Here is a 94,781-nt window from a genome sequence, read left to right on the forward strand (position 1 = left end):
GATGTCGATCTCGAAGCGGAAGGGCTGGGAAAACTGTTCGCGACCGTGTAAGGCGATGGCATTGAGCGGCGGGAAGTCCGCCACCTCCAGCGACAGACGCGAAAAATCCCTATCCCCCAGGTCCATGGAGCCCCCCGTTCCTTGGTATGTAGTTGATTAATTACTTCTTGTTGAAGGGAATTGTTCGGGATGTGGGGGCGGGTGTCAAGGGGGCTGTTTGGGGGGGCTCCGCACGGGAAGCTATTCCTCCGCGACCCGTAGACTGGTCTTGCGGCCTGCCGCTTCGCTGCCAGCCTACCTCTATACGGGTAGCTGTCCCTATACGAAGCCTGCGGAGTGGCCGTGGGTATCCAGAGAGGGAACGACGATGACAATCGAAGCAAGCGATCTGGACCTCATACAGGAAGCAGGACACAGCGCGGATTTTCTTCTGGAGGGTCTGGCGAACTTGGTCAATGCCAAAAACTCGCTTGGCAACGATGTCGCCGTCGACCTGCGGCAGCAGGCTCTCGTGCTGCAAGCGTCGGACTTGGGGATTCCGCCCGAGCACGATCCGGCGCACCCGCACCTACGCGAGCGGCTACCGACGGCCGCGACGATGCCTACGCCGCCGAACTACGCTCGGCGCTGGCGGCGGTGGGGTTGTGAGTATCTTTCGTATGTCGACCCTTTCCTTGCCGCCTGTTCCAGTGCGCGACGTACGTCGAGGCCAGCCCCCGGGGCATAAAGCGGATGTTTCGGGGTGTACTTTGGATTGTGTATGTGGTGTGTATGTGTACAATTAAAGCATTGGCTAACCACGGTGGAGCAGTATGGAACCACAAGAGAATCTAGTCCGCCGGCAGTACCTCGTCTCCAAGGCGCAAATCGCCAAGGTCGAACGGCTGCGCAAGCGCGAGGGCGTTGGCGCGACGGAGATCGTGCGTCGTGCGATCGAGGCCTATGACCCGGACGCCAAGGGCGCTAATGAGGCTGAGGTTGAGGCGGCGCTGAACGCAATGGCCGAGGCGCTGCGCGAGACGTGCCGGGAGCTCGCCACACTTCGTGAGCGCGTGGTGAACGGGCTCTCTGACGAGGCGCGCGAGGCCAATCGGCGCCAAGTGGCAGACGAAACGCGCGCCTACTACGCGGCGCACCCAGAAGAGTTGGAGGCGATCAGTCGCCTGTTTGAGTAGGAGGCGCCGCGTGGGGCTCTTTGACAAGCTGTTTGAATTCTCACGCGAGATCGTCTCGCTGACCAAAGAGGTCCAGAACCTGGGCAAGCAGGTGGACCATGTGCAGGAGCGTCAACTCGATATGGACCGGCGCCTGGTGCGCGTGGAGACCACTATCGAAATGGCGCGTGAGCAGGCTCGCCACCGGGCGCTGCGCCGCGAAGACTGAGGTAAAGGGGGCGGTTTCTATGCTGGGGCTGGCGAGATGCCTTGGCGGTGACCTGTCTGTTCGCCTGGCGCCGCCAGGTCTGCCGGCTGTGACCTGATAGAAGCCTCGTTCCGCACCGTGAGTTTCCTGTCTTTACTACCGCCGTAAGGCAGTATACCGACGGCTTGGTAGGTTGGCGTTGAGGCGCAGCCGAAACCCAACATCTTCAAACGCTTGCTGGGTGGGATGGGGCTGGGGGATGTTGGGTTTCGCCGTTGGCTCAACCCAACCTACCGGAGGCGCCTGCCAAATCAATTGCGCGAAGCGCACCACACTTTATAACCAGCAATACCAGTCGTCGGGGTAGCTCTTGTTAGTTTTCGTCAACCGGTGCGAAGAGGTCTTCGAGGTCTGCCGCGGTGAGGGCGGTGGCGCCTTGGCCTTCGGCGAGAAGGGCGTCGCTGAGCGCTTGTTTGCGCTCTTGTAGCGTGGCGATTTTCTCTTCCACGGTGCCTTCGGTGATGAGCTTGTAGACGAAAACGGGTTTGTCTTGCCCGATGCGGTAGGCGCGGTCGGTGGCTTGGCGCTCGACGGCGGGGTTCCACCATGGGTCGTAGTGGATGACGGTGTCGGCGGCGGTGAGGTTGAGGCCGGTGCCGCCGGCTTTGAGGCTAATTAGAAAGAGCGGTACTGCGCCGGCCTGGAATTGCTGCACCGGGGTTTCACGGTCGCGGGTGTTGCCGGTGAGCTTGACGTAGGGAATACGCGCTTCCTTGAGCATGACTTCAATGAGGTTGAGCATGCTGGTGAATTGGGAGAAGAGCAGTATCCGGCGGCCTTCGCTGATGAGTTCGGGCAGCATGTCCTTGAGGAGGTCGAGCTTGGCGGAGCCTTTGACTTGGGTGGCGGCTTCGAGCTTGACCAGCCGCGGGTCGCAGCAGATTTGGCGCAGCTTCAGCAGGGCGTCGAGAATGACGATGTGGCTACGGTTTAGGCCTTTGCGCGCTACTTCGCTTTGGATGCGCTCGTGCATGGCTAGCCGTACGGTCTCGTAGAGGTCGCGCTGTTGGTTGCTGAGCTCGACGGTGCGGATCACTTCGGTTTTGCCCGGTAGTTCGCTGGCGACGGCTTCTTTGGTGCGGCGCAGGAGAAACGGCGCGACGCGGCGGCGCAGGCGGGCGCGGCGGTCGGGGTCGTTGTGTTTTTCGATCGGGGTGCGGAATAAGCGCCGGAATTGCTCGCGGCTGCCGAGTAGGCCGGGCATGAGGAAGTGAAACAGCGACCACAGTTCCCCGAGGTTGTTCTCCAGCGGCGTGCCGGTGAGGCAGAGCCGGTGGCGGGCGTTGAGTTCGCGGGCGGCGGCGGCGGCGCGGGCGCGCGGGTTTTTGATGTTTTGCGCTTCGTCGAGTACCAGGAGGTGGTAGTCGTAGGCTTGCAGCGCTTCCAGGTCGCGGCTGAGCAGGGTGTAGGTGGTGAACACGAGGTCGTGTTGCGGCACCTTCGGGAGTAGCGCTTGCCGCTGCGCGCCATGCAGGGTCAGCGTTTTGAGCGAGGGCGCCAGCCGTTGCGCTTCGTGACGCCAGTTGCTGAGTAGGCTGGTGGGCATGACGATCAGGCTGGGCCGGTCGGCCCGGCCGGCGGCTTTTTCGGTCAGGACGTGCGCTAGCGTCTGGACGGTTTTGCCAAGCCCCATGTCGTCGGCCAGGATGCCGTTGAGTTGGTAGCTGCGCAGGAATTGCAGCCAGTCGAGCCCGCGCCGTTGATAGTCGCGGAGTTCGGCGTTGAGCGTGGTGGGCGGTTCGACGGCTTGGATGCCGTCGAAGTCGCTGAGGCGGCGGCCGAATTCGATCAGGGCTTCGCCGCCGCTCCAGTGCCAGTCGCTGCTTTCGTTTAGCTCCGCCAGGGCGGGGCTGTGCAGGTGGGAGAGCTGTAGGCGGCCTTGTTCGTCGAAGCTGTGGCCGTCGTAGAGTTCGAGCAGGGTTTGTAGCATCGGTTTGACGCGCCGCGCCGGTACCGGCAGCAGGCGGCCGTCTTCGAGCGGGGCGAGGACGACCTGCTCGTCGCGCAGCTCGCTCGGCGGGGGGAGGTCGCGCAGGATGTCGGCGAGAATGGGCAGCAGGTTGATGCGTTCGCCGTCGACGACGACCCCCAGATCGAGCCCGAACCAGTCTTCGCCGGTGGCTTCTTCGAGTTCGGCATACCAGTCCTCGGCGTCGGCGAGCTGGAACTGGAAGTCGGGGGCGACTTCGATGCGCCAGCCCGCCGCACGTAGTTGCGGGGCGACGTTGAGCATGAAATCGGCCCAGGCGGCGGGTTCGGGCGGTACGAAGCCGAGGCGGCCGAGGCGTACTAGGCCGCAGTCGAGGAGCTGATCTTGCAGCACTTCTTCTTGCGCGGTTTGGCGGCGAATGCTCAGTAAGGTGTCGCCGTCGCGGGCGTTGATGTGCTCGTGAGTGTCGCTGGCTTCGATGCGGTGGCCGGCGTAGTCGAACTCGAGCCTGGCTCGGTGCAGCCAGCGCTCGTCGCTGACTTCGAAGGCCAGGCGCAGTTCGTGCGGCGATAGGCTACCGAGCGTCTGGGTGAACAGTTGATCCAGCTCCGGGCTGTCGAGCCGGAGTATCGGGCGGGGGGCGATGTCGCCGCGCGTTTGCCGCTGCCAGCGGTGCGGGTGCGGGAGGCGTTCGCTGCCCGGTAGGCGCGCGAGGCGCTCGCTGAAATCGACGGCTTGTTCGGCGGGTATGGGCGGGGCTTCGAGCAAGGCGCGGGTGAGCGCTTCGCCGTAGGGCGTTGCCACCGGGCCGCAGAGGTGTTGGTTCGGGTCGAGGTACCAGGGCGGGCTGACGTCTATGGCTAAGCCGTCGCCGTCGATGTGCAGCTGTAGTTGTTGCTCGCCGTCGCTGCCGGCGATCCATTCGAAGCGGCCGTTGCGGGTCGGCCCTGCGCTCAGGGGCGGAGTGTCGAGGCTCTGCCAGTGGCAGCGGCCGGTGCCGATGAGGTCGCGCAGCAAAGCGGCGCCGTCGTTGTCGCTTAGGTAGTAGCGGCCATATTTGCTGTTGTTACGCAGGCGCGCGAGCAGTCCGTAGTCGGTGGTATTCAGAAAGCGCCCGCTTTGGCCGCGAAACAGCTGCGGTTTGCCGTAGCCGCCTTTTTTCAGTTGCCGGACTTTGTAGGGGGTGACGGCAAAGCGCGGTTTGTCGGCCGGGCCGACGTCGGTGTCGAGCACATAGAGCAGTTGATCCGGCTCCGCGGCGGTGCCGGCGTCGGCGGCGCGCTGGGTTCTTTCCAGGCGCTCCAGCCAGTGTTGCAGCTCTTGCTCTAGGCCGTCTTGCGTTTTGTCGCTGCCTTGTTGGCTCCAGGCGTATAAGGCGGCGGCGACGTGCTTGCAGTTGTAGCCGATCGGGCAGGTGCAGTTGCCGTGGATGATGAGCGAACCGCGGCGTTGCAGGATTATTTCGCAGTAATAGGGTTCGCTGCCGGTGCCCTGTACTTCGGCGTAGAGGGTAGAGGCGCGCAGCTCTAGTGCTTGCACCCGGTCGTCGAGGTAGTAGTTGCGCCCCGCTTGAGGTAAGCGGGGGGAACTGATCGGCAAACTCATCTGGTTGAATATGCATAAGGCAAAGCGCACTCGGTGCTAAGGCGGTAACTTTAGGGTTTATTCTTCCGGTTCGTAACCCAGGTTGGGGCCGAGCCAGCGCTCGGCTTCCCGTAGGCTCATCCCTTTGCGCGCGGCGTAGTCTTCGACCTGGTCGCGATAAATCCGGCCGATGCCGAAGTAACGGGCGTCGGGGTGAGCAAAGTACCAGCCGCTAACGGCTGCTGTCGGCACCATCGCGAAGGCGTCGGTAATGTGAATACCGGCGTTTTCGTCGACGTTGAGCAGCTGCCAGAGCAGGGCTTTTTCCGTGTGATCCGGGCAGGCCGGGTAGCCGGGCGCCGGTCGGATGCCGCGATACTCTTCTTTGATCAACGCTTCGTTGTCGAAGTTCTCGTCCGTGGCGTAACCCCAGTGTTGTTTGCGTACGCGCTCGTGCAGGTACTCGGCGAAGGCTTCCGCTAAGCGGTCGGCCAGAGCCTTGACCATGATGGCGTTGTAGTCGTCGTGGTCGGCTTCGAAGCGGGCGACGTGCTCGTCGATGCCGATGCCGGCGGTGACGGCAAAGGCGCCGGCGTAGTCGGCTATGCCGGTGTCTTTGGGGGCGACGAAGTCGGCCAACGACTGGTTGGGGCGGCCGGCGGGTTTTTCGTTTTGCTGGCGCAGGTGGTGCAGGGTGGTTAGCACTTCGCTGCGGGTATCGTCGGTGTAGAGTTCGACGTCGTCGCCGACGGCGTTGGCCGGGAAGAGGCCGAACACGGCGCGGGCTTTAAGCCATTTTTCGGCGACGATCTGCTTGAGCATGGCTTTGGCGTCGGTGAGCAGCTTGCGGGCGTGCTCGCCGACGATGTCGTCGTCGAGAATCTTGGGGTAGCTGCCGGCGAGCTCCCAGGCGTGGAAGAAGGGGGACCAGTCGATGTAGTCGGCCAGCACTGCAAGCGGTACGTCGTCCAGGGTCTGGACGCCGAGCTGGCGCGGTTTGGTCGGTGCGTAGCCGCTCCAGTCGATGGGCGTGCGGTTGGTGCGCGCCGCGTCGATTTTGATCCATTTGCTCTTTTTCTGGCGGCCTTTGTGTTGCTCGCGAACTTTCTCGTATTCCTCCCGGATTTGGCGGGAGAAGCCTTCGGCGAGGGTGTCGCTGAGCAGGTTGGAGGCAACGCCGACGGCGCGCGAGGCGTCTTTGACGTAGACGACGTCGCCGTCGTAGTTGGGGCTGATTTTCACCGCGGTGTGGACGCGCGAGGTGGTGGCGCCGCCGATGAGCAGCGGGATCTTGAACTCGCGGCGCTGCATTTCCTTGGCGACGTTGACCATCTCGTCCAGCGAGGGGGTGATTAGGCCCGATAGGCCGATGATGTCGCAGCCTTCCTCTTGCGCGGTGGCGAGAATCTTCTCCGCCGGCACCATGACGCCGAGGTCGACGACGTCGTAGTTGTTGCACTGGAGGACGACGCCGACGATGTTCTTGCCGATGTCGTGCACGTCGCCTTTGACGGTGGCCATGAGGATTTTGCCTTTGGCGCGGTCCTCGTCGCCGGGTTTTTTCTCCGCTTCGATGAACGGCAGCAGGTAGGCGACGGCCTTTTTCATCACGCGGGCGGATTTGACCACCTGGGGCAGGAACATTTTGCCGGCGCCGAACAGGTCGCCGACCACGTTCATGCCGTCCATCAGCGGCCCTTCGATGACTTCGATGGGGCGGTTGTAGGCTTGGCGGGCTTCTTCGACGTCGTTGTCGACGTAGTCGGTGATGCCTTTGACCAGCGCGTGCTCAAGCCGCTTGGAGACGGGTAGCTCGCGCCAGGCGAGGTCTTCCACCCGCTCTTTGCCGGTCTGGCCTTTGTATTTTTCGGCCAGTTCCAGCAGCTGCTCGGTGGCGTCCGGGCGGCGGTTGAGGATGACGTCTTCGACGTGTTCGCGCAGCTCGGGGTCGATCTCTTCGTATACTTCCAGCTGGCCGGCGTTGACGATGGCCATGTCCATGCCGATTTTGATCGTGTGGTACAAAAACGCCGAGTGCATGGCCTCGCGTACGCGGTCGTTGCCGCGGAAGGAGAACGACAAGTTGGACAGCCCGCCGCTGACTTTGGCGTGCGGCAGGTTTTGCTTGATGTAACGGGTGGCTTCGATGAAGTCGACGCCGTAGTTGTTGTGCTCGTCCAGCCCGGTGGCGACGGCGAAGATGTTGGGGTCGAAGATGATGTCTTCGGGCGGGAAGCCGACTTCTTCGGTGAGCAGTTTGTAGGCGCGGGTGCAGATGTCGATGCGCCGTTGCAGGGTGTCGGCCTGGCCTTCTTCGTCGAAGGCCATGACGACGGCGGCGGCGCCGTAGCGTTTGCACAGGCGTGCCTGGTGCAGGAAGGCGGCCTCGCCTTCTTTCATGGAGATGGAATTGACGATGCCTTTGCCCTGAATGCACTTGAGGCCGGCTTCGATGATCTCCCATTTAGAGGAGTCGATCATGACCGGCACGCGCGAGATGTCGGGCTCGGAGGCGACGAGGTTGAGGAAGGTGACCATCGCCTCCTTGGAGTCGAGCATGCCCTCGTCCATGTTGATGTCGATGACCTGGGCACCGTTTTCGACCTGCTCGCGGGCGACGTCCAGCGCGGTTTCGTAGTCGCCTTCTTTGATCAGGCGGCGGAAGCGGGCGCTGCCGGTGACGTTGGTGCGTTCGCCGACGTTGACGAATAAGGAGTCTTCGTCAATGTTTAAAGGCTCCAGGCCGGACAGGCGCATGGTCGGCTTGAGTTCGGGCACGGGGCGCGGCGGCAGGTCCGCCACCGCTTCGGCGATGGCTTGAATGTGGCTCGGTTCGGTGCCGCAGCAACCGCCGACGATGTTGATAAAGCCGCTCTCGGCGAATTCGCGCACCAGTTTGGCCATATACTCCGGCGATTGGTCGTATTCGCCGAACTCGTTGGGCAGCCCGGCGTTGGGGTGCGCCGAGACGTAGGTGTCGGCGATCCGGGCCAGCTCTTTCATGTAAGGGCGCAGCTCTTCGGCACCGAGCGCGCAGTTAAGGCCGATGGAGAACGGTCGGGCGTGGCGCAGCGAGTTCCAGAACGCTTCCGTGGTCTGGCCCGAGAGGGTACGGCCGGAGGCGTCGGTGATGGTGCCGGAGATCATGATCGGCAGTGTTTGGCCGCGCTCCTCGAACACGCTGTCGAGCGCGAACAGGGCCGCTTTGGCGTTGAGGGTGTCGAAGATGGTTTCGACCAGGAACAGATCCGCACCGCCGTCGATCAGCCCTTGGGCGGCCTCGCGGTAGTTTTCGACCAGTTCGTCGAAGGTGATGTTGCGAAAGCCCGGATCGTTGACGTCGGGCGAGATGGAGGCGGTGCGGCTGGTCGGGCCGAGCACGCCGGTGACGTAACGCGGTTTGTCGGCGGTGCCGACTTCGTCGCAGGCTGCGCGGGCGATTTCGGCGGCCGTACGGTTGAGCTCGTAAACAAGATGCTCCATACCGTAATCGGCCTGGGAGACAGCCGTGGAGTTGAACGTGTTGGTCTCCACGATGTCGGCGCCGGCTTCGAGGTATGCTTTGTGCAGTGCCTTGATCAGCTCCGGTCGCGTCAGCACCAGCAGGTCGTTATTGCCCTTGAGTTCGCTGGGGTGGTCGGCAAAGCGCTCCCCGCGAAAGTCGGCCTCTTCGAGCTGCTGATTCTGGATCATGGTGCCCATGCCACCGTCCAGAATCAGGATGCGCTGGGCAAGGTCGGATTCGAGGCGGGCGATACGCTCCGTCATGGCTGCTCCTAAACTGCGCCGAAAACCGGCCATTATACAGCTCTTTGAGCAGGATGAAGTGCGGTTGCGTGGGAATAACATCAAGTTCTTCTGATTTTTCGATCTTCAGATGGTCGTGTCATTATTTTTGTGATGCCGTTACAGTCGGTCGCCGGTGGAGCGTGATTAATGCAAGATGTCGTTTTCGTTGTGAACCCCCGTGCCGCGTCCGGGCGGGCGGGTAAGGTTTGGCACGATTTGCGCGATCAGATCAGCCAGGTTAGGCAGGCCCGCTACGTCGATGCGGTCAATCCGCAAGAGGCGCGCCAGCGCTTGATCGAGTTGCTCGACGATCGGGTACGGCGGGTCGTTGCCATCGGGGGGACGGTACCCTCAATCATGCGGCCAATATTTTACTCGACCGGGGATGTGCCACGGCCTTGGGGTTGGTGCCGGTGGGGAGCGGCTCGGATACGGCGCGTGGCTTGCGCTTGGTGGCAAAGCCGAAAGCGGCGTTGGAGCGGGCGCTCGGCGTTGCGCCGAGGCCGGTGGATGTGATGCGCTTGACCCAGGGCGAGGCGACGCGGTGGGTAGTGAATATTGCCTCTGTTGGCGTCTCCGGGATGGTGGCGGCTGAGGTTAATAAGCTGGATCGGCGTTGGGCCGGCACGTATCTGTGGACGGCCTTGAAGTCCCTGGCCCGGTATCGGCCCGGTCAGGTGCGGGTCTTTCTCGACGGCGAGCTGTGGTACGAGGGTGGGGTCGTGCTCATGGCTATCGCCAATGGCACCGTCTTTGCCCGCGGTATGCGGATCGCGCCCCACGCTTTGGCCGACGACGGTTTGGCCGATGTGGTACTGGTGCAGGATGTGCCGGTACGCCAGATACTTCCTTATGTGCCGCGCCTCTACAACGGCGGCCATTTGAAGGCGCCCTTCGTACGTTGGCAGCGAGCGGCGCGGGTGCGCGTTGAGCCGGTGGGCGAGCTGCCGCCGTTTGAGTTGGACGGTGAGCTTACGGATCCGCAAACGGCGGAATACGAAGTGATTTCGGGTGCCTTGCAGGTGGTTTATTGATCCCGCTTCAGGCAAGTCCGGGCCTGTTCGACTAAGTGGCTAAATAAGGCCCGTTGCTCGGCGCGATAGGGAAGATACTCCGGGTGCCACTGTACGCCGATGACGAACTCCCGGTCGCGGTGCTCGATGGCTTGTACGACGTCGTTCGGCTCGTGGGCGACGGCGCGGAAGTTGCCCGCCAAGCGGTTGACGGCTTGGCGGTGGAGCGAGTTCACCCGGCATTGCAGGTCGCCGACGATGCTTGCCAGGCGGCTGTCGGGCGCGAGGTTGACTGCTTTATACGGCCAGATACTGTGCGCCTGCGGCGTTTCGGCGTAGAAGGTCGATAACTCCTGATGGAGAGTGCCGCCGCATTGTACGTTCAGCAGTTGTGCCCCCCGGCAAATGCCGAGGATCGGTAGCCGCCGTTTGAACGCTTGTTGGATAAGCGCCGATTCTAGCGCGTCGCGCGCCTTATCGCCCCGAACATGCATGCCGGTGCTGAGCATGCGCCGCAGGAGGTAGATAAGCGGCGCTAACAGTAAGGAGACGACAAAGGCGAGCCGCGAGCGATGTGCCGCACGTAACTCCTGCAACGGAACCGGCTCCTCGCCGTATAGTTCGGGGGCGATGTCGGCGCCGCCGCCGAGGACAAGCCCATCTAAGCTTTCGATCTCGCACGGGCGTTTTGGGGTGATCCGTACCGGCCGGGCGCCGGCCCACCGCAACACGGCGGCGGTACACAGCCAGGCGGCCGCGCCGCCGCGTTCGGGGCCACTGACGCCTATGCGAGGTTTTTCGACACTAGCCATTGTTCGATGTAGTTCGCCCATTGCTCGTCGGGTCCGATCACCGGTTGCCGGTGGCGCGCCAAATAAGCCTGGCTGAGTTCGGCAATGGCGTCCGGTTGCTCGGCAAGTGCCTCCACCGCTACCCAGCCGGACCATTCGTGCGCGATCGTCCAATGCTCCTCGTCTATTAGACAATTAGGTAGGCGATAATGAAAAGTCGGCCGCGGTTTTATGAGTTCCTGTTGGTGGGACATCGTGCGTAGCACGCGCGCGGCGTCGATCCAGGCAAACAGGGGTAGCATGTCCAGAGGGCGGTTCCGAGTCGGATTGTATTCTAGGTAGTCGTCGATCAATTGTGCGCTGTCCGGTTGGTACTGCGGTGCCAGCACCTTGAAGATATAGGCTTCCGGAAAATCGTTAATGAACGGGGCGATACGGCGGGCAAGGTCGATTTTGCCGGCAACTTGCAAGTGGTCCAGTAGCAAAAAGAAGGCGCGAAGGTAGTTCAGTAGCGTATTTGCGTCGGTTGCGGGTGCTTCCGGATTGAAGTGCAGTCCGAAGGCGTAGCGTAATGCGGCGCGCGTACCGAGCGCCTGCTGGGTGCGCAGCCGCTCTCGTAGCGCTTCTATTTGGTGGGCTTCGTCAAAGGGTATGGGAGGGCAGGCGATCTCATGCGGTACAAGTGTCGATGCGATCCGACCGACAAAATCCTCAACGCGGCGTACCGATGCCGGGTCGAAGCCGATCATGTCTAAATATTTGCGGTAGTTCTCGTCCTTGAGAATGGTGGTATCCATTTCGACCACGAAGGTGCCCCAGCGTGTGTTTTCCACCGCGTGCGCAAACCGTCGTTCAGCCTTATGTTCGCCCCCATATAGATCGACGATTAGCTCGCAAATGATATCGAGCTCTATGCCGGCAAACTCGAACTCAATGCCGAGCCGTCGCATTTTGCCCTCGGTCGTCAACTGTCGGTTAGGTAACGTAAATTGGCTCATCGCGAGGACTCTCTAAATAGCCTGTCAAGCTGCCGAAATAATTCTCGGCGGATTGATGCGGGCGTTATGACGAGCGTAAACGATCGTGTACTAGAATATGAGGCTACTTGAATCAATGCTATACGGCCCCAGCTTAACGCAAGGGAACAGATACAGGGAATGTAGTTAAGTTCTAAATGTCTAGCAGGCTGCTGAAAAAGAGCGGGGCGCCCCTAATTCATTCGGAGAATATATTGCCACGGCCTTTTTTCAGCGGCCTGTTGGGATAACTGGGCCTCGTCAAGGCTTAAGCAGGGAAAGGAGGTTCTTAATGCGTAAGTTGCTGGCCATTCTCGCAATAGCGTTTCCGCTTGCGTTCGCCGTTGGGTGCGATCAGCAGGCGGGTCCGGGCGATCAAGCGGGTGATCCCATGGGGGCGCCGCCGGAGGATCAGGCTCAGGCTCCTGGGCAGGAAACCGAAACTTTTACCGAGGAGACCGAGACTGAAACCGACGACGGCTTCGGCGACGACACTGCTGGAGGCGATGGCTGGTAAGCAACGGGCGTTGTTTATCGGCACGGTGTGTGAAGCGCGGCAAGGTGCTTCGTTTTACGAGTGCCTTGCCGTAAGAGGCGAGTGTTGAATTTATTCGGGGCTGCCCCTATAGAGGCTGTGGATGTCGTTTGCGCGTCGCGCCCGCTGACCGAGCTGCACAGCCGGAGCACGGCAAAGGGATGGCTTAAGCGCTTCCTTAAAGCTTGTGTTTAGCGAAGAGCAGCCATAATTCTGAAACGACGATATGCAGGGCGAGCCAAGCCGAACATTTTGTAATATACTATCGCGTCGTTCGGGTAGGGAACTTTAACGCGCCGCAATGCTCTAACGAGGCATGCAAGGGGGCAGTTAGTAGAGACTGCGGGATGTTGGCGAGTAGTTTGAAGATCCCTTTTAGAAACCCGGCAGGTTTTTTGACCGGTCCGACCCCATCCCCCCCCAATTGTCGGATCGGTTTTTTCTTCTTGTGGCGGAGCGCTTGGCGCTCCGTTCTTTTTTCTATCCTTCTTTATTTTCCTCCAGCGGTGCTCGATGGCCTGTGGCGGGCGCTATGGCTGTGTTTCTTCATGCGCTTTGCGTGCTTCTTGACGGGGTAAAAGCGTTGCTCGGTACTTCCTTAAGGAAATCCATATCCGTTAAAGTCGGTGCTGCTTATGTAAGCCTTTTATGAAAGGCGAATGCGGGTAACAAAGGTAAGGTGAAAGCCAATGAAGTTAGAAACGATCGCGATTCATGGCGGTTTTAAGCCGGAGCCGACGACTAAGTCGGTTGCTGTGCCGATTTATCAAACGACGTCCTATGCCTTCGATAACACGCAGCATGGGGCGGATCTGTTTGACCTAAAGGTGCCGGGCAATATTTATAGCCGCATTATGAATCCGACCAACGACGTGTTAGAGCAACGCGTCGCTGCAATGGAAGGGGGAATTGGCGGGCTGGCTGTGGCGTCGGGTATGGCGGCGATTACCTACGCCATACAGACGATTGCGGTTGCGGGCGATAACATCGTGACCACCAGTCAGTTATATGGCGGCACTTATAATCTTTTTGCGCACACATTGCCGAACTTGGGAATCGAGGCGCGGTTTGCCGCGCATGACGATTTCGCCAGGCTGGAGAGCCTGATCGACGCTAAGACCAAAGCGGTGTTCTGCGAATCGGTCGGCAACCCTTCCGGTAACATCGTGGATATCGAGCGCTTGGCGAAGCTCGCGCATGCCAAGGGCGTGCCGCTGATCGTCGATAATACGGTGCCGACACCGTACTTGTGGCGGCCGTTCGAGCACGGTGCCGATATCGTCGTGCACTCGCTGACCAAGTACATGGGAGGGCACGGTACGACGGTGGGCGGCGTGGTAGTCGACTCCGGCAAATTCCCCTGGGCCGAGCATGGCGACCGCTTCCCCATGATGGTGAAGCCGGATCGCTCGTATCACGGTGTGGTTTACACCGAAGCGATGGGGCCGGCGGCTTTTATCGGTCGTTGCCGCGTGGTGCCGTTGCGCAATATGGGAGCAGCGCTGTCGCCATTTAACGCGTTCCAACTCATGCAAGGTATCGAGACGCTCCCGTTGCGGATGGATCGCCACTGCGAGAACGCGCAGAAGGTTGCGGAGTATTTGCAGCTGCATCCGCAAGTGAAATGGGTGAAGTACGCCGGTTTGCAGGACAGCCCGGATTTCCCGTTGGCCGAGAAGTATATGGGCGGACGAGCTTCGGGTATTCTCAGCTTCGGCATCGAGGGCGGTAAAGAGGCGGGGGCCCGCTTCATCGACGCCTTACAGATGATCGTGCGCTTGGTGAATATTGGCGACGCCAAGTCCTTGGCAACGCATCCGGCGACCACCACTCACCGGCAATTGAACGACGAGGAATTGCTGACTGCCGGCGTTACTGCCGACATGGTGCGTTTGTCGATCGGTATCGAGCACATTGACGATATTCTCGCCGATATCGAGCAAGCGCTGGCGGCAGCCAAGTAGTTACATTATAACTTACTGGGAGAGTAGGCCCCTATGCCGACAGAGGGATCGAAGCGAACGCAGCACTTGGAAGTGCAAGGGATGAGTTGCCCGGCATGTAAGGATAACGTCGAAAAAGCCTTGCGTGCCGTGGGTGGGGTTGAAGACGTGCAAGTTTGGCTCGACGAGGAAACGGCCAGCGTGGTCGGCGAGGTTGAGCCCGACGAGCTGATCAAGGCGTTGTCGCGAACGAACTATCAAGCCCGCCCATTGCGGTAAGTCAAGTTGAGCGAGCCTTGCGGGGTATAGAGTGTATCGCGATACCCCGCAGGGATAATCTGCGTCGGTTTGTTGTCATTTAAACCGAGCCGCTAAACATGTCTTTGCGCCTTGGCGGAGGTTTCGGGCTGCCGAAGTCGCTTAGCGGGTTGGTCGAAGGCAAGGGTTATCGGTGTTTTCTCGGTGGATACTGAAGTACCCTGTTTACACGTTCTGTTGTCCTCATGCCCAGGTATTTGGTTATGACCTTGAATAAAACGCACTTTCGCTATCTGCTCGTCGTTTTCTTTTGTGCCGCTATTGCCGGTTTTTCGGTGATGGGGTTTGCCGGCCGCGAGGCGGGCGCCGAACGGGCCTCTGTCCCGGAGGTGGATAGCGATGCCGATATGGTGGTGTATTTGAGTCCGTTCTGCGGCTGTTGCGGCGATTGGGTCAAGCACATCGAAGAGCATGGGTTGAGCGTTGAGCGGCGGGAAGTCTCGGACGTGACCCCGATCAAGCAGGCTTACGGGATTACGCGCGAGCTGGCTTCTTGCCATACGGGAATTATCGACGGTTATGCCATTGAAGGGCATGTGCCGGCGGAAGATATCAAGCGATTGCTCGAAGAGCGGCCGGATGTGGCTGGGCTGACGGTGCCGGGCATGCCGATCGGTTCGCCCGGCATGGAAGTCGAAGGCGTCGCGCCGGATGCTTACGATGTTTTAACCTTCGATCGCGACGGTACGACGGCCGTGTTCGCTAGCCATAACTGAGTTTGCCGGCCGCCTCGGCGGTTTGGCCGGTCGGCATGAAGAGGGGGTGGCCTGTGCTACCCCCTCTTTTCGTTGCGGGGCAAACCGTATTTTGGCTTGCCCACGCCTATGCAGCCCCCAACTCAGTTACAGGCTGCGCTGTTTGCGATCTGGCGCGGCTGACGCGCCGGGGCGCGAGGAGTGGATGATGTATCGAGTGTTAACCCTGGTAGCCGTGGCCTTAATCTTGGCTGCTTGTACGACGTCGCCGACCGGCCGTACGCAGTTGCAGCTTTTCCCGAGCGAACAGATCGATGAAATGGGGGCGGCAGCCTTTGCGACGATTCAGGAAGAGCTGCCGGTAAGCGACGATGAGGCAATGACTGCTTATGTGACCTGTGTTGCCGACCAGGTTACCGAGCAGCTCGACGGCGAGGAAGGCGAGATCGATTGGGACGTTGTGCTATTCGACGAGCCGAGCCCGAACGCCTTCGCTTTGCCTGGCGGTAGAATCGGGGTGCATAGCGGTTTGTTGGATGTGGCGCAGAATCAGGATCAGCTGGCGACAGTGATCGCGCATGAAGTCGCCCACGTTCTCGCCGATCATTCGAACGAGCGTATATCTACGGCGTATGCGACCGAGGCCGGCTTGCGAGCCGTGGAGGCGCTGGCCGGGGATCCGTCTCGGGAACAGTCGCAGTTAATGGGGCTGCTGGGGGTTGGTGCTCAATTTGGTATCTTGTTGCCGTTTAGTCGCAGCCAGGAGCGGGAAGCCGACATTATCGGTTTGGATTTGATGGCCGATGCCGGATTCGATCCGCGCGAGAGCGTTCGTTTATGGCAAAACATGGCCGCTGCGGCCAACGGCGAGCCGCCGGAGTTTTTGTCGACTCACCCCTCGCATGGTCGCCGAATGGACGACTTGCAGGCCGGGATGCCGAACGCCATGACCCTCTATGAAGAGCCCGCGAGCAAGGGCGGGAGCCTGATTGTCAGTAGGCCGGTGCGAGTTCTATAGTAGTTCTATAGTAATGGGTGAGAGCAAGGAGGGCGAGGATGGAAGAGCGAAAAGTGCAGCGGGAGATCGTTAATCGCTACCTTAAGGTCTTTGACGAGAACGATAACCGTTTTATCGGCTATCTGGTCGATATCACGCCGATGGGGGCGATGTTGCAGAGTAACGATCCGATCGAGCCGAACACGCCCTACCGGCTGCGGGTTGAGTTACCGGAGAAAATCGACGGTCGCCGCCACATTACCGTCGAAGCCCGTAGCGTTTGGGATAAAAAGGAAACGAATGCGCTGTTCTATCACACAGGGTTCGAGTTCGAGTCGTCGGACAAGGCAGAGGAAGTGCGTATCCGGCACTTGATGGATGCCTACAGCTTAGATAAGCACTGAGGGCGCCGTTAATGCCCTCTATGCCTGTGGCTCTATCTACGGTCGAGTGCACGCGGCGACGGTTAAGAAGCCTTGCAGGCGACTGCTTGACGCTTTTTGCCGGCTTGCCGCAATAGCCTATTTCGTCGCTTCGTTAGGTGACTTGCCTAACCCAGCTTATAAACCCGCTTAAATTCATAGCGCCGCTTTGGCGGGCGATTTCTTTGCCCTGGCGGAATATGGCAAGTGTAGGAATGCTGCGGATGCCGTAGCGCTGTGCTGTGCTCGGCGCCTGCTCGGTGTTTACCTTCACGAGCCGGGTTTGGGGTTCGAGTTGGCCGGCGGCTTGTTCGAAAACCGGCGCGAACATCTTGCAGGGGCCGCACCAGGGCGCCCAGAAATCCACCACGACCGGAATATCGGTGCGGCTTATAAAGGCTGAGAAGCTATTGTCGTCCAACGCGATGGGGCTGGCGGTAAACAGTGCTTGTTTGCAGTTGCCGCAGCGGGCGCCTTCTCGTAAGCGCGCTTCCGGCACGCGATTCGTTTTGAAACAGTGAGGGCAAACGATATGTAGTGCTTCGCTCATAGTCGTGTTCGGTTTGTGGGCTGACGTCGCATTAATAAGGTAAGGCGTCCGCGCTCAGATGGAAAGTAGTAATAAGGCGTACAGGAAGGCGCCAAGCAAAAAGGCGCTAAAACGGCTTTCCCGCTCGGCCGGTAGCTCTTCCTTGAGCGTGTTTAGGATGACGGCGCCGGCGATAAAGGCGAGGAATACGGCAAGCACAGCCTCGTTAACCTGCACGAGCATGCTGAGTGTCCAGCCGCCAAGCGCGCTGGCTGCCAGCAGCCAACGTCCGTAGCTGCTCTGGCCGCGCGGGAAATGGTGGCGCAGGCCGTAATCGTTAACGAGAAAGTGCAGCATCATCGCCGAGGTGTAGATCGCCAGCCCGGCAACGGCTTCTTCTTGTAGTTGTTCCAGCAAGAGGTAACCGATGAGTGCGTTGTAGAGCACGAACAGGCCGATGTGAACCCAAAAGCCGGGTAGCGGTTGATCGGGAGTCTGTTTGCGGCGGCTGACGCAGGTCATTCGCTCCAGGCCGTAAAAGACGGCTAAACCGATCAAGGCCGCCAGATAGGCGTGATCGCTCTGTAGCCAATTGCTGTCGTTGAAGAGGTTGGCGAGGGTTGCTTCGCTGTGCGCCAACTCTGGTAGCAGAAAGAGAAAGACGTAAGCGACGGAGGCGCCGCTGGCCATGGAGAGCCAACCGCTACGGGGGATGCCGCCGATATGGGCGCGGAGGTGGCCGGCAAAAATATGCACTAGCGCTAATAGCGAGGCGGCGACAAAGGTCAGCAGCGCCTCGTGAGGGTCGGGCGGCGTCAATAGCATGCGACGCCGCCCTCGTCGGTGTGCCGGTTAACCTTTGTTGCCGATCCGGCGTAGCTCGGCTTGGCCGTTGGCTGCGGGTGTTTGCGGCAATAGTAAACCACGGGTTTGGCGTTCGACGATCCAGGCGTAGTAGCCTTTTTCCTGGAGTAGCGCCTCGTGCCGCCCGCACTCGATGATATTCCCGCCTTTGAGTACGACGATGCGATCTGCATTGACTACCGTCGAAAGCCTATGCGCAACTACAAAGGTAGTGCGGCCGGCGATGAGGCGTTCCAATGCGTCTTGTACCTGCGCCTCTAGCTCCGGGTCGAGGGCGGAGGTGGCTTCGTCCAGCACCAGAATAGGCGGGTCTTTCAGCAAAGCTCGGGCAATGGCGATGCGCTGCCGCTCCCCGCCGGATAGGCGCGTACCGCGCTCGCCGACGACGGTGTCGTAGCCGTCTTCCAGGCGCTCGATAAAGGCGTGGGCGTTGGCCGTTTTGGCGGCGGCAACGACCTCCTCAAAGCTGGCATCGGGGCGGCCGTAGGCGATGTTATCCCGCACCGTTTCGTTAAAGAGCAGGGCGTCTTGCATCACGACGCCGATTTGTTGTCGAAGGCTGTTTTGCTTGAGGTCGCGGATATCGTGGCCGTCGATGCGGATCGCGCCGCTATTAACATCGTAGAAACGCTGCAAGAGCGCCATCAGTGTGCTCTTGCCGGAGCCGCTTGGGCCGACAATGGCAATGTTTTCGCCGGCTTTGACATGCAAGTCGATGCCGTGCAGTAGTTCCGGCTCGTGCTCGCCGTAAGCGAAACGAACCTCGCGGAACTCCACTTCTCCTTTGAAAGGCGGCGCTTCGATAGCGTTGGGGCTGTCTTTAATGTTCTCTTCGGCGTCGATGATCGAGAACACCTGATCGAGGGCGACCGAGGCATTGTGGACGGTGGTGTAGATGCCGGTAAGGCCTTGTACGGGGCCGAACAGACCGCTTACATAGCCGAGGAAGGCCATCAGGGTGCCGAGGGTGATCTGCCCGGTGAGGACAAGATAACCGCCGTAACCGATCGCTGCGATCCGAGCGGCGGCGACGGTGAGGTTTTGCAGCGCGCCCACGGAAGTGTCGAACGAAACGCCGCCGATGACGACATTGTTCGCCTTGCCGACATCTTTCAGGAATCGCTTTTTCTCCGCATCCTCCATGGCGAAGCTGCGCACGGTGGCGATACCGGCGAGAACTTCGTTAAACCGCGCGTAGATCTTGGCCCAGCTGTCGAGCAGAATCCGCTCGCGCCGGGTCTGCCGAGGAGCGGCTAAGGCGGCGATAATCGCCGGCAACGGGGTAAAGGCCAGCACCAGGACGGTCATCCGCCAGTCGAGTTGGAGCATGACGATGATGCCCAGGGCGAGATAAACAATGGCCGGTAGGACGTTGAACGCAATCTCGCTAACGGCGTTAATAAAACCTTGGATGCCGCGATCGAGCCGCGTCATGATGGCGCCGACGCCGTCGCGTCGCTGCGCTTCGAGAGGCAACCGGTGCAGTCGTTGAATGGTGGCGTCCAACAGGCCGTGATGCAGGGCAAGGCGGGTGCGCCAACTCAGCCAGTTGGAAAGCCGTTAGCGATCTCGCGAAATACGATGAGCCCGCCCAAAAGTAGCACGCCGGTCAGGATGGTGGCGACGGTGCCCGCTTCGCCCAGGCCGTCGAAGATGTACTTCATGACCAACGGCTCCAGCGCGTTGGCGGCGGCCACCAATAGCGTGAGAAAGAGAATGACGGCGACGAGCCATCGTTGCGCGCGGGCAAAGCCGAGGGCCCGTTTTACACGGGACCACTGCAGAGAGTGTTTCATGTGTTTGTCCTGAGTCTTTCCGTCGGGTCCGTCCACTGATGCCGACAGCGGTAGGGTTATCGCTGCCGTCTCATGCGCTGTGACAGCCAGCCTTTGCCGCGGTTCTGAGGGGCTGCGCGAACGTCGTCACGGAATGGAGTTTTGGTGGAGGGTTTGTCGGTTTTTTTTGGCAAGGTTCGCATATTGGCGGGCAGGGCAGCCCGGTTTGGCGGGGCGATCGCGTCCTCGACCGAGCGCTACGGCTGCCGTGCCGCCGGGCCGCTCATGCTGCCGGTGGGGCCGCGATAGATATCGTGCAGCATGTTGTTTTTGCCGCTGGCTTTGACGCGGTACATCAGACGGTCCGTGCGACGAACGATTTCTTCCACAGACTCCGGCGGCCGCATAAATGTCATCGCGCCGATGCTAACGGTTACCGGCCAGGCGTGCTGACGCATACGCGTTCGAATCGACTCCTGCAGGCGTTCGAGAATGCTGTGGGCGCCTTCGACGTCGGTTTCCGGTAGTAGCAACGCAAACTCGTCGCCGCCCAAGCGAGCGGCTAGATCCGGTCGGCGTAGGCTGGTTTTGATACAGTCGCTCACTTCCCGCAGTACTTGGTCGCCTACCAAATGGCCGAAATTGTCATTGACGGCCTTGAAGTTATCCAAGTCGAGAAACGCTGCGGTGAAAGGATGGTTGTAGCGGGAGGCGCGGTGAATTTCGTATTCGGTTTCGCGGCGAAACTGGCGTGGGTTGGCAAGCCCGGTGAGGTCGTCGGTACGCGCCAATTGCTCTTCGCTACGTAGCTCATCGTGTAAGCGGGCTAACAGATAAGCGATCAGAAGAAAGAAAATAAAGCGGACGCCCATATTCCAGTATGGGATAAAGGCATAGGAATAAACTACACCGTCGTAACGTTCTGCCCCCAGCCATACCAGCGCCGCGGCGACGGCGGTTAACGAGCCCATGCCGAAACCGGCATACCAGGTGACGATGATGATCGGTACGAGATAGAACACCGAGGTCGCCAGCTCCGGGCCGCTCAGCATATCCACAACGCCCATAAAGGCGAGTAGCAGCGTAGATAAGATGAGTAGGCCGGCCTTTGAGCGTTGGCTAAGAAAACTATCGATCGGTGCAAGCGTCACGGCTGCCTCCTTGCTGCCGGCGCGAGGGCATCATAGCGTCCGCAGCTTGGCTTGGAGCCAAGCGCGATGACGATGGTCGTCTTCAAGATTACGGGCGAGCAGTTCGTGTAGGGCAAGATCGAGCTCGGGGCGCCCGACGGCGCGTTCGTAGGCTTGTACCGTGTCCTCTTCGTTGCTGCGCAAGGCGCTGAGGATAGCGCGCTCGCCCGCGAGATTAGCGATGAGCACCTTGCCTTTGGCCAGTAGCCCGTGAAGATCGGCCGACTGCGGCGGTACGCCGCCGAGGCGATGCACGACTTGCGAGAGTTCGTCGACGTGGCGGATATGTTCGGCTTTGAACTCCTCAAGCGGTTCCCGTGCTTGTGGGTCATCGAGCCGTTGTATGGCGGCCTCGTAGGCTTCTACCGCGTCAAGGTCAAGCTCTATCAGATGGGTTAGTAATGCTAACGGATCGGACTCCGTTCCTATGCTCGTCGCCACGCGGCTGCTCCTTGCTCATCGCCCGGCGCGTTATCCGCCAGTTGAGCCTCTTAAGGCCTTGCCTTTCGCCCAGATTTGCCGGTAGTGCCTGGGCAAATCAAGCGTAGTAGCCGCGGCGGCAGACGTCTTGCCGAGACCGGCTCGCCGGAGGCGCGCGGGCGTGCCCTAGAGCATGTCCGCGCTCTAACGATACCGTAAACTCTCGGCTAAAGACCCTAGTCGAAAATGACGGTGCGGTTATCGTAACTGAGGATCTTGCGTTGGGTGTGGTTCCAAATCGCCCGCGCTAGGACCAACTTCTCAAGGTCGCGGCCCTTACGGACTAAATCTTCCACGCTATCCCTGTGGCTAACGTGCACCACGTCTTGCGCAATGATCGGGCCGGCATCCAATTCGCTCGTTACGTAGTGACTGGTGGCGCCGATGATTTTTACCCCGCGAGCATAGGCCGAGTGATAAGGCTTGGCGCCGGGAAAGGCGGGTAGGAAGGAGTGGTGAATATTGATGATCCGCTCCGGGTAATGATCGATAAACTCCGGCGACAGAATCTGCATGTAGCGCGCGAGGACGACGAAATCGATATTGTACCGCGCCAACAAGGCACGTTGCTCGGCTTCCTGTTCTTGCTTGTTGTTTGGGGTGATCGGCAGCACGTAGTAGTCGATGCCGAAACGATCGGCGATCGGTTTGAGGTCGGGATGGTTGCTGACGATCAGGGGAACGTCGATGTTCCACTCGCCCGATTGGCAGCGGGCGAGAATGTCGAACAGGCAATGCGGCAACTTGGAGACGAAAACGGCCATGCGCGGAGTTTCGTCGCTAAAGTGCAATTGCCAGTGCATAGCCAGCGGTTCCGCGAGTTCCTGCCGGAACTGGTCGGCGATGTCGGCGGCCGGAATAGCGAAGCTTTCCAGCTCCCACTCGACGCGCATGAAGAATACTTGCTTTTGGGCGTCGACGTGCTGATCGAGGTAAATGATATTGCCGTTATTGCGGGCGATGAAGTCGGTTATCCGGGAAACCAAACCCTGGCGGTCTTGGCAGTGAATCAGCAAGGTAGCCGAATGCGGTGTCGACGGGAGAGTGGTGGATGCGTTATCGGCTTGCATGTAGCAGCTCCAGACTTCTCAAGGCCAAAGGTTTGTTGGAACGTCAAGATTAAGCAATGTTTGGCCCTTCGACAAATACGGCTTTCCTGGCGCGGGCAGAACAGTTACATTCTCTAGGCGACTCCCTTACTCGCTCTGCCCTCGCAGGGGGCTTTGCTTGGGCCGGCAGCGGGTTGAGCGGGTGCGCCATAGCACGAGAAAGCCGGGCACGCCCTCGCAGAAGGGGATGGCGGATTACTGTTGCTTAATCGAACGGCGAGAAGCATAGGGATTTGCTTCCGCTAAGAAGGTGTTGCACTGCGCCTTACTACTAGCAGGAAGGGAATCATGGTTGTCGATTTCGCCTTCGCGCAGGAATCGCGGCTGCGTGCGCCTTTGTATGCGGCCGTGCATATTCTAGTTTGGATTGTTTTAGTCGCGTTGTTGGGGGCTCACGTATGGTCTGGCCAACTGCGGCAAGCAGAAGACGAATTCCAACTCCACGCGGCGACGTTGCATCGCGAAATGAGCGCGCGCCTGGAAGCCAGCGAGGCTGTGCTGGCCGGCGTTGTGGTGTTTCTGCAGGTGCACGACCCCGAGGTGGATGCGCCGCTGCGGCATTTTAGCCGCGAACTGCTTCCTCGTTTTCCCCATATTTATCAAGTCGTGGTCGGCGGTAACGCTATCGTTAGCGTTCCTTCGGGGCTGGAAGATAAGGTGCAACAAGTCGGGCAAGGCGCTGCGGAGGCTAACAATCTCAGCCCGAGCGAAATGCCGATTACCTTTACCGAACCAAGCCGGGTCGACAGCCGGATCAAGACTGGCGGAACGTTCGGCACGCTTACTTTAAGAGGCGCGGTCGAACAGGCCGCGCAGCGTGGCAGTGTCGTTGCGTCGCGGCCGTTCGCTCTCCGTTATGGCGACCTTGCCTATGCCTTGGTGCATCCTCTCGAGTCCGCGAACGGTGCCGAGGGAGAAGGCGGTTTCGTGTTGCTCAAGATTCGGGCCAAGGATCTGCTGCCGGCCGACGATCGTTTGCTCGACGGTACCCGCGTTGCGTTGAGATATGAGCCGGATAATAACGAATCGGGTACCTTGCTGCTGGTGGGGCGCGAGTGGCGGGAGCCCGGATGGGTCGGGCGATACCTGTTTCCTATGTTGCGCTTTAACGGCACCTTCGATGCCCCGAGCCAGCCTTTCTCGCTCGTCGTGGAACGGCAGCTGGGGTGGGAGCTGTTGGCGACGCCGAGTTTGATTACAGCGGCCTTAGCAGGCGTGTTGGGGTTGGCGTTGGTGATCGCGTATACGCGATTACGGTTGCGGCAGGAGGAGATCAGCCGCCGTTCGGCACAGAGGCTCTACTGGCTGGCCAATTACGATACGCTTACCGGCTTACCCAACCGCAATTTGCTGCAAGACCGCCTGCAACAAGCGTTGTCGCGCGCGCGCCGGCACAACTACCGCGTGGCGGTGCTATTTTGCGATCTGGACGGCTTTAAGGCCGTCAACGATACCGCTGGGCATGAAGTCGGAGATCGCCTACTTGTTACCGTCGCCAAGCGTTTACAGGCATCGTTACGGGATCAGGACACCGTGGGGCGTTTGAGCGGCGACGAGTTCGTCGTGGTTCTGGAAGATGTGACCGATCGTAATGCGGCAGAGCGGGTAGTCGAAGAACTACAGCGCAGTTTGGATGAAGGGATTAGTATCGACGAGTTCGACTTCATGGTGTCGGCGAGTATCGGTTTGGCCTTGTACCCGGATGACGGCAAGGAAGCCGACGCTCTGCTGCGGCGTGCCGATTACGCTATGTACAGCCGTAAGCACCCGGATTGGGTGGCACCTCCGGATGCCTGCCAGTAACCGGAACGGCCCCTGCGGCGGCGAACCGCCGCAGGGGCTATCGATTTAGGTTGCGAGGCGTTTGTACTTGATGCGATGCGGATTGATCGCGTCGTCGCCTAAGCGACGTTTGCGGTCCGCTTCGTAATCGGCGTAATTACCTTCGAACCACGTTACCTGGCTGTCGCCTTCGAACGCGAGAATATGCGTGGCGATACGGTCGAGGAACCAGCGATCGTGCGAGATCACTACCGCGCAGCCGGGGAAGGTTAAAAGAGCTTCCTCCAGCGCGCGAAGGGTTTCGACGTCGAGATCGTTGGTCGGTTCGTCGAGCAGGAGTACGTTGCCGCCGCTTTTCAGCAGTTTGGCAAGGTGTACTCGGTTGCGTTCGCCGCCGGAGAGCTCCCCGATCCGTTTTTGCTGGTCGGAGCCTTTGAAGTTGAAACGGCCCACATAAGCGCGAGAAGGCATTTCCCATTTGCCTACTTGCACCATGTCCAAACCGTCGGTGATTTCTTCGAAAACGGTTTTACTATCGTCTAGCGATTGGCGGCTTTGATCGACGTAGGACAGCTCGACCGTGTCGCCGATCCGAATCTCGCCTTCGTCGGGTTGTTCCTGGCCGGTGATCATGCGGAACAAGGTCGTTTTACCCGCGCCGTTGGGGCCGATGATGCCGACGATGCCGCCGGGGGGTAAATTGAAATTAAGGTCGTCGACCAGCAAACGCTCGTCAAAGCCTTTGCGAACGCCCACCGCCTCGATGACCTTATCGCCCAGGCGCGGCCCCGGCGGAATATACAGCTCTTGGGTTTCGTTACGTTTTTGAAAGTCTTGGTTTTGCAGCTCTTCGAAACGCGCCAGACGCGCCTTGCTCTTGGCCTGTCGGCCTTTCGGATTCTGGCGTACCCACTCCAGCTCGGCTTCGATCGTTTTCTTAAGCGAAGACTGTTGCTTCTCTTCCTGGGCCAGTCGCTTTTCCTTTTGCTCAAGCCAGGAGGAGTAGTTGCCCTGCCAGGGAATGCCGTGGCCGCGGTCCAGCTCCAGAATCCAGCCGGCGACGTTATCTAGAAAGTAGCGATCGTGAGTAATCGCCACCACTGTGCCGCTGTACTCTTGCAGGAAGCGCTCCAGCCAAGCCACCGATTCGGCGTCAAGGTGGTTGGTAGGTTCGTCGAGCAGCAGCATGTCCGGCTTCGACAGCAGTAGGCGACATAAAGCTACCCGGCGTTTCTCGCCGCCGGAAAGCTTAGTGACGTCGGCATCCCATGCCGGCAGGCGCAGCGCTTCGGCGGCGACTTCCAGCTTACGGTCGAGGTTCCACGCATCGGCGGCGTCGATGGCATCCTGTAGCTTGGATTGCTCGGCAATCAGGGCATCGAAATCCGCGTCCGGTTCGGCGAACTTGGCCGATACTTCGTTAAAGCGGTCGACCATTTCCTTAATTTCGCCGAGGCCTTCTTCGACGTTGCCGCGTACATCTTTCTCCGGGTTCAGCTCGGGTTCCTGGGACAGATAGCCGATGTTAATACCCGGTTGCGGGCGCGCCTCGCCCTCGTAGTCCTTATCCACGCCGGCCATGATCCGCAGCAGCGTGGATTTACCGGCACCGTTCAGACCGAGCACCCCGATCTTGGCGCCAGGGAAGAAGGATAAAGAGATATCCCGCAGGATCTCGCGCTTGGGCGGCACCACTTTGCCGACCCTGTTCATGGTAAAGATGTATTGCGCCATAAGGTTCTGTCTCGACTCCCGCGTAGCCCGTGACTGATTAAGGTGTGAAGGTCGCGCGCACACTAGCATGCGCGCGACTTTCCTAGAATATGAGGCGTATTATCGGCCAGGGGACAGGGGAATACAAAGGTACCGCTACCTGCGCCCGAGCATGCGAGGCAATACGTCCGTATCGCCCGCTCGGTGCCGGTGGACGAATACCATCACGATATGGCCGGCAATCAGCGCAAACAGTAACCAGCCGAACCAGCTGTGAAAGAGGTTGGCGGGGATTAGCATCCATTCGATGCGCTCGCCCTCGAAACCCGGCATCAAGGGGATGCCGAAGGGAGAGAAGGCGCGGCCCGAACCGTACTGCCGCAACAAGGCAAAAGCGGGGACGAAGAACAGCAGAGCATAGAGGCCGACGTGGCCCAGGCGCGCCATTAGGCTTACCGCGGCAGGCCGTTGACGGCGGTTTGTCAGCGCCCAGGCGATGCGGATAAGTACCAGTGTCATCAGCAGCGCCCCGACCGGCCGATGAGTGCCCCACAGAAACTCGTCCAGAGCGGAGTCCTTGACGAGTATTCGGGCGACGGCTGTCGCCAGTTGCCAGATCAATAGCAAAGCCATGCTCCAGTGTAGGAAGCGGCTGACCGAGCCATATCGTTCCGGGGTGTCGGTGAATTGGAAGCGCATGAGGTGAAGGCCTTTTTTGGTTAACAGCACGAACGGCGACCTCCTGGGGGAGGTTCTAAATTATTAGCATCTTTCCGGCGCTGGGGGTAGAGGGAGGCTAGAGTTTGACGCTCGCGCCTTCGGCGTTATGTTTACCTTAAGAGTCGCTTCGAGAACGTCACATTATGATCAGGCCTATTGTTCGCCATCCCGACCCGCGATTGCGGAAACCGTCCAAGCCGGTCGAGCGCTTCGACGAGAGCTTACGCGAACTGGTTGCCGACATGTTCGAGACCATGCGCGATGCGCAGGGGATTGGGCTTGCTGCTGTGCAGATCGGCGTCCATTTGAAAGTTGCGGTGATGCAGGTGGAGGATAACCCCGAACGAGTCTTGGTTAACCCTGAGTACGAGCCATTGGGCGAACCGATGGAGCTTAACGAAGGCTGCCTTTCCGTACCCGGCGAGCGAGAAGTAACGCGCGCCGCGTGGATCGCGTGCGGGTGCGGGCGCAGGATGTGGCGGGCAATCCCTATGAGTTCGAAGCGCATGGGTTGGAGGCTGCCTGCGTGCAGCACGAGTGCGACCATATCGAAGGCCGGCTCTATATCGATCATTTAAGTTCGCTGAAGCGAAACCGCCTTCTGACGCGGTATCGAAAACAGCAACGGCGGGCCGATTCGTCGACCTGATAGAACTCTCTCGCAGCCGCCGGCGAAGGCCGGCAGGTTTAGTTGTCGGGGTTAAACTAGTTAGAAATTCAGTGCCTTATTATATTGTTCCGTATTGTTCCTTTTCCTCTGATTGGCCTGGCCGTAATAATGGCCGCCATCGAGCGAGGCCGTGGCAGGTGGCTCTCCGGTAGGTCACGGAAGTGCTGGAGAGGCTTTGGTTAGAGCTTTCTCGGTAGTCGCTATTTTGAGTGGTTTTGTGCCCTAGAGGGTTGGGTTGGGGCATGGGGGCAGGCAATGCGCCTGCCCCGTTTTTATTTGGGTTTTTGTGTTTGGTGGGGTTGTTTTTTGGTGTGGGTGGTTTTGTGTAGTGCGCTGCGCGCGGTTTGTTTGGAAGGCGCGCGGCGGCGTCTGGGGCCTGCGCTTAGTCGCTATTGCCTGTAGTGGTGCATAACGGCCTGTTTCGCCCTCCTGGGCGAGTTCCTTTTCTTGGGCAAGCAAGAAAAGGAACCCGCCGTGCGGGGGCGGAACCCCGCCTTCCAAACAAATCGCGCGCAGCGCACCACCTTAAACCACCAACACCAGAAACTAACCACCCACCAAACCGACAAAAGCAAACAACCACCCCCCCCTAATGCTCAACAGCCATATGCAGTTGCGCTAATAGCTGCTCCAGTTCCTCGATGTGCTGCGCGTCATCGAGGTGGTCGATAACGTAGCGGGCGGTTCGGCTGACTATGCCCCAGCGTGGGCGCTTGGGTAGGCTGTCAATGGATAAGTAACGGTCCAATGTGCGCGTTTTGCGGGTCGAGCCGTCCAGCGTGACCGTCCATAAGCCGCTTTGCTCGGCTAAATCCGCTCGCGTCCGACCGGTCGCGAATTCCCAGTAATGAACGGTTTTCTTCAGCAGTTCGGTCAGTATTTCTCGTGGGTCGCGCTCGTCGTTGTGACGCTCGCTTAGGGCCCAGCGCATCTGTTCGTTTTCTTGTACCCGTAGATGTGCATCGACCCGCGCTAACATCTCGACACGGTAGTAGGGTTTGGCAAGGTGGTCGTTGGCGCCGGCGTTCAAGCCTTCTACGATGTCTTCCGGCCGGGTGCGGGCGGTGACTAAAATAATCGGCAGCGTATTGGCGTCGTATTCTTCGCGCAAATGGCGGCACACGGCGAGGCCGCTCATATCGGGCATCATCACATCCAGCATGACCAGGTCGGGTTTGGCTTGGCTCACTAGCGCTAGCGCTTGTTGCCCAGATGCGGCGCGCCGGACCTGATAGCCGACAAGTGCTAACTGTTGCTCCAGCGCCGCGGCGGCTGCGTCGTCGTCGTCGACGATCAGGATGCGGGGGCCTTTGGCCGATGGGGGCTCCTCCTGTGGCGGCGGGTAGTCGGCGGTGCGCGTCGCGGCGATGGCTGCCGACGCGCTCGCGGTTGTTTCGCCAGGCCCTTCTGCCACCGGTAGCTCGAACCGTATGCGCGTGCCTTGATCCGGCACGCTGTGCACTTGCATGTCGGCGCCGTGCAGCTCGAGAATGCGGCGGGTGATGGCGAGCCCTAAGCCCAAGCCGCCGCGCCCTTCTGCGGCGCGGCCTTGTTCGTAGGGCTGTTGCAAACGTGGCCAGTCTTCCTGGGCGATGCCTAGGCCCGTATCGGCCACCTCTACCGCGACGACATCCCCAGCGCGTGCTACGCAAACCGTTATCTGCCCGCGGTCGGTGAATTTTATGGCATTACCGATGAGGTTGAAGAGTACTTGGTGCAGGCGGTCCGGATCGGCCTGTACGGCCGGCAAGTTAGCCTCGATATCGGCCTTTAACGCGACTGGTCGGGTGCCGAGTAACGGCTGGCATACACCCAGTACGCCGTGTACGAGCGGCTCGATGCGGGTTTGTCGGCGCTCGATCGCTAAGTCGTCGTACTTCAGCCGGGTGAAGTCGAGTATATCGTCGACCAGGCGCGTTAGTCGGTGGCCGCTGGTAGCGATCCAGTTCAGGCCTTCGGCCAGTTTGCGATCGTTACGGTGAGGTAGCGCTTCGGCTAAGCCGATCATGGCATGTAAAGGTGTGCGTAGCTCGTGGGACGTGTTGACCAGAAATTCGTCCTTGAGCTGGTTGGCTCTGCGGAGCGATTTCTCCAGTTGTCGGCTATGGGCGAATGCGCGCGCGTAGCGACGTGCGAGCACCATGCTTTGTAAGCCGACGGCGAGTAAGGCGCCTAGGCTGGCAACGGCCTCTCGGGTGCCGGCGGCGTTAAACCAGTAGATTTGCAGGCAGGCGGTAAGGGCGATGATGCCGCCGGCTAGTAGGAACAGGCCAGCGTCGGGCTCGCCTCTGCGCCACGCGCGAAAGACGGCGATTAACGCAAGGCTCATTAGGCCGACGACGACGTAGAGCAACCAGCCGACGATGACGCTACGGGCCATCTCCGAGCCAAGGAGGGCGACCCCTACATAGATGACGAGGCACAACATAACCCACCGGACATAGCGAAACGGTAGGTCGCGCGGAAACAGCGCGGATAAAAAGAGCAACGACATACTTGCCGCCGCCAGCGCGCTAAAACCGTCCAAAGGCCGGGCAATATGAATAGGTAGGTGCCAGCCGGCGTAGCTGAGGAGTTGACCGGATATGATCGTTTGCAGGCCCCAAGCGGCCGTGGCCAGGCCGAAGAAGAGATAAGCGGTTTCGTCTCGACGCAATAGAAACAGCGCTAGTTGCGAAATGCCGATAAGAATCAGGCCGCCGGCCAACGCACCGTTGCTGATTAGCCCTAGCGCATGGCGATGAGCGATAGCGTCCGGCGTGCCCAGCTCGATGGCCCGCGGGAAGCCGGCGGCTCGGGCGGAGTAATTGCTGACATGAAACATCAACTCGATCTCGGGGCCGGGGTTGGTCAGCAGTACGCGCCGTTCGCCATAGTCGGGTTGCGCTTCGTCCGGGGCGGCGGCGACGGTGCCCACCGCTGCGACTAGCTCTGCGTCAACGAATAGGCGGTAGGCCGAGTAGACTTGCGGAATGCGTAACACGAGGTGTTCAGGCACGGGTTCGGCTACGCGAAGGTTAAGGCGGTAAGTGGCGTGTCCGCTTGCCGGTAGCCGTCGACCGTTTAACGATAGTTGCGTCCAGCTCCCCGGTAACGCTTGATAGGCGCTCGGCCGGGCGTAGGCCTGCTCGTGGCGTTGGTCTGGCGCAACAAAGGTGTTCCAGTAAACTGCCCAAGGCCCTGTCAGTTCGACGACCGGTTGCTGTTCTGTAACCGCTAATGCCTGAGCAGCGATTGCGCCAGGGTATAGAGACAGTAGCGCTAAAAGGAGAAGAAACGTCAGGTATCGGCTTGCGTATGGGGTGATTGACGAAGGCCTAGGGGAGACTCGCATGGCGTGGACCAATTGGTAACGGGAACTCAAGCCGCACGTGTTGACGTAACGTTGTGTGTCGACGGTGGCCGCGGGTTATGCATTTTGCTGGTGCGAACTTTTGCGCGTGGCCGAGTTTATGGCACGGGATAGGGGAGAGATCAAGATGGCACCTTTTTTCGGGCGTTGCAGGTTCGATAAGATGCTGTTCTGTCGTAATCTGCCACGCCTGTAGACAAGCGCCTTGGTTTAGGCGTCGATTCTTTATTGCAGCCGGAGTTGTTCAAACATGCATCAGTTCCCGATCCATTATATCGAGCCTGTTTTTCGTCCGCCGAGCGAGGCCCATTCGCTGATCTTACCGGTGACTAACGGTTGCTCTTGGAACAAGTGCACGTTTTGCGAGATGTACACCGCGCCGCAGAAGAAGTTTCGGGCGCGCGATGAAGCGGACGTTTTGGAGGAGATTCGGCGCTGCGGCGAGCGGATGGCGGTAAGGCGGGTTTTTCTCGCCGACGGCGATGCCATGGTGCTGCCGACCAAGCGTTTACTACGCATCTTGGAGGCAATCCATCAGCATATGCCGACGGTTGAGCGGATTACATCGTACTGCCTGCCGCGTAACTTGAAGCGCAAATCGGTGGAAGACCTCAAGCTGCTGCGCGAAGCGGGGTTGGCGATGTTCTATGTTGGCGCCGAGTCCGGGGACGACGAGGTGCTACGGCGGGTCAATAAGGGCGAAACCCAAGAGTCGACGAAAGAGGCGCTGATTAAAGCGGGCGAGGCAGGCATTAAACGCTCGGTGATGATCTTGAACGGGTTGGGCGGGCGGAGTCTTTCCGAGCAGCATGCGCTTAATTCCGCGCGATTAATGAACGCGACGCAACCGGAGTTTTTATCGACGCTGGTGGTGAGTTTTCCTCAAGGCATGGAGCGCTATAAGGCTCAGTTCCCGGATTTCGAGCCGCTGGGCCAGGTTGAGCTGTTTCAAGAAATCGAGCGGCTGTTGGTTGAGCTGGATCTGGAACGGACCGTTTTTCGTAGCGATCATGCTTCTAATTATCTGGTGCTGAAAGGTACCTTGAACGCGGATAAAGAGAGCATGCTCGCCAAAGTGCGTACGGCAATAGAAGCGCCTGCACAAGCCGGGTTAAGGCCTGAGTGGGCGCGGGGGCTGTGAGCCCCTGCTTGCGCGTTAAGTCCACAGCGACAGTGTGCTCATGAGGCTTCCGGCTATGTGGCAGCGCGTCTTCGCGGTGCGCACGGATCGGCCTAAGCGTTTGTTTGCTGCTACCGTCGAAGCATTGTATTTGGCCGTTTAGGGCGAGCGTCGTTATGCCGTGCTGTTATAGCTGGGTGACGATCGGGTGCGGTAGTGGGTGGGGAAATGGGGCGGCTTTGTTGGGTTACCTTAGAGGTTCGATGACGGCGCCTGCCGAAATGATGTAAGCCTATCGCATTGCTAGCTTGGGAGCGCGCCTAGGGGGTAGAGCGCACGCCGCTGAAAAAGGCGCGAAGCCGGTTATCGGCGAGGTCGCCGTTATTTATCGGGCATCGGCCTTTTTGAGCGGCATGTTAAACATGATTCCGCATCAGGGCGACGGCCAGACGTTGCTTGGATTCTGCGTTGCCTAGCAAGTCTCCGTTCTGCGCTACCCAGCGGCTAACCCGTTGTAAGACAATTAGTAAACCCGCGAATACGGCGGCAGACAGTAAGATTTCCATTTGCATATTCCTCTGTGTTGCGTGTTTTGACTGCAATAAATTTCTAACCACGCTTATAGGTTAAGGTCGTTTGTGCTGCGCTGCAACATATAAATTCTCTCTCTAAGGGATAGAAAATCTTTGTCTTTTGGGGCGCTTTTGGGTGTTGCTGCCGTGCCGTTAAATCCGGGCTTGACCTTAGCTTTACTTGAGGTCTTAAGCTGAATCCGAATTCGTTAATCGATAGGAGGATGCAGCTATGACGGGCGAACCAATACGGATCGGATTACTTTATGGCAGTGCACGAGACGGCCGGTTTTGCGACTCGGTTGCGGCTTGGGCGCAGGGGCAGATTGCCCGCTATGGAAAAGGATTTTTAGTGGATCGTATCGATCCAAAAGCGCTTGGCGTAGGAGGCGACGGCCAGGTCGGGGGGATGTCGGCGCTCTGGTTGAGAGAGCGGATGCCTTCGTTGTCGTGACGCCGGAATACAACCATGGTTATCCGGCCGTTCTGAAGGCCGTTATCGATTCCGCTTATGGCGAGTGGCGGGCAAAGCCGGTCGGGTTCGTATCTTACGGAGGCATGTCCGGCGGTTTGCGCGCGGTCGAGCAGCTTATTCAGGTCTTTGCCGAACTGCATGTGGTAAGCGTAAGAAATGGGGTGGCTTTACCGAATGTGTGGGAGCGTTTCGATGCCTCCGGCGAGCTGATCGAGCCTGCGGGGCCGAATAAAGCGATGGCGGGTATGCTCGCTCAGCTTGAGTGGTGGGCGACGGCACTGAGGGCCGCGCGTCGCGATGTGCCTTATCAAAATGTGGCTGCGTAGGCGCGTTTTCTTACCGCCTGCCGGTAGGAGTCTGTTACCTTCGGTAGGCGGTCTATCATTTTCGCAATAAGGAGTTGCTACATGCCGATACAGGTAGGCGATCGAATTCCGGATGTCACGATTAAAACCAATGGCGAGAATGGCCCCGAAGATATCAGTGTGGGCGAGCTGTGCGCCGGTAAGAAAGTCGTGTTGTTTGCCGTTCCGGGGGCGTTTACGCCGGGTTGTTCCAATACCCATATGCCGGGTTTCGTGGTCAACGCGGACGCAATCGCCGCTAAAGGCGTCGACCGCGTTGCCTGTTTGTCGGTCAACGATGCGTTCGTTATGAGCGCTTGGCAGGCGGATCAGAATGCCGAAAAGATCGTCATGTTGGCTGACGGTAGTGCCGAGTTCGCGCGCGCCTTGGGCATGGATATGGACCTAAATGCCGTCGGTTTCGGTACGCGTTGCAAACGTTTTGCCATGATCGTCGACGACGGGGTCGTGCAGTATCTGGGCGTCGATGAGAAGGGTGTGGATAAAAGCAGCGCGGAGACGGTGTTGAGTCAGTTGTGAGGGCTGACGACCAACAAGCGCTGTGTTGAGATTGGTTATTTCTATCGGAACCATAAAAACGTTCGACTTCATCTACAGGCTCTGTGTCCTTAAGATGGTGACACGTTCTCGTTACAACGTAGGAGGAGCGAACGATGCAGGTGGATTTCGATCAATACGGCGTGTTGTGTTGGCAGGTTATGCTTGAGAGCGCGGACGGCGAGCAGCCCGAGATGCAAGCCGTGTGCAGCACTTATTTGCAGGCCCCTAATTCCGAGCAGGACAAGGCCGCCGCTGCCGGTTAACGGTGGGGCTTTGCGGGGCATGGCTTCGCCGCGAGTCGCACTCGCCCGACAGCCAGGGTCGAGTCGAGTGCCGACAACGGGGCTAATGATTTAATACAGCTCTTTCAGGGAAGCTTTGGCAAAAGGCGCCACCTCGTCTAGGCGGTTTTCTTTAACCTTGATGAGCCACTCGGGGTCTTGCAGTAGCGCTCGACCGACTGCGATTAGATCGAACTCGCGGTTAGTCATGCGTTCGACGAGGTTGTCGATCCCCGCTTGTTCGACGGCTTCCTGCTTGCTGGCGAAGGTGCCGCTGATAAAGTCGTCGGTAAGGCCGACGCTACCGACGGAGACGGTCGGTATGCCGGTGAGTTTTTTCACCCAGCCGGCTAGGTTGAGGTCCGAGCCTTCAAACTCCGGAACCCAGAAACGACGGGTAGAGGCGTGGAAAATATCGACGCCGGCTTCCACGAAGCGATTGAGCCATGCTTCCAGTTCGTCCGGCGTGTGGCAGAGCTTGGCGTCGTAGTCCTGCATTTTCCACTGCGAGAAACGCAGCATGACGGGAAAATCAGGCCCTACGCGGTCGCGAATGGCCTCGATGATCTCGATGCCGAAGCGTTGCCGATTGGCCATGCTTCCGCCGTACTCGTCGTCGCGATCGTTGGTGCCTTCCCAGAAGAACTGGTCGATCAGGTAGCCGTGCGCGCCGTGGACTTCAACGCCGTCGAAGCCGATGGCTTGGGCGTCCGCTGCGGCGTCGGCAAAGGCTTTGACGACATCCTTGATGTCTTGCTTGGTCATTGCCTTGCCGTTGGGTTTGCCCGGTTTGTATCTGCCGCATGGGCTGTAGCCGGGAACCGAGGGGTCCGGTTCGGTGCCTTCGCGCCGAATCGCGCCGACGTGCCATAGCTGAGGAAAGATCTTACCGCCTGCCGCATGTACGGCGTCGACGACTTTTTCCAACCTGCCAGTGCTTCTTCGCCATGAAAAGCAGGCACATTCGCGTAGCCGTTAGCAGCCGGATGGTTGACCGTAGTGCCTTCGGTGATTAGCAGGCCGACGCCGCCTTCGGCACGGCGCCGGTAGTAGGCAACGACGTCTTCGTTCGGTACGTTGCCTGGCGAAAAGTTGCGGGTCATGGGCGCCATGACGACTCGATTGTTGAGCTTAAGGGTGTTCAGCTCAAACGGCTCGAACAGCGGGCCGAGGTTCATCGACATAGGCGGATACTCCTAATGCAGGTGGGCTTCTTTTCAATGCATGCAGTATGGTTTCGTTAAGCAACCGTATTTAATTTGGTATCAAATTGCAACCTTTTTGGCTAGACTTAAGCTTATGGCTCGAAAACGCTTTGACGATTCTAGTTGCTCCGTAGCCCGCGCCCTCAATGAGGTGGGGGATTGGTGGTCGTTGCTCATCGTGCTGCACGCTATGTACGGTACGCGCCGATTTGTCGATTTCCAGCAGGAGTTGGGAATCGCCAAGAATATTCTTGGCGATCGCTTATGTCGGCTGGTGGAGCATAATGTCCTGAAAAAAGTCGATGTTGGCGAACACGGTTCTCGGTATGAGTATCGCCTGACGGACAAAGGGCGCGAACTGTTTCCGGTCGTGGTGGCGCTGCGGCAATGGGGCGATAAGTGGAATCCGTGCCCGGAGCAGCCGTCTTTGGATCTGCGCGATCGGATGACCGGCCGCCCTATTCGCCACGTTGAAGTACAGGATGCTGACGGTAAGCCGCTGACGATCCGAGAGGTATTCGTTGCGGATGATGTCGACGAGGTCGAGCGGCCTGCTCCGACTAGGCGATCGACGTAGTGTCGGGCGCTTATCCAGTAGTTTTCCCTCTTCTAATGTTGAATTGATTGTCTTTTTTGTTTGGTCGGCGTGTTGGTCGCGATCTTCCGATTGCTAAAAGTGCGTTTGGCGCCAAGGAAGCGCACTGCCTACCGATACTATTATCCCCGGCTGGCGAGCACTTCTTCCTAAACCTAATGGCCGCGGCTAGGATGACCGTGGCGTTCGCCTAACGTGATGCGGGATTGTCTTTTGCAGCCAGAGTTCGAATAACGGTACCGAAAGTGAAGAAACCTGATTCGCCGCAAGACGAGAAGGCCCGATTGGGAGCCTTGCGCTCGCTCGATATCCTGGATACGTCGCCGGAGGAGCGATTCGATCGTTTGACGCGTATAGCCAAGCGTGTGTTTCAAGCGCCCATTGCGACGGTTAGTTTGGTCGACGATAACCGGCAGTGGTTCAAGTCGAGGGTGGGAGTGGATTTTTCGGAAACGGCGCGCGATGTGTCGTTTTGCGGGCACGCTATTCTCGCAACGACGTTTTTGTCGTTGCCGATGCTATTGCCGACGATCGATTTTGCGATAACCCTTTGGTCGTGAACGACCCGAAAATTCGATTTTACGCGGGCTGCCCGTTGCGTAGCCTGGAAGGTCATAAGTTGGGTACCTTGTGTATTTACGATACCCAGCCGCGTCGGTTCGAACAGAAAGATGCGGAAATTTTGCGGGATCTTGCTTTGATGGTCGAGCGGGAGCTGGCGGCTGTGCGTTTGGCTACGGTAGATGAGTTGACCCACATTCCCAACCGACGCGGTTTCCGGATGCTGGCCGAGCAGGCGCTTCGCTTGTGTGCGCGGCAGAATATGCCCGCTTCGTTGGTGTTTATGGACTTGGATAAGTTCAAAAGCATTAACGACACCTACGGCCATGCCGAAGGCGACCGGGCGTTAAGAACATTCGCTGCGCAAATGATTGCGACTTATCGCGAGAGCGATCTCTTTGCCCGCCTCGGCGGTGATGAGTTCGTTGCGCTGTTAACCGATACGACGCAAGCGCTGGCCGAGGCGTTAATCGAGCGTTTGCGGCAATCGTTGGAGCAGGCGGCGGAGGAGGCCGGGGAAGGCTACCATGTTGCTTTCTCGCATGGGGTTGTCGAATACGACCCGGCACAGCATCGCACAATCGATGCCTTGCTTAGCGAAGGCGACAAGCTGATGTATACGGTGAAGAAAGCAAAGCGTTAACGGGTTTGGGCGCCCCACTTAGGGGCGCCCGATCGCTTGCTCCGTTAACGGCCGTCTTCCCACAACTTGAGGTCTGGGGCGTAGTGCCCGTTGCCATAGGCTTCGCAGAAAGCGTCTTCGTCATTGTAGTAGAGCGGATCATGCGCGAGTACGGCTGGTCGCAGGGCATTCCAGAACCGCCGCGGCTCGCGTCCGGATTGGCCGCCGGAGTCTTTAACCGCGATTACCATATCCAGACCGCGGTGGACAATGATGTATTGCCCGCCAAGGCCCGCGGCATAGAAGACGCCGACGTCATAGGTCTGATCGCAGCCGTCGGGCAGCATGCAGTCGGTAGCTTCCGACAGGCCGTGGGGATAGGTGCGGTGGATCGGTTTCGGCGCGCATTCGTCGACGTCATTCAGCCAGGTGAGGTATCCATAGCCGGTATTCGCATCTTCAAAGGCGGCGTGGGTCATATTGTAGAGGAAGTCGAGGTCGATTAAGCGCTCCCCGTTCCAGACGCCTCCGTTGTTCATCAATAGGCCGACTCGAGCCATGTCGCGTAGTGTTGCGTTCCAGGTTGTGGCGAAGCTTTTGCTGCGATCCGACAGCCCCCACCGTTGATCCTCAAAACCCAGCGGTTCGGCTAAGTGTCGGTTGTAGAACTGGCCGATGTTGCTGCCGAGGTAACGTGTATCCTGTTGTACGACCGTATTGACGATGTCGCTGAGGTCGTTAATGGCGTGGCTGCCGGTGGTGTCGTAACGGAACCGCTTGCTGCCCCAGTCGAGGCTGGGGGAGGCTGCTGCCACCATGGCAAGGACATGGGCGATAGTTGCGTCTTCATGAAACGAAAAGCGATCGAGGTATCGATCTACGCGGTCGAATTCGCCCAGCGGTTGATCTCTATTACGCGTTTGATGGATCAAGGCACCGATGGTCAGGGCGCCGAGTGTTTTGGTAACCGAATATACCTGCTCGGACCTATCGCGTAGGCCGTCGACGTGCTCGTGACAGAGCTGGCCGTACCGGACAACCACATATGAGGTGCCGATCTCGCGGTCCGCACGCCGAAGCAGGTCCGGGTCGAGGTTGCACTCCGTTGCAGGGTCGGATACCAGGGTCCACGGGCCGGTGCCAGGGTCGCGGAAATGGTCGGGTGGAGGGTTAACGTCCGGTGGTTCGTCAACCGGCGGGTTTGCCGCATGCGTCTGACCTGCTGCGGCCAGTATCGCAATTACGATAATCAACGGTAAGTATCTACCGGCCCAGCTTGTTTTCGTTTGTCGTTTTGTTGTCATCATCGCATCGCTCTCCTCGTTGCGGTCCGGCAACGGTGCCGGGTTGCCAATAACCGGGGGCGGCCGCTCGCGGCGGGAAGCGGTGTGGCGCGTTGTTTTGTTTTCTTTGTCAGTCTCTTAGGTTTTTTCCTCCGGGCAAGCTCTTACCCGGCGCGAAGCCAGCAGTCGGATTGCGTTGTTACGTAGAAAATAGGATGGCGAAGCCCCGTACATGTCTTGATGGGCCTTGGTGAAATGCGCGGAGTCGCAAAAGCCCGCTTCTTGCGCGATCGCTGTCAGCGACTTTTCGGGATCGAAGATCCGCCGGACTTTCTGGAGCTTGTTCCAAAGACAGTAACTGCGTAGAGATAAGCCCATGCTTTCCCCGAAAAGGTGCGACATTCGGGAGTAGGACAAACCCATGGCCTTGCTGAGGTCTTGTAGCGATGGGGTGTCGGTGTCGTCGAGGCGCTGAAGAATGGTACGGACGCGGGGGTCGATGGGTTTCGCGGCGGGCAAGAAACGAGTCGCCGTTTGGGTTACGGCATCATGCAGTTCGGCTACGTCTTCAACGTCGAGTGTGCCGACGAAGGCTGCCTCTAGCGCCGCGTCCAAATGAGCAAATGCCTCGCGCGGTAGTGCGATGACGCCCACTGCCGCTCCGATCAGGCTAAAGTGAGGAAACAGCGGGTGCAACGGGAGGATCTGGAAGCAAAGCACCGGCTGGCCGCGGGCCTTTAGGGTGCGCGTTGGGCCGGGGCCGAGTGCGGCAGCTTGATAGCGACCGGCGCGATTGCCTACCCGCAGGTGGATTCGGCTGTGGTCGACCGTTAAGTTGATGGACGCATAGATACGGGTGCGGTTTGTTATTTCTATCGATGAGGAGGCGAAAACGTGCCCTTGCTCAAGGATATATAAGTTGCTCTTTTCGCAGGTTGCCGTTTTGTCCCGTGCGGGAGCAGACAAATCGGAATTATGAAGCAGGGCCTGGGACGACCGCATACCTCCTCCTGAGTTCATTTCTTATTTTCCGTTACGCCGTTCCCAACAGGGCGCGCCGAATCGGTAGTGTGCTCCTGTGTGCTCAGGGCCGCTCGGTGCTTATGTAAGACACGGCGCTCTTCTGGCGGACCGGCATCCTGCTTTTAATCATAACGAAGGTCGGTACTTGGATTATGCGCAAGGAAACGTGGGTGCGCTTGTATCGACGTGCTACGGGGGCATGGCGCGGGCGATTAGAAGGCGTACAGGCCGCCTATGCTGACAGCGGATAAGCGGTTGCCGCTATCGCTGACATAGTGCATGTATTCGGCGTTGAAACGAAATCCGTCGTAGGCGATGAATTCCGCGCCGATGCCGATGGAGGCGCCGCGGTTGCGCGCCGAAATCGATTCGGCCAGCGGCGATTCGGTCATTCTCGCGTCGCTGACGCCGACTGTGCCATAGAGCGATACGGCATTATTGCTGGGCAACGGTTGGTGGGCGGTGAGGTAAATTCCGAATAGTCGGTCGAGTTCGAGCTCGTCGTCGGTGCCGTTGCCCGTTGTGTCGGCGTTGTTATTTCGCCAATTCGAAATGCCGTGGCCGAATCGGCCCTCGACGGAAATGTTGGGCGTCATGAAGTAGCCGAGGCGGTAGGTGATCATGGGCGACTCGGCTTCGTGGCCGGTTTCGTCGTTTTTAAAGAGAAGCAACGATAACTGTCCGCCGCCGACGACTTCTCCGGTTTGAGCGGCTGGAGCCGGCATTGGCGATAAGAGAAGCAGGGCGCTCGCTACACCTGTCGCGATTATTCTTGTCATGACGATCCGACGCGCGGCTGAGGTTGGGTTGGTCGCGGCTTGTCTTTATCTTTCCGGCCAGCTTACTGCCGATAGCCGCCGCGTTCCGTGACGGCTTCGGCAATGCGTTCGGCGCCGGGACTGGTCGTCCTTCGGCGGGATGCCGTTTAGAAAGGAAATACCAGCGGTACCGTGATAACGGTGGTAATAAGCACGACCACGGTGAAGGGGACGCCGATGCGGACAAAATCAAAGAAGCTGTAGTTGCCGGGTGCGACCACGAGCGTGTTAACCGGCGAGGAAACCGGAGTCATAAAGGCTGCGGATGCGGCAAGGGCGACCGTCATCGCAAAGGGGTAAGGGGAGAGCCCTAGCTCGGCGGCTACCGCGAGCGCAATCGGCGCCATCAGCACGGCGGTTGCCGTGTTCGAGATGAATAAGCCGAGTATGGCGGTTAGCACGAAAATGGTTGCCAGAACCAGTCGCGGGTCGGCGTTGCCCACTGCATCTAATAGGGCATCGGCGGCGAGGTCGACGCCGCCGGTGTTTTGCAGCGCGATAGAGAAAGGCAGCATGCCGACGATTAGAATCAGGCTTTGCCAGTGAATCGAATTGTAGGCGCTGTTCATGTCGACGCAGCGGAAAAGTCCCAGCAATAAACAGCCGATCAGCGCGGCCTGTACGTTTTCCACCACGCCGGTCACCATCATGCCCACGACGAGCGCGAGAATGCCGATGGCGAAGGGGGCGCCGGAAGGGGCGGCTACCACATCGTCCGATTCCGCCGGCATGTTCAGGGTGATCAGATCCCGCTTGTGATCTTGGATGGTTTTGATGGCCCGCCAGGGGCCGGCGACGAGTAGGGTGTCGCCGAGCTTCAGCGGCTTGTCGAGTAAGTCGCCTTCGACCGCGGTTTGGCGGCGTTTCAAGCCGACCACGGTTACCCCGTATTCGGAGCGGAAGCGAGTGTCGAGGACGGTTTTCCCGATGAGGCTGGAGGTGGCGGGAATCATGAGTTCGGCCATGCCGATGGCTTGCGAGTGATCGGCAAAGTAATTGCCCGATAGTTGCAGCTCGCGCAGTGCGAAGCGTTCGCAAAGATCGGGCAGGTCGACGGTCGCGCTGCGCACGTCGAGAAACAGCACATCGCCGGCTTCCAGTTCGGTTTGCGCGATCGGCTCGATGATCTCACTGGATAGGCGTTTACGTCGCTCGATGGCGATGATGTTGATGCCGGCGCTGGCGCGCAGGTCGAGCTCGTCCAGTCGCTTGCCGATCCAGCTCGATTGGGAGGATATCCGCAGACGGTGTTCTCGGCTGGTGAGTTTGTACTCATCGATCCATTCGGAGAGGTGCGGGCGGTTGGCTTGAGCGAGGTCGACAGCCGGTGCGGCGGCGCCGAGGAAACGGCGCACAATCAGCATGTAGCCGATAGCGAGTATAAGAATAGGGATGCCGAAGGGGGTGAAGGCGAAAAAGCTAAACCCGTCATAGCCGTCGCGTACCAACTGGGCGTGCACGACCAGATTGGGGGCGGTGGCTACCAGCGTCATCATGCCGCTGATCAGGGCGGCGACGCTAAGCGGCATCATGAGCCGGCTCGCTGGAATGCGGGCATTTCGGGCAATGCGGAGTACCACGGGAATGAATATGGCGACGACGCCGGTCGAACTCATAAACGAGCCGACGCCGGTGACGATGACCATGAGCAGAAAGATCAGGCGTGCTTCGTTGCGGCCGGCGCGACGAATCAGCAGGTCGCCCAGTTTTTGGGCGACGCCTGTGCGCACCAGGCCTTCGCCGATCACGAACAGTGCCGCAATCAGTACGATATTCGGGTCGCTCAAGCCGACTAAGGCGTCCGAGACGTCTATGACGCCGGTTAGCGGCAGAACCGTCATCATGATAAGCGCGACCGCATCCATCCGCGGGCGGTTGATCGCGAACATGACGATAGTCGCCGCCAGCAAGCTTAGAACGATGATTAGCTCGTTGTTCATTCTTATGTCTTCTATGTGATGAAGCAGGCCGCCTCGCCCGCCGAAGGGCTGCCGCTATTCGAACGTCGGCGAATGCTAACGCAAAGGTATTGAGTACGCTATGGTTGATTGACAAGCACTTGCTAACTTGTTGTATCTTCAAGAAGAAGCCTGTTTGGGCATGCCTCACAGTTCGGCATTAAAACCGTCGGAATGCGAACTGTCCCGTCGTTTTGCGAAAAAAGCGTTTGCTATGGTCCGCTTTCAGGGAAAACGCAGGAGGCAGGAGTGACGTTAAAGTCCTTTCCAGGGAATATCCCAGAGACCATGTCGGCGATGCTGCTGACCGGGCACGGCGGTATCGATAAATTGGTGTACCGCGACGATGTGCCCACCCCCAAGCCCGCGCGGGCGAAGTCTTGGTGCAAGTCACGGCGACGGCCAAGAACAACACCGACCGTAAAGCCCGCGAGGGTCTTTATCCGACCAAGGATAAAGGCGAGATGACCTCCTTCCAGATCGGTGGCTCGCCGACCTTGACCTTTCCCCGGATTCAGGGTGCCGATGTTGCCGGCCGCATCGTCGCGGTAGGCGACGGTGTCGACTCGGGCCGGATCGGGGAGCGTGGTTTATTGGATTTCAATCTCTACCCCGATAGTCGGCGCGATATCAATTTGACGCCGGATTACTACGGCCACGGTGCCGATGGCGGCTATGCCGAGTACATTGCGGTGCCGTCCGATCAGTTTCACACGGTCGCCAATCCAGCGCTGGCGGATGCCGAGTTGGCGGCGATGGGCATGTGCTCCTACCAAACCGCGATGCACATGCTGACCTCGGCTAAGGTCAAGGCCGGCGAGCGGGTGCTGGTTACCGGTGCTAGCGGAGGCGTCGGTACGGCGCTGATTCAGTTATGCCGGATCATGGGTGCAATCCCCTATGCGCTGAGCCAGCAGGATAAGGCCGACGCCTTGTTGGCGTTGGGCGCGGAGGCGGTATTGGATCGCTCCGACATGGCTAACTTCACCGACAAGGTACGGGCCGTGACGCAGGGGCAGCCGATCGATGCGGTGATGGACTTGGTCGGCGGCGAGATGACCGACCGCTTCATCGACACCATGATCTTCGACATGAAACGCCGCAGCAGCTACCCCCGGCTAAGCATTGCCGGTGCCAGCGGCGGTAACGTCAGCGAAATGATGTGGACCCGGATTTACCTTTATCAGGTGCAGATTTTCGGGGTGTCCCACGGCACGCGGGAAGAGGCCGAGCAACTGGTGGCGTGGATTCGTTCCGGCGAGCTCAAGCCGGTGCTGCACGGCGCGTTCAAGCTATCCGAGCTGCATGCGGCGGAAGAGTACTTCGTCAATCGCGGCAGCAATTACCTCGGCAAAATCGTCATCGTGCCTGACGCGCAATGGCAGGAACACGGCGCGCCGTTCGCGGTAGGAGAATAAGTATGAGCGAGAGACTCACCTTACAGTTGCTCGACACCCATGCCGGCGGCGATGTCAGCCGCATTGTCACCGGCGGTATCGAGCCGCTACCGGGGGCGACGGTGCGGGCGCAGATGGAATACTTGCGGGATGAGGCGGACGGGCTGCGCAAGCTGCTGCTGAACGAGCCGTACGGCATTCCCGAAATGTCGGTGGATCTGCTGGTACCGCCGACCGATCCGCGGGCGCAGGTCGGCTACATCATCATGGAGGTGATGGGATACCCGATTTATTCGGGGTCTAACACCATCTGCACCGCGACGGCCGCCTTGGAAACCGGCTTGGTACCCAAGCGGGAAGGTCGGCAGCGGTTCGTTATGGAATCGCCGGCCGGTTTGGTGCATATCGAAGCGACGGTCCGCAACGGCGCGGTCGAAGCGGTTACCTGCGAAGGGTTGCCCAGTTACATCGATACCTATAAGGCTCGTATCCATGTGCCGTCGGTGGGGCGAATTACGTATAGCGTTGCTTACAGCGGCGGTTTCTATGCGCTGGTGGACGCCACCGAGCTGGGCTTTGATCTTACCTTGGACGAAGAGGCGCAGCTGGCGAAAACGGCTTACGCCATCGTAGAGGCCTTGCAGGCCGAGCGCGGCTTTTCGCACTACACCTTAGGCGATGTCGGGCCGCTGCCGTTTCTGCACTTCATGGGGCCGGTCGAGCAGGTGGCGGATAATTTCTACCGCTCCCGTTCGACGACCTATGTGCATCCGGGCGTGATCTGCCGGAGTACTACCGGAACCGGTACCTCGGCTCGCTTGGCTTTGATGGCGCACGAAGGCAAGATCAAGCCCGGCGATAAGCTGGAGACCGCGTCTTTGCGCAACACCGGCTTCATCGGCGAGTTTACCGGCACTCAACAGGCCGGGCCGCACCAAATCGTTGAGAACACGATTACCGGGCGCGGCTACGTGCTCTCCCGCTCCGAGATCGTGGTTAACAGCGGCGACCCGATGGCCGAGCGCGACGGTTTGCGGCATATTCTGACCAGCGCTCACACGCCGGCAACGAAGGCCGCTTCGTTGGCTGCTAACGTGCCGGAGATTAGACAACTCGATATCGAAGTCGAGGGTTAGGCCGGGTTATGCGGAAGCGAACGCAAAAGGCTCTGCCGGTACAAAGCGGTCGGTGACATCGCCGATCGGCTTTGCCGATGTCAGGTCGAGTCGCTGGCATTGCTCGAAGTCCAGCTCGTCGATGCGGGTCCAGACGATGTTCGGGCTGAACGAAGACTCAAAGGCGTAGATTCGTCGGGTCAAATCCGCGAGCGTGCGCCAGATGGTCTGCGACATGTGCGGTCGCGTCGGGTCGGGGACGCCGAAAGGCTGGGCGGCGTTACGCATCACGCTTAACAGGGCGGCGTATGCTTGCATTGGCGTATCCGCCGCCGGTAGACGGCCGACGTAATAACTGGCGCGTACGAAACGATCGGCGGCTTCGGTGGTTCCCGGCAGCGGTTGGGAGCCGCCGAGGCCTTGATAATGGCGCAGGTGTTCCAGTTGTTGATCGAACGGCGGCGAGTTGGTCATCACCCGATAGTTGCGGTCATGATGGGTAACGCATTGGCCGTCGATGTACTCGATGATGGCCGAGTCTCCGCTCGGGTCGTCGATGGCGAGATGCACCGTCGCCCAGCGCTGCGTGTTGGGGTCCACCTGCGGCCTTACTTGGAAAGGCTGCGTTGCAAGGTATTCGACGCATTCCGCCACCGAGGCAAAGCGGTCGAGAAAGAACTGAGCCCATAAAGCGATCGACAGGGCCGGTACGTTTTGGTCGCGCTCGCCGTAGGCCGACTCCGTTAGCCACAGTAAATGTGTCGCCAGGCCCTTTTCGTTCATGCCATCGGTGGTGGCTTCGTCGTAGGCCGTTGCAACGAGGCTGCCATAGCGCGCGCTCCAACGTAACGGGTTCGGGTCGTTGTCCGTGCCGAGGCGTTGCGCGCCGCGCGGCAATACCCAGAGTCGGGTCCGCATATCTTCCATCCAGTCCATGTTCCGCCCCACCAGGACGCCTTGTCCGCTCCGGTCCCATAACACTCGCGTACACATCGCCGCCACCTTCGCTCGCTTTTCATGAGTGAATACCACTGTGAGGTGGGGGAGAGGTTGTTCTGAAGCAAGTTAGGAGAGTTCGACACGAAAGGCTTGACCTAAAGTTCGCTTAAGGCTCTAGGCTGCTGAAGCTCATTCGGATTAAAGGAGCCTGGTGATGCGTCAAATTCAACCTGATCTGTGGCAAACCGAAGTAGAGAATCCGGCTCCCGGGCTCTTTACGCATGCTTATCTATTGGTTCGCGACACCGGTAATGTGTTGTTTTACAACACGGGTGTCGACGACGACATCGATCAGATGGCCGCCTTAGGCGGAGTCGCCTATCAATTCTTAAGCCATAGAGACGAACTGAGCGATACATTAAGTGTGTTCGCGGAACGATTCGGAGCCGAATTAGGCGGGCATGTTGCCGAGCGGGCAGAGTTTGCCGAATTTCGAGTGCCGACGGTGGCGTTCGATAAACGGGAGACGAAGCTTGGTAACATCGAGGTGATCCCTACGCCGGGGCATAGTCCGGGCAGCACCTCCTTTTTAGTGACTTCGCCCTTTGGCAAGCGCTACCTTTTTACCGGCGATACACTTTACATGAGCGCCGAAGAAACGATAGAAACCGCTTATTTCGAGCGCGGAAGCGATTTCGACGCGTATCTTGAGAGCCTTAATGTGCTGCGGGCATTAGAGCCGGATGTCGTGATTTCGAGTGCGACAGGCGGTAATGGCGGTTATAAGGAGCTGGTTAAAGGAGAGTGGCCGCAGCTCGTCGAGCGTGCTTCCGAACGGCTGCGTTCCAGGAGGACGATTGTTCGAGCGTCATGAGCCAGCGTTTCCTTTATCGATAGTGAGCGTGCTAGCCTGCTTCGCCGGAGGGGGAGGGATATTCAGCGTTTCTCAGGCGTCTCCGCCCGGTAACGACATCGCCGGTGTCGGTACAACGGCCCGGCAATGCGAACAACATAGGCCACGTTTAGAAGTCGATAGTATGCGCGCAAGGAGACGAAAGTACCGGGGCGGTAGCTCGAAGCTGCTGAAATGGAGTTTGACCGTCGTTGCGGCGGTGGTGGCCGTCAGCGTAATGCTGGTTTTGGTCCTGCGTTGGGTGCCGCCGCCAACTTCGGCCTTTATGTTGCAACATGTGCTTCAGCAGCGCGGATCTAGCCAGGCTGTGCCCTTGAGACATCGCTGGGTGCCCCTGGAATCGATGTCCGCCTACGCCCCGGCTGCCGTGGTCGCGGCGGAAGACCAATTGTTCTATCACCATCGAGGTTTCGACTTCGAAGCGTTACGGCAGGCGTGGGCGCATAATCAGGCGGGCGGGGCGGTTCGCGGCGGCAGTACGATTACTCAACAAACGGCGAAAAACTTATTCCTGTGGCCGGCACGCAGCCTATTTCGCAAGGGCGTGGAAGCGTATTTCGCCGTGTTGATCGAAGCGCTTTGGCCGAAGCAACGCATCGTCGAAGTGTACCTTAACATCGCGCAATTCGGCGACGGCATCTACGGCGTGGGTGCGGCAAGCGAGGCTTTCTTCGGCAAGCCTGCCGCCGAGCTGACCGCTTATGAGGCGGCGTTGCTAGCCGCCGTGCTACCCAACCCGGTGCGGCTACGTGTGGACCAGCCATCCGCGTATGTCTTACAGCGGCGGGATTGGATCGCACGCCAAATGTGGCAATTAGAGGCTCACGGTTACCTGCCGAGCTATTAAGTGTCGCTGCGAGAGGCCGCGCCATGCGGCGATAGCTCTTATAGCCATTGGAGAGCGGCCTCAGCGTTCAAGCCGCATTGAAAATGTGCTCGTGGAAGCCTGGTTCGAAGGCTTTCCCTTCGCTCCCGATCTTCTTTCTTTCGATATCTCGCCTGTTGCCATGCACTAAGCCCGTGCATGGCACCGTCGAATTGCACCCAATTTCGGCAGTGTTTCTGAACGGCTGTCTGACGGATGTTGTTGTTGCTTTTGATTTAAGGCAATTTTCGCCTTGGCATGCACTTTGCTAGCTAGGGCAAAGGACGTGAACCAGGCCTTTTTCAGGTACGAGTGCGTCGAACGCTAAGGATCGTGCAACGTGGCGCGGTCAATGTTCGATTACCGGGCGCGCTGCGATAGCGGTAACTGGGGCGAACCCAAACCGTTGCCGCCTCTCGCGAGCTCGGCGTTAAGCACGCATTGGCGTGCCATTCGTTCGTACCTGCACGACAAAGGTGAAATTATGCGCACACGTCCTGCGATCCTTGCTTCTGCCTTTAAACACGTTTGTGCCATTGCGTTAGGCGCGGGTCTTGCCTTCTCCGGCGCCGTCAACGCGGAGGTCGGTTGGCCGGAAAAGGAAGATCTGACCTTCGGTTTTATCAAGCTGACCGATATGGTCCCCCTGGCCATAGCCCTGGAACGCGGCTACTTCATGGACGAGGGTCTGTTCGTCGAGCTAGAGGCCCAGGCGAACTGGCGAGTGCTTTTGGATCGCGTTATTTCGGGCGATCTTGACGGCGCGCACATGCTGTCCGGGCAACCGCTGGCCTCCACGATCGGTTACGGCACCCAAGCGCATATCATTACCGCGTTTACAATGGACCTGAACGGCAACGCTTGCACCGTTTCCAACGCGGTCTGGGAAGCCATGAAACCCCATCTCGCTATGGATGGCGACAAGCCGCGGCACCCCATTGGCGCCGAAGCGCTGATCCCGGTCATCGAGGCGTTCAACGACGACGGCGAGCAGTTTCGGCTGGGAATGGTTTTTCCCGTTTCTACGCATAACTATGAGCTTCGCTATTGGCTGGCTGCCGGCGGGATTCACCCCGGCTACTATGCCCCGCAACGGGGCGATACCTCCGGTACTCAGGGGGCTGACGTACAAATTTCCGTTACGCCGCCGCCGCAAATGCCGGCGACCTTGGAAGCGGGCACGATCAACGGCTATTGCGTCGGCGAACCCTGGAATCAGCAGGCGGTGTTTCGCGGCATCGGGACGCCTGTCATTACCGATTACGACATCCGCAACAACATCTCCGAGAAAGTGTTCGGAGTTAGCAACGAGTGGGCGGAGCGCTATCCGAACACCCACATTCGCGTGGTTAAGGCACTGATTCGCGCAGGTTATTGGCTGGACGCCAATGATAATGCCAATCGAGAAGAGGCCGCCCGCATTATTTCGGAGCCGCATTATGTCGGTGCCGACTACGAGGTAATCGCCAACTCGATGACGGGGGTGTTCGAGTTCGAGAAAGGCGATGTCCGCGCCGCGCCCGACTTCAATGTCTTCTTCCGCTACAACGCGACTTACCCCTATTACTCCGACGCGGTTTGGTACCTAACGCAAATGCGCCGTTGGGGCCAGATTCCGGAGGCCAAGCCGGACGATTGGTACATGGAAACCGCGAGGAAGGTGTTCCGTCCGGATATCTACCAAATCGCCGCCCGCGAGTTGATTCGCGAGGGGCATATTCCTGCGTCTGCCTTTCCGGATTTCGACACCGAGGATGGCTTCAGGTCGGTCGAGGCAACGACCTTTATCGACGGCATCGAATTCGATGGCCGGGCACCGAATGCCTACCTTGAACGATTCGAAATCGGTTTGAAGGGCGACGAAACCCCCTGAGGGTGGGTGAAGGTTGCGATCGTTCCGACGGTTTTCGAACTTAAAGGAATGGCCGACCGTTCTGCCGCCCTCCGCACGGAGGGCGGCGCTATCCAGGAGAATATTTATGCGACTGACGCTACCGAACCTTACCTGGGCGGAATCTTTGCGTAGCCTGACCCGGGGCGAGCTTCCCGTCGTCCAGTGGCAGGCTTTGGCTCGCGCTATTCTGCTTCCGCTGATCGGCCTCGCGGCCTTCCTGTTCGTGTGGGCGCAAACGGCTCCGCTTATCAACACCTCGCTCGGTCAGTTCCCCGGACCCGCGCAGGTTTACGCGCAGGCCGGCAACCTGTGGGCAGAACACCGCGCCGAACAGGCACGGGCGGCCGAATTCTACGAGCGAGTGGAGCAAATGAATGCTCAGCGCCTCGCGCAAGACCCAAATTATGTACCGCGCGAGCGGCGCTTCAGCGGCCGTACTACCTTCATCGATCAGGTAAAAACAAGCCTGCAAACGGTGCTGGCCGGTTTTATCGTGGCATCGGTGATCGCTATTCCGCTTGGCATTGTCATCGGCCTTAGTAACAGCCTGTACGCGGCGGCCAACCCCGTCATTCAGCTGCTCAAGCCTATTTCGCCGCTTGCCTGGTTGCCCTTGGTGACGCTGGTTGTAAGCGCATTGTATGTAACGGACAACCCAGCCTTTTCGCGCAGTTTTCTCGTATCGGTATTTACGGTAACGCTGTGCTCCTTATGGCCAACGCTGATTAACACCGCCGTCGGCGTCGCCAATACCAGCCGCGATTTGCTTAACGTCAGTCGTGTGCTGCGGTTGAGCTGGTGGACGCATGTGCGTCGCATTGTGCTGCCTGGTGCGGTGCCGATGATCTTCACCGGGTTGCGGCTCAGCCTCGGGATTGCCTGGATGGTGCTGATTGCCGCAGAGATGCTGTCGCAGAACCCCGGCCTTGGAAAATTCGTCTGGGACGAATTCCAAAACGGCAGTTCTGCCTCCTTGAGCCGGATTATGGTCGCCGTGATCGTGATCGGCATGATCGGCTTTTTGCTCGATCGCAGCATGTTGTTACTGCAACGCTTGGTGTCTTGGGATAAAGCAGCGGTCCTGCGCTGATTGCAAGGAGATAGGTGATGACGCACTTGCACTTGGATCATGTTTCTATTGAGTTTCCGACCCCGAAGGGGCCGTTCAAGGCCCTGCACGAGGTTAGCCTGAAAATCGATAAGGGCGAATTCGTCTCCCTCATCGGCCATTCCGGCTGCGGCAAGTCGACGGTGTTGAACATCGTCGCCGGCCTGCACCAAGCGACGGCAGGCGGCGTGCTACTGGACGGGCGGGAGGTCAACGCGCCGGGGCCCGATCGCGGCGTTGTGTTTCAGAATCACAGCCTCGCGCCTTGGCTGAGCGTTTATCAAAACGTTGAGTTGGCGGTGAGACAGGTCTTTAAGGGTAAAAAGACGCGGGCGGAGATGCGCGAGTGGATACAGCATAACCTGGAACTGGTGCATATGGGGCACGCTATGAATCGCCGTCCCGATGAAATATCCGGCGGTATGAAGCAACGAGTCGGCATCGCCAGAGCCTTGGCGATGGAGCCTAAGGTGTTGCTGATGGATGAGCCGTTCGGCGCCTTGGATGCCCTGACCCGAGCGCACTTACAGGATTCGTTGATGGAAATACATGCGGATCTGAACAATACCGTGATCATGATTACTCACGACGTCGACGAGGCGGTGTTGCTGTCGGATCGCATTGTGATGATGACGAACGGCCCGGCAGCGACGGTAGGCGAGATACTTGAGGTCGATCTGGAACGGCCGCGGCGGCGCGTGGAACTAGGGGGCGACCCGCGTTATGTGCAGCACCGGCAGGAAGTGCTGCGCTTCCTCTACGAAAAGCACGCCAAGATCGAAGAGTTCCCGCGCCGGCAGGCCGCCGATCGGCAACGAAAAGCACCGCCGCAGGCGCGGAAAACGGGATAAGGCGGATCGGCCGCTAGCTATTGGCCAGACGCCGGCTCAAGGCCGCAACTGATAACGGGGCAAAAATCGCCGTGATAGCGACCGCCCACAGTAAGGACCATAGCGCCGGCTCCACAACCGGCCCACCGACCAGGAGGCCGCGCGCGGCATCGGCCAGGTGGGATACCGGGTTGTGGTTGACGGCGACCTGCAACCAGTCGGGCATCGTCTCCACCGGGACGAAGACGTTGCTCACAAAGGTGATGGGGAATAACGCCGTGAAGCCGAACAGTTGGACGTGCTCCGGGTCCTTGGCGACCACACCGACCAATACCATGATCCACGATACCGCCAGCGCCATGATCAGTACCAAGACAATCATGCCCACCAGCCCTAATGGCGTCGTGCCGAGCCGGAAGCCAAGCAGAAAACCGACGGCTAACAACAGTAAAATTGCCCAGGTTTGCTTGACCAGATCGGCGACGATCCTGCCGGTCAGCGGTGCCCACCGAGCGATCGGCAAGGCCCGGAAGCGATCGAAAATCCCTTTCGTCAGATCGGTGTTGAGGCCGTGGCCGACATAGACGGTGACGAATACCATGTTCATCACGATAACGCCGGGGAGGATAAACTGTAGATACTCCGCGGTGGAATCGGCAATGGCCCCGCCGAATACGTATAGGAAAAGCAGCAAGAACAAAATGGGCTGAATGCTGAAATCGCCTAGTTCCCAAGGGTTGTGGCGAATCTGTAGGAGGCTGCGCCAAGCCAGCGTGAAGGTTTGCTGCAAGCCTTGGAGTAGACCGACCCGTGGCGTGGCGTCGCTCATGACGTAGCGTCTCCCTCCGTTGGCGTGGGGGGCGGCTATTTGTGCCGTGGCCGGTGATGGATAGAAAAACATCGTCCAGGCTGGCGTTTCGGAGCATGAGTTCGCCGACGTGGATGCCGGCCTCATCGAGCCGGCGCACGAGGGCGGGAAGGAGTTCGGGGTCGGCAACCGGTGCGGTGAGTTGCAGGCCGTCGATCTGAACGTTGCCCTGGGTAAGCTCGGTCAGCCGTGCGGCAATAATAGGCACGTGCGCTTCTTGGACGGCGCGTATCGTCAGCGTTCGCCCGCCGACACGGGCTTTTAACTCATCGGCGGTACCGGCAGCGATGGCTCGCCCTTGATCGATCACGACGATACGGTCGGCGAGGTTATCGGCTTCTTCCAGATACTGCGTTGTTAACAGTACGGTTGTGCCTTCGGCGACCAAACGCCGAATTAAGTCCCATAACTCAAGCCGTGCGCGCGGATCGAGCCCGGTGGTCGGTTCGTCCAGAAACAGTATTTGCGGCCGTCCGACTAGGCTTGCCGCCAAGTCAAGCCGCCGCCGCATGCCCCCGGAGTACGTTTTGGCGGCCCGGCCGGCGGCGTGATCCAGCGAAAAGTCGGCTAATAATCTTGCGGCGCGCTGTTTGGCGGCCTTGCGCGATAAGCCGAGCAAACGCCCGATCAATACCAAGTTTTCTTGGCCGGTGAGTTTTTCGTCGACGGAGGCATATTGGCCGGTGAGGCCAAGCTGCTGACGGACGCAATGAGCTTGCGTGCAGATATCGTAGCCGGCGATTGTGGCCCGCCCTTGGTCAGGGTCTAGCAAGGTGGCCAGAACGCGGACCATGGTTGTTTTGCCCGCTCCGTTAGGGCCGAGTAGTCCCAACACCGTACCGGCCGGCACGGCTAAGTCGACACCGGCCAGCGCGGTTGTCTCGCCGAAGCGCTTAACGATGCCTTCTGCCCGAATTGCGTAATCCATAAATACCGAAGTTTTAGCCCGACTCTTGCTACCTCTCGGCCGTTAGCAGGTTTCTCAAGTGGGTAGGCCGATAGGCGGGATGCCGAGCACGAGGATTGTCGGCATCCCCTACGCCGTATTAGTCAGCGGCTTGAATTACGGCACAGGCGATTCTTGCGCCGGCGTTACCGATCGGCTGCGAGATGTGGTCGTCCGGGTTCTCGTGAATCACCAATGCCGCGCCGCTCTCTGTGAGTATCTTGGCGCCGATGGCGCCATCCAAGCTGGCGCGCGAGGTGAAAAACTCCGCCCAGGCGTAGCCGTTCTCATGCACATAAAAATTGGTTAGATCCCCGGCATCGGGGCCTTCCGGATGCATAAGGCCATGCTTTTTCCCATCGGGGTTCAAGTGCCCGCCGGAGGCCTGGAAACCATGGTCGTGATCTTCGCAGGTGCCGGTATCGTGGATGTGGATTGCCTTCGGCCCCGGCGGCAGATCTTGCACTTCGAGTTGAATCAGGGTGCCGTTCGGGCCTTGGCGGAGCGTCGCCGCCCCGATGGCGTCGCCGTCCTGGTTAAAGAACTCTGCATGGGCCCGTTTTTCTTCCTCGGCCATTGCCGCACCGGCGGTAGCGATACCCAGTGCCAGTAGCCATGCATGGCAGGTTCTAATGCTCGTAGTCATCTGTTGCATTCCCTTTCCAGATTACGTTTGGAGGCTTGATGTTCGCATTCGGACGGTTGCCGGTAAAGACGGGGTGTTTTTACTTTCAACTATAATCTGTGAAAATGGAACGTTCGGGTCTCTGTGGAAGCAGGCGTTTTTTCGTTTTTTTTTGCTGCGGCGGGGTGGGGGTAAAGCGAGCGTTTCGATCGGGAGGTGTGTCTTTTGTAAGCTCGTAAGTGCCTGTCTGTCAGCAATTTTTTTGCAATAAAAAGGCTTGTCGAGCCGAGTGCGGCTATATGGCAAGGAGATATCGCAAGGAGTAAAGCATGCGTTTTTGGGCCAAAGGCGTAACCATCGCGGTGGCGCTTGGATTGTTTGCTACGGCGAATGCCGAGCTTTCGGGTACCGAGAGCTATGGGGTTTACGTAAAGTCGGCGGATGGGTACGTAAAGACGCAGCAGCTGGACGCTTTCTATAATCTGAACTTCGACGCAACGGCTCGTATGTTTGGGTTCCCGGTGGTAGCGCGGGAAGGGGAGTCGCTGGCGTTGATCGTGCATCACCCGGATTTCCGGCCGGGCGCGTTTGAATTAGAGGCTCGGCCGATGGCTATGGCCAGTGCCCGCCGGCCGGTGGGGGCAAGTGTCACGCCGTTGGGCGATGATCGTTATCGGATCGAGAGCAGCGAGCCGGTGGCCGATGACTTCGTGGTGTTGGTCAATCTCGGTTGCTGTATTGCCGGCATTCAAGGGGCTGCACTCGGAGAGCCTTTGCCGGCCATGCTCAATGCCTACCGAAAAGGGCAGGATCTTAATCCCGCCTCAGCCGAGCAAGTGGTTGGTCGTATGCAACGCGCCTTGCCGGACAATGAGGATGTGGCCGAACTGCATCGGTATTGGGTGCGTCGGCTCGCGCAACGCGAAGCGTCCCGCCATTACGAATTCATCGAAGGGATTTGGGCGACCTTCGAGCGGGCCGAGGATCTGGAAACGCGCATCGAAACCTTACAGCACGTGCGTCGTTTAGCGGAAAATTACCTAAACGATCACCCCGACGGGTTGGAGCGAGAGCAGGTCGAGCAACTGCATCGGGAAGCAACCGGGCGGCTGGAGATCTAGGTTCTCAGCTTCCTGCAGGCGAACCCTAGGAAAACCTTGGCGCCTCTCCGTACATAAAGAGGCGCCAGGGGTGTTATCGACGTCGCCCGCCTCCGGAAAGCGACTATGAGAAGAAATAGAAGAAACTCTGGTGTTCATCTAAAGGATGATGGCCATTCACTGCGAACGTTGATTATGAGATTGCGCGGCGAAGGCAGGCCGCCGGGATAAAGTTGATGCGGTCGGGATTAAGAGGTAGAGGATGTGTCAAAGGCCGCAGTTTCGCGGCCTTTGACATCTGTCGGTAGTGGTTGTTTCTACCGCACTTCGATAGTTACCGTCACGCTGGCGTCATTATCGCGGCTGGCGCTGAACGTAACTTGTGCTCGGTCGCCTGGTCTGCCGTTAGTAGCCGTTAAGCTAACCCATGCTCCCCCGTATAGGTCGGTGCGGAGCCCCCTGCCTACGATTGGATGGTACTCAATCTCCACTTCAAGGTCATCGCGGCTTTTCTCAATACCAACGTTGATCGGCTCCAGAGGTAGAGGAACCTCCGCGCCGCCGTCGACCAAACGTAGCCGAACGTGATGTGTCTCGGTTCCCATCAACTGGGTTTCACTGGCGGTTAACGACCAGCCGATAATGGAGCTAAAGCAGATCGATGGGTCTACCCTAACTGCTCGAGCGCCTGTTTCTGGATTCCCGCTGACTTCAGCGACAAGAATGACTTGGGCTGATTCCGGTTCTCTATAACGAATGTCAAAGGAATGATAACGGCCTTCTTCGTCGTAATAGTACAAATCGTAGGGTTCGTCGTGTCCGTAACTGCCGGCAATACATCCAAGATGGATGGTTCTAGGAGTGGCAGGATACGACACGTAAAACTCCCCTTCGCCTTCATTATCGGTTATGACTGTGCCGGGGAGACCGTCGGCTCCGGTCACCGAGCCGCCGGTTTCGCTGACGCCCAGCCACCAGCGCAGGTTAGAGGCTCCGTCAATAAGGAATTGGTTGGAGGTATAGTCGCCAAATTCCCGATTGACGCGTCCTGTGTTGGGGCCGAAGGCTTCAACGAGGATGCGGTTACGGTCCCCAGGAATCGGCGTGTCCTTGATTAAGAGACGGGACCCTTTGCCCGAACCGCTATCGATGGGATAGAGCTGCATATTGTCGCGAATAAGCGGCGTGATGAAGTCCCCAAAGAAGGGGTTGTTTGTGTGGAAATAATCTTGGTCACCATAAGCGACTTGGCCATCGTTGCCATAGCTCAGCACGGTGTCTATTAAGCCTAGGTGAACAATGGCGTTTTTAACCGGATAACCATACCTATCCGTGACTTTGACCTTGCCTACGCGTCGATAAACGGCATTGTTAACATCTTGCACGGCACTAAGTTGTCGCCAGATAATGTGGACCGTATGGGCTTCGGCCGACGCTATGCTGATGATGGGTGCAGTCGCCACCACCGGTTTGCTGAGTTGTCCGCCGTTTCTATTTCTTAGCGCTTCTATTTTAACTTCAACCATGCCCGGCAAGGTGCCTGCCTGGAAGCTAAGCGATGCGCTTCCGCCTTCGGTCCGAATATCGATGGAGGGCTGGCTAAGGCTGGTTTGCACAATCTCGCCCGCCGCGTTGCGCCCGGAGAAGTACTCGCCGCCGTGGGGCGCATTGACGACCGTTACCCGTAGGTTATTGAGCGAGCGGTTGTTGTAGCCGCGCTCGTCGATCGAAGCGCCGCGGGAGTCGGTCACTTCGATAGCGAGATTGGTTTGCGCCACCTCGCCGCGACCCATGGCGAACACATGATGGTTGGCGACATCGATGGTGATATTGGCCGGATCCCCCGTCGATACGCCGATAGGGTTGCTGCCACCGTTATCGTCGTCGATATCTTGCGAGTCATCCGGATCGTTATTGTCCGGCGGATCGTTGTCGTTATCGCTGCTGCCGCTGCAGCCCACAAGGGTGGCCAGCAGAAAGCCGAATAAGAGTGGATAAAGAATGGATCGCATAGGTTCCCCCTTGGAACTCACTTGCATGAAGTGGGCTCACAGGCCCCTGACTTCATCGTCCCTTTTTCTTGCAAAGCCTAGGTAGGGTGAAGAAGTTTTGTTTTTTATGTCGGTGTCGCTGTCGTGTGACGGGTGTCACACTTTGGCAGCAGCAATAAAAGCATAAATCCTAATAGATTGCACGCCCTTCATGAATATAAGGTTTTGATTATATTGATTGTTGAATCTCTGATCTCTGTTTGAATTTATAATGGTACTTCCAGAGGCGCCGAGCGGAATGGTTGGGTGTTTCCTGAAAGTGCTTTGCGGCTTCCCGCTGGTTTTTGGTTGGGCGGCCCAAACCTTATTGCCGTGACTCGGCGTTTCCCGATGTTTTTGTTTACTCGAAGAATACGGAGTTTTCGACTTATGCAGCCTCCCGTCGCTTCCCGCCGGCCAACGTCTTTAGACGCACACGACGAAACCCGCGTTGACGAATACTTTTGGCTTCGTAACCGGGACGACCCGGAAGTCCTCGCTTATCTAGAGGCGGAGAATGCCTACACGGAAGCGCAGATGGCGCATACGGCGCCGTTACAAGAGACGCTGTATCGAGAGTTCCTGAGCCGAATCAAAGAGACCGATCTTTCGGTGCCGGTCAAACGCGACGAGTGGTTTTACTACAGTCGGACCGAGCAGGGGCGGCAGTATCCGCTGTTTTGCCGAAAGCACGGCAGCGTGGATGCCGCCGAGGAGATCGTGCTGGATATCAATCTCTTGGCGGAGGGGCACGACTATTTCGATATCGGCTCGGCGACGGTGAGCCCCGACCACAGCATGCTCGTGTACGGCGAGGACACCGATGGCTCCGAACGTTACCGTTTGCGCGTAAAAGCGCTGGCGAGCGGCGAGCTGTTGGATGTCGATATTACAAATACGGCGGCGAATGTCGAGTGGTGTAACGATAATCGAACGTTTTACTACACCGTATTGGACGAAACCCGGCGTCCGTATCGGGTCTACCGGCACCGGCTCGGGCAGGGCGTGCCCGACGAGCTGGTATTCGAAGAGCCGGACGAGGCGTTCTTCGTCCATCTCGGGCACAGCAAGGATCGGCGTCAGCTCTATATCTCTTTAGGCAGTAACGTCACCAGCGAAGAGTATTTTCTCGCTGCCGACGATCCAGAGGCGCAGCCCGTGTTGTTCCAGGCGCGGGAGCATGGCGTCGAGTATTCCATCGAGCACCGTGCCGGCGAGTTTTGGGTACTGAGCAATCGCGATGCGGTGGATTTTCGTTTGTTCCGCGTGCCGGTGCAGCACTATCAAGAGACGAGCGCTTGGCAAGAGTATGTGCCGCATCGGGAAAAACCAAGCTCGAAGACTTCGAGCTATTTCGGGATTTTCTCGCGCTTTATCTGCGCGACGAAGGGTTGTTGAAAATCCGTATTTTCGATCTGAATACCGACGAAGCGCACGATATTGCCTTCGACGAGGCCGTTTACGCTACTTACGGCGGCGATAACCCCGAGTTCGAGAGTCAAACACTCCGCTTCAACTACGCCTCGCTAGTGACGCCGCGTCGTGTGTACGACTATGACATGGCAAAGCGGAGCCGTGAGCTGAAGAAGGAGCAGGAGGTGCCGGCGGGGCATGATCCCAGCGAGTATGTCAGCCGGCGTCTATGGGCGACGGCACCGGACGGGACGGCGGTGCCCATATCGTTGGTTCACCACCGGGATGTGCAGCTCGATGGCGAAAACCCCTGTTTACTGTACGGCTATGGGTCTTACGGTATTAGTATGGACCCTGGTTTTTCGCCGACTCGGCTGAGCTTGCTGGATCGCGGTTTCGTGTATGCCATTGCCCATATACGGGGCGGTGGCGACTTGGGCGAGACATGGAAGAATGCGGGCAAGCTGCACGATAAAATGAACTCGTTTACCGACTTCATTGCCTGTGCCGAGCGGCTTGTCGAGGCAGGTTACACGTGTCCGGAACGGCTGGCGATCATGGGCGGGAGTGCCGGCGGTTTGTTAATGGGGGCAGTGGTCAACATGCGGCCCGACTTGTTTCATGCTGCGGTTGCGCAAGTGCCGTTTGTGGATGTGCTGAGTACCATGCAAGACCCGACCCTGCCGCTGACCGTGATCGAGTACGACGAGTGGGGTAATCCCGAGCACCGAGCCTATTACGAGACGATTCGCGCCTATTCGCCGTACGATAATGTCCGGGCGCAGGCTTACCCGCATCTGTTGATCGTGGCGGGCCTCAACGATCCGCGCGTGCAGTATTGGGAGCCGGCAAAATGGTGCGCCAAACTACGAGCGACCAAAACCGACGATAACCTCCTGCTGCTTAAAACGCACATGGGGGCGGGGCATGCCGGCGTATCGGGCCGTTACGAAGCCTTGAAAGACTTGGCCTTCGATTACGCGTTCGTCCTGGATCGCTTAGGCTTCTCCAAGTAATCGCGCGCCGAGCAGGGCGTTCAGCTCCCTTGCTCGGCGCCTTCCTCGGCGGCTAGGCGCGAGAAGTAGTTGCGGGCCTCCGCCAATACTTTCGGCGCCAGCAATAGCGTCGCTAGCATGGTTGGCACCGCCATGAGCGCGTACATACTGTCGATCAACCCGAAGACGGCTTCCAAAGAGGCGACAGCGCCCACCACGATGAGCCCGGTGTAGAAATATTTATACCAGTGCTGGTGCTCCGCCCCGATGAGGAAGCCCAAGCACTTCGCGCCGTAATACCAGAACGTGAACATGGTGCTGGCGGCGAACACCACAATCAACCCTGCGATTATGTAACCGCCCACGCCGGGCAGCACGGCATGGAAGGCGGCCGCCGTTAGCGAAGCGCCGCTGGCGTCCGAGGTGTATAAAACGCCCGTCGCCAGAATCACCAATGCGGTGCAGGTGCAAATGAGTAAGGTATCGACAACCGGCCCCATCATGGCGACCAGACCCTCGCGTACCGGCTCTTTCGTTTTGGCAGCGCCATGAGCCATGACTTCGGTGCCAATCCCGGCTTCGTTAGAGAACGCGCCGCGCATGATACCGATCGTAATCATCCCCAGCACTCCGCCGCCTACCGATTCCGCGGTAAACGCCTCGCGGAAAATCGTAGCCAAGGCCGAGGGTATGGCAGAGGCGTGGACAACGAGGGCTATAACGGTCAGGCCGAGATAGATTAAAACCATCAACGGCACCAATCTCGAGGTGACCAAGCCAATCCGCTTAATACCGCCCAGGACGACGATAGCGACGATGGCGGCAACGGCCAAACCAAAGAAAAAATTAAAGGTAAATGCCGACTCGGCTGTGGTCCAACCGGCCGGTTCGGCAACGACGTCGCGAATGGCTTGGGTGAGCTGATTGGCCTGCACCAGCGGCAGCGTGCCGAATAAGCCGGCCAAACAGAAGAAATAGGCAAGCGGGCGCCAGCGCGGCCCCAACCCCTCCCGGATGATATACATCGGCCCGCCCTGCAGCTGCCCCATGCTGTCGTGGCCGCGATACATGACAGCGAGGGTACAGGAGAAAAACTTGGTCGCCACGCCCACAATCGCAGTGATCCACATCCAGAATATCGCGCCGGGCCCGCCGGCAGAGAGCGCGATCGCCACGCCGGCGATATTCCCAAGTCCGAGCGTGCCGGACATCGCACTGGTCAAAGCTTGAAAGTGGTTGATATCCCCTGGATCGTCAGCTTCGTCATAACGGCCCCGGAGGATATCGATAGCGTGGCCGAAGTATTGATAGGGAGCCAGACGGGAATAAATCAGGAAAAACAGTCCGCCGCCGACAAGTAGGATAATTAAAGGCGGCCCCCAAAGAAATGCCGCTAACTCGGGCAAGCGTTCGCCGATGCGTTCCATTGAGAGCTCTCCCCCAGTTCGTTATTCTGGTTTCGTTACAGCAGGCTAACGGCCGGGAAGGGCGCCTGTCCAGGGCCGCCATTATGACGTTCCGGATTCCCGTCTGGTTGACTGAGTGCCGAAGGCAAATCGCCGAACAAACTAAAGAACAGTAACGATCGTACGTATGAATTCAGGTAGCGATAATGGTGGCCGGCTTTTCCGTTTGGCGTGTTGTGCTTTGGCGGCGCTTTTGACCGGGACGATGGGCGGATGTAGCTCCCGAGCTCCGGCAGACTATGCCGCCGCGTGGCCGCAGCGGTGTGTCGAATTAAAAAGAGACCTCGGCGACGAACCGAGCCTGGCGGTGACGCTTAGCGATCCTGCCGCTGTGCCCCAGACACCGCAGGAGGCCTGGGTGTTGAATGTCGGCGGCTTTGCTGTGCCTGTGCCGCCGGCAGCCTATGACCGGCTTCTGATCAGGAGCAAGGGGCAATTCCAGGGAGCGCGTCTCGATGATGTGCTTATGCTGGTGGCACCGACAGGCCATAGTGTTTTCATAGGCCTCATGCCGGGCTTCGAAACTACCGAAGATGCGTTCGCGACCGTGGATTGGACGCAAGAGAGCGGGCCTCGCTCGACCAAGGCCGGCAAACAGGCGACAGCGGCGATCTGGGGCGGGCCGGTGAGTTTTGCGGAGATGGCCTGGGCAGGCTATCTCGGAGCGCCGGACGATCTCAGCTGCCGAGCGGATCGCTGGCAGGACGAGGCGCGGCTGGCTTTCGGCTTGATTTTGAAGCGGGTCGGGTCCGGCGAATTGCTCGCGGCCTACCCCATGCCGGCGCATGAACACGCGGTATTAACGCTGCACGCGATCGACGAGGGTTGGGATTGGCAGGTGCTGGTTCCTGCCGCCGCGGGCGAGCACGCCCTGCAGATCCACCTGCGGCTGCCGTCCTCGGCCGAAGAGGCCTCCTTGGGTCTGGCTATCGCGCAGCCAGACCGTATCAACCCCCTTGCATCGCCTGTTTGGCTGCAAGCTTTGCAGGAGGCGATCGACAGCAATCGGCCCACGGCTTGGCGGGCTTTGTTGCCTGCGCTTGAGCAGGCGGGGTTTAGGTCCGCCGATCGGGAGCGTTTGGAAGTCTTCGTCGAATCGCGTTTCGGCGACGACGACTAAGAGGCTAAAAGTGGCGCTTTTTGTGAGCGTTTCGTTTGCCTTCGCTATTCGTTAAGGAATAAAGTGCATGCCTGTATAGTAAGCGTTCGCGGGCATCGCTAATAACGGTTCGGGCCCCGCGAGCTGAGAATAAAGAACCAGGCTAAAGGAATTGTGATGAAAAAGTTGCTTTTGGGGGGCGCGCTTGTTGCGGCTGGCGTTGCCGCAGCAGTTGTTGTTCTGGATGGTGGGAGCGATCAAGCGCCTAGTGCAGGTAATCCGCTCCTGGCTTACGTTCCTGACGACACCCTTTTCTTCGTGGGCGGACTCGAGCCTTATCACGCCGCTGGATACTTCGACGCCTTCGGCCCGCTGGGCCTGGAAATGCCAGGCGACATTCGCTCTCAGGAGTTGGAAGCCTTGCGGGGTGAAGATTTACCCGCCGGCGCCAAAATACTCCTAGGGTTTTATTTCGAGCTGATGATGGGCTCCGAAGCGGCGTCAGACCCCCTGAGCGCTTTCGGCTTAGGGGACAGCTTCAACAGCGTCGTGTACACCGTAGGCGGGGCGCCGGTGCTGCGTACCGAGCTTGCCGACTCGACTGTATTCGAAGCCGCCTTGGACCGAATCGAAGCCAATGTCGGTGTTAGCCCTCAAGCGACAGAGTTCGAAGGCGTTACCTATCGCCGCTATGCCCTGTTCGAGGAAACCGAAGCCGATCAGCTGTTTGTCGGTATTAGCGCGCACAACGACGTTGCTACCTTTTTCTTAGACGGCGAAATAATCGGTGGCGACGAGGTGCGTTCTTTGGCGCTGGGTCTGGCACGGCCGGAGCAGAGCCTGGCCGATGGCACCCGACTAACCGACTTGGTCAAGCGTCACGGCTTTTTGCCGAGCAGCTTCGGTTACCTCGACCATCGTGAGATCATCCGCGGCATTACCGACCCGGAAGGCAACCGCTTTGGTCAACTACTGACCACTCTGATGGCGGATGCCAACGACCCCGAGTTCGATATGCTGCGCAGCGAGGCCTGTCGCGACGATTTAATGGCCATCGCCAACAACTGGCCGCAGACCAGCTTTGGGTATACCCGCCTGGACTACGGTACGGCCCCGGCTATTGATTCCAAGCTGATTATCGAGAGCCGCGACAGCGAGACGATGAGCGCACTGAGCAGCCTGCGCGGTCACGTACCGGCTTATCTACAGCAGGAGGAAATGGCGGGTTCCTTTGGTTTGGCCCTGGCTATCAATAGCGAACAGCTGACGCCGTTTATTCAAACTACCTGGCGGCGGATTACGCAAGCTGAGTACAGCTGCCCGATGCTATTGGACATGCAAGCCGATCTGCGGGCGCAGAATCCGGCCATGTTAGGCATGTTCACGGCTATGCTGGGCGGCTTGCAAGGCGTCAGCGTAAGTTTGTTCGATGTGGAGTTGGCACCGGCTGCCTTCGGGCAGATGCCGGAAGTCACGCAGCTGTCGGGGCTGGTTACGATCTCCGCCAAGGACCCGAATGCATTGTTAATGAGCGCCGGCATGATTCCCGGGTTTGGGTCTTTGCAGCTGCCGGCCGACGGTTCGGCTATCCCGTTGCCGCTGCCCATGATGGGTAACACGCAGCCCATGTTGGCTTTGCGGGGCCAGCACATCGTGCTTTATAGCGGCGAACGAGCCGAGCCTGTTGCGCAGGCACTGAGTAACGAGGCGTTGGAGGCTAACGGCTTCATGGCCTTCGACTTGGACTACAGCTTGTACGGCAAGATGTTCGATGTCCTCGACGACCCCGAGCTGCAACAGGACTTTCAGCAAGTGGTAGAACAGCTCAAAGGGTTTGTCTTGCGCTCCAGCTTGGACTTTGTCGATGACGGCATCGTCTTTGAAGGGCGTATGACGCGAGCTGTCGAGTAACGCCGTAAGGTTAGGAGACCAGCCGCGTATGCGGCTGGTCAAGGAGGTGGGGGAATAATGGAGAATCAGAATTACGCGGGGTTTTGGGTACGCACTGGGGCTGCGTTTATCGATACGATACTGCTGCTACTGGTGCTCGCGCCTATCCTCACCTGGATCTATGGGGCGGAGTATTGGTATAGCGAGCAGCTCGTCCACGGTACCTGGGATGTGGTGTTTAACTACCTCATGCCGGTGGTCGTGATCATCGCGTTTTGGATTTACAAATCGGCTACCCCGGGGAAATTAGCCGTCAACATAGCCATCGTCGATGCCAAGACCGGCGGCAAGCCTTCCACCGGGCAGTTTATTTTGCGTTATATCGGTTACTACGTAGCCATGCTCCCGCTGTTTATCGGCATCATCTGGGTTGGAATCGATAAGCGTAAGCAGGGTTGGCACGACAAACTCGCGGGCACCGTGGTCGTTCATATTCCGCCTGCTAGTGTCCCGCTTCGCTAGTTTTTTGTAGAGAAAGCGCCGTAGATAAGTCGTTGAATTTAAGGGAAGGGTTCGGCTAGGGAAATGCTATGAGGCGGCTTTGTCGGTGGTCGTTAGCGAGGCTTTTTACGGTAGCGGTTGCTTTCTCGGTCGGGTTTGCCGTTGTGGCGGCCGAATCCGACATCGAAGTCTTGCGCGAAGCGGCCGTTACCGCGCTTGGCGATGATGCCGCTTCGCTCTGGCCTCGGCTGGGGGAGGAATTGCGGGCGGCGATCGGTCGTCCCGATGCGCTCGATCGGATGAGTCGCCAGTTACGTCAACAGTACGGTCGCGAAAAAGAACTGCTTGACGAAAGCCTCCACACACAGTCAGGCATGACGCATTATCGGCGAGTGGCGCGCTATGAGCGCAGCGAATTGCTACTGGCAACCGCGTTAACGGTCGATGCCGAGGGCGTTATCCAAGGTCTGGCCATCACCTTAGAGCAGCCGGCGCCAGATCTTCCTCCCGGTCTGCCAGAACTGCCCGCAGGTAGCCTGCCTCCTTCGGAGTGGATTGAGACGATGCTGAAGGAGCTTGTCGGAGTCTCCTTGCCTGCCGTTATCGTCGGAGTTCGGGATGCCGCCGGCCGACGGGTGATTGCGGCCGGGGATGCGGGAGACGGCGAGCCACCGGATAAGCACACCTTCTTCGAAGCCGGCTCGATCACCAAAGGCCTAACCGGCTTATTACTGGCGGAAATGATCGCTTCCGGCGATGTAACTGCCGACCAAACGCTCGCCAGCCTGATGCCGTCCGATATCGCGCTGTCTCCGGCATTGGCCGATATCACCTTAGCGGAATTGGCGACTCACCGTTCGGGCTTGCCGCGGCTTGGTGCCGGGCCGGATATGCAGCGTCGACTAGCGACCGATAACCCCTATGCCGGAAGTACGGCGGAAGAAGTGTTCCGCGATGTCGCTCGGGTGCGGGAAAGCACGATCGAGCAGGGGCGCGGCCAGTACCTGTATTCCAATCTCGGTACGGCTTTGCTGGGGCAGTTATTAGCCCGCGTGGCCGATCAGTCCTATGAGTTTTTGCTAAAAGAGCGGGTGTTCGAACCTTTGCAGCTGGGAGGGCTTGCGTTGGCGCAGGCTGATGTGGCGGAGCGAGAGCGACTCGCCGTCGGCAGCCTACAGGGTGTGCCGACGACGCCTTGGCGGATGGACGCTTACGCTCCGGCCGGCGGCTGGCAGACAAATGTCGAGCAATTGTTGGACCTCGGCGAGCGCCTATTACGGCAAGAGCCGGCCTGGGTGGCCGACGCGCTACAGCCTTTATACCGCGACGATAGCGGCGGTATAGGTTTGGCTTGGATGCATGGACGCGTCGGCGACCGCGAGTTTATCTGGCATAACGGTGCCACCGGCGGTTTTAGCGGCTATCTCGCCATCGTGCCGGAAGAAGCTTTGGTACTGGTAGTTTTGGCGAATGGTGCGAGTGGAGTAGATGCCATTGCGGAGGCTTTATTAGCGGCCGGCCATTAAGGAAACGCTGAATGCCCTTATCCCTCTGCGGGCCGAGCAGTCACGCAGTGCCAAGGCGTCAGTATTGTCGGCACATAGCGCGCCTTGGTGGGGATCTCGCCTCGCGGCCAGAGGGGTAAGGGGTGTTTAGTATTTTCTTAGAAGCGGTATAAGGCCGATAGCTTGAACGCCCAAGGGATGTGCAGATCCTCGTCGTGGTTCTCGTCTTCGCGCGAGAGGGTATCGGATAAGATCGGTAAAGTGTGGGCGAATTCCAGCCCGAATTGCTCCCAGTTATAACCAACGCCAAAACCGAAATAGCCGACCCGATAGGTTGGGCGTTCGCTGCTTTGCAGCCGGTTTTGGGTATAGCCGCCGCCTAAACGCATATGGGCGGTAAAGCCCGGGCGCGCTAGCGCACGCCCTAAGAGGACGCTGCCGTCTACGCCATGGGCCCAGTTATTGGCATCCGAATGCTCGGCCCAAAAATAGCTCGCCCGTAGGGCCAGGACGTTATTAAACGCGCAGGTGCCTTTGACATGCGCGCCACGATGGCTCTCCGGCTCCTGACCGAAAAACCTCGCGAACGGGTTTAACATACTGTAATAGAGGCCACCGCCGGCTGTCGCGCTGCGGCATGCGGCGGCCGTGCTGTCGGCGGCCAGCACCAACAGGAGAGCCAGGCTAACGGTGACGGCTTTGGGCATGATCCATCCTTAGAATGTGTTTGTTTTTCTCCAGCAATACACTATAGCAACGCCATAGCAACGCCACCCCCACCAAACCCAATATCACCCCGTCCCACGGGTACGAGTTTTACCCGGCTTACCGTGTTTCTCCAAAAACTCGATAACCATACCGGCGATGTCTTTACCGGTGGCTTCCTCAATGCCCTGCAATCCAGGCGAGGAGTTTACTTCTAAGACAACCGGTCCGTGGTTGGAGCGCATTAAATCGACCCCGGCGAGGTTGAGCCCCATAATGCGTGCCGCGCGCACCGCCGTGGAGCGCTCTTCCGGCGTGATGCGAATCGGCTTGGCATGCCCGCCTCGGTGCAAGTTGGAACGAAACTCCCCGTCTTTAGCCTGCCGCATCATGGAGGCAACCACTTTATCGCCGATCACCAAGCAGCGAATATCGGCGCCGCGTGCTTCCGAAATAAATTCCTGAGTTAGGAAGTAGGCCCGCAAGCCGCGGAATGCATCGATAACGCTCTCCGCCGCTTTGTCGGTTTCGGCGAGCACCACGCCTTTGCCTTGAGTGCCTTCCAAAAGCTTGACGACGAGCGGCGCACCGCCGACTAATTGAATCAAATCTTGCGTGTCGTCGGGCGAATAGCCGAAACCGCTTACCGGCAGGCCAATACCTTTGCGCGACAACAACTGTAGCGAACGCAGCTTGTCGCGGGCACGGCTGATTGCCACCGATTCGTTGAGGGAGAAGGTGCCCATCATTTCAAACTGGCGTACGACAGCGGTGCCGTAAAAGGTAATCGATGCGCCGATGCGCGGAATGATGGCATCGACCGGAGGCAGCGTTTCCCCTTTGTAATGTACGCTGGGTCGATGCGAGCTAATGTTCATATAACAGCGCAGCGGATCGATGACCCGGATCTGATGGCCCCGCTTTTCGCCGGCTTCCACCAGGCGACTCGTCGAGTAAAGTTTGCGATTGCGGGACAATACCAAAATGCTGAGCGGACGCTTGGTGGTACTCATGTGCGTGATGCCTTCGACGTAGAAATAACGAGTGCCTGAGCGTCAGGCTTGTCGGCTAAATGGGAGGCCGTAGGATCGACTAAGATGCGCTCGTGCATGGCGCGACGCCCGAGCAGCATGCGAAATCCCATGGTGCCGCGATTGGTTAGCGTCAATTCGATCGGCCACTGCTGACCGCCAAGCCACAGCGGCGTCCGTATGACAATCCGTTTTTCTCGTTGTCCATTCGAGCTGGTGACCGCACGTTCATCGATCACGTCGGCTACGCAGCGAAGCGTCACATCGGTTCTTCGCTGCAAAGGATGGACTTCGAAGCGCACTTGGTCGCGACCGTCGGCGCGGAAACGCTGGATATGAATCGCGTGCAGCGCCGAGGTGCTGGCGCCGGTGTCGACCTTGGCCTTGATAGCTCGGATCCCGAGTTCCGGCAAGGCGGCCCACTCGCGCCAGCCGACCCAGAGCCGGGGTTGTGCGGATCGTTTCACGGTTGTTTTCGTACCACCCATTTGGTTCGCGCTGTTATCGGCGTCCTTTTAGTACTAATGATCGATCATGGCAAGAGAAATCGTTCCAGGTCCTGCTGTTTCAACCGAAGCGATCCGGCCGCGGCTTTTGTGCGACGAGATGTTGCTGCGCTTGGCGAGGTGGCTGCGGGCCGCGGGGTACGATACGGCATTGGCGGTATCCGGAATGCAGGATCGTGCCGTTTTCGGCAAGTCGTTGCCGAGGAGCGCTACTTGATCACGCGCGACCGCGGCTTTCTCGAGCGGCGGGATGCCGAGCGCTGGGTTGTGCTGCTGGAAACGCAGGCGCTGGACGACCAAGCTCGCCTGCTACGCGAGCGGCTAGGTATCAACTGGTTGCGGGCACCGTTTAGTCGCTGCCTGGTGTGTAATTGCCGCTTACATACCGTCTTGGGACGGCAAGGGGATCTACGCTATTGCTGTCGTTGCCAAAAGCTGTACTGGGAAGGCAGTCATGTCCGTCGCATGCGGTGTCGGCTTAAACAATGGCAATTATGCCCTCTCTCCTGAACGCGTCACTATATCTATATGCATTGTGTCTCCTTTAGATTGCATAATCGCAGTTTTTGCGTAAACCGTTTATAATTTACCGCTTTTCACCGAGGGAAACGCTAGGGCGTCTTCCAAACGGGAAGGACACTGTTCTCCATGTGTTTGCCTGCCGTCGTCGCGGCGGGCGAATCCATCGAGAACAGATTCAAATCCTATTGGTACCTAATTTAAGAGGGAGCCGCATGTTCTCTAACGATATGAAAATCGCCTCGTTCGATCCCGAACTCGCGCAGGCTATGGCGGATGAGAATCGTCGTCAGGAAGACCACATCGAATTAATCGCCTCCGAGAACTATGCCAGCCCCCGGGTGTTGGAAGCGCAAGGCAGCGTGTTGACCAACAAATATGCCGAAGGCTATCCCGGCAAGCGTTATTACGGCGGTTGCGAATTCGTCGACATTGCCGAGCAACTGGCTATCGACCGGGCGAAAGAACTCTTCGGCGCGGATTACGCTAACGTGCAGCCGCATTCCGGCTCGCAGGCGAACGCCGCCGTTTACTTTGCGCTGCTACAGCCGGGCGACACCGTACTGGGTATGAGCTTGGATCACGGCGGGCATTTAACCCACGGCGCCAAAGTTAATTTCTCCGGTAAGTTTTTTAACGCAGTGCAGTACGGCATCAAGGCCGACACCGGCGAGATCGACTACGAGCAGGTCGAACAGCTGGCTAAAGAGCACAAGCCGAAGATGATTGTGGCCGGCTTCTCGGCGTATTCGAAAGTTGTCGACTGGCAGCGTTTCCGCGAGATCGCCGACAGCGTCGGAGCTTACCTCATGGTCGACATGGCGCACGTGGCGGGGCTTGTCGCCGCCGGCGTATACCCGAACCCGACCCAGATTGCCGACGTCACCACCTCGACCACCCATAAAACCCTGCGCGGGCCTCGGGGCGGTATTATTCTCGCCAAGAGTAACCCCGAGATCGAGAAAAAACTCAACTCGCTGGTGTTCCCAGGCACCCAGGGCGGGCCGTTGATGCATGTTATCGCCGCTAAGGCCGTCGCATTCAAAGAAGCCTTGCAACCGGAGTTCAAGGAATACCAGCAGCAGGTTGTCGCCAACGCCCGCGCAATGGCATCCGTGATTATGGAGCGGGGTTACAGCGTCGTCTCCGGCGGTACCGACAACCACCTGTTCCTGATCGATCTGATCGACAAGGGGCTGACGGGCAAAGCCGCCGATGCCGCGCTCGGCGCTGCCAACATCACGGTTAACAAAAACGCCGTGCCGAACGACCCGCAGTCGCCGTTCGTCACCAGCGGCTTGCGGCTTGGTACGCCGGCGATCACCAGCCGCGGTTTCAAAGAGGCCGAGGCGCGCGAGCTGGCCGGCTGGATCTGCGATGTGCTCGATAACATCGACTCGCAGGAGACCATCGAGAAGGTCAAAGGCCAGGTGCTGGAGATCTGCAAGCGTTTCCCGGTTTACGAGTGGAATCGCGCTTAATTGGCGTTGACTAGATAAACGAGGAGTAACACCGCGATGCGTTGTCCGTTTTGTCATGCACAGGACACGCGGGTGATCGACTCCCGCCTTGCCAGTGAAGGCGATCAAGTTCGCCGTAGGCGCGAGTGCGGCGCCTGCGGCGAACGGTTTACAACCTACGAAAACGCCGAGCTGATCATGCCGCGTCTTGTCAAAAGCGACGGGACGCGGGAGCCGTTCGACGAGCGTAAACTCCGGACCGGTATGTTACGGGCGTTAGAGAAACGTCCGGTCGCGACCGAGGCGGTCGAGGCCGCTATTAACCGGATTAAAAAACGTTTGCAGGCGAGCGGCGAGCGCGAAGTGCCATCGCGTCAGCTGGGCGAGTGGGTCATGGATGAATTGCGGGAGCTGGATCAGGTCGCCTATGTGCGGTTTGCTTCTGTTTATCGTAGCTTCGAAGATGTCAGTGCGTTCCGGGAAGTGATTGAAGGCTTAGAGAAGCCTAGCAACACGGATAAACCGGATAACGGCTAGACGGTCGCCTGTCCGACTAGCCGTTTTTCTATAACCGAACCGACGAGTCCTCATGTCTGCGTTTTCCGCCGACGACCATCGTTACATGGCCCAGGCGCTGGCGCTTGCCGAGCGTGGCCGAATGACTACCCAGCCCAATCCGCGGGTGGGCTGCGTGATTGTGCGTGAAGGGAAGGTGGTCGGTAGCGGCTGGCACCGGATAGCCGGCGGAGCGCATGCCGAGGTTTATGCGCTCCGCGAGGCGGGCGCCGATGCGAAAGGTGCTACCGCGTATGTTACCTTGGAGCCGTGTTCGCACCACGGTAGAACTCCCCCTTGTTGCGATGCATTGATCGAGGCCGGTGTCGGGCGTGTTGTCGCAGCAATGGAAGACCCTAACCCGCGGGTTGCAGGCAGCGGGCTGGAACGTCTACGCGCGGCCGGTATCGAAACCGCCGTCGGTTTGCTAAAAACCGAGGCGGAAGCGCTAAATGGGGGGTTTGCGAAAAGAATGCGGTCGGGGCAGCCGCGGGTTTTGCTCAAGCTCGCTACCAGTCTCGACGGGCGGACCGCCATGGCCAGCGGCGAGAGCAAGTGGATTACCAGCCCGGCCGCTCGCCGCGATGTGCACCGGTTGCGAGCCGAGGCCGGGGCAATGCTGACCGGGATCGGGACGGTACTGGCCGACGACCCTTCGCTCACCGTGCGCGAATTTCCGCTACCGCCCCCGCGCGAGCAACAACCGCTACGGGTGGTTGTGGATAGCGATCTGCGGATGAGCCCGGAGGCCGCCATGCTGCGCTTGCCGGGGCAAACGCTGATTGTTTGCGGTAATGCCGACGAACCTCGTCGATTGGCTTTGCGCGAAGCCGGTGCCGAGGTCGTGGCCTTGCCTGACGATAGCGGTCGTGTCGACCTACGGCGATTGATGTCGCATTTGGCCGAGCGCGAGATCAACGATGTGATGGTCGAAGCCGGGCCCACGCTGGGCGGTGCGCTTGTGCAAGCGGGCCTGGTCGACGAGTTGGTGATTTATCAGGCGCTGCACCTGATGGGGCATGAGGGGCGTCCGCTGCTTGCCTTATCAGGGCTGACCTCGATGGCACAGCGCGTTCCGCTCGCGCTTATCGACGTGAAGCAAATCGGCCCGGACCTTCGCGTTCGGGTGCAATGTCCGGCGGCGCCGACCGGTGCCGACGAGGAGGGTTGAAGATGTTTACCGGAATCGTTCAGGCGGTGGGCACATTGCGGCGGCGCGAGCCGCGCGGCGGCGACATACGGTTGGAGATCGCAACCGGCGAATTGGATCTGACTCGCGCGGCGATCGGCGATAGCATCGCCGTGAACGGCGTTTGTTTGACCGCAGTGAGCCTGGAGTCGCAGGCGTTTGCCGCCGACGTTTCCGGCGAGACCCTAGCGCGTACCAGTTTGGGGAATCTCTCGGTTGGCGATCGTCTGAACCTGGAAACCGCGTTGACGCTTTCCACGCCGTTGGGCGGCCATTTGGTTAGCGGTCACGTCGATGGCTTAGGCGAGATCGTCGAGCGGAGTCCCGATGCACGTTCCGAACGGTTTCGATTACGCGCACCGGATAGCCTGGCGCGCTATATTGCCGAAAAGGGGTCGATTTGCATTGATGGCGTGAGCCTGACGGTTAACCGCGTCGAGGGCGCCGAGTTCGAAATCAACATCGTTCCGCATACCCTTGCCGCGACCACCATCGGAGAGTTCCGCCCCGGCCGCAAGGTTAATCTGGAAGTCGATCTCGTTGCACGCTATCTGGAACGCCTGCTCTTGGGCGAGCGGGCTGCGGAGCCTGCCGGCGGCGGGCTAACTCGCGAATTTCTCGAACAAAACGGATTCGGTGCTCGGCGCTGACGTGCCGCTCACCATCCGGCAGCGGAAACCGGTACACTTCGCCGGTCAATGATTATGGACGTTGGAGTCCCGCAGTATGCCTCTTAATACGATTGAAGAAATTATCGAAGATCTGCGCCAGGGCAAAATGGTCGTCATCATGGACGACGAGGATCGCGAGAACGAAGGCGATCTAGTGATGGCCGCCAGTATGATTAGGCCGGACGACATCAACTTCATGGCGCGCTACGGGCGTGGGCTGATTTGCCTGACCTTAACCAAGGAGCGCAGCGAGCGCCTGCGCTTGCCGCTGATGGTGAACGACACCGACCGCAAACAGTCGACCAACTTTACGGTGTCCATCGAAGCCGCACAGGGCGTGACGACCGGGATCTCCGCCGCCGATCGCGCACGTACCGTGCAGGTGGCCGTCGCACCGAATGCCGGGCCGGAAGATCTAACCCAACCGGGGCACATTTTCCCGTTGATTGCACAGCCCGGCGGCGTGCTGACCCGCGCCGGCCATACCGAAGCCGGCTGCGATTTGGCGCGTTTGGCAGGGTTTGAGCCGTCCTCCGTGATCGTCGAAATCCTCAACGAAGACGGAACCATGGCGCGCCGCGACGATCTCATCGAGTTCGCTCGCGAGCATAACCTGAAAATCGGCACCGTGGCCGATCTGATCGCCTACCGGATTCGTAACGAGCGAACGGTCGAGCGGGTCGCCGAGTGCGAACTGCCGACCGAGTTCGGTCATTTCCACATGTACGCATACCAAGACAACGTCGATAATGCCGTGCATTTCGCGCTGGTGCGCGGCAAAGTCTCGCCCGACGAGCCTGCTTTAGTGCGGGTTCATATCCAGAATACCCTCTCGGACGTTTTCGCCAGTGTCGGGCCGCAATGCGGTTGGCCTTTGCGCGCCGCCATGAAACAGGTGGCGGACGCCGACGAAGGTATTGTGGTCGTGCTGCGTAAGCAGGACGACGTCAACGACACATTAGCTAGAATGCGGGCCTACCAGTTTCAGGCCGGTCATGGCGATAAGGTCGATATGCAGGCGCAGCAAAGCAGCGACCTACGCACCTACGGCCTGGGAGCGCAGATTCTATCCGATCTCGGGGTACGCCAGATGCGCGTACTAAGTTTGCCGAAACGGATGCATGCCTTGTCCGGTTTCGGCATGGAAGTCGTCGAATACGTCGACCCGGACAAAAGCTGAGGCCGGCCCAGATAGTCTTCGTCAACTAAGAAAGCCCGGGAATGTAAACGGCATTTTCGGCTTCCCTGCAACGGAAGAGTTTAAATGAAAACGTTTGAAGGTGATTTCACCAGCGGTCAAGGCCGATACAGCATTGTCGTCGGACGCTTTAACAGCTTCGTCGTTGAAAGCCTGTTGGAGGGCGCGCTCGATACCCTGCGTCGTCATGGTGTGGCCGACGAACAGATCGAGGTGGTGCGTTGTCCCGGTGCGTTCGAGATCCCGCTTGTCGTTAACCGCTTAGCGGCGAGCAAGCGCTACGATGCGATCATCGCGTTAGGGGCCGTCATCCGTGGGGGAACGCCTCACTTCGACTACGTCGCCGGCGAGTGCACTAAAGGTATTGCGCAAGCGATGATGACTCATGACGTGCCCGTGGCCTTTGGCGTGCTTACCGTCGACACCATTGAACAAGCCATCGAGCGGGCCGGAACCAAAGCGGGTAACAAGGGAGCCGAAGCGGCTCTTTCGGCCGTAGAGATGGTGAGCTTGTTGCGGAAACTCGACTAATGGCGGCACCCAAGGACAAGCGCAACGAAGCTTTGCGACAACGCACACGCGCCCGGCGCCGTGCGTTGCAGGCCTTGTATCAATGGCAGATGGCGGGGCAGGATCTGTCCGCTATCGAAGCGCAGTTCAACGACGAGATGGACATGGGGCAGGTCGACGTCGAGCTGTTTAAGCAGTTGTTGCACGGCGTACCGACTCAGCTCAACCTTATCGACGAGCAGCTGAGTCCGTTCCTCGATCGGCCTATTAACGAGCTTGACCCGATCGAACGCGCCGTTTTGCGTATGGGGACTTACGAGCTCAACGAGCGTTTGGAAGTTCCGCTGCGGGTCGTCATCAACGAAGCGGTAGAGTTGGCAAAGCAATTCGGCGCCGAACAGAGTCATCGTTACGTTAATGGTGTGCTCGATAAAGTCGCGCGTCAGAATCCATTCCGTGCCGCTGAGCTTAAGAAGTGAGATCATGCAGCCGCGCGCGACGCGGCTGCTTTGCAATCATGGCGAGGTGATGTATGCCCTTGTCGCCGGCAGCTCCCCGCGAGCCGATACACACGCGCGACATTCAGGTGAAGGGATATCGCCGCCAGGATGGACTCTGGGATATCGAAGCGTATTTAACGGACCGCAAGAGCTACGAGCATGGTAATCGGTGGCGCGGCACCTTGGCGGTGGGCGAGCCCGTACACGACATGGCGATGCGCGTTACCATCGACGACAACTACCAAATACACGCCGTCGAAGCGACGCTTGACGCCCACCCGTTTCCCAGCTGTCCGCACGCTGCGGCGAGCTTTTCCGGCTTGGTCGGTTTGCGAATCGGCCCCGGTTGGCTACGGCAGGCACGGCGCTTCGTCGGCGGAGCGCTCGGCTGTACTCACCTGGTGGAGCTATTAGGGCCTATTGGTACCGCTGCGTTTCAAACGCTCGCACCGTTAAAGGAAAGCGAGCCCGAAGGCAGGCAGGCGCTTGTCGACCGGGTGGTCGGCTCCTGCCACGGATTACGTGCGGACGGGGAAGCGGTACGCGAATTGTATCCAGAGGCTTATCGAGGGAGCTGATGTGGCGGGGGCGGAGTTCGAGCTGATCGAGCGTTTCTTTTCAGCGCAGGGGGCGATGCGCGACGACGTGCTGTTGGGCGTCGGCGATGACGCGGCCTTATTGGACGTCGGGACGACAGAAGCCTTAGTACTTTGCACCGACACCTTGGTCGGCGATGTGCATTTCCCGGCCGATGCGCCGGCCAGCAGCGTCGGCCATAAAGCGCTTGCCGTCAATTTAAGCGACATCGCCGCGATGGGCGCGCGTCCGGCCTGGGCGTTGCTGTCGCTCACCTTGCCGGACCCGATGACGGATTGGGTGGCCGATTTCAGCACCGGTTTAAGTGTGTTGGCCGAGCGCTTCGGGGTCGCGCTGGTGGGCGGCGATACGTGCCAAGGGCCGCTTAGCATCACGGTGCAAGTGGCAGGCTGGGTGAAGCCGGAGCAGGCACTACGACGGGACGGCGCCCGGTGCGGCGACGACGTCTATATCAGCGGCAATCTGGGCGATGCGGCCGCCGGATTGCAATGTTGGCGCGCGGCAGCCGAAACCGAGCCCGATGCAGATGCCTTGCAGTTGATCGAGCGCTTGCACCGCCCGCAGCCGCGGGTTGCCTTAGGGCAGGCATTATGCGGTATCGCCGGCGCGGCGGTGGATATCTCCGACGGCTTGTGCGCCGACCTTGGGCATATTCTAACGCGTAGCCGGGTCGGCGCGCCTTGGAGGTTGCGGCCTTGCCTTTGTCTTCCGCTTTACGGGCAACGTCCTCGGAAACCGAACGCCTGCATTATGCGCTTAACGGCGGCGACGATTACGAACTGTGCTTTACCGCTCCGCCGGATGCGGCAGCTCGGATTGCCGCGATCGGCGCAGAATTACAGGTGCCGGTCACGCGGATCGGTCGTATAGAGGCGGAGCCCGGCTTACGACTCGAATTGGCGGAAGGCGCCATCGAAGTCGCGCAGGCCGGCTACCAGCATTTCGGAGAAGATGTGTGAAAGTCAGTACCGCCAGCTTTAAACTGCGCAATCCCGTTCATTTTCTCGCCTTAGGGTTCGGCTCCGGTTTGGCCCCCAAAGCCCCGGGTACCTTCGGAACCCTGGCTGGGATTCCGATCTTTCTCGTCCTGGCGCAGTTTTCCTTGCCGGTGTATCTTGCGGTAACGGCGCTATTCTTCGTCGTCGGCATTGCCATTTGCGGGGTGGCGGCGCGCGATGCAGGGGTGCATGATCATCCCGCCATCGTATGGGACGAAGTGGTCGGTTTTCTCATTACGATGATCGCCGTGCCGGCTGGCTGGGGTTGGGTGATACTAGGTTTTTGCTTGTTTCGTTTATTCGATATCCTCAAGCCATGGCCGATTCGCTTGCTGGATCGCTACGTCGGCGGCGGCTTCGGCATCATGATCGACGACGTATTGGCCGGCATTTTCGCGTTAGCCGTCCTGCAGCTGTTGTTGTACTGGCTATAGCGGGAGCACTCCGCCGCTTTCGCGGGACGCTCGGTTATTGCCGCATGTGCTGGCTATTGGCGACTTCGTCATAGCCATTGTTCATATACGCCGCCCAATATTGCGCTTCGGTTTTATCGGGGTGGCGCTCGGCGATCAGTTCGGCTTTCTGCGCCAGCGTATGGAGCGCATGCGCTTTTTCTTCGCTGCTGGCGGGGGCGCTGACCACGGCTTGCCATTCGCTTTGGAGGCGGGCGAGATCCTGCTCCAGTTGTTCCTCCGCCGCCAGGCCGGCAAGCATACTAAAGCCGAAGAGCGCAACGAAGAACTTGGTTAGCCATTTTTGCATAAGGTCTTACCTCTGGTTTCCTGAAGGAAACGCCAAATACGTTCCCAGAACCTCTGCGAAGCCTTATTCAAAAGCAGGGACAAGGCGAAAATTCCGAGGAACGATTATTAAATTGTGACCGTCGGCACAAAAAATGGTTCCCACTGCCATAGCAGATCGACGGGACATTAGAAGTCTGTGAGGAGTATGCGGATGAAGGCGAAGTTAGGCGCTTGGGTTTTAGTAGCATTGCTCGCGCTGGCCTTGATTTATTGGGCGGCGCAAAGTGTGATGGAGCGCCGCTTCGAGCGCGAAGTCCAAGCTTTTGTGGCCGATTTGCCGCCGGAGTGGCAGGTTGAATACGAGGATGTCAGCGTCAGTTTATGGCGCCGCGACGCCACTATCCATCGGCTGCACGTCCGCGCGCTGTCGCAGCCGGTCTTTACCGCCGAGCGGCTGGACTTTGTTAGCTTTGACCGCCGCAATACGCCGCCGCGCTACCTACATGCCCGTCTGCTAGGCGTTGAGCAGGATCTTTCCGAGCTGCACAACGAGCAGGCCGAGCTATTGCAAAGCTTAGGTTACGACCGCCTGCTCGGCGATTACGAATTCGAATACCGATATCGCGAAGACGAGCAGCGGCTAGACATCCGCGAGCTGAGCGCGCATTTGCGAGATATCGGCCGCATGAGCGCGAGCCTGCGCTTGGACGGCGTCGATTTGACCGATCTGGTCCTGATGCCGCAGGAGCAAATGTTCTTCGTCAGTATCGTCGATTTCTCGCTGAGCTATCGGGACGAGTCTTTCCTATCGAAAGTGATCGCACAAGTCGCCACGGAGCAGGGTTTGTCCGAAGAAGCGGTTATCCAAGGTTTCCTGCTGCGTTTAGATGCAGAGTTCGGCCACCCAGACGAGCCCTTCTACCAAGAGTTCCAGGCGCAGTTAGGTGCGTTTTTGCAAGAGCCCAACACCCTCACGCTACGTGCCCAGCCGGAGCAGCCGGTTTCTGTCATAGATGCGGTGGCCTACGGCATGGTGCGGCCCGGCGAACTGCCGCAATTGCTCAATCTCAGTATCGAGGCTGATTGACGCCGGGCGGCGTACGCGGGAACGAGAAAAGCCGCTGCGTTAAAACGTTAATAAGTTATGTAATAACATTGCGAATGTAACGTTATATGGTAGCATCTTCCTCCTGTTCGGCAGGGTGCGGCCGGCGCGTGTCGTGCCGGCCCCATGATCATCAGGGGGTTATTGTGAAAAAGAAACAATTCGGAGTGCTGGCAACGGTAGCGCTGGTCACCGCGTGGGGAAGCCAGAGCGTTGCGTTAGCGCAAGTTGGCGAACAACCGCGGGGCACAAACGCCCAAGCGCCGGCTAGTGCACAACACCGCGACCCGCTCGATAGCCCTGGCTTGCGCCCGCGCGGCCTGAACACGGGACAAGTCGGTGCCGGCACCTTATTCAACCCGGAAATTTCGGTAATTCTGGACGGCGTTTTCTACTGGGACGACGAAGACGGCGACATTCCCACCCCAGCCGGTTTCGGCGGCGGCCATCACCACCACGGTCACGGCCACGATCATGCACACGGCGAGCTGGATCAGGGCTTTAACCTGCGGGAGACGGAAATCGTCTTCGCCGCCGCTATCGACAACTACCTCGACGCCGTCGTTACCCTGGCCATCGAAGGCGATTCCGGCATCGAAGTCGAAGAGGCCTATGCCGTCACGCGCGCCTTACCGGCCGGATTCCAGATGAAATTCGGTAAATTCCTCAGCGATGTCGGCTACATCAACAAACAGCATCCACATGATTGGGATTTCGTCGACCGTCCGCTCATGAACGAACTGCTCTTCGGCGACCACGGCTTGCAGGAGAAGGGCGTACAGGTTTCCTGGGTGCCGGCGACGCCGTTTTATACTCGATTAGGCGTAGAGGTGCTTCAGGGCGAGACTTCGGGGGTTGCTAATTATGTCGGTTCCGGCCGCCATGAGATTGTTGGCTACGCCGAAGGCACCGGGGGAACACCTGATCGCCTTCGGTGGCGGACCAACTACGGCCTGGATGATGTAGACGGCCCCCGGTTGTTCACGGGCTTTGCTAAATTCGCGCCTGACTTAGGTTATGAGCATGCTTTGCAGGTAGGTGTCTTTGGCGGCTATGCACGTAGCTTCCAGGACGTAGAAACCCATAGCAGTGGTCGTGTGGAAGCGTGGGATGGCGATGGTTGGTTTGCCGGAACCGATTGGGTCTACCGCTACGATGCAGGCAGAAGCTATGGGCATGGCGACTGGCGCCTGCAAGCGGAGTACATGTATCGCCGCTTGAGCTTGGATTATTTTGAGGGTGTGCCTGGAGAGGTGGGCAGCACGACAAGCCCCGAGTTCCAGAACCGGGAGACCCGAAAAAATGACGGTCTCTACATTCAGGCTGTGTATGGCTTTGCACCAAGGTGGAGTGCGGGCTTGCGGTATGACGTTGTTGGTCTAACTAACAATGACGGTTATGACAGCTTCGACGAATCCCACCGCTATTCCGCCAATGTCACCTTCACCGCGACCGAATTCTCCCGCTTCCGTTTGCAGGTGAATCACGGCCGCTATGAAGAAGACGACGACCACGGCCACGGCGATTTCACCCAGGTCATGTTGCAGTACAACTTGAGTCTTGGCGCCCACGGCGCGCACTCGTTCTAATCGCTGCCTTACCAGCGCCCCGGCAAGCCGCCCTAAGGAGGCTTTGCCGGAGGCGCCTCGCTTTCGCCACGTTCAACTCCGCATGGAGGAGACCGCATGAAACGATTGCTTCTCGCTTTGCTATTACTCATCGTGTCCGGTGCTGCGCAGGCGGCGCTGAACGTTGTCGCCACAACGCCCAACATGGGCATGCTGGCTCGCACCGTGGCCGGCGAGCATGCCGATGTCCGGATATTAGCGCCTGCCGATCGCGATGCTCACTACCTGCAAGTGCGGCCGAACATGATGGCGGCCTTGCGGCGCGCCGACCTGGTCGTTTCCGTCGGTGCGGAGCTGGAAATCGGCTGGCTGCCGCCGGCCATACAAGGCGCGCATAATCCGCGCATCCAGCCCGGTCAGCGCGGCTATTTCGAAGCCGCGGCCCAGGTCGACCTGATGGACGCTCACGGCGTTGCCGATCGATCGCTTGGCGACGTGCATCCGGCGGGTAATCCGCATATCTATTTTGATCCGGTGCGGATGGCGGAAGCGGGCGAGGCCTTGGCCGAACGCCTGGCATCCATGGACGAGGCTAACGCCGACGCTTACCGAGCCAATGCGCGAGCATCGCCGAACAGGTGCGAGAACATATGCCCGCGTGGGAAGCTCAGCTTGAAGGCGCGGCAGGGGCCGTGCTGTATCATAAGGACGCCGATTATCTGATGGCGCGTTTCGACGTGCCGGTTCTTGGGTATATCGAACCGATTCCCGGCGTGCCGCCGACGGCAAGTCATTTACGGGACTTGGTGCGGCAGTTGAGTAACCGCTCCGGTGTCATCGTGCACTTGGTCTATCAACCGGAAAACGGGCCGGAGTTTTTGTCGAACGAGTTGGGTTGGCCGGTGTTCCGCCTACCGAGCAATGTCGCGCTCGATGCAACGGCAGAAGATTATTTTGCATTAATCTCGCAATGGACGGATGCTATCGGCCAAACCCGGTCCGAGTGAGAACGATTTGGTGTTACTGAAAGTGGAAGGGCTGGTCGCCGGCTATGCAGAGCCGGTGGTCGGCCCCTTCTCGTTTACCGTAGGCGAGAACGAAATAGTCGGCCTGGCGGGGCCGAACGGGAGCGGCAAGTCCACCTTGCTACGTGCTCTGGTCGGTGCTGCCCGCCGTTTTCGCGGCTCTATCGAGCGGGCGGCGTCGTTGCAACTCGCTTACCAGAGTCAGCATGGCAATCGGCCGGAAGAACTGCCGCTGAAAGCCCGCGAGCTGGTGCGCTTAATGGACGGCGACGCCGCCGCCTTACCGCCGCGTTTGCAGGCGTTGAGCGACGTGCGCCTGGACCGCCTGAGCGGCGGGCAGAGGCAGTTATTCTACGTCTGGGCGGCTCTGAGTAATCCGGCGCCGCTGGTGTTGCTCGATGAGCCGACCAATAACCTCGACCCGAAGGGGGTCGCGCTACTGGAGCAGCGTTTGTTAGACCTTGAGCCGGGGCGAGCGGCCGTTGTGGTCAGTCACGAGAGCGAGTTTTACGGCGAGTATGTAGCCGAGTGATTGAGTTGGCCGATGAATCTTGATCTGCTTTTCGATCCGTTATTCCGCGTTCCTTTCTTTACCGGCTTGTTGCTCGCGGCGCTGTTGCCGATCCTCGGTTTATATTTGCGCTTACGCGGCGAGTGGTTAGCGGCCTTGGGCTATGCCCATATCGCCGGGGCCGGCGGTGTATTGGCCCCGTTAGTAGGGGTGCCTATTATCGCCGGAGCCTTGGGCGGCGGCGCCCTGGTCGCCTTAGCGAAAGGGCTTTTGCGGCGTAAGGGCAACGATACGTATGCCTTGTTTATCCTGATCGGTTGGAGTGTGATGCTGCTGGGTGCCGCCTACAGTCACCACGCGCAGCTGATCGGTCAGGCATTGATTGACGGGCAGTTGTACTTTATCGGCAGCCAACACTTGTTGACCGCACTGGTTTTGGGTGGGTTGGTTGTGTTCGGTTTGCCTTTCTTATCGCGCCTTCTGTTACGGGAGCACCTTTTCCCCTGGCACGACCGCGCCAATGGTCGGCCGGTGCGGCTGCAAAGCGTCGCCTTCGACTTGCTGGCAGCGGTAACGATCGGTTTGGCGGCGACGGCCATGGGTGTGATGGCGGCTTTCGCCGTCCTGTTCGTGCCGGCCTGGATTGCGTTCGCCCTGGCGCCGGGTTGGCGCTGGGCGCTGCTACTGGCGGCGACGATGTCGATCGTTGCGTATTTACTCGGTTTCGTGGCGGCAGTCTTGTTCGACCTGCCTTTCGGCCCGGCCTTGGTGGCGGTGTTGGTGTTATTTACCCCGTTGCGCTTGCTGGTGCGTCCGCCGGCCGGACGCGTCTAGTACGCCTTCGCGGCACCGCCGTTCCCAAGGGCTTATTTATAGCTGCCGGAAGTATTCGATTAGCGCTGCTTCGTTAATCTGCAAGACTCCCTCGTCGTTCTTGCGGCAGGCCTTCCCAGTGCCGGCGACCGGTTGGCAAAGCTCATGCCTTAAGGCCTCAAGGTCTTTGCGTAAACGCGTCTCATGTTCGGCGGCGAGCATCTGTAGCAGAACCTCGACCTGATCGTTCAGGGCCTGCAATAGCGCTTGGTGGGCGGTTAGCGCCTCCGCGTCCGGCATTAGAACGGGGCAAGGCCAACAATCCTTTGCCGGGTCCGGCCCATCGCAACGCTGGCGGATATCGTCGCTGCGACAGGCGCCGACGGTGAGTACCGGCGAATGCTGCGCTGCTTCCCGAAACAAACGGTAAAATTCGCGTTCGCTATCGCAACTGTCCGTTGTTTTTACCCGAATGCGAAGCGGCTCGGCAGCGGTGATGGGGTGGCCGCCGTCATAGAACTGCACGTCCTTGCGGTCGCTCAGTCGGTGCCACTGGATGTCGGTCTCGTGGGGCGTAGCCAGACAGCTTCCAGTTGTTTTCTCGCCGGCCAGATAGGCCGCCGCTTCCAGCGCGCAGGCCGTCGCCTGCGCCTGGCGCGGCGTCAGCTCCGGTAGCGGTGCCGGTTCGCAAGCCGCATCGTGATAGCGCTCGACCCAGTGCTGCACCTCATCCGGCACCAATACGGCAAAACTCGACAGCGCTTGAATTAGGCTCAGCAGCCCGTAATAAAAGCAGGCTTCCTTCTGATAACGATCCATCTCCCCGAGTCGGCTGCGGCGGCACTGCAACTGGGCGGACGCGCTGTAGCGCCGCAGGATCTCGACATGATATTGCTGAGCGTACAGAAGGTGTGTGAGGCTATCCCATTCGGGCTCGAAGTCTTCGAACAGCGCGAGTAGGCGTCGGGCATCCGGCTTTTGATCCGGTAAATCCGTATGGCGGAGGATCTTGTCGATCAAGTCGGGCACATCGAAACCGGCTTTGCCGGTGTGCGCGGCAGCATAATTAAGCGCCCGTTGCGAAGGCGTATAGGCAGCCTCGCAACTCCGGCTATCCAGCAGGCGCAGCGCGCGCTCCCATTGGCCCTGGCTGAGCGCGAGGTTGACGTCATGCCGGCAGGCCTCGGGCGAATCTTTGTCGGTCAGACAACCGCTAAGCGGTAGCGCAAAGCACAAGATCACGATAATGAGCGTGCGTTCCATGCTCGCGTCCTGTTCTTGTTGTCGAGGGATAAGCAACACGAAGGGCGAGGCGCGGAACGCGCTTCGCCAGCTAGATATGGGGGGCTCAAGCTTCGGGGGACAAGATGAGGAAGGAGGGCGGCCGCGGTTGCCGAGCCGCCCTAGGCGTTGGCGATTGCGCCGTTAGCGCTTGTCTTCGTGGGCGAAAACCGGCAGGGAGAGATTCCAGCGAATAGCGGCAAGACGCAAGCCGAGCACCGCGCCTATGGCGATCCAGGTCGCTACGGCCTGGGCCGGAAACAGGTGATTGAGCGTTACGAATATAATCGCGCCGAATAAGCTCGCGGTGGCGTAAATTTCTTGCCGCAGGACAAGCGGCACTTCGCCGCAAAGCACATCGCGCACCATACCGCCGACAACGCCGGTCATCACGCCCATCATCACTGCGATTTCCGCATTGACGCCGAGGCTCAAGGCCTTTTGGGCGCCGATGACGGTGAAGGTGGCCAGCCCGACGGCATCGGCAATCGGCAGCAGATTCTGCGGTAGTCGTCCCCAACGCGCCCAGGCCACGGTCAGTAGCGCAGCCAGCGCCGCGACCATGATGTACGCGGTGTCGGTAATCCAAAACACCGGGGTGGCGCCCAGAATGCTATCGCGCACCGTGCCGCCGCCAAGGGCCGTTACCAGGCCGAGCACCACGACACCGAACAAATCCAGATTTTTACGCCCGGCCGCCAAAGCGCCGGTGACGGCGAAAACCGCTACGCCGAATATGTCGAGCCAGTAAATCATTTCCACGTCCCGAGTCGAACAGGGCCGCTATGATGCAGCGGTTTTAATCAGTTTGGAAGAGGTCAAGAATACTCTGAATGTCGGTGGTTTTTCGTGGTCGCTAAGCGCGCAAATAAAACAACCGTTTTTCCCGCCAATCGCGAGGGCTGCATTTTATTCGGCTGGTCGGCCCCGGTATTATAAGCGGCATGAAAGACCGCGTCGGCCTGTTAAGGCCCTCCCATCTGTTTACGCATCGGCGTTGCCCCAAGCTGGCTTGGTTGTCGCGTTGGCGCCCGGAGCTAGCCGCCGAGCGGCCCCGCGTTATACCGCAGTGGGATCTTCTGGCGGTAGCGCAGGCCGAGCCGGGTGCTAAGCCCGCCGAGTTCCGACGTTGGTTTCGCCACGCCGGGCTGGAGGCGCGGATCGACCGCCTCGCCGCCGGCGTTGTCACCGAATACCGAGCCACGGTACGGCCGAAACCGCAGCATATCAAAGAGCTGGCGGTGAAGGCCTGGATCGTGGCGCAGTCCGGGGAAACGCTGCACACCGTGCGCCTGGCCTACATCAACGCCGATTTCGTTTATCCAGGCAATGGCGATTATCGCGGCTTTTTCGTCGAGCAGGATGTAACGGACGAGGTGCGGGCATGGTGGCCGGCGGTGCCGGATTGGTTGCAGGCGGCAGAGAGCGAGCTGCAAGCCCACGAGCCCGAGGCGAGCACCGGCAGCCATTGTCGGAAACCGGGGCCCTGTGTGTTTCTCGATTACTGCCAAGCGCCGCCGCCGACGGATTATCCGGTGACCGACTTGCGCGCGACGCCGGCGCTGGTTCGCGCCTTGCAGGAAGACGGTTACGAAGACTTACGCGAAGTCCCGGCCCGGCGTTTGCAAAAGCCGCTGCATCGGCGTATCCACCGTGCGGCGGTGAGCGGCGAGCCGCAGTTGGATGCCGCCTTGGTAGAGTTTGCCCGAGCGTTGCCGTACCCGCGGTATTATTTGGACTTCGAAGCCGTTCAGTTCGCTGTTCCGATGTGGCCGCAGACGCGGCCGTTCGAATCCTTGCCGTTTCAATGGGCGTGCCGTATCGAACGCGCCCCGGCGCCGCGCCGGAGCCGGTCGATTTTCTAGACCTAAGCGGCGAGCCGCCGATGCGCGCCTGCGCCCAACATTTACTGGCAGCGTTGGGCGAGGCGGGCCCGGTGCTGGTGTACGGGGATTTTGAGCGACGCATGCTGCACCAGCTAGCGCAGCGCCTGCCGGACCTAAAGCAGCCGTTACGAGCGCTGGCCGAGCGCGTGGTCGACCTTCTGCCCTGGGTGCAACAGCATTATTACCACCGAGATATGCACGGTGCCTGGTCGTTGAAAGCCGTGGTGCCGACGCTGGCGGCGGGCAACACATTAGCACCGGCCGACGAGGTCAGCGAAGGCTTGGGCGCGCAAGTGGCGTACCTGGAGGCAATCGCTGCGACAACGAGTCTGTCGCGGCGGCAGGCCTTGGCAGCGGCACTGAAAAACTACTGCGGACGCGACGTTGACGGCTTAGTAGCGATGGTGCGCTACTTTGCCGATTCGGACCAATAACAAGTTATGACTGACACGAACGGACAACACGATATTGACGATCTGATCAAGCTGTTCGACGACACCTTCCGGGTGCGGGAGAACACCGTGCTGGTGCGGGGCGAGGACGAGCCGATTTATCTGCCTGCCGATGCCCAGCATCCGCAGCACCGGATTATCTTCGCCCACGGCTTTTATGCCAGTGCGCTGCACGAAATCGCGCACTGGTGTATAGCGGGGCGCCAACGGCGTCAGTTAGTCGACTACGGCTATTGGTATCACCCAGACGGTCGGGACGAGGCCGAGCAGGCAGCGTTCGAAAAAGTGGAGGCCAAGCCGCAGGCGGTGGAATGGGCGTTGAGTATCGCCGCCGGCTTTACGTTCAACGTCAGCGTCGACAACCTCTCGGGCGTACCGGTCGACCGCCAGGCCTTCCGCCGCCGAGTCTACGACGAACTTTGCCGCTACTACGCGCGCGGTTTTCCGCCCCGGGCGGAATTGTTTATGCAGCGTTTATCGGCGTACTACGGCACGACCTTCCAATTGCCGCAGGCCGCGTAGGGGGCGAGCGCGTTATCGAGCGGTTTTCTCAGATTCCTGCGAACTAAATGACACTTGGACGGTTTGGCTACTAATTTTTGTTGGGAGTCGAAAAACGCTTAACCGGCCCAACGCTACCGCTCACGCGCCGCGTTTCTTACCGCGGCGCGTGCGCGGCTTGTTGGGCCGCGCGGTCGACGATGCTTACTTTATGCGATAGATCGCACATAACTTGTGGCCATCCGGATCACGCACATAAGCGAGATGCATTGCGCCCAAGTTGCTTTCTCTTAGCCCAGGAGGATCTTCGACCGATTGGCCTCCATGCGCGATCGCTGTGTCATGGAATGTCCGCACTTGCTCTGGAGAGTTGCACTTGAAAGCAATCGTGCCGCCATTTGCAGCCGTCGCCTCTTCGCCATCGATGGGCTCAGTCACACAGAACGTGTTGCCTTCATGCCGATAGAACAGACGCATATGGCCGGAAGGCGCCTTGTGGCGTAGCGGTTCGCCCGCTCCCAGCGTGCCGAGTACAGCGTCATAAAAGCGCTGCGAACGCTCGATATCATTCGACCCGATCATCACGTGATTGAACATATTTTCTCCTCCAAATGTGCATTCAGCTTTGTATGAGAAAGCATCAGCGGTTAACGTTTCTTTGTCCAACAGCGACTAGATACCGCGCTTTTGCTACCGTAACGCCTTGTTTATATAGTTGATTACGAATGCTATAGCGAACTTCCGCGTTCGGGACTCTTACGCCCTGAACGATGCCGCCCACGCTTATTCCTGAATTTCCGCCCGCAAGCGCCCCAGCTCCTGCTCGCACAGCGTTTTGGTTACGTCCAGCAAGCGCTGTACTTTGGGCGCTAGGTAATCGAGGTCTTCTTGAGTAACGTTGAAATCCAGGTGATAGCGGGCGGCGATGTAAGCGTTGTCGAGCAGCTTGAACATATCCCGTTCTAGCTGCGTCGTGTGCGGGAAGATCTCCTTAAACACCGGGCCGTAATCCGACGCTTGGAATCCGAGGTAGTCCAATAGATGCTCGTGCGGGCAATACAGGGTGTGAACCAGGAGGATGCACTTGTAGGCGGCTTCGGTCGCCTGGTTGAGATGAAAAGCCCCCGTGCGGTAATCGGCTTCGTCATAGTCGATCCTATAATGCCGATAAAAGCGCTTTGCTTGCCGAAACCACGAATCGTAATACTCCTGCGCGATCCGCAGCCGATCCTTAACGGGTAAGTCTTTCGGTTCAGTCAGCGGCCCGATGTTGCTGCCCAACAGCACGCGCCCCTCGCGCTTGATGTCGAGGAAAAAATACCGGCCTTCCCGCAGGCTTTGGTTCACGTGACTAAGGCGATGGACGATGGGCCGGACGACGCCGAGAAGTTGTGCGCGTTGCACAGCTCATAGAGCTGCCGCCCCAGCTCTGCGTCCGACTCGGTGGTGCGATCCGATACCGCCACCAGAATATCGTAATCCGAGGCATGCCCCGACCAGCGCTGCGGCGCCAGGTCTTTCTCTTCCTTGTAATCGCCCCGCGCGTAGCTGCCGTAGAGAATCACCAGCTCCGGCTGCACGGTCTTATCGATAAGGTCGGCGATCTGCTCTAGTTCCTGCTGTTTCTCAGCCGGTAGGTGGCTCAGCGACGTGCGCATGTCCTTATGGTCCAAGCGGTGGTGCTCCAGCGGCGGCATACCCTCGCCCTCAGCGTTTTTCGTGGTATGGGGGAAGTATCTGGTAATAGTGCCATAGGCGAGGGGGAAGGCACAGAGCCTAAGGCAAACGTGGCAAGTTGTAAGGTTTTGCTTCCAAGTCAGTGTATTAACGGCGGCTAGTTGAGGTGGGCTATCGAGGAGGGTGTTATGCGGTCCTGCGTTCATTAAGGACATGGCTGTCCCGGTAAGGACATGGCTGTCCCGGTAAGGACATGGCTGTCCCGGTGTCGGTCTCCGGCCCAATGCCCGCTATAAACGGCGCGAGAAACGAGCGCCCGGCGACCCCAGGGAGCGAATTTAATGGCTTGGTTAGGCGTGGGCCGGCAAGATAAAACTCAACATCAACGCGGCAAAGTAAAGCCCCACGCCAAAAGATGCATGTGCCATAAGGCTCCTGATTCGAGCTTGTTTCGGGTTCGGCGTTTTAGATGCCGCCATCCCAAGCCCAAATGCCGGTTGCATAACAAAGAAGGGCACAGCCACGGTTGCCAGGCCAAAAATTATAGGTGGAATTATCGTGGGCTCCTGTAACCATGCAGGAGATGCGATCGCGACAAGAATCGCAGCGAATACCACACCAATCACATAATGAGCACCCCAGCCGATATGACACTCCAAGACTTTCGGCTCAGACTGCCCGATGCCCTGATGTGCGAAGCGCCCTTCGGGCATATGCCCAAGCCATCGCCCAACAAGACAGTAATTTAGCGACGGAATTGCAAAAGCCCGTTTCAGGAAAAATGCCCAAAGATCCATTACCAGCGTTGCACCGACCCCAAGAGATACAATGCTAAAGAATAAGCTGATTTCCATGACACCTCCTGATGTCGATTACTGATAATGCCTAACGCCGGAGTTAAGCTGCCGTGCGTAGCGCGATCAGCTTGAACGACTTGTTATGTGCAGCTTTGGACCCGAAGCCACGGCAAAACCATTTAAAGGTTGTGTCAAATGTGTTAAATAATTTGCCAATGTGAACTAATGATCCTAAATGAAAAACCACCAACAAACCCAATGGCGACATGGCTTGCCAGATATAGTGGTTTTTCACTTTTAACGTACAAGTAGCTTAAATAAACGCCGCCAGCAATTACTATCTCGCCAATACCAATGAAAAGCGACCAAAATAAAGCGCCGAATCCCATGTATGGGATGGCGATTATAAGCATAAAAACATTGTCAAATTCGGGGTGTCCTTTTCCGAAAAAGAATGCTGCATAAAATCCAGAAAATAATAGATGCCAAGCTGCAAAAAGTAGCGCTAATTTCTTTGTCATTCTTTAACACATAACAGTGATTAGACAGCGCGCTCTACGCTGGCAAAAAACGCGCGCTTCATATTCCGCGCATTGGCTGCCACAAGGCCCTGCTTATATTGTTGATTACCAGTACCTTAGCGAACTTCCGCGCTCAGCACCATGCGTTCGGTTGCCGTCTATGATCCGCTCCAGCAACAACGCTGCCCATCAAGACAGCTTAGGGAGCATGTATATAACAAGGAAGCCACAGCCGGGGAAATGGCTGGCTGTCCTCGGGTTTCGGGTTTGGTGAACAAACTCAGACTTGAGTAACGCCCGCACCCGGAGTTACTGATCGGGAGCCCCCTGTTTGCGCTCAATCAGCAACGTCATGCCATCCAGAAACCGTTCCAGTCCGAATTTGAAGGCACGCAGCGGGTCACCGACACCATACGCCTCTCCAGCGATCGGACCGACTCGCGAGCTAACGGGGTAGGGCGAAAAATCGAGCGTTTCCATAAACGGCGCTATGGTATACCACCATTCCGTGTCGCTCATGCCGGTGTCTTTCCACACCGCTTGCTCCCGCGCCGCATGCCGAACGGCACCCAGCACATAGTTGTGCAGTGAGGTCACCGTCAGGTCCATCTCTATTTCATCCAGCCCAAGCCCGTCTACGGCGCTGAGTGCTAGCTCATAACTGGCCAATGTATTTGGCCCCATGACCGGGCGGTGCGTTTCCATCTCAACCACCCAGGTGTGGCGCATGTAGTGCTGCCAGAGGTTTTCTGCAATATAGGTCAGCCGTTGATGCCAGTTCATGTTCTCCCAGCCTTCCGGAGGCTCAGTGCATTCCGCCAACACCTGGTCCAACATCAGGTCGCGCAACTCCGCTATGGAAGGCACATGGGTGTAGAACGACATGGGAGATATGCCGACAGCTTCAGCCACCTTGCGCGTGCTAACGGCGTCTATGCCCTCCGCATCCGCGATGGCAATGGCGGATGTCACCAGCTCATTTAGGCTGACCTTGGGTTTCGGCCCACGGCGAGGGGCCTGCACCTTGCCCCACAGCAGTTGCATCAGCTTGAGGGGATCGCCCTTGCCGGAGAATTCCTGCGACATCTTCACGCATCCTTAAAAAACTATTTACACCGTACAACATTTAAAATAACCTTGTTCGCTGTACAAGGTTATAGCCAGAGCCCCCGTCTGTCGAGCGGAGGCGGTGCTATTCCGTGTGCCGTCATCACCACTCCGAGGAAAGCGGGGGAGCCTGCATGATTCGAGCAAGCAATTTGACACGCACATTCAAAACCAAGGCGGGGCCGGTAGAAGCCGTACGCGGCCTCAGCCTTGAGGTGGCAGAGGGAGAACTGGTGGCCTTTCTGGGGCCCAATGGAGCAGGCAAGTCCACCTCGGTGCGCATGCTGACCTCCTTGCTGCCTCCGACTTCCGGGCAGGCCATGATCGGCGGCCACGACGTTGCGCGCAACCCGGTCGCTGTGCGGCAACTGATCGGCTACGTAGGGCAGGGAACCGGTTCCGGCCCTTACCACCGGGTGAGAGACGAATTGATCACCCAGGGCCGGGCCTATCGCATGTCTTACCCCGATGCCAGAAAGCGGGCTGATGAGCTGCTGGCCATTCTGGAGCTGGAGCCGCAGGCGGATCGCGACTGCGCCACCCTGTCCGGCGGTCAAAAACGCCGACTGGATGTGGCTCTGGGTCTGATGCATACACCCAGAATTCTTTTTCTGGATGAACCGTCGACCGGATTGGACCCCCATTCACGGGCCAACTTGTGGGAGCACATTATTCGCCTGCGCCGGCAAACGGGCATGACTATATTTCTGACCACCCACTATCTGGATGAAGCCGACAATATGGCCGAACGGGTCATGATCATGGATCACGGCAAGATGATTGCCGATGACATGCCGGAGAAGCTGAAGGCCGATCTGGCGGGTGACCAGATTCGGCTACGCTTCCGCTCCGAACGGGAGGCCGGCTCGGCAGCCGAACAGGCCCGCAACCTGCCCGCCGCCCGAGACATAGCGCGAGAAGGTAACCACCTGACGTTAACGGTTAATAAGGGAGAGAGCTTACTGCCGGGGTTTATCTGTGAGTTGCATAACAGCGGCGTTGAGACTCAGAGCGCGAATATACACCGCCCAACGCTGGACGACGTGTTTCTGAGCCTGACCGGCCGCAGCCTGCGGGAAACCGCCGAGCCGCCAGCCTGAGTCGCCGTGCTTTGTTATTGAATATCTCAGAGGAGTGGCTTTATGGCTTTCATTCAGGATACGTTGATTTCCTTCCGCCGGGAGATGACGCCAACTCTGCGCAGTTGGTACTACATTGTGTTCGGCATTCTTCAGCCCTTGCTGTATCTGGGCCTCTTTGTGCCTTTGCTGACCAGCGTGCCAACGGGTACGGAGGGCAATCCACTGCAGTGGTTTGTGCCCGGCATGATCGTGATGTTGGTGTTGTTCACCACCGTTAGTTGTGGCTGGGCATTGACCGAAGAACTGATGTCCGGCAGTTTCGAGCGCTTTCTGGCAACCCCTATGAGTCGGCCGGCCATTCTGGTTGGGCGTTCGCTCAAAGAGCTGGCGCCCTTGCTGGTGCAGGCCGTCATTATCATTGCGGTGGTTGCGCCATTTGGCCTGGTGCTGCACCTGCTGCCAATGCTGCTGGGCTTGGTGTTGCTGCTGATCTTTGGCATTGGCGTAGCCTCGCTGTCCTATGCCCTGGCCATTGCCAGCAAGCATGACGGTGGCCTGTTCTACATGGTATCGCACTCGGTCGCCTTGCCGCTGATGCTGCTCGGTGGCGTACTCCTGCCGATGGATCTGGCGCCCGACTGGCTGTACACAGCCTCCCGCTTCAACCCACTGACGTATCTGGTAGAAGCAGAGCGGTCACTGTTTACCGGGGCGGTGTTCACGCAGTCCGTGCTTTATGGCGCCTTGATGGCCGGCGTTGTGGCGCTGGTGGGGCTATTGGTGGGTACGCTGACGATCCGAAGGGCTGGGTTGTAGAGAAGGGTGATCGCAGCCACCGGCGGGGGAATTTCAAGCAAATGGCAGCAAATTCCCCCCGCCGGTTTGCTCCACTACCATCCATTGAGCCCATCGACGTGCTTGATCGGAAGGCTGGAAATATCAAACGACTCGAACAATCTCGCATTCACCCCCACCAGAGGCTCACCAGGCGAGCCGTCATATGTCCATGATGATTGCTGGTAATAATATGACAAGCCATGGCAACTGCTGCAGAAGTGATGCTGAGGTGCCATTGGGTCCGTCCCCGTTACAACGGTTCTCCCCACCGACTCAAACGTTACGTCTTCAGGGCTGTAGTAGGCCCACAGGACCCCGTGCTTTGAGCAAAAGGTACAGTTGCATTCAGTCAAACTCGTTGGAGCTGCCGCGACGACTAGGCGTGTAGCCCCACAATGGCATTTTGATTCGATCTGCATATCTGCCTACCCATTTGGGGCGTCGGCTCCAACGCCGAGTTAAATTCTCTTCCAACCTACGCTGGGGCGACATGTTCTTCCAGCGCGTGAACGACCGCCTCTTGCTCTTCAGGAATGAGCTGCATCGGGAGCATCCACTCTTGCCGGCCGTCCAACGAGACGAATAGCGAGAGGCCAGAGTCATACGGCAAAAAGCTGAAGCCAAGATAGACCCACGATTCTCCGACCGGATGGACGTCACCATCATAGTCCGTGAAGGCTTTGATGACCTTGTACTGCCTGCCCGCAACAAGGGCACCGTAATCCGAGCCACAGTTCGGGGCTCGACTACTCGTCCAAAAACCCTTTGCCCTAGGACCGAACATGGTGCTTCCTGAAATCCAGCGCCTGGTTGGGCGATTGCGGACGAAACACTTACGGCGGTCCCCATTCAATGTCCCGGGTAGCAATGCCCGCACCATAATCCAACATCTCTTCGAACTCGGCGCGCAACGCATCGGCCGACAGCTCTTGCCGAAGCCCAGGGCTAAGGAGAGCGTGGGCGGTCGCAAAGTCCTCGCCCAGGAGCGCCTCCGCAAAGCGAACCGCCAGCTGCGCGTATGGGGCTGAGTGATTAGCGTCCACGAGACCACCTTCTTGTTATTGGGGCCCGTCGCTCAATGGACTTGTTAGCTCCCGACTCTGACACCTCAGCATTGCTCAGCGAAAACTGCCGCAGAAGTGCTAACGTTCGCTCCGACACCACTAATAGATGGGAGTCAGATAACCCGAGATCGGCTTTCCCAGCTCGTCCCATGACTTTGAGCCAACGGAACCTTGGTAGCTCGGTCTTTTCATGACGCTCTGTGAATTCTGTAGCCAGCGATATCTCTGCGTCCGCCAGAAAGAACCCGCTTAGACCAGCCTGCTGAAGAGCCTGCCCAACGCGCTCTGACACAAGGAAGCATGGGAAGGACTCCACCAACTCATCGCCCAGCCAGCCTTGAAACTCGCAATGCAGCGCATGGACAACAGGGGGATGAACAGAGGTGTCCGCCTCTGTGTTCGCTCCCCAGCCGCCGGCTACTTCAGGTTCAAGTTGATAGTACGTCGTCATCGGTTCATATGAGCGCTAACGCAGAGCTAAGCTGCCGGCTCTGGAGCGCCAGCGGAAGAGCCGGTCGGCTTCAGCGTCAGGTTGGCTCTGGAAGACTTTGTGGCAGCAAATCGCAAACGGACGTAATCCGCCACCCAACGCCCGTCTCCGTCGCAAAGTGCCGGCCGGCAACGCTCAACAACTTCCACGACAAACCTTTTGCGTTTCTCTTGCGGAAGACCATTGATGAAGCTTTGCGCGAAGGTCTCCAACCAACCTGTGACGTCGTTTGGAAGAGGCGTCGGCCGAGCAAAAGCCTGTACTGTCAACGGCTCAAACCCATAGCGCTCCAGAAGTAAGCGATACTCCTCCGCCCGTGGGAAGAACCATGGATTAAAGGGGGTGGCATCAATGCCTCTGGCGGTAAGCGCCTCGTCCAGCGCACGTCGGATAGTCGCCACATTGCCATAGCCGCCGAACTCACCAACAAAGCGTCCGCCGGGCTTCAGCGCTCGATAGACCCCGTTCAACACGAGGCCGGGATGAGTCATCCAGTGCAAGGCCGCATTGGAAAATACAGCATCGAACTCGCTCTCGAACTGTAGCTCATGCCCATCTACGACTCGCGCATCCACTCCCTTGCTGATGGCTGCGGCGACCATTTCTGGACTTGCGTCAACGCCGACTACGCGGCAACCGGCATCATGCATTTCCTTTGTGAGTACCCCATCTCCGCAGCCGAGGTCAAGAATTCGCTCGCCTGGACGCGGCGCCAGCAGATCGACCACCGGCGCACCGAGCTCGGAGACAAAGTGCGCCTGCTCGGCATACTGCGCCGGATTCCATTTTTGCTTATCCATGGGCTTCCACTGCTCCTTACGCAAAAGCTAACTTCAAGTTGCAGCTGACGGCTTCGCCGCGGCTGCAACTTGAAGTTAGCTTAGCCGGCATCACGAGGCGCCGCACCGGCTGCCCTAAACCAACGGTTTTCATAGAACCTAATTACCTCGTTCACCAACTGCAGGATATCGTAGCCCGCCACCGTGTACCCCAGGAGGACCCTTCTCGAAGCTCTGCACAGCACTTATGTCCGGCCACTGGTCAACCGAGAGACCGTACTCTGTCCCTACCTCATGCTCTAGCGGCCGCAAGTGCTTGGTGTGATTACAGAGTCCGTTGAGCAACTTAAACGCGCGTAAGCGGTAGATTTCCTCGAAGAACACCTCAGCGCCGGCTCAGAGCACGGCTCAGAGCGGACACCCACTTACTTGCTTACCCCCTGATCACCCCGCCGCTTTCATTTAGCCGATACTTCTACTCGTTGACAAGTCCCGTCGCCGCGGTTATTCCTAGACTGGTTGTTTATCCAGTGGAGGATGCCGCCGT

The 94,781-nt window shown here is 58.9% G+C and carries 96 protein-coding genes and 4 pseudogenes; 58 read left to right on the forward strand and 42 right to left on the reverse strand.

Annotated elements, in window-relative coordinates; genetic code table 11:
- The first annotated feature begins 367 nt into the window (after positions 1-367).
- The 3 genes from CAI21_RS15590 to CAI21_RS15600 all read left to right on the forward strand — a co-directional run bounded on the left by CAI21_RS15590 (position 368) and on the right by CAI21_RS15600 (position 1,383).
- Complete coding sequence (locus tag CAI21_RS15590; RefSeq protein ID WP_116303143.1) at positions 368-727, forward strand: hypothetical protein; 360 nt, start codon at positions 368-370, stop codon at positions 725-727.
- A gap of 85 nt (positions 728-812) precedes the next feature.
- Positions 813-1,175, forward strand: coding sequence for a hypothetical protein (locus CAI21_RS15595; protein ID WP_116303144.1), 363 nt, complete (start codon positions 813-815; stop codon positions 1,173-1,175).
- A 10-nt stretch (positions 1,176-1,185) separates the two neighbouring features.
- Positions 1,186-1,383: a hypothetical protein gene (locus tag CAI21_RS15600; RefSeq protein WP_116303145.1), complete on the forward strand. Its 198-nt coding sequence runs from the start codon at positions 1,186-1,188 to the stop codon at positions 1,381-1,383.
- 352 nt (positions 1,384-1,735) lie between these two features.
- Here the strand turns inward: CAI21_RS15600 and CAI21_RS15605 are convergent, their stop codons facing one another.
- Entirely contained in the window at positions 1,736-4,957 is a 3,222-nt protein-coding gene (locus CAI21_RS15605; protein ID WP_116303146.1) for a DEAD/DEAH box helicase, read from the reverse strand.
- A 57-nt stretch (positions 4,958-5,014) separates the two neighbouring features.
- Positions 5,015-8,704 carry a methionine synthase gene (gene metH, locus CAI21_RS15610; RefSeq protein WP_116303217.1) on the reverse strand — a complete coding sequence of 1,230 codons (3,690 nt, stop codon included), beginning with the start codon at positions 8,702-8,704 and terminating at the stop codon, positions 5,015-5,017.
- Positions 8,705-8,872: 168 nt separating this feature from the next.
- On the opposite strand from metH, the gene CAI21_RS24075 reads away from it, so the two are divergent.
- Both CAI21_RS24075 and CAI21_RS15615 read left to right on the forward strand, forming a co-directional pair.
- Positions 8,873-9,241 carry a diacylglycerol kinase family protein gene (locus CAI21_RS24075; RefSeq protein ID WP_220348496.1) on the forward strand — a complete coding sequence of 123 codons (369 nt, stop codon included), beginning with the start codon at positions 8,873-8,875 and terminating at the stop codon, positions 9,239-9,241.
- Positions 9,124-9,759 (forward strand): diacylglycerol/lipid kinase family protein, encoded by a 636-nt coding sequence (locus CAI21_RS15615; protein ID WP_258868143.1) that lies wholly within the window; start codon positions 9,124-9,126, stop codon positions 9,757-9,759. Before CAI21_RS24075 ends, CAI21_RS15615 begins: the two co-directional genes overlap by 118 nt.
- Here CAI21_RS15615 and CAI21_RS15620 read toward each other — a convergent pair.
- On the reverse strand, positions 9,753-10,550 hold the full coding sequence (locus CAI21_RS15620; protein ID WP_116303148.1) for a gamma-glutamyl-gamma-aminobutyrate hydrolase family protein: 798 nt from the start codon (positions 10,548-10,550) through the stop codon (positions 9,753-9,755). The genes CAI21_RS15615 and CAI21_RS15620 overlap by 7 nt on opposite strands.
- Entirely contained in the window at positions 10,523-11,527 is a 1,005-nt protein-coding gene (locus tag CAI21_RS15625; protein WP_116303149.1) for an amidoligase family protein, read from the reverse strand. The genes CAI21_RS15620 and CAI21_RS15625 overlap by 28 nt, the downstream gene beginning before the upstream one ends.
- Positions 11,528-11,837: 310 nt before the next feature.
- Here CAI21_RS15625 and CAI21_RS15630 point away from each other — a divergent pair, with 310 nt between their 5' ends.
- The 6 genes from CAI21_RS15630 (at position 11,838) to CAI21_RS15655 (ending at position 16,437) form a co-directional block, all read left to right on the forward strand.
- Positions 11,838-12,062, forward strand: coding sequence for a hypothetical protein (locus tag CAI21_RS15630; RefSeq protein ID WP_116303150.1), 225 nt, complete (start codon positions 11,838-11,840; stop codon positions 12,060-12,062).
- A 707-nt stretch (positions 12,063-12,769) separates the two neighbouring features.
- Positions 12,770-14,044 (forward strand): bifunctional O-acetylhomoserine aminocarboxypropyltransferase/cysteine synthase, encoded by a 1,275-nt coding sequence (locus tag CAI21_RS15635; protein ID WP_116303151.1) that lies wholly within the window; start codon positions 12,770-12,772, stop codon positions 14,042-14,044.
- A gap of 33 nt (positions 14,045-14,077) precedes the next feature.
- Positions 14,078-14,302 (forward strand): heavy-metal-associated domain-containing protein, encoded by a 225-nt coding sequence (locus CAI21_RS15640; protein ID WP_116303152.1) that lies wholly within the window; start codon positions 14,078-14,080, stop codon positions 14,300-14,302.
- A gap of 242 nt (positions 14,303-14,544) precedes the next feature.
- Positions 14,545-15,057 carry a DUF411 domain-containing protein gene (locus CAI21_RS15645; protein WP_258868144.1) on the forward strand — a complete coding sequence of 171 codons (513 nt, stop codon included), beginning with the start codon at positions 14,545-14,547 and terminating at the stop codon, positions 15,055-15,057.
- A 187-nt stretch (positions 15,058-15,244) separates the two neighbouring features.
- Positions 15,245-16,054, forward strand: a complete 810-nt coding sequence (locus CAI21_RS15650) for a M48 family metallopeptidase (protein WP_258868966.1) — start codon at positions 15,245-15,247, stop codon at positions 16,052-16,054.
- Between the two features lie 38 nt (positions 16,055-16,092).
- The gene (locus tag CAI21_RS15655) at positions 16,093-16,437 is read left to right on the forward strand and encodes a PilZ domain-containing protein (RefSeq protein WP_116303154.1); all 345 of its coding nucleotides are present in this window, start codon (positions 16,093-16,095) and stop codon (positions 16,435-16,437) included.
- 133 nt (positions 16,438-16,570) lie between these two features.
- Here the strand turns inward: CAI21_RS15655 and trxC are convergent, their stop codons facing one another.
- From trxC to purU, 7 genes are all read right to left on the reverse strand, one after another.
- Complete coding sequence (gene trxC, locus CAI21_RS15660) at positions 16,571-17,005, reverse strand: thioredoxin TrxC (protein WP_116303155.1); 435 nt, start codon at positions 17,003-17,005, stop codon at positions 16,571-16,573.
- Between the two features lie 54 nt (positions 17,006-17,059).
- Positions 17,060-17,809 carry a hypothetical protein gene (locus tag CAI21_RS15665; RefSeq protein ID WP_116303156.1) on the reverse strand — a complete coding sequence of 250 codons (750 nt, stop codon included), beginning with the start codon at positions 17,807-17,809 and terminating at the stop codon, positions 17,060-17,062.
- A gap of 27 nt (positions 17,810-17,836) precedes the next feature.
- Positions 17,837-19,354, reverse strand: a complete 1,518-nt coding sequence (locus tag CAI21_RS15670; protein ID WP_220348500.1) for an ABC transporter ATP-binding protein — start codon at positions 19,352-19,354, stop codon at positions 17,837-17,839.
- Positions 19,355-19,389: 35 nt separating this feature from the next.
- The gene (locus CAI21_RS24080) at positions 19,390-19,644 is read right to left on the reverse strand and encodes a hypothetical protein (RefSeq protein ID WP_116303158.1); all 255 of its coding nucleotides are present in this window, start codon (positions 19,642-19,644) and stop codon (positions 19,390-19,392) included.
- Between the two features lie 236 nt (positions 19,645-19,880).
- Positions 19,881-20,774 (reverse strand): GGDEF domain-containing protein, encoded by an 894-nt coding sequence (locus CAI21_RS15680; protein WP_116303159.1) that lies wholly within the window; start codon positions 20,772-20,774, stop codon positions 19,881-19,883.
- Positions 20,775-20,804: 30 nt separating this feature from the next.
- Positions 20,805-21,254, reverse strand: a complete 450-nt coding sequence (locus CAI21_RS15685; RefSeq protein ID WP_116303160.1) for a DUF2383 domain-containing protein — start codon at positions 21,252-21,254, stop codon at positions 20,805-20,807.
- Positions 21,255-21,469: 215 nt separating this feature from the next.
- On the reverse strand, positions 21,470-22,363 hold the full coding sequence (gene purU, locus CAI21_RS15690; RefSeq protein WP_116303161.1) for a formyltetrahydrofolate deformylase: 894 nt from the start codon (positions 22,361-22,363) through the stop codon (positions 21,470-21,472).
- Between the two features lie 327 nt (positions 22,364-22,690).
- On the opposite strand from purU, the gene CAI21_RS15695 reads away from it, so the two are divergent.
- Positions 22,691-24,205, forward strand: coding sequence for a GGDEF domain-containing protein (locus tag CAI21_RS15695; protein ID WP_116303162.1), 1,515 nt, complete (start codon positions 22,691-22,693; stop codon positions 24,203-24,205).
- A gap of 45 nt (positions 24,206-24,250) precedes the next feature.
- Here CAI21_RS15695 and ettA read toward each other — a convergent pair whose 3' ends face one another.
- Positions 24,251-25,918, reverse strand: coding sequence for an energy-dependent translational throttle protein EttA (gene ettA / locus CAI21_RS15700; protein WP_116303163.1), 1,668 nt, complete (start codon positions 25,916-25,918; stop codon positions 24,251-24,253).
- A gap of 135 nt (positions 25,919-26,053) precedes the next feature.
- Positions 26,054-26,626, reverse strand: a complete 573-nt coding sequence (locus tag CAI21_RS15705) for a cytochrome b (RefSeq protein ID WP_220348503.1) — start codon at positions 26,624-26,626, stop codon at positions 26,054-26,056.
- A 131-nt stretch (positions 26,627-26,757) separates the two neighbouring features.
- On the opposite strand from CAI21_RS15705, the pseudogene def reads away from it, so the two are divergent.
- Positions 26,758-27,266 (forward strand): annotated as a pseudogene (def, locus tag CAI21_RS26065) (peptide deformylase).
- Positions 27,267-27,876: 610 nt separating this feature from the next.
- Here def and CAI21_RS15715 read toward each other — a convergent pair.
- Entirely contained in the window at positions 27,877-30,285 is a 2,409-nt protein-coding gene (locus CAI21_RS15715; protein WP_258868967.1) for a response regulator, read from the reverse strand.
- Between the two features lie 604 nt (positions 30,286-30,889).
- Here CAI21_RS15715 and CAI21_RS15720 point away from each other — a divergent pair.
- Positions 30,890-31,780, forward strand: coding sequence for a radical SAM protein (locus tag CAI21_RS15720; RefSeq protein WP_116303165.1), 891 nt, complete (start codon positions 30,890-30,892; stop codon positions 31,778-31,780).
- Between the two features lie 395 nt (positions 31,781-32,175).
- Here the strand turns inward: CAI21_RS15720 and CAI21_RS23260 are convergent, their stop codons facing one another.
- Complete coding sequence (locus CAI21_RS23260) at positions 32,176-32,325, reverse strand: hypothetical protein (protein ID WP_181919468.1); 150 nt, start codon at positions 32,323-32,325, stop codon at positions 32,176-32,178.
- 238 nt (positions 32,326-32,563) lie between these two features.
- Here CAI21_RS23260 and CAI21_RS25100 point away from each other — a divergent pair, with 238 nt between their 5' ends.
- The 4 genes from CAI21_RS25100 (at position 32,564) to CAI21_RS23265 (ending at position 33,974) form a co-directional block, all read left to right on the forward strand.
- Complete coding sequence (locus CAI21_RS25100; RefSeq protein ID WP_258868146.1) at positions 32,564-32,785, forward strand: NADPH-dependent FMN reductase family protein; 222 nt, start codon at positions 32,564-32,566, stop codon at positions 32,783-32,785.
- On the forward strand, positions 32,782-33,132 hold the full coding sequence (locus CAI21_RS15725) for an NADPH-dependent FMN reductase (RefSeq protein ID WP_258868147.1): 351 nt from the start codon (positions 32,782-32,784) through the stop codon (positions 33,130-33,132). Before CAI21_RS25100 ends, CAI21_RS15725 begins: the two co-directional genes overlap by 4 nt.
- A gap of 81 nt (positions 33,133-33,213) precedes the next feature.
- Positions 33,214-33,690, forward strand: a complete 477-nt coding sequence (locus tag CAI21_RS15730; protein WP_116303167.1) for a peroxiredoxin — start codon at positions 33,214-33,216, stop codon at positions 33,688-33,690.
- A gap of 134 nt (positions 33,691-33,824) precedes the next feature.
- On the forward strand, positions 33,825-33,974 hold the full coding sequence (locus CAI21_RS23265; RefSeq protein WP_181919469.1) for a hypothetical protein: 150 nt from the start codon (positions 33,825-33,827) through the stop codon (positions 33,972-33,974).
- 90 nt (positions 33,975-34,064) lie between these two features.
- Here CAI21_RS23265 and CAI21_RS15735 read toward each other — a convergent pair.
- Positions 34,065-35,176: pseudogene (locus CAI21_RS15735) on the reverse strand (NADH:flavin oxidoreductase).
- Between the two features lie 115 nt (positions 35,177-35,291).
- On the opposite strand from CAI21_RS15735, the gene CAI21_RS15740 reads away from it, so the two are divergent.
- The 3 genes from CAI21_RS15740 (at position 35,292) to CAI21_RS15745 (ending at position 36,996) form a co-directional block, all read left to right on the forward strand.
- Positions 35,292-35,774: a winged helix-turn-helix transcriptional regulator gene (locus CAI21_RS15740; RefSeq protein WP_116303220.1), complete on the forward strand. Its 483-nt coding sequence runs from the start codon at positions 35,292-35,294 to the stop codon at positions 35,772-35,774.
- 263 nt (positions 35,775-36,037) lie between these two features.
- Positions 36,038-36,352, forward strand: coding sequence for a hypothetical protein (locus CAI21_RS24085; RefSeq protein WP_220348512.1), 315 nt, complete (start codon positions 36,038-36,040; stop codon positions 36,350-36,352).
- Positions 36,265-36,996, forward strand: coding sequence for a sensor domain-containing diguanylate cyclase (locus CAI21_RS15745; RefSeq protein ID WP_220348521.1), 732 nt, complete (start codon positions 36,265-36,267; stop codon positions 36,994-36,996). The genes CAI21_RS24085 and CAI21_RS15745 overlap by 88 nt, the downstream gene beginning before the upstream one ends.
- A 44-nt stretch (positions 36,997-37,040) precedes the next feature.
- Here CAI21_RS15745 and CAI21_RS15750 read toward each other — a convergent pair whose 3' ends face one another.
- The 4 genes from CAI21_RS15750 to CAI21_RS15765 form a co-directional block, all read right to left on the reverse strand.
- Complete coding sequence (locus CAI21_RS15750; protein ID WP_116303168.1) at positions 37,041-38,282, reverse strand: serine hydrolase; 1,242 nt, start codon at positions 38,280-38,282, stop codon at positions 37,041-37,043.
- Positions 38,283-38,396: 114 nt separating this feature from the next.
- Positions 38,397-39,260 carry a helix-turn-helix domain-containing protein gene (locus CAI21_RS15755; RefSeq protein WP_181919470.1) on the reverse strand — a complete coding sequence of 288 codons (864 nt, stop codon included), beginning with the start codon at positions 39,258-39,260 and terminating at the stop codon, positions 38,397-38,399.
- 233 nt (positions 39,261-39,493) lie between these two features.
- A complete protein-coding gene (locus tag CAI21_RS15760; RefSeq protein ID WP_116303170.1) occupies positions 39,494-40,060 on the reverse strand; it encodes a porin family protein in 567 nt (188 codons plus the stop codon).
- A 146-nt stretch (positions 40,061-40,206) separates the two neighbouring features.
- Positions 40,207-42,039 carry an SLC13 family permease gene (locus CAI21_RS15765; protein WP_116303171.1) on the reverse strand — a complete coding sequence of 611 codons (1,833 nt, stop codon included), beginning with the start codon at positions 42,037-42,039 and terminating at the stop codon, positions 40,207-40,209.
- Positions 42,040-42,440: 401 nt separating this feature from the next.
- Here CAI21_RS15765 and CAI21_RS15770 point away from each other — a divergent pair, with 401 nt between their 5' ends.
- Positions 42,441-43,475, forward strand: coding sequence for a zinc-binding dehydrogenase (locus CAI21_RS15770; RefSeq protein WP_258868973.1), 1,035 nt, complete (start codon positions 42,441-42,443; stop codon positions 43,473-43,475).
- Between the two features lie 2 nt (positions 43,476-43,477).
- Entirely contained in the window at positions 43,478-44,590 is a 1,113-nt protein-coding gene (locus tag CAI21_RS15775; RefSeq protein ID WP_116303172.1) for a proline racemase family protein, read from the forward strand.
- A gap of 6 nt (positions 44,591-44,596) precedes the next feature.
- Here the strand turns inward: CAI21_RS15775 and CAI21_RS15780 are convergent, their stop codons facing one another.
- Positions 44,597-45,562 carry a linear amide C-N hydrolase gene (locus CAI21_RS15780; RefSeq protein ID WP_116303173.1) on the reverse strand — a complete coding sequence of 322 codons (966 nt, stop codon included), beginning with the start codon at positions 45,560-45,562 and terminating at the stop codon, positions 44,597-44,599.
- 160 nt (positions 45,563-45,722) lie between these two features.
- Here CAI21_RS15780 and CAI21_RS15785 point away from each other — a divergent pair, with 160 nt between their 5' ends.
- The 5 genes from CAI21_RS15785 to CAI21_RS15805 all read left to right on the forward strand — a co-directional run bounded on the left by CAI21_RS15785 (position 45,723) and on the right by CAI21_RS15805 (position 51,139).
- Positions 45,723-46,382, forward strand: a complete 660-nt coding sequence (locus tag CAI21_RS15785; RefSeq protein ID WP_116303174.1) for an MBL fold metallo-hydrolase — start codon at positions 45,723-45,725, stop codon at positions 46,380-46,382.
- Positions 46,366-47,268, forward strand: coding sequence for a monofunctional biosynthetic peptidoglycan transglycosylase (gene mtgA / locus CAI21_RS15790; RefSeq protein ID WP_309544712.1), 903 nt, complete (start codon positions 46,366-46,368; stop codon positions 47,266-47,268). Before CAI21_RS15785 ends, mtgA begins: the two co-directional genes overlap by 17 nt.
- Before the next feature lie 358 nt (positions 47,269-47,626).
- A complete protein-coding gene (locus CAI21_RS15795; RefSeq protein ID WP_258868969.1) occupies positions 47,627-49,159 on the forward strand; it encodes a CmpA/NrtA family ABC transporter substrate-binding protein in 1,533 nt (510 codons plus the stop codon).
- 106 nt (positions 49,160-49,265) lie between these two features.
- Positions 49,266-50,270, forward strand: a complete 1,005-nt coding sequence (locus tag CAI21_RS15800) for an ABC transporter permease (RefSeq protein ID WP_116303175.1) — start codon at positions 49,266-49,268, stop codon at positions 50,268-50,270.
- Between the two features lie 14 nt (positions 50,271-50,284).
- Positions 50,285-51,139 (forward strand): ABC transporter ATP-binding protein, encoded by an 855-nt coding sequence (locus tag CAI21_RS15805; protein WP_404840882.1) that lies wholly within the window; start codon positions 50,285-50,287, stop codon positions 51,137-51,139.
- A 13-nt stretch (positions 51,140-51,152) separates the two neighbouring features.
- On the opposite strand, the gene CAI21_RS15810 is transcribed toward CAI21_RS15805, so the two are convergent.
- The 3 genes and pseudogenes from CAI21_RS15810 to CAI21_RS15820 form a co-directional block, all read right to left on the reverse strand.
- The gene (locus tag CAI21_RS15810) at positions 51,153-51,947 is read right to left on the reverse strand and encodes an ABC transporter permease (RefSeq protein WP_116303177.1); all 795 of its coding nucleotides are present in this window, start codon (positions 51,945-51,947) and stop codon (positions 51,153-51,155) included.
- Between the two features lie 49 nt (positions 51,948-51,996).
- Positions 51,997-52,914, reverse strand: a pseudogene (locus CAI21_RS15815) (ATP-binding cassette domain-containing protein); the annotation flags it as partial.
- 118 nt (positions 52,915-53,032) lie between these two features.
- Positions 53,033-53,578 (reverse strand): superoxide dismutase family protein, encoded by a 546-nt coding sequence (locus CAI21_RS15820; RefSeq protein WP_116303178.1) that lies wholly within the window; start codon positions 53,576-53,578, stop codon positions 53,033-53,035.
- A gap of 308 nt (positions 53,579-53,886) precedes the next feature.
- Between CAI21_RS15820 and CAI21_RS15825 the strand changes: the two genes are divergently transcribed.
- Positions 53,887-54,678: a hypothetical protein gene (locus CAI21_RS15825; RefSeq protein ID WP_116303179.1), complete on the forward strand. Its 792-nt coding sequence runs from the start codon at positions 53,887-53,889 to the stop codon at positions 54,676-54,678.
- Between the two features lie 296 nt (positions 54,679-54,974).
- On the opposite strand, the gene CAI21_RS15830 is transcribed toward CAI21_RS15825, so the two are convergent.
- Positions 54,975-56,669 carry a hypothetical protein gene (locus CAI21_RS15830; RefSeq protein WP_116303180.1) on the reverse strand — a complete coding sequence of 565 codons (1,695 nt, stop codon included), beginning with the start codon at positions 56,667-56,669 and terminating at the stop codon, positions 54,975-54,977.
- Positions 56,670-57,077: 408 nt separating this feature from the next.
- Between CAI21_RS15830 and CAI21_RS24090 the strand changes: the two are divergent.
- Both CAI21_RS24090 and CAI21_RS26070 read left to right on the forward strand, forming a co-directional pair.
- Positions 57,078-58,222 (forward strand): annotated as a pseudogene (locus CAI21_RS24090) (S9 family peptidase); the annotation flags it as partial.
- Between the two features lie 225 nt (positions 58,223-58,447).
- Positions 58,448-59,116 carry a prolyl oligopeptidase family serine peptidase gene (locus CAI21_RS26070; RefSeq protein ID WP_404840883.1) on the forward strand — a complete coding sequence of 223 codons (669 nt, stop codon included), beginning with the start codon at positions 58,448-58,450 and terminating at the stop codon, positions 59,114-59,116.
- Positions 59,117-59,136: 20 nt separating this feature from the next.
- Here CAI21_RS26070 and CAI21_RS15840 read toward each other — a convergent pair whose 3' ends face one another.
- On the reverse strand, positions 59,137-60,522 hold the full coding sequence (locus CAI21_RS15840) for an alanine/glycine:cation symporter family protein (RefSeq protein ID WP_116303181.1): 1,386 nt from the start codon (positions 60,520-60,522) through the stop codon (positions 59,137-59,139).
- 166 nt (positions 60,523-60,688) lie between these two features.
- Between CAI21_RS15840 and CAI21_RS15845 the strand changes: the two genes are divergently transcribed.
- From CAI21_RS15845 to CAI21_RS15860, 4 genes are all read left to right on the forward strand, one after another.
- Positions 60,689-61,681: a hypothetical protein gene (locus CAI21_RS15845; RefSeq protein ID WP_116303182.1), complete on the forward strand. Its 993-nt coding sequence runs from the start codon at positions 60,689-60,691 to the stop codon at positions 61,679-61,681.
- Positions 61,682-61,837: 156 nt separating this feature from the next.
- Entirely contained in the window at positions 61,838-63,571 is a 1,734-nt protein-coding gene (locus CAI21_RS15850) for a hypothetical protein (RefSeq protein WP_116303183.1), read from the forward strand.
- A 57-nt stretch (positions 63,572-63,628) separates the two neighbouring features.
- The gene (locus tag CAI21_RS15855) at positions 63,629-64,072 is read left to right on the forward strand and encodes an RDD family protein (RefSeq protein WP_116303184.1); all 444 of its coding nucleotides are present in this window, start codon (positions 63,629-63,631) and stop codon (positions 64,070-64,072) included.
- A gap of 68 nt (positions 64,073-64,140) precedes the next feature.
- Positions 64,141-65,577 carry a serine hydrolase domain-containing protein gene (locus CAI21_RS15860; RefSeq protein ID WP_116303185.1) on the forward strand — a complete coding sequence of 479 codons (1,437 nt, stop codon included), beginning with the start codon at positions 64,141-64,143 and terminating at the stop codon, positions 65,575-65,577.
- Positions 65,578-65,714: 137 nt separating this feature from the next.
- On the opposite strand, the gene CAI21_RS15865 is transcribed toward CAI21_RS15860, so the two are convergent.
- The 3 genes from CAI21_RS15865 to CAI21_RS15875 all read right to left on the reverse strand — a co-directional run bounded on the left by CAI21_RS15865 (position 65,715) and on the right by CAI21_RS15875 (position 67,780).
- A complete protein-coding gene (locus CAI21_RS15865; RefSeq protein WP_116303186.1) occupies positions 65,715-66,263 on the reverse strand; it encodes a hypothetical protein in 549 nt (182 codons plus the stop codon).
- Between the two features lie 84 nt (positions 66,264-66,347).
- Positions 66,348-67,274 carry a 30S ribosomal protein S6--L-glutamate ligase gene (rimK, locus tag CAI21_RS15870; protein ID WP_116303187.1) on the reverse strand — a complete coding sequence of 309 codons (927 nt, stop codon included), beginning with the start codon at positions 67,272-67,274 and terminating at the stop codon, positions 66,348-66,350.
- Positions 67,271-67,780 carry an ATP-dependent zinc protease family protein gene (locus tag CAI21_RS15875; protein ID WP_116303188.1) on the reverse strand — a complete coding sequence of 170 codons (510 nt, stop codon included), beginning with the start codon at positions 67,778-67,780 and terminating at the stop codon, positions 67,271-67,273. The genes rimK and CAI21_RS15875 overlap by 4 nt, the downstream gene beginning before the upstream one ends.
- 46 nt (positions 67,781-67,826) lie before the next feature.
- On the opposite strand from CAI21_RS15875, the gene CAI21_RS26075 reads away from it, so the two are divergent.
- From CAI21_RS26075 to CAI21_RS15935, 12 genes are all read left to right on the forward strand, one after another.
- A complete protein-coding gene (locus CAI21_RS26075) occupies positions 67,827-68,015 on the forward strand; it encodes a Mut7-C RNAse domain-containing protein (protein ID WP_116303189.1) in 189 nt (62 codons plus the stop codon).
- Positions 67,958-68,308 carry a Mut7-C RNAse domain-containing protein gene (locus CAI21_RS15885; RefSeq protein WP_404840884.1) on the forward strand — a complete coding sequence of 117 codons (351 nt, stop codon included), beginning with the start codon at positions 67,958-67,960 and terminating at the stop codon, positions 68,306-68,308. The genes CAI21_RS26075 and CAI21_RS15885 overlap by 58 nt, the downstream gene beginning before the upstream one ends.
- 224 nt (positions 68,309-68,532) lie before the next feature.
- Entirely contained in the window at positions 68,533-69,798 is a 1,266-nt protein-coding gene (gene glyA / locus CAI21_RS15890; protein ID WP_116303191.1) for a serine hydroxymethyltransferase, read from the forward strand.
- 36 nt (positions 69,799-69,834) lie between these two features.
- A complete protein-coding gene (nrdR, locus tag CAI21_RS15895) occupies positions 69,835-70,314 on the forward strand; it encodes a transcriptional regulator NrdR (RefSeq protein WP_116303192.1) in 480 nt (159 codons plus the stop codon).
- A 52-nt stretch (positions 70,315-70,366) separates the two neighbouring features.
- Positions 70,367-71,503 (forward strand): bifunctional diaminohydroxyphosphoribosylaminopyrimidine deaminase/5-amino-6-(5-phosphoribosylamino)uracil reductase RibD, encoded by a 1,137-nt coding sequence (gene ribD, locus CAI21_RS15900; RefSeq protein ID WP_258868970.1) that lies wholly within the window; start codon positions 70,367-70,369, stop codon positions 71,501-71,503.
- A gap of 2 nt (positions 71,504-71,505) precedes the next feature.
- On the forward strand, positions 71,506-72,171 hold the full coding sequence (locus tag CAI21_RS15905) for a riboflavin synthase (protein WP_116303193.1): 666 nt from the start codon (positions 71,506-71,508) through the stop codon (positions 72,169-72,171).
- Between the two features lie 76 nt (positions 72,172-72,247).
- Complete coding sequence (ribBA, locus tag CAI21_RS15910; protein WP_116303194.1) at positions 72,248-73,372, forward strand: bifunctional 3,4-dihydroxy-2-butanone-4-phosphate synthase/GTP cyclohydrolase II; 1,125 nt, start codon at positions 72,248-72,250, stop codon at positions 73,370-73,372.
- A gap of 84 nt (positions 73,373-73,456) precedes the next feature.
- Positions 73,457-73,921 carry a 6,7-dimethyl-8-ribityllumazine synthase gene (gene ribH / locus CAI21_RS15915; protein ID WP_116303195.1) on the forward strand — a complete coding sequence of 155 codons (465 nt, stop codon included), beginning with the start codon at positions 73,457-73,459 and terminating at the stop codon, positions 73,919-73,921.
- Entirely contained in the window at positions 73,921-74,379 is a 459-nt protein-coding gene (gene nusB, locus CAI21_RS15920; RefSeq protein ID WP_116303196.1) for a transcription antitermination factor NusB, read from the forward strand. The genes ribH and nusB overlap by 1 nt, the downstream gene beginning before the upstream one ends.
- A 59-nt stretch (positions 74,380-74,438) precedes the next feature.
- Positions 74,439-74,978: a DUF2889 domain-containing protein gene (locus CAI21_RS15925; protein ID WP_220348530.1), complete on the forward strand. Its 540-nt coding sequence runs from the start codon at positions 74,439-74,441 to the stop codon at positions 74,976-74,978.
- Position 74,979: 1 nt separating this feature from the next.
- Positions 74,980-75,867: a thiamine-phosphate kinase gene (thiL, locus tag CAI21_RS15930; RefSeq protein WP_309544713.1), complete on the forward strand. Its 888-nt coding sequence runs from the start codon at positions 74,980-74,982 to the stop codon at positions 75,865-75,867.
- An 85-nt stretch (positions 75,868-75,952) separates the two neighbouring features.
- Positions 75,953-76,429 (forward strand): phosphatidylglycerophosphatase A family protein, encoded by a 477-nt coding sequence (locus CAI21_RS15935; protein WP_116303198.1) that lies wholly within the window; start codon positions 75,953-75,955, stop codon positions 76,427-76,429.
- Between the two features lie 34 nt (positions 76,430-76,463).
- On the opposite strand, the gene CAI21_RS15940 is transcribed toward CAI21_RS15935, so the two are convergent.
- Entirely contained in the window at positions 76,464-76,757 is a 294-nt protein-coding gene (locus CAI21_RS15940; protein WP_116303199.1) for a hypothetical protein, read from the reverse strand.
- 192 nt (positions 76,758-76,949) lie between these two features.
- Between CAI21_RS15940 and CAI21_RS15945 the strand changes: the two genes are divergently transcribed.
- From CAI21_RS15945 to CAI21_RS15965, 6 genes are all read left to right on the forward strand, one after another.
- Positions 76,950-77,825 carry a hypothetical protein gene (locus CAI21_RS15945; RefSeq protein WP_116303200.1) on the forward strand — a complete coding sequence of 292 codons (876 nt, stop codon included), beginning with the start codon at positions 76,950-76,952 and terminating at the stop codon, positions 77,823-77,825.
- A gap of 164 nt (positions 77,826-77,989) precedes the next feature.
- A complete protein-coding gene (locus tag CAI21_RS15950) occupies positions 77,990-79,432 on the forward strand; it encodes a TonB-dependent receptor (protein ID WP_258868150.1) in 1,443 nt (480 codons plus the stop codon).
- Positions 79,433-79,528: 96 nt separating this feature from the next.
- On the forward strand, positions 79,529-80,134 hold the full coding sequence (locus tag CAI21_RS15955; RefSeq protein WP_258868971.1) for a metal ABC transporter substrate-binding protein: 606 nt from the start codon (positions 79,529-79,531) through the stop codon (positions 80,132-80,134).
- On the forward strand, positions 80,104-80,418 hold the full coding sequence (locus CAI21_RS25110; RefSeq protein ID WP_258868972.1) for a metal ABC transporter substrate-binding protein: 315 nt from the start codon (positions 80,104-80,106) through the stop codon (positions 80,416-80,418). Before CAI21_RS15955 ends, CAI21_RS25110 begins: the two co-directional genes overlap by 31 nt.
- Positions 80,419-80,428: 10 nt before the next feature.
- Positions 80,429-80,968 carry an ATP-binding cassette domain-containing protein gene (locus CAI21_RS15960; RefSeq protein ID WP_258868974.1) on the forward strand — a complete coding sequence of 180 codons (540 nt, stop codon included), beginning with the start codon at positions 80,429-80,431 and terminating at the stop codon, positions 80,966-80,968.
- Between the two features lie 12 nt (positions 80,969-80,980).
- A complete protein-coding gene (locus CAI21_RS15965; RefSeq protein WP_116303201.1) occupies positions 80,981-81,781 on the forward strand; it encodes a metal ABC transporter permease in 801 nt (266 codons plus the stop codon).
- A gap of 36 nt (positions 81,782-81,817) precedes the next feature.
- Here CAI21_RS15965 and CAI21_RS15970 read toward each other — a convergent pair whose 3' ends face one another.
- Entirely contained in the window at positions 81,818-83,023 is a 1,206-nt protein-coding gene (locus CAI21_RS15970) for a hypothetical protein (RefSeq protein ID WP_116303202.1), read from the reverse strand.
- Positions 83,024-83,185: 162 nt separating this feature from the next.
- Positions 83,186-83,797, reverse strand: coding sequence for a trimeric intracellular cation channel family protein (locus CAI21_RS15975; protein ID WP_220348532.1), 612 nt, complete (start codon positions 83,795-83,797; stop codon positions 83,186-83,188).
- A 188-nt stretch (positions 83,798-83,985) separates the two neighbouring features.
- On the opposite strand from CAI21_RS15975, the gene CAI21_RS15980 reads away from it, so the two are divergent.
- The 3 genes from CAI21_RS15980 to CAI21_RS15990 are packed head-to-tail and all read left to right on the forward strand — an operon-like array spanning position 83,986 to position 85,901.
- Entirely contained in the window at positions 83,986-84,906 is a 921-nt protein-coding gene (locus CAI21_RS15980; RefSeq protein WP_116303204.1) for a DUF2779 domain-containing protein, read from the forward strand.
- Positions 84,855-85,361 (forward strand): DUF2779 domain-containing protein, encoded by a 507-nt coding sequence (locus CAI21_RS15985; protein WP_181919472.1) that lies wholly within the window; start codon positions 84,855-84,857, stop codon positions 85,359-85,361. Before CAI21_RS15980 ends, CAI21_RS15985 begins: the two co-directional genes overlap by 52 nt.
- Positions 85,362-85,367: 6 nt before the next feature.
- Entirely contained in the window at positions 85,368-85,901 is a 534-nt protein-coding gene (locus CAI21_RS15990) for an elongation factor P hydroxylase (protein ID WP_116303206.1), read from the forward strand.
- A 183-nt stretch (positions 85,902-86,084) separates the two neighbouring features.
- Here CAI21_RS15990 and CAI21_RS15995 read toward each other — a convergent pair whose 3' ends face one another.
- From CAI21_RS15995 to CAI21_RS16020, 6 genes are all read right to left on the reverse strand, one after another.
- Positions 86,085-86,477 (reverse strand): VOC family protein, encoded by a 393-nt coding sequence (locus CAI21_RS15995; RefSeq protein WP_116303207.1) that lies wholly within the window; start codon positions 86,475-86,477, stop codon positions 86,085-86,087.
- Positions 86,478-86,663: 186 nt separating this feature from the next.
- Entirely contained in the window at positions 86,664-87,284 is a 621-nt protein-coding gene (locus CAI21_RS16000) for a HEPN domain-containing protein (protein ID WP_116303208.1), read from the reverse strand.
- Complete coding sequence (locus CAI21_RS16005; protein WP_116303209.1) at positions 87,224-87,577, reverse strand: nucleotidyltransferase domain-containing protein; 354 nt, start codon at positions 87,575-87,577, stop codon at positions 87,224-87,226. The genes CAI21_RS16000 and CAI21_RS16005 overlap by 61 nt, the downstream gene beginning before the upstream one ends.
- 330 nt (positions 87,578-87,907) lie before the next feature.
- A complete protein-coding gene (locus CAI21_RS16010) occupies positions 87,908-88,411 on the reverse strand; it encodes a DUF2938 domain-containing protein (RefSeq protein WP_116303210.1) in 504 nt (167 codons plus the stop codon).
- A gap of 143 nt (positions 88,412-88,554) precedes the next feature.
- A complete protein-coding gene (locus CAI21_RS16015; protein WP_147305143.1) occupies positions 88,555-88,875 on the reverse strand; it encodes a hypothetical protein in 321 nt (106 codons plus the stop codon).
- 309 nt (positions 88,876-89,184) lie between these two features.
- Positions 89,185-89,961, reverse strand: coding sequence for a TetR/AcrR family transcriptional regulator (locus CAI21_RS16020; RefSeq protein WP_116303212.1), 777 nt, complete (start codon positions 89,959-89,961; stop codon positions 89,185-89,187).
- 155 nt (positions 89,962-90,116) lie between these two features.
- Here CAI21_RS16020 and CAI21_RS16025 point away from each other — a divergent pair, with 155 nt between their 5' ends.
- Positions 90,117-91,082, forward strand: a complete 966-nt coding sequence (locus tag CAI21_RS16025; RefSeq protein WP_116303213.1) for an ABC transporter ATP-binding protein — start codon at positions 90,117-90,119, stop codon at positions 91,080-91,082.
- 42 nt (positions 91,083-91,124) lie between these two features.
- Positions 91,125-91,880, forward strand: a complete 756-nt coding sequence (locus CAI21_RS16030; RefSeq protein ID WP_116303214.1) for an ABC transporter permease — start codon at positions 91,125-91,127, stop codon at positions 91,878-91,880.
- Between the two features lie 74 nt (positions 91,881-91,954).
- Here CAI21_RS16030 and CAI21_RS26285 read toward each other — a convergent pair whose 3' ends face one another.
- From CAI21_RS26285 to CAI21_RS16045, 4 genes are all read right to left on the reverse strand, one after another.
- Positions 91,955-92,320, reverse strand: coding sequence for a GFA family protein (locus tag CAI21_RS26285; RefSeq protein ID WP_472973977.1), 366 nt, complete (start codon positions 92,318-92,320; stop codon positions 91,955-91,957).
- Between the two features lie 56 nt (positions 92,321-92,376).
- A complete protein-coding gene (locus CAI21_RS23270; protein WP_181919473.1) occupies positions 92,377-92,685 on the reverse strand; it encodes a DUF3601 domain-containing protein in 309 nt (102 codons plus the stop codon).
- 49 nt (positions 92,686-92,734) lie between these two features.
- Positions 92,735-92,944, reverse strand: a complete 210-nt coding sequence (locus CAI21_RS23275; RefSeq protein WP_181919474.1) for a hypothetical protein — start codon at positions 92,942-92,944, stop codon at positions 92,735-92,737.
- Between the two features lie 498 nt (positions 92,945-93,442).
- Complete coding sequence (locus CAI21_RS16045; protein ID WP_116303216.1) at positions 93,443-94,255, reverse strand: class I SAM-dependent methyltransferase; 813 nt, start codon at positions 94,253-94,255, stop codon at positions 93,443-93,445.
- Between the last annotated feature and the right edge of the window lie 526 nt (positions 94,256-94,781).

The sequence above is a fragment of the Alkalilimnicola ehrlichii genome (assembly GCF_003399765.1).
Lineage (GTDB): Bacteria > Pseudomonadota > Gammaproteobacteria > Nitrococcales > AK92 > AK92.

What these genes read in the sequence shown, in the direction of transcription:
- CAI21_RS15590 (WP_116303143.1), top strand. Translation starts at nt 368, where the DNA reads ATGACAATCGAAGCAAGCGATCTGGACCTCATACAGGAAGCAGGACAC.
- CAI21_RS15595 (WP_116303144.1), top strand. Translation starts at nt 813, where the DNA reads ATGGAACCACAAGAGAATCTAGTCCGCCGGCAGTACCTCGTCTCCAAG.
- CAI21_RS15605 (WP_116303146.1), bottom strand. Translation starts at nt 4,957, where the DNA reads ATGAGTTTGCCGATCAGTTCCCCCCGCTTACCTCAAGCGGGGCGCAAC.
- metH (WP_116303217.1), bottom strand. Translation starts at nt 8,704, where the DNA reads ATGACGGAGCGTATCGCCCGCCTCGAATCCGACCTTGCCCAGCGCATC.
- CAI21_RS24075 (WP_220348496.1), top strand. Translation starts at nt 8,873, where the DNA reads ATGCAAGATGTCGTTTTCGTTGTGAACCCCCGTGCCGCGTCCGGGCGG.
- CAI21_RS15620 (WP_116303148.1), bottom strand. Translation starts at nt 10,550, where the DNA reads ATGGCTAGTGTCGAAAAACCTCGCATAGGCGTCAGTGGCCCCGAACGC.
- CAI21_RS15625 (WP_116303149.1), bottom strand. Translation starts at nt 11,527, where the DNA reads ATGAGCCAATTTACGTTACCTAACCGACAGTTGACGACCGAGGGCAAA.
- CAI21_RS15630 (WP_116303150.1), top strand. Translation starts at nt 11,838, where the DNA reads ATGCGTAAGTTGCTGGCCATTCTCGCAATAGCGTTTCCGCTTGCGTTC.
- CAI21_RS15635 (WP_116303151.1), top strand. Translation starts at nt 12,770, where the DNA reads ATGAAGTTAGAAACGATCGCGATTCATGGCGGTTTTAAGCCGGAGCCG.
- CAI21_RS15640 (WP_116303152.1), top strand. Translation starts at nt 14,078, where the DNA reads ATGCCGACAGAGGGATCGAAGCGAACGCAGCACTTGGAAGTGCAAGGG.
- CAI21_RS15645 (WP_258868144.1), top strand. Translation starts at nt 14,545, where the DNA reads ATGACCTTGAATAAAACGCACTTTCGCTATCTGCTCGTCGTTTTCTTT.
- CAI21_RS15650 (WP_258868966.1), top strand. Translation starts at nt 15,245, where the DNA reads ATGTATCGAGTGTTAACCCTGGTAGCCGTGGCCTTAATCTTGGCTGCT.
- CAI21_RS15655 (WP_116303154.1), top strand. Translation starts at nt 16,093, where the DNA reads ATGGAAGAGCGAAAAGTGCAGCGGGAGATCGTTAATCGCTACCTTAAG.
- trxC (WP_116303155.1), bottom strand. Translation starts at nt 17,005, where the DNA reads ATGAGCGAAGCACTACATATCGTTTGCCCTCACTGTTTCAAAACGAAT.
- CAI21_RS15665 (WP_116303156.1), bottom strand. Translation starts at nt 17,809, where the DNA reads ATGCTATTGACGCCGCCCGACCCTCACGAGGCGCTGCTGACCTTTGTC.
- CAI21_RS24080 (WP_116303158.1), bottom strand. Translation starts at nt 19,644, where the DNA reads ATGAAACACTCTCTGCAGTGGTCCCGTGTAAAACGGGCCCTCGGCTTT.
- purU (WP_116303161.1), bottom strand. Translation starts at nt 22,363, where the DNA reads ATGCAAGCCGATAACGCATCCACCACTCTCCCGTCGACACCGCATTCG.
- CAI21_RS15695 (WP_116303162.1), top strand. Translation starts at nt 22,691, where the DNA reads ATGGTTGTCGATTTCGCCTTCGCGCAGGAATCGCGGCTGCGTGCGCCT.
- ettA (WP_116303163.1), bottom strand. Translation starts at nt 25,918, where the DNA reads ATGGCGCAATACATCTTTACCATGAACAGGGTCGGCAAAGTGGTGCCG.
- CAI21_RS15720 (WP_116303165.1), top strand. Translation starts at nt 30,890, where the DNA reads ATGCATCAGTTCCCGATCCATTATATCGAGCCTGTTTTTCGTCCGCCG.
- CAI21_RS23260 (WP_181919468.1), bottom strand. Translation starts at nt 32,325, where the DNA reads ATGGAAATCTTACTGTCTGCCGCCGTATTCGCGGGTTTACTAATTGTC.
- CAI21_RS25100 (WP_258868146.1), top strand. Translation starts at nt 32,564, where the DNA reads ATGACGGGCGAACCAATACGGATCGGATTACTTTATGGCAGTGCACGA.
- CAI21_RS15730 (WP_116303167.1), top strand. Translation starts at nt 33,214, where the DNA reads ATGCCGATACAGGTAGGCGATCGAATTCCGGATGTCACGATTAAAACC.
- CAI21_RS23265 (WP_181919469.1), top strand. Translation starts at nt 33,825, where the DNA reads ATGCAGGTGGATTTCGATCAATACGGCGTGTTGTGTTGGCAGGTTATG.
- CAI21_RS15740 (WP_116303220.1), top strand. Translation starts at nt 35,292, where the DNA reads ATGGCTCGAAAACGCTTTGACGATTCTAGTTGCTCCGTAGCCCGCGCC.
- CAI21_RS15750 (WP_116303168.1), bottom strand. Translation starts at nt 38,282, where the DNA reads ATGATGACAACAAAACGACAAACGAAAACAAGCTGGGCCGGTAGATAC.
- CAI21_RS15755 (WP_181919470.1), bottom strand. Translation starts at nt 39,260, where the DNA reads ATGCGGTCGTCCCAGGCCCTGCTTCATAATTCCGATTTGTCTGCTCCC.
- CAI21_RS15760 (WP_116303170.1), bottom strand. Translation starts at nt 40,060, where the DNA reads ATGACAAGAATAATCGCGACAGGTGTAGCGAGCGCCCTGCTTCTCTTA.
- CAI21_RS15765 (WP_116303171.1), bottom strand. Translation starts at nt 42,039, where the DNA reads ATGAACAACGAGCTAATCATCGTTCTAAGCTTGCTGGCGGCGACTATC.
- CAI21_RS15775 (WP_116303172.1), top strand. Translation starts at nt 43,478, where the DNA reads ATGAGCGAGAGACTCACCTTACAGTTGCTCGACACCCATGCCGGCGGC.
- CAI21_RS15780 (WP_116303173.1), bottom strand. Translation starts at nt 45,562, where the DNA reads ATGTGTACGCGAGTGTTATGGGACCGGAGCGGACAAGGCGTCCTGGTG.
- CAI21_RS15785 (WP_116303174.1), top strand. Translation starts at nt 45,723, where the DNA reads ATGCGTCAAATTCAACCTGATCTGTGGCAAACCGAAGTAGAGAATCCG.
- CAI21_RS15800 (WP_116303175.1), top strand. Translation starts at nt 49,266, where the DNA reads ATGCGACTGACGCTACCGAACCTTACCTGGGCGGAATCTTTGCGTAGC.
- CAI21_RS15810 (WP_116303177.1), bottom strand. Translation starts at nt 51,947, where the DNA reads ATGAGCGACGCCACGCCACGGGTCGGTCTACTCCAAGGCTTGCAGCAA.
- CAI21_RS15820 (WP_116303178.1), bottom strand. Translation starts at nt 53,578, where the DNA reads ATGACTACGAGCATTAGAACCTGCCATGCATGGCTACTGGCACTGGGT.
- CAI21_RS15825 (WP_116303179.1), top strand. Translation starts at nt 53,887, where the DNA reads ATGCGTTTTTGGGCCAAAGGCGTAACCATCGCGGTGGCGCTTGGATTG.
- CAI21_RS15830 (WP_116303180.1), bottom strand. Translation starts at nt 56,669, where the DNA reads ATGCGATCCATTCTTTATCCACTCTTATTCGGCTTTCTGCTGGCCACC.
- CAI21_RS26070 (WP_404840883.1), top strand. Translation starts at nt 58,448, where the DNA reads ATGGACCCTGGTTTTTCGCCGACTCGGCTGAGCTTGCTGGATCGCGGT.
- CAI21_RS15840 (WP_116303181.1), bottom strand. Translation starts at nt 60,522, where the DNA reads ATGGAACGCATCGGCGAACGCTTGCCCGAGTTAGCGGCATTTCTTTGG.
- CAI21_RS15845 (WP_116303182.1), top strand. Translation starts at nt 60,689, where the DNA reads ATGAATTCAGGTAGCGATAATGGTGGCCGGCTTTTCCGTTTGGCGTGT.
- CAI21_RS15850 (WP_116303183.1), top strand. Translation starts at nt 61,838, where the DNA reads ATGAAAAAGTTGCTTTTGGGGGGCGCGCTTGTTGCGGCTGGCGTTGCC.
- CAI21_RS15855 (WP_116303184.1), top strand. Translation starts at nt 63,629, where the DNA reads ATGGAGAATCAGAATTACGCGGGGTTTTGGGTACGCACTGGGGCTGCG.
- CAI21_RS15860 (WP_116303185.1), top strand. Translation starts at nt 64,141, where the DNA reads ATGAGGCGGCTTTGTCGGTGGTCGTTAGCGAGGCTTTTTACGGTAGCG.
- CAI21_RS15865 (WP_116303186.1), bottom strand. Translation starts at nt 66,263, where the DNA reads ATGCCCAAAGCCGTCACCGTTAGCCTGGCTCTCCTGTTGGTGCTGGCC.
- rimK (WP_116303187.1), bottom strand. Translation starts at nt 67,274, where the DNA reads ATGAGTACCACCAAGCGTCCGCTCAGCATTTTGGTATTGTCCCGCAAT.
- CAI21_RS15875 (WP_116303188.1), bottom strand. Translation starts at nt 67,780, where the DNA reads ATGGGTGGTACGAAAACAACCGTGAAACGATCCGCACAACCCCGGCTC.
- CAI21_RS26075 (WP_116303189.1), top strand. Translation starts at nt 67,827, where the DNA reads ATGGCAAGAGAAATCGTTCCAGGTCCTGCTGTTTCAACCGAAGCGATC.
- glyA (WP_116303191.1), top strand. Translation starts at nt 68,533, where the DNA reads ATGTTCTCTAACGATATGAAAATCGCCTCGTTCGATCCCGAACTCGCG.
- nrdR (WP_116303192.1), top strand. Translation starts at nt 69,835, where the DNA reads ATGCGTTGTCCGTTTTGTCATGCACAGGACACGCGGGTGATCGACTCC.
- ribD (WP_258868970.1), top strand. Translation starts at nt 70,367, where the DNA reads ATGTCTGCGTTTTCCGCCGACGACCATCGTTACATGGCCCAGGCGCTG.
- CAI21_RS15905 (WP_116303193.1), top strand. Translation starts at nt 71,506, where the DNA reads ATGTTTACCGGAATCGTTCAGGCGGTGGGCACATTGCGGCGGCGCGAG.
- ribBA (WP_116303194.1), top strand. Translation starts at nt 72,248, where the DNA reads ATGCCTCTTAATACGATTGAAGAAATTATCGAAGATCTGCGCCAGGGC.
- ribH (WP_116303195.1), top strand. Translation starts at nt 73,457, where the DNA reads ATGAAAACGTTTGAAGGTGATTTCACCAGCGGTCAAGGCCGATACAGC.
- nusB (WP_116303196.1), top strand. Translation starts at nt 73,921, where the DNA reads ATGGCGGCACCCAAGGACAAGCGCAACGAAGCTTTGCGACAACGCACA.
- CAI21_RS15940 (WP_116303199.1), bottom strand. Translation starts at nt 76,757, where the DNA reads ATGCAAAAATGGCTAACCAAGTTCTTCGTTGCGCTCTTCGGCTTTAGT.
- CAI21_RS15945 (WP_116303200.1), top strand. Translation starts at nt 76,950, where the DNA reads ATGAAGGCGAAGTTAGGCGCTTGGGTTTTAGTAGCATTGCTCGCGCTG.
- CAI21_RS15955 (WP_258868971.1), top strand. Translation starts at nt 79,529, where the DNA reads ATGAAACGATTGCTTCTCGCTTTGCTATTACTCATCGTGTCCGGTGCT.
- CAI21_RS15965 (WP_116303201.1), top strand. Translation starts at nt 80,981, where the DNA reads ATGAATCTTGATCTGCTTTTCGATCCGTTATTCCGCGTTCCTTTCTTT.
- CAI21_RS15970 (WP_116303202.1), bottom strand. Translation starts at nt 83,023, where the DNA reads ATGGAACGCACGCTCATTATCGTGATCTTGTGCTTTGCGCTACCGCTT.
- CAI21_RS15975 (WP_220348532.1), bottom strand. Translation starts at nt 83,797, where the DNA reads ATGATTTACTGGCTCGACATATTCGGCGTAGCGGTTTTCGCCGTCACC.
- CAI21_RS15980 (WP_116303204.1), top strand. Translation starts at nt 83,986, where the DNA reads ATGAAAGACCGCGTCGGCCTGTTAAGGCCCTCCCATCTGTTTACGCAT.
- CAI21_RS15990 (WP_116303206.1), top strand. Translation starts at nt 85,368, where the DNA reads ATGACTGACACGAACGGACAACACGATATTGACGATCTGATCAAGCTG.
- CAI21_RS15995 (WP_116303207.1), bottom strand. Translation starts at nt 86,477, where the DNA reads ATGTTCAATCACGTGATGATCGGGTCGAATGATATCGAGCGTTCGCAG.
- CAI21_RS16005 (WP_116303209.1), bottom strand. Translation starts at nt 87,577, where the DNA reads ATGCCGCCGCTGGAGCACCACCGCTTGGACCATAAGGACATGCGCACG.
- CAI21_RS16010 (WP_116303210.1), bottom strand. Translation starts at nt 88,411, where the DNA reads ATGGAAATCAGCTTATTCTTTAGCATTGTATCTCTTGGGGTCGGTGCA.
- CAI21_RS16015 (WP_147305143.1), bottom strand. Translation starts at nt 88,875, where the DNA reads ATGACAAAGAAATTAGCGCTACTTTTTGCAGCTTGGCATCTATTATTT.
- CAI21_RS16020 (WP_116303212.1), bottom strand. Translation starts at nt 89,961, where the DNA reads ATGTCGCAGGAATTCTCCGGCAAGGGCGATCCCCTCAAGCTGATGCAA.
- CAI21_RS16025 (WP_116303213.1), top strand. Translation starts at nt 90,117, where the DNA reads ATGATTCGAGCAAGCAATTTGACACGCACATTCAAAACCAAGGCGGGG.
- CAI21_RS16030 (WP_116303214.1), top strand. Translation starts at nt 91,125, where the DNA reads ATGGCTTTCATTCAGGATACGTTGATTTCCTTCCGCCGGGAGATGACG.
- CAI21_RS26285 (WP_472973977.1), bottom strand. Translation starts at nt 92,320, where the DNA reads ATGCAGATCGAATCAAAATGCCATTGTGGGGCTACACGCCTAGTCGTC.
- CAI21_RS23270 (WP_181919473.1), bottom strand. Translation starts at nt 92,685, where the DNA reads ATGTTCGGTCCTAGGGCAAAGGGTTTTTGGACGAGTAGTCGAGCCCCG.
- CAI21_RS16045 (WP_116303216.1), bottom strand. Translation starts at nt 94,255, where the DNA reads ATGGATAAGCAAAAATGGAATCCGGCGCAGTATGCCGAGCAGGCGCAC.